The organism is Caballeronia sp. EK (assembly GCF_014384845.1).
Lineage (GTDB): Bacteria > Pseudomonadota > Gammaproteobacteria > Burkholderiales > Burkholderiaceae > Caballeronia > Caballeronia jiangsuensis.
Map to the genome: position 1 here is coordinate 166,973 of NZ_JACSUE010000008.1, position 114,755 is coordinate 281,727.

106 protein-coding genes, 1 tRNA gene, 1 other RNA gene and 1 riboswitch (2 of these 109 running past the window's edge) are annotated in these 114,755 nt (G+C 62.6%); of the genes, 47 read left to right on the top strand and 61 right to left on the bottom strand.

Translation table 11 applies throughout. From position 1 onward, the window contains the following. Both hemDX and hemC read right to left on the bottom strand, forming a co-directional pair. Positions 1-2,099: the 5' portion of a fused uroporphyrinogen-III synthase HemD/membrane protein HemX gene (gene hemDX / locus IAG25_RS25105; protein ID WP_187607257.1), read on the bottom strand. The gene continues 25 nt to the left of window position 1, outside the view; the window shows 2,099 of its 2,124 coding nt (coding positions 1-2,099); it begins with the start codon at positions 2,097-2,099; its stop codon lies off the left edge, out of view. Next, complete coding sequence (gene hemC / locus IAG25_RS25110) at positions 2,099-3,106, bottom strand: hydroxymethylbilane synthase (RefSeq protein WP_187607258.1); 1,008 nt, start codon at positions 3,104-3,106, stop codon at positions 2,099-2,101. The genes hemDX and hemC overlap by 1 nt, the downstream gene beginning before the upstream one ends. A gap of 335 nt (positions 3,107-3,441) precedes the next feature. Between hemC and ppc the strand changes: the two genes are divergently transcribed. Then, positions 3,442-6,501: a phosphoenolpyruvate carboxylase gene (ppc, locus tag IAG25_RS25115; protein WP_187607259.1), complete on the top strand. Its 3,060-nt coding sequence runs from the start codon at positions 3,442-3,444 to the stop codon at positions 6,499-6,501. Positions 6,502-7,146: 645 nt separating this feature from the next. Here the strand turns inward: ppc and IAG25_RS25120 are convergent. Next, positions 7,147-7,911 carry a class I SAM-dependent methyltransferase gene (locus tag IAG25_RS25120; protein WP_187607260.1) on the bottom strand — a complete coding sequence of 255 codons (765 nt, stop codon included), beginning with the start codon at positions 7,909-7,911 and terminating at the stop codon, positions 7,147-7,149. 111 nt (positions 7,912-8,022) lie between these two features. Between IAG25_RS25120 and IAG25_RS25125 the strand changes: the two genes are divergently transcribed. From IAG25_RS25125 to gstA, 4 genes are all read left to right on the top strand, one after another. Next, a complete protein-coding gene (locus tag IAG25_RS25125) occupies positions 8,023-8,829 on the top strand; it encodes a helix-turn-helix transcriptional regulator (protein WP_187607261.1) in 807 nt (268 codons plus the stop codon). Positions 8,830-8,898: 69 nt separating this feature from the next. Then, entirely contained in the window at positions 8,899-10,302 is a 1,404-nt protein-coding gene (gene argH / locus IAG25_RS25130; RefSeq protein WP_035508320.1) for an argininosuccinate lyase, read from the top strand. 154 nt (positions 10,303-10,456) lie between these two features. Next, positions 10,457-11,389, top strand: a complete 933-nt coding sequence (locus IAG25_RS25135) for a bestrophin family protein (protein WP_187607262.1) — start codon at positions 10,457-10,459, stop codon at positions 11,387-11,389. A gap of 184 nt (positions 11,390-11,573) precedes the next feature. Then, positions 11,574-12,179: a glutathione transferase GstA gene (gene gstA, locus IAG25_RS25140; RefSeq protein WP_187607263.1), complete on the top strand. Its 606-nt coding sequence runs from the start codon at positions 11,574-11,576 to the stop codon at positions 12,177-12,179. 75 nt (positions 12,180-12,254) lie between these two features. Here the strand turns inward: gstA and IAG25_RS25145 are convergent, their stop codons facing one another. The 4 genes from IAG25_RS25145 to apbC all read right to left on the bottom strand — a co-directional run bounded on the left by IAG25_RS25145 (position 12,255) and on the right by apbC (position 17,118). After that, complete coding sequence (locus tag IAG25_RS25145; RefSeq protein ID WP_035508355.1) at positions 12,255-14,540, bottom strand: arginine/lysine/ornithine decarboxylase; 2,286 nt, start codon at positions 14,538-14,540, stop codon at positions 12,255-12,257. A 105-nt stretch (positions 14,541-14,645) separates the two neighbouring features. Next, the gene (gene dcd / locus IAG25_RS25150; RefSeq protein ID WP_187607264.1) at positions 14,646-15,215 is read right to left on the bottom strand and encodes a dCTP deaminase; all 570 of its coding nucleotides are present in this window, start codon (positions 15,213-15,215) and stop codon (positions 14,646-14,648) included. Between the two features lie 161 nt (positions 15,216-15,376). Next, complete coding sequence (locus tag IAG25_RS25155) at positions 15,377-15,910, bottom strand: superoxide dismutase family protein (protein ID WP_187607265.1); 534 nt, start codon at positions 15,908-15,910, stop codon at positions 15,377-15,379. Positions 15,911-16,029: 119 nt separating this feature from the next. Continuing rightward, positions 16,030-17,118 (bottom strand): iron-sulfur cluster carrier protein ApbC, encoded by a 1,089-nt coding sequence (gene apbC / locus IAG25_RS25160; RefSeq protein WP_187607266.1) that lies wholly within the window; start codon positions 17,116-17,118, stop codon positions 16,030-16,032. Positions 17,119-17,382: 264 nt separating this feature from the next. Between apbC and IAG25_RS25165 the strand changes: the two genes are divergently transcribed. Then, positions 17,383-18,039 (top strand): OmpA family protein, encoded by a 657-nt coding sequence (locus tag IAG25_RS25165; RefSeq protein ID WP_035508304.1) that lies wholly within the window; start codon positions 17,383-17,385, stop codon positions 18,037-18,039. A gap of 237 nt (positions 18,040-18,276) precedes the next feature. Here the strand turns inward: IAG25_RS25165 and IAG25_RS25170 are convergent, their stop codons facing one another. Continuing rightward, positions 18,277-18,801, bottom strand: a complete 525-nt coding sequence (locus tag IAG25_RS25170) for a type II toxin-antitoxin system HicB family antitoxin (RefSeq protein WP_309243965.1) — start codon at positions 18,799-18,801, stop codon at positions 18,277-18,279. 125 nt (positions 18,802-18,926) lie between these two features. Between IAG25_RS25170 and metG the strand changes: the two genes are divergently transcribed. After that, the gene (gene metG / locus IAG25_RS25175) at positions 18,927-21,056 is read left to right on the top strand and encodes a methionine--tRNA ligase (RefSeq protein ID WP_187607267.1); all 2,130 of its coding nucleotides are present in this window, start codon (positions 18,927-18,929) and stop codon (positions 21,054-21,056) included. Positions 21,057-21,123: 67 nt separating this feature from the next. Here the strand turns inward: metG and IAG25_RS25180 are convergent, their stop codons facing one another. Together IAG25_RS25180 and IAG25_RS25185 are read right to left on the bottom strand one after the other, a co-directional pair. Continuing rightward, entirely contained in the window at positions 21,124-25,263 is a 4,140-nt protein-coding gene (locus IAG25_RS25180) for a translocation/assembly module TamB domain-containing protein (protein WP_187607268.1), read from the bottom strand. A gap of 34 nt (positions 25,264-25,297) precedes the next feature. Beyond that, a complete protein-coding gene (locus IAG25_RS25185) occupies positions 25,298-27,043 on the bottom strand; it encodes an autotransporter assembly complex protein TamA (RefSeq protein WP_375336539.1) in 1,746 nt (581 codons plus the stop codon). 389 nt (positions 27,044-27,432) lie between these two features. Between IAG25_RS25185 and IAG25_RS25190 the strand changes: the two genes are divergently transcribed. The 4 genes from IAG25_RS25190 to panD all read left to right on the top strand — a co-directional run bounded on the left by IAG25_RS25190 (position 27,433) and on the right by panD (position 29,836). Continuing rightward, a complete protein-coding gene (locus IAG25_RS25190) occupies positions 27,433-27,621 on the top strand; it encodes a DUF3460 family protein (RefSeq protein ID WP_187607389.1) in 189 nt (62 codons plus the stop codon). Positions 27,622-27,707: 86 nt separating this feature from the next. Next, positions 27,708-28,535 carry a segregation and condensation protein A gene (locus IAG25_RS25195; protein WP_035508347.1) on the top strand — a complete coding sequence of 276 codons (828 nt, stop codon included), beginning with the start codon at positions 27,708-27,710 and terminating at the stop codon, positions 28,533-28,535. A gap of 70 nt (positions 28,536-28,605) precedes the next feature. Further along, the gene (panC, locus tag IAG25_RS25200; RefSeq protein WP_187607270.1) at positions 28,606-29,439 is read left to right on the top strand and encodes a pantoate--beta-alanine ligase; all 834 of its coding nucleotides are present in this window, start codon (positions 28,606-28,608) and stop codon (positions 29,437-29,439) included. A gap of 10 nt (positions 29,440-29,449) precedes the next feature. Continuing rightward, a complete protein-coding gene (gene panD, locus IAG25_RS25205; protein ID WP_035508291.1) occupies positions 29,450-29,836 on the top strand; it encodes an aspartate 1-decarboxylase in 387 nt (128 codons plus the stop codon). Between the two features lie 51 nt (positions 29,837-29,887). On the opposite strand, the gene IAG25_RS25210 is transcribed toward panD, so the two are convergent. Beyond that, on the bottom strand, positions 29,888-30,514 hold the full coding sequence (locus IAG25_RS25210; protein ID WP_187607271.1) for a ParA family protein: 627 nt from the start codon (positions 30,512-30,514) through the stop codon (positions 29,888-29,890). A 197-nt stretch (positions 30,515-30,711) separates the two neighbouring features. Here IAG25_RS25210 and IAG25_RS25215 point away from each other — a divergent pair, with 197 nt between their 5' ends. After that, positions 30,712-31,131: a PaaI family thioesterase gene (locus IAG25_RS25215; protein WP_187607272.1), complete on the top strand. Its 420-nt coding sequence runs from the start codon at positions 30,712-30,714 to the stop codon at positions 31,129-31,131. Here IAG25_RS25215 and IAG25_RS25220 read toward each other — a convergent pair. Then, on the bottom strand, positions 31,125-32,600 hold the full coding sequence (locus tag IAG25_RS25220) for a cobyric acid synthase (RefSeq protein WP_187607273.1): 1,476 nt from the start codon (positions 32,598-32,600) through the stop codon (positions 31,125-31,127). The genes IAG25_RS25215 and IAG25_RS25220 overlap by 7 nt on opposite strands. A 56-nt stretch (positions 32,601-32,656) precedes the next feature. Here IAG25_RS25220 and cobU point away from each other — a divergent pair, with 56 nt between their 5' ends. From cobU to IAG25_RS25240, 4 genes are read left to right on the top strand one after another with little or no spacing between them, the layout of a single operon-like run. Continuing rightward, positions 32,657-33,214, top strand: coding sequence for a bifunctional adenosylcobinamide kinase/adenosylcobinamide-phosphate guanylyltransferase (gene cobU, locus IAG25_RS25225; RefSeq protein ID WP_187607274.1), 558 nt, complete (start codon positions 32,657-32,659; stop codon positions 33,212-33,214). 5 nt (positions 33,215-33,219) lie between these two features. Next, complete coding sequence (gene cbiB, locus IAG25_RS25230) at positions 33,220-34,161, top strand: adenosylcobinamide-phosphate synthase CbiB (protein WP_187607275.1); 942 nt, start codon at positions 33,220-33,222, stop codon at positions 34,159-34,161. 1 nt (position 34,162) lies between these two features. Next, positions 34,163-35,158 carry a threonine-phosphate decarboxylase CobD gene (gene cobD / locus IAG25_RS25235; protein ID WP_187607276.1) on the top strand — a complete coding sequence of 332 codons (996 nt, stop codon included), beginning with the start codon at positions 34,163-34,165 and terminating at the stop codon, positions 35,156-35,158. Next, a complete protein-coding gene (locus IAG25_RS25240) occupies positions 35,158-36,048 on the top strand; it encodes a cobalamin-binding protein (RefSeq protein ID WP_187607390.1) in 891 nt (296 codons plus the stop codon). Before cobD ends, IAG25_RS25240 begins: the two co-directional genes overlap by 1 nt. A gap of 135 nt (positions 36,049-36,183) precedes the next feature. Here IAG25_RS25240 and IAG25_RS25245 read toward each other — a convergent pair whose 3' ends face one another. The 7 genes from IAG25_RS25245 to IAG25_RS25275 all read right to left on the bottom strand — a co-directional run bounded on the left by IAG25_RS25245 (position 36,184) and on the right by IAG25_RS25275 (position 44,012). After that, positions 36,184-37,329: an IS481 family transposase gene (locus IAG25_RS25245; RefSeq protein ID WP_187607277.1), complete on the bottom strand. Its 1,146-nt coding sequence runs from the start codon at positions 37,327-37,329 to the stop codon at positions 36,184-36,186. 626 nt (positions 37,330-37,955) lie between these two features. Continuing rightward, positions 37,956-38,525 (bottom strand): histidine phosphatase family protein, encoded by a 570-nt coding sequence (locus IAG25_RS25250; RefSeq protein WP_187607278.1) that lies wholly within the window; start codon positions 38,523-38,525, stop codon positions 37,956-37,958. Then, positions 38,510-39,268, bottom strand: a complete 759-nt coding sequence (locus IAG25_RS25255; protein WP_187607279.1) for an adenosylcobinamide-GDP ribazoletransferase — start codon at positions 39,266-39,268, stop codon at positions 38,510-38,512. Before IAG25_RS25255 ends, IAG25_RS25250 begins: the two co-directional genes overlap by 16 nt. Continuing rightward, complete coding sequence (gene cobT, locus IAG25_RS25260; RefSeq protein WP_187607280.1) at positions 39,268-40,320, bottom strand: nicotinate-nucleotide--dimethylbenzimidazole phosphoribosyltransferase; 1,053 nt, start codon at positions 40,318-40,320, stop codon at positions 39,268-39,270. The genes IAG25_RS25255 and cobT overlap by 1 nt, the downstream gene beginning before the upstream one ends. A 10-nt stretch (positions 40,321-40,330) precedes the next feature. Then, positions 40,331-41,107 carry an ABC transporter ATP-binding protein gene (locus IAG25_RS25265; protein WP_187607281.1) on the bottom strand — a complete coding sequence of 259 codons (777 nt, stop codon included), beginning with the start codon at positions 41,105-41,107 and terminating at the stop codon, positions 40,331-40,333. Then, positions 41,104-42,102: a FecCD family ABC transporter permease gene (locus IAG25_RS25270; protein ID WP_187607391.1), complete on the bottom strand. Its 999-nt coding sequence runs from the start codon at positions 42,100-42,102 to the stop codon at positions 41,104-41,106. The genes IAG25_RS25265 and IAG25_RS25270 overlap by 4 nt, the downstream gene beginning before the upstream one ends. 35 nt (positions 42,103-42,137) lie before the next feature. Next, positions 42,138-44,012: a TonB-dependent receptor domain-containing protein gene (locus tag IAG25_RS25275; RefSeq protein ID WP_187607282.1), complete on the bottom strand. Its 1,875-nt coding sequence runs from the start codon at positions 44,010-44,012 to the stop codon at positions 42,138-42,140. Positions 44,013-44,092: 80 nt separating this feature from the next. After that, positions 44,093-44,419, bottom strand: a riboswitch (cobalamin riboswitch). A gap of 256 nt (positions 44,420-44,675) precedes the next feature. On the opposite strand from IAG25_RS25275, the gene IAG25_RS25280 reads away from it, so the two are divergent. The 5 genes from IAG25_RS25280 (at position 44,676) to IAG25_RS25300 (ending at position 46,968) form a co-directional block, all read left to right on the top strand. Next, positions 44,676-45,044, top strand: coding sequence for an ATPase (locus IAG25_RS25280; protein ID WP_187607283.1), 369 nt, complete (start codon positions 44,676-44,678; stop codon positions 45,042-45,044). Continuing rightward, positions 45,041-45,355, top strand: a complete 315-nt coding sequence (locus tag IAG25_RS25285) for a cell division protein ZapA (RefSeq protein WP_035508245.1) — start codon at positions 45,041-45,043, stop codon at positions 45,353-45,355. The genes IAG25_RS25280 and IAG25_RS25285 overlap by 4 nt, the downstream gene beginning before the upstream one ends. A 94-nt stretch (positions 45,356-45,449) precedes the next feature. Further along, positions 45,450-45,631, top strand: a non-coding RNA gene (gene ssrS / locus IAG25_RS25290) — 6S RNA. Positions 45,632-45,701: 70 nt separating this feature from the next. Beyond that, complete coding sequence (locus IAG25_RS25295) at positions 45,702-46,160, top strand: EVE domain-containing protein (protein WP_187607284.1); 459 nt, start codon at positions 45,702-45,704, stop codon at positions 46,158-46,160. A 76-nt stretch (positions 46,161-46,236) separates the two neighbouring features. Then, a complete protein-coding gene (locus IAG25_RS25300; RefSeq protein ID WP_222946640.1) occupies positions 46,237-46,968 on the top strand; it encodes an SIMPL domain-containing protein in 732 nt (243 codons plus the stop codon). A gap of 29 nt (positions 46,969-46,997) precedes the next feature. Here IAG25_RS25300 and lgt read toward each other — a convergent pair whose 3' ends face one another. Then, positions 46,998-47,900, bottom strand: coding sequence for a prolipoprotein diacylglyceryl transferase (gene lgt / locus IAG25_RS25305; RefSeq protein WP_187607285.1), 903 nt, complete (start codon positions 47,898-47,900; stop codon positions 46,998-47,000). Positions 47,901-47,936: 36 nt separating this feature from the next. Beyond that, entirely contained in the window at positions 47,937-48,896 is a 960-nt protein-coding gene (locus tag IAG25_RS25310; protein ID WP_187607286.1) for a LysR family transcriptional regulator, read from the bottom strand. Between the two features lie 109 nt (positions 48,897-49,005). Here IAG25_RS25310 and ilvD point away from each other — a divergent pair, with 109 nt between their 5' ends. After that, positions 49,006-50,679 (top strand): dihydroxy-acid dehydratase, encoded by a 1,674-nt coding sequence (gene ilvD / locus IAG25_RS25315; RefSeq protein WP_187607287.1) that lies wholly within the window; start codon positions 49,006-49,008, stop codon positions 50,677-50,679. Positions 50,680-50,747: 68 nt separating this feature from the next. Here the strand turns inward: ilvD and IAG25_RS25320 are convergent, their stop codons facing one another. From IAG25_RS25320 to IAG25_RS25330, 3 genes are all read right to left on the bottom strand, one after another. Next, on the bottom strand, positions 50,748-51,089 hold the full coding sequence (locus tag IAG25_RS25320) for a DUF2486 family protein (RefSeq protein ID WP_187607288.1): 342 nt from the start codon (positions 51,087-51,089) through the stop codon (positions 50,748-50,750). A 112-nt stretch (positions 51,090-51,201) separates the two neighbouring features. Next, entirely contained in the window at positions 51,202-51,618 is a 417-nt protein-coding gene (locus IAG25_RS25325) for a DNA polymerase III subunit chi (protein ID WP_187607289.1), read from the bottom strand. A 7-nt stretch (positions 51,619-51,625) separates the two neighbouring features. Beyond that, on the bottom strand, positions 51,626-53,149 hold the full coding sequence (locus tag IAG25_RS25330) for a leucyl aminopeptidase (RefSeq protein WP_035508228.1): 1,524 nt from the start codon (positions 53,147-53,149) through the stop codon (positions 51,626-51,628). A 171-nt stretch (positions 53,150-53,320) separates the two neighbouring features. Here IAG25_RS25330 and lptF point away from each other — a divergent pair, with 171 nt between their 5' ends. The 5 genes from lptF (at position 53,321) to IAG25_RS25355 (ending at position 56,717) form a co-directional block, all read left to right on the top strand. Then, on the top strand, positions 53,321-54,412 hold the full coding sequence (gene lptF, locus IAG25_RS25335; protein WP_187607290.1) for an LPS export ABC transporter permease LptF: 1,092 nt from the start codon (positions 53,321-53,323) through the stop codon (positions 54,410-54,412). Positions 54,413-54,416: 4 nt separating this feature from the next. Further along, positions 54,417-55,565: an LPS export ABC transporter permease LptG gene (gene lptG, locus IAG25_RS25340; RefSeq protein WP_187607291.1), complete on the top strand. Its 1,149-nt coding sequence runs from the start codon at positions 54,417-54,419 to the stop codon at positions 55,563-55,565. Positions 55,566-55,587: 22 nt separating this feature from the next. Next, positions 55,588-55,959 carry a sirohydrochlorin chelatase gene (locus IAG25_RS25345; RefSeq protein WP_187607292.1) on the top strand — a complete coding sequence of 124 codons (372 nt, stop codon included), beginning with the start codon at positions 55,588-55,590 and terminating at the stop codon, positions 55,957-55,959. 90 nt (positions 55,960-56,049) lie between these two features. Continuing rightward, on the top strand, positions 56,050-56,295 hold the full coding sequence (locus IAG25_RS25350) for an AbrB/MazE/SpoVT family DNA-binding domain-containing protein (protein ID WP_187607293.1): 246 nt from the start codon (positions 56,050-56,052) through the stop codon (positions 56,293-56,295). Next, the gene (locus tag IAG25_RS25355) at positions 56,295-56,717 is read left to right on the top strand and encodes a type II toxin-antitoxin system VapC family toxin (RefSeq protein ID WP_238209957.1); all 423 of its coding nucleotides are present in this window, start codon (positions 56,295-56,297) and stop codon (positions 56,715-56,717) included. The genes IAG25_RS25350 and IAG25_RS25355 overlap by 1 nt, the downstream gene beginning before the upstream one ends. A gap of 74 nt (positions 56,718-56,791) precedes the next feature. On the opposite strand, the gene cobA is transcribed toward IAG25_RS25355, so the two are convergent. The 6 genes from cobA to IAG25_RS25385 all read right to left on the bottom strand — a co-directional run bounded on the left by cobA (position 56,792) and on the right by IAG25_RS25385 (position 62,910). Then, a complete protein-coding gene (gene cobA / locus IAG25_RS25360; protein WP_187607294.1) occupies positions 56,792-57,547 on the bottom strand; it encodes a uroporphyrinogen-III C-methyltransferase in 756 nt (251 codons plus the stop codon). 17 nt (positions 57,548-57,564) lie between these two features. Next, positions 57,565-58,878, bottom strand: a complete 1,314-nt coding sequence (locus IAG25_RS25365; protein WP_222946641.1) for a sulfate adenylyltransferase subunit 1 — start codon at positions 58,876-58,878, stop codon at positions 57,565-57,567. A gap of 27 nt (positions 58,879-58,905) precedes the next feature. Further along, entirely contained in the window at positions 58,906-59,868 is a 963-nt protein-coding gene (cysD, locus tag IAG25_RS25370) for a sulfate adenylyltransferase subunit CysD (protein WP_187607295.1), read from the bottom strand. Between the two features lie 89 nt (positions 59,869-59,957). Next, a complete protein-coding gene (locus IAG25_RS25375) occupies positions 59,958-60,680 on the bottom strand; it encodes a phosphoadenylyl-sulfate reductase (protein ID WP_187607296.1) in 723 nt (240 codons plus the stop codon). A 3-nt stretch (positions 60,681-60,683) separates the two neighbouring features. After that, positions 60,684-61,223 carry a DUF934 domain-containing protein gene (locus tag IAG25_RS25380; RefSeq protein ID WP_187607297.1) on the bottom strand — a complete coding sequence of 180 codons (540 nt, stop codon included), beginning with the start codon at positions 61,221-61,223 and terminating at the stop codon, positions 60,684-60,686. A 10-nt stretch (positions 61,224-61,233) separates the two neighbouring features. Continuing rightward, the gene (locus tag IAG25_RS25385; protein ID WP_187607298.1) at positions 61,234-62,910 is read right to left on the bottom strand and encodes a nitrite/sulfite reductase; all 1,677 of its coding nucleotides are present in this window, start codon (positions 62,908-62,910) and stop codon (positions 61,234-61,236) included. 225 nt (positions 62,911-63,135) lie between these two features. On the opposite strand from IAG25_RS25385, the gene IAG25_RS25390 reads away from it, so the two are divergent. From IAG25_RS25390 to IAG25_RS25405, 4 genes are all read left to right on the top strand, one after another. Then, positions 63,136-64,077: a CysB family HTH-type transcriptional regulator gene (locus IAG25_RS25390; RefSeq protein WP_035508205.1), complete on the top strand. Its 942-nt coding sequence runs from the start codon at positions 63,136-63,138 to the stop codon at positions 64,075-64,077. A gap of 56 nt (positions 64,078-64,133) precedes the next feature. After that, positions 64,134-65,294 carry an ABC transporter substrate-binding protein gene (locus tag IAG25_RS25395; protein WP_187607299.1) on the top strand — a complete coding sequence of 387 codons (1,161 nt, stop codon included), beginning with the start codon at positions 64,134-64,136 and terminating at the stop codon, positions 65,292-65,294. A gap of 115 nt (positions 65,295-65,409) precedes the next feature. Beyond that, positions 65,410-65,494, top strand: a tRNA-Leu gene (locus IAG25_RS25400). Positions 65,495-65,743: 249 nt separating this feature from the next. After that, positions 65,744-66,283 (top strand): DUF6680 family protein, encoded by a 540-nt coding sequence (locus IAG25_RS25405; RefSeq protein ID WP_187607300.1) that lies wholly within the window; start codon positions 65,744-65,746, stop codon positions 66,281-66,283. A gap of 75 nt (positions 66,284-66,358) precedes the next feature. Here IAG25_RS25405 and IAG25_RS25410 read toward each other — a convergent pair whose 3' ends face one another. The 10 genes from IAG25_RS25410 to IAG25_RS25455 all read right to left on the bottom strand — a co-directional run bounded on the left by IAG25_RS25410 (position 66,359) and on the right by IAG25_RS25455 (position 73,816). Continuing rightward, positions 66,359-66,904 carry a hypothetical protein gene (locus tag IAG25_RS25410; RefSeq protein WP_187607301.1) on the bottom strand — a complete coding sequence of 182 codons (546 nt, stop codon included), beginning with the start codon at positions 66,902-66,904 and terminating at the stop codon, positions 66,359-66,361. Between the two features lie 18 nt (positions 66,905-66,922). Beyond that, positions 66,923-69,115, bottom strand: coding sequence for a lytic transglycosylase domain-containing protein (locus IAG25_RS25415; protein WP_187607302.1), 2,193 nt, complete (start codon positions 69,113-69,115; stop codon positions 66,923-66,925). Then, positions 69,115-69,543, bottom strand: a complete 429-nt coding sequence (locus IAG25_RS25420; RefSeq protein WP_187607303.1) for a hypothetical protein — start codon at positions 69,541-69,543, stop codon at positions 69,115-69,117. Before IAG25_RS25420 ends, IAG25_RS25415 begins: the two co-directional genes overlap by 1 nt. Before the next feature lie 27 nt (positions 69,544-69,570). Beyond that, positions 69,571-70,524, bottom strand: a complete 954-nt coding sequence (locus IAG25_RS25425) for a baseplate hub protein (RefSeq protein ID WP_187607304.1) — start codon at positions 70,522-70,524, stop codon at positions 69,571-69,573. A gap of 2 nt (positions 70,525-70,526) precedes the next feature. Next, on the bottom strand, positions 70,527-70,871 hold the full coding sequence (locus tag IAG25_RS25430) for a hypothetical protein (RefSeq protein ID WP_222946642.1): 345 nt from the start codon (positions 70,869-70,871) through the stop codon (positions 70,527-70,529). 185 nt (positions 70,872-71,056) lie between these two features. Beyond that, entirely contained in the window at positions 71,057-71,413 is a 357-nt protein-coding gene (locus tag IAG25_RS25435; RefSeq protein ID WP_187607306.1) for a hypothetical protein, read from the bottom strand. A 33-nt stretch (positions 71,414-71,446) separates the two neighbouring features. Next, on the bottom strand, positions 71,447-72,178 hold the full coding sequence (locus tag IAG25_RS25440) for a GIY-YIG nuclease family protein (RefSeq protein WP_187607307.1): 732 nt from the start codon (positions 72,176-72,178) through the stop codon (positions 71,447-71,449). 14 nt (positions 72,179-72,192) lie between these two features. After that, on the bottom strand, positions 72,193-72,942 hold the full coding sequence (locus tag IAG25_RS25445) for a hypothetical protein (RefSeq protein WP_187607308.1): 750 nt from the start codon (positions 72,940-72,942) through the stop codon (positions 72,193-72,195). Positions 72,943-72,968: 26 nt separating this feature from the next. After that, positions 72,969-73,568, bottom strand: coding sequence for a hypothetical protein (locus IAG25_RS25450; RefSeq protein ID WP_187607309.1), 600 nt, complete (start codon positions 73,566-73,568; stop codon positions 72,969-72,971). Beyond that, positions 73,565-73,816 (bottom strand): HigA family addiction module antitoxin, encoded by a 252-nt coding sequence (locus IAG25_RS25455; protein WP_187607310.1) that lies wholly within the window; start codon positions 73,814-73,816, stop codon positions 73,565-73,567. Before IAG25_RS25455 ends, IAG25_RS25450 begins: the two co-directional genes overlap by 4 nt. A 370-nt stretch (positions 73,817-74,186) precedes the next feature. Here IAG25_RS25455 and IAG25_RS25460 point away from each other — a divergent pair, with 370 nt between their 5' ends. Further along, complete coding sequence (locus IAG25_RS25460) at positions 74,187-74,735, top strand: hypothetical protein (RefSeq protein WP_187607311.1); 549 nt, start codon at positions 74,187-74,189, stop codon at positions 74,733-74,735. Further along, positions 74,732-75,091, top strand: coding sequence for a hypothetical protein (locus IAG25_RS25465; RefSeq protein ID WP_187607312.1), 360 nt, complete (start codon positions 74,732-74,734; stop codon positions 75,089-75,091). The genes IAG25_RS25460 and IAG25_RS25465 overlap by 4 nt, the downstream gene beginning before the upstream one ends. 1,207 nt (positions 75,092-76,298) lie before the next feature. Here IAG25_RS25465 and IAG25_RS25470 read toward each other — a convergent pair. From IAG25_RS25470 to IAG25_RS25500, 7 genes are all read right to left on the bottom strand, one after another. After that, on the bottom strand, positions 76,299-76,772 hold the full coding sequence (locus IAG25_RS25470) for a hypothetical protein (protein WP_187607313.1): 474 nt from the start codon (positions 76,770-76,772) through the stop codon (positions 76,299-76,301). 552 nt (positions 76,773-77,324) lie between these two features. After that, entirely contained in the window at positions 77,325-80,216 is a 2,892-nt protein-coding gene (locus IAG25_RS25475; RefSeq protein WP_187607314.1) for a DNA-primase RepB domain-containing protein, read from the bottom strand. 101 nt (positions 80,217-80,317) lie between these two features. Then, positions 80,318-80,668, bottom strand: coding sequence for a hypothetical protein (locus tag IAG25_RS25480; protein WP_187607315.1), 351 nt, complete (start codon positions 80,666-80,668; stop codon positions 80,318-80,320). A gap of 138 nt (positions 80,669-80,806) precedes the next feature. Next, the gene (locus IAG25_RS25485; protein WP_187607316.1) at positions 80,807-81,019 is read right to left on the bottom strand and encodes a hypothetical protein; all 213 of its coding nucleotides are present in this window, start codon (positions 81,017-81,019) and stop codon (positions 80,807-80,809) included. A 205-nt stretch (positions 81,020-81,224) separates the two neighbouring features. Continuing rightward, on the bottom strand, positions 81,225-81,722 hold the full coding sequence (locus IAG25_RS25490; protein ID WP_187607317.1) for a hypothetical protein: 498 nt from the start codon (positions 81,720-81,722) through the stop codon (positions 81,225-81,227). Positions 81,723-81,863: 141 nt separating this feature from the next. Further along, positions 81,864-83,180 (bottom strand): tyrosine-type recombinase/integrase, encoded by a 1,317-nt coding sequence (locus tag IAG25_RS25495; RefSeq protein ID WP_187607318.1) that lies wholly within the window; start codon positions 83,178-83,180, stop codon positions 81,864-81,866. A gap of 444 nt (positions 83,181-83,624) precedes the next feature. Continuing rightward, positions 83,625-84,041, bottom strand: coding sequence for a hypothetical protein (locus IAG25_RS25500; protein ID WP_187607319.1), 417 nt, complete (start codon positions 84,039-84,041; stop codon positions 83,625-83,627). Between the two features lie 325 nt (positions 84,042-84,366). Between IAG25_RS25500 and IAG25_RS25505 the strand changes: the two genes are divergently transcribed. The 5 genes from IAG25_RS25505 to IAG25_RS25525 all read left to right on the top strand — a co-directional run bounded on the left by IAG25_RS25505 (position 84,367) and on the right by IAG25_RS25525 (position 89,419). Beyond that, entirely contained in the window at positions 84,367-86,085 is a 1,719-nt protein-coding gene (locus IAG25_RS25505; RefSeq protein ID WP_187607320.1) for a hypothetical protein, read from the top strand. A gap of 109 nt (positions 86,086-86,194) precedes the next feature. Then, on the top strand, positions 86,195-87,295 hold the full coding sequence (locus IAG25_RS25510) for a TIGR03118 family protein (RefSeq protein ID WP_187607321.1): 1,101 nt from the start codon (positions 86,195-86,197) through the stop codon (positions 87,293-87,295). Between the two features lie 191 nt (positions 87,296-87,486). Beyond that, the gene (locus tag IAG25_RS25515; RefSeq protein WP_187607322.1) at positions 87,487-88,209 is read left to right on the top strand and encodes a pseudouridine synthase; all 723 of its coding nucleotides are present in this window, start codon (positions 87,487-87,489) and stop codon (positions 88,207-88,209) included. Between the two features lie 70 nt (positions 88,210-88,279). Next, entirely contained in the window at positions 88,280-89,119 is an 840-nt protein-coding gene (locus IAG25_RS25520; protein ID WP_187607323.1) for an alpha/beta hydrolase, read from the top strand. 123 nt (positions 89,120-89,242) lie between these two features. Then, a complete protein-coding gene (locus IAG25_RS25525) occupies positions 89,243-89,419 on the top strand; it encodes a hypothetical protein (protein WP_035497911.1) in 177 nt (58 codons plus the stop codon). Here IAG25_RS25525 and IAG25_RS25530 read toward each other — a convergent pair. After that, positions 89,416-90,429, bottom strand: a complete 1,014-nt coding sequence (locus IAG25_RS25530) for an NAD-dependent epimerase/dehydratase family protein (protein ID WP_187607324.1) — start codon at positions 90,427-90,429, stop codon at positions 89,416-89,418. The genes IAG25_RS25525 and IAG25_RS25530 overlap by 4 nt on opposite strands. An 86-nt stretch (positions 90,430-90,515) precedes the next feature. Here IAG25_RS25530 and IAG25_RS25535 point away from each other — a divergent pair, with 86 nt between their 5' ends. From IAG25_RS25535 to IAG25_RS25545, 3 genes are all read left to right on the top strand, one after another. Next, a complete protein-coding gene (locus IAG25_RS25535) occupies positions 90,516-91,547 on the top strand; it encodes a CDP-6-deoxy-delta-3,4-glucoseen reductase (protein ID WP_187607325.1) in 1,032 nt (343 codons plus the stop codon). Between the two features lie 275 nt (positions 91,548-91,822). Then, complete coding sequence (locus IAG25_RS25540) at positions 91,823-93,007, top strand: acetylornithine transaminase (protein WP_187607326.1); 1,185 nt, start codon at positions 91,823-91,825, stop codon at positions 93,005-93,007. Next, the gene (locus tag IAG25_RS25545) at positions 93,004-93,426 is read left to right on the top strand and encodes a GNAT family acetyltransferase (protein WP_187607327.1); all 423 of its coding nucleotides are present in this window, start codon (positions 93,004-93,006) and stop codon (positions 93,424-93,426) included. The genes IAG25_RS25540 and IAG25_RS25545 overlap by 4 nt, the downstream gene beginning before the upstream one ends. Before the next feature lie 672 nt (positions 93,427-94,098). On the opposite strand, the gene IAG25_RS25550 is transcribed toward IAG25_RS25545, so the two are convergent. The 7 genes from IAG25_RS25550 to IAG25_RS25580 all read right to left on the bottom strand — a co-directional run bounded on the left by IAG25_RS25550 (position 94,099) and on the right by IAG25_RS25580 (position 101,048). Further along, positions 94,099-94,803 (bottom strand): ABC transporter ATP-binding protein, encoded by a 705-nt coding sequence (locus IAG25_RS25550; RefSeq protein WP_008351154.1) that lies wholly within the window; start codon positions 94,801-94,803, stop codon positions 94,099-94,101. A gap of 17 nt (positions 94,804-94,820) precedes the next feature. Beyond that, a complete protein-coding gene (locus tag IAG25_RS25555) occupies positions 94,821-95,597 on the bottom strand; it encodes an ABC transporter ATP-binding protein (protein WP_035497906.1) in 777 nt (258 codons plus the stop codon). Between the two features lie 15 nt (positions 95,598-95,612). After that, positions 95,613-96,782, bottom strand: coding sequence for an ABC transporter permease subunit (locus tag IAG25_RS25560; protein WP_187607328.1), 1,170 nt, complete (start codon positions 96,780-96,782; stop codon positions 95,613-95,615). 24 nt (positions 96,783-96,806) lie between these two features. Beyond that, complete coding sequence (locus IAG25_RS25565) at positions 96,807-97,757, bottom strand: branched-chain amino acid ABC transporter permease (protein ID WP_035497904.1); 951 nt, start codon at positions 97,755-97,757, stop codon at positions 96,807-96,809. A 213-nt stretch (positions 97,758-97,970) separates the two neighbouring features. Next, a complete protein-coding gene (locus IAG25_RS25570; RefSeq protein ID WP_187607329.1) occupies positions 97,971-99,197 on the bottom strand; it encodes a branched-chain amino acid ABC transporter substrate-binding protein in 1,227 nt (408 codons plus the stop codon). Between the two features lie 430 nt (positions 99,198-99,627). After that, positions 99,628-100,590, bottom strand: a complete 963-nt coding sequence (gene ispH / locus IAG25_RS25575) for a 4-hydroxy-3-methylbut-2-enyl diphosphate reductase (RefSeq protein WP_187607330.1) — start codon at positions 100,588-100,590, stop codon at positions 99,628-99,630. A gap of 2 nt (positions 100,591-100,592) precedes the next feature. Beyond that, the gene (locus IAG25_RS25580) at positions 100,593-101,048 is read right to left on the bottom strand and encodes an FKBP-type peptidyl-prolyl cis-trans isomerase (RefSeq protein ID WP_035497901.1); all 456 of its coding nucleotides are present in this window, start codon (positions 101,046-101,048) and stop codon (positions 100,593-100,595) included. A 276-nt stretch (positions 101,049-101,324) separates the two neighbouring features. Between IAG25_RS25580 and radC the strand changes: the two genes are divergently transcribed. From radC to nadB, 4 genes are all read left to right on the top strand, one after another. Continuing rightward, positions 101,325-101,999: a RadC family protein gene (gene radC / locus IAG25_RS25585; RefSeq protein WP_255503932.1), complete on the top strand. Its 675-nt coding sequence runs from the start codon at positions 101,325-101,327 to the stop codon at positions 101,997-101,999. Positions 102,000-102,243: 244 nt separating this feature from the next. Continuing rightward, positions 102,244-102,477 carry a 50S ribosomal protein L28 gene (gene rpmB / locus IAG25_RS25590; RefSeq protein WP_008351171.1) on the top strand — a complete coding sequence of 78 codons (234 nt, stop codon included), beginning with the start codon at positions 102,244-102,246 and terminating at the stop codon, positions 102,475-102,477. 11 nt (positions 102,478-102,488) lie between these two features. Further along, positions 102,489-102,656: a 50S ribosomal protein L33 gene (gene rpmG / locus IAG25_RS25595; RefSeq protein WP_007180630.1), complete on the top strand. Its 168-nt coding sequence runs from the start codon at positions 102,489-102,491 to the stop codon at positions 102,654-102,656. A 184-nt stretch (positions 102,657-102,840) separates the two neighbouring features. Next, the gene (gene nadB / locus IAG25_RS25600; protein WP_187607332.1) at positions 102,841-104,439 is read left to right on the top strand and encodes an L-aspartate oxidase; all 1,599 of its coding nucleotides are present in this window, start codon (positions 102,841-102,843) and stop codon (positions 104,437-104,439) included. Here the strand turns inward: nadB and nadC are convergent. The 6 genes from nadC to purN all read right to left on the bottom strand — a co-directional run bounded on the left by nadC (position 104,436) and on the right by purN (position 111,305). After that, positions 104,436-105,308, bottom strand: a complete 873-nt coding sequence (gene nadC, locus IAG25_RS25605) for a carboxylating nicotinate-nucleotide diphosphorylase (protein WP_187607333.1) — start codon at positions 105,306-105,308, stop codon at positions 104,436-104,438. The genes nadB and nadC overlap by 4 nt on opposite strands. Continuing rightward, the gene (gene nadA / locus IAG25_RS25610; RefSeq protein ID WP_187607334.1) at positions 105,308-106,435 is read right to left on the bottom strand and encodes a quinolinate synthase NadA; all 1,128 of its coding nucleotides are present in this window, start codon (positions 106,433-106,435) and stop codon (positions 105,308-105,310) included. Before nadA ends, nadC begins: the two co-directional genes overlap by 1 nt. 119 nt (positions 106,436-106,554) lie before the next feature. After that, positions 106,555-107,751 (bottom strand): DesA family fatty acid desaturase, encoded by a 1,197-nt coding sequence (locus IAG25_RS25615; RefSeq protein ID WP_035497896.1) that lies wholly within the window; start codon positions 107,749-107,751, stop codon positions 106,555-106,557. A gap of 240 nt (positions 107,752-107,991) precedes the next feature. Continuing rightward, positions 107,992-109,356 carry a mechanosensitive ion channel family protein gene (locus tag IAG25_RS25620; RefSeq protein ID WP_187607335.1) on the bottom strand — a complete coding sequence of 455 codons (1,365 nt, stop codon included), beginning with the start codon at positions 109,354-109,356 and terminating at the stop codon, positions 107,992-107,994. 3 nt (positions 109,357-109,359) lie between these two features. Beyond that, complete coding sequence (locus IAG25_RS25625; protein WP_187607336.1) at positions 109,360-110,658, bottom strand: RsmB/NOP family class I SAM-dependent RNA methyltransferase; 1,299 nt, start codon at positions 110,656-110,658, stop codon at positions 109,360-109,362. Beyond that, complete coding sequence (gene purN / locus IAG25_RS25630; protein WP_187607337.1) at positions 110,655-111,305, bottom strand: phosphoribosylglycinamide formyltransferase; 651 nt, start codon at positions 111,303-111,305, stop codon at positions 110,655-110,657. Before purN ends, IAG25_RS25625 begins: the two co-directional genes overlap by 4 nt. Before the next feature lie 150 nt (positions 111,306-111,455). Between purN and IAG25_RS25635 the strand changes: the two genes are divergently transcribed. Both IAG25_RS25635 and ileS read left to right on the top strand, forming a co-directional pair. Next, positions 111,456-112,451: a bifunctional riboflavin kinase/FAD synthetase gene (locus tag IAG25_RS25635; protein WP_187607338.1), complete on the top strand. Its 996-nt coding sequence runs from the start codon at positions 111,456-111,458 to the stop codon at positions 112,449-112,451. 92 nt (positions 112,452-112,543) lie between these two features. Then, positions 112,544-114,755: the 5' portion of an isoleucine--tRNA ligase gene (gene ileS, locus IAG25_RS25640; protein ID WP_187607339.1), read on the top strand. 620 nt of this gene lie beyond the right edge of the window; the window shows 2,212 of its 2,832 coding nt (coding positions 1-2,212); it begins with the start codon at positions 112,544-112,546; the stop codon falls past the right edge of the window.

Consider the following 114,755-nt stretch of genomic DNA (forward strand, 5'->3'; position numbering starts at 1 on the left):
ACGGCGGCGAGGCTGGCGTTCAGGTTCGGCACGGCGACGGCGAGCGACGCCTGATCGACCTGCTTCACGAGATCGCGCACGGCCTGCACCTTCCTGGACGATGCATCGAAGTAGCGCGCGAGCGCGGCATCGGCGGCGTGCAGATCGGACTTGAGCGTAGGCTCGCTGCGCGACAGGAGCGACAGACGCGCGGACAGCAAACGCAGCTTCACGTTCTCGCGCACGAAATAACCCTGATCGGGCGACGTGAGCATCGCGTCGGCGTTATCGATGCGCCGCACCGACACGAGGCTCGACAACTGCTGGCCGATGCCGTTGGTGATCTGATGCCACAGCACCTTCCAGCGCGGCTCGCCGGTCGCCGCGGCGATCGACGCGCTGTTGGCCGGCTCGGCCGTCTGCGCGCGGGCGCGTGCGATCGGCGCTTCGCCCGACAGCGGCAACTGGTCGATCTGGTCGATGGCGGTATCGAGCTTGATCGCGAGACCGGTGAGATCGGTGGTGGGCGTGGCCTTCAGCTTGTCGATGTCCTGCGCGATCGCCTTGCGGATCGCGACGACCTGCGGGCCGGTGCTCGCGGCAAGCCGCGTGTCGGCGCTTTGCAGCGCGAAGAGCGCGAGCTGCACGTTGCCGGTCAGTTGCAGTTGCTGGCTCGCGCTCGACAGAATCTGCTCGACTTCGGCGATAGTCCAGTCGTCGCGATTGCTCGCGAGATCCTGATATTGCTGCTGCAACGCCTGACTGTGCGTTTCGGCATCGGTGAGCTTGCCTTGCAACTGGATGATCTGCGTATTCAGCGCGGTGGTCGCGCTCGCGGCCTGATCGGCTTTCGCGCGCAGATCGGCGTTCTGCTCGTCGGACTGGGCGAGGCGTTGCGACAGTTGCGCGTCGGCGCGGTCGAACTTGCGATTCAGGACGAACGCGCCCGCCCCCGCCGCCACCGCCAGAATGACGATGACGAACCACAACAACACGATGCCCGCGCCGCCGCGGCGCTTCTGCTGCTCGAAAGGCGTGAAAGGCGTGTTCGGCGGCAAGGGCGGTGTCACGTTCGGCTGAGGTGAAGCTTTTTTGGAATCGTTCGAATCAGTCATGCGTGATTGAGCCGTTTGGTGGGCCGGCGCGGTGGCCGGATGGGCGTCCGTCGGCGCGGATGAGGAATGGTTCGAGCTCGATGCGCTCGCTGCAGCGCTCGCGTATGCGTGGGCCTCCGGATCGCGTGAGTTGCGTTGTGGCTCCGCCTGCGCGGCTGCTGCGGCGGTGTCGGGCGGGAACAGCACTTCCAGCGAGTGTGCGATGCGTTCGTCGCCCGCGCCGGACACCGTAATCCTATCAAAACCCGCTCCCCGCGCGGCTTCGGCGATACGCGGGTGCGGGCAGACGACCGGCGTGCGTTTGAGCAGCACGATTTCGTCGGCGGTGAGGTGCTCGTGCGCGAGCTCGTCGAGATTGCGCACGCCTTCGGAACTCGTCAGCAGCCACGCGTGCGGCTTTCCCGCGAGCAGTTCGTGGATGCGCTCCCACTTCTGCATCGACGGCTCCGGCAGCACACGTCGATACGCGGCGGCTTTCTCGACCCGCGCGCCCGCCTCGGCGAGCCGTTCGGCGAGCCATTCGCGGCCGCCGTCGCCGCGCACGATCAGCACGCGCTTGCCTTCGAGACCGTTCGTGCCGAAATGCGCTTCGATCGCGGTGTAGAGCGCTTCCGAGTCGAAGCGGGGATCGGCGTCTTCCGTCGATGGACTGATCACGCGATGCGCGGGCGCGTGCACGCCCTGCCGCGCGAGCGCCGCGACCGATCCCGGACCCACGACCGCGACGGGAAGATCGGCGGGCCACGGCGCGCCGAGCCGGCCGAACGCATGATCGATCGCATTCGGCGACACGAACACCACCAGCGCGTAACGCCCCGGTGCGTCGGGCGGCAGAAAGAACTCGTCGAGCGCGGCGCGCAACGGTGCATCGTCGGCGACGGTCGCGATATCGATCAGCGGGAATTCCAGCGTGTCGAAGCCGGCGTTCGTGAGGAGCGCGAGCAACGCGGACGACTGTCCGCCCGGACGCGTGACGATGACGGTGGCGCGGCGCTCGCTCGCCATCAGGACTTCGGCCCCGAGGGCGCGGCGTTGGGGGCATCGGCGCGGCTCGTCGTGGTGAGCGCGTTGACGATATCCATTGCGCCCTGTGCTTCGAGATCCGACGACACGCGCTTGCCGAGCGCGAGCGCGCCGGCGAGATCGGGCGAACGCACGGTTTCTTCGGCGCGCAGCACACGCTTGCCGTTAGGCATCGCCACCGCGCCGCGCAGATGCAGCGCGCCGTCGCGCCACACGGCATGCGCCGCGAGCGGCACTTCGCAACTGCCGCCGAGCGCACGCGACACGGCGCGTTCCGCCTCGACCGCGAGCGCGGTGTGTTCGTCGTGCAAGGGCGCGAGCCACGCGGCGAGATCGGCGCGATCCGCGCGCATCTCGATGCCGAGCGCGCCCTGCCCCGCCGCCGGCAGGCTCTCCGTCGGATCGAGCAGCGCACGGATGCGCGCTTCGAGACCGAGCCGCTTCAATCCGGCGGCCGCGAGAATGATCGCCGCGTATTCGCCGCGATCGAGCTTGGCAAGACGCGTGTCGAGATTGCCGCGCAGCGGACGCACTTCGAGCGCGGGAAAGCGCGCGCGGATCATCGCTTCGCGGCGCAGACTCGACGTGCCGACGATACTTCCCGCAGGCAACGCTTCCAGCGATTCGTAGTGCGGCGACACGAAGGCGTCGCGCGGATCTTCACGCTCCAGAATGGCGCCGAGCGCGAAGCCTTCGGGCAGTTCCATTGGCACGTCTTTCAGCGAATGCACGGCGAGATCGGCGCGGCCTTCGGCGAGCGCGGCTTCGAGCTCCTTCACGAAGAGACCCTTGCCGCCGACCTTCGACAACGTGCGATCAAGAATCTGATCGCCACGCGTCGTCATTCCGAGGATTTTTATGTCACAAGATGGATATAATTTGTGCAGCGCACACCGCACATGCTCGGCCTGCCACATCGCAAGCCGGCTTTCCCGCGAAGCGATGGTGATGCTCGCGGGCGGTGTCGTTGAATGCGTCTCGGAATTCATTGATGCTCGATCGAATGACGGGATGGATGAATAGACATTAGCGAACAATGGTAGCACGCACGCCAAGGTCCACTGACACATGGGCAGCGCGCGAGAGCCTTGTCCGATGCGCCTTTCGGGGCGTCCGTGGCGCGTTTGTATCCGGGTGAACGACGGCGCAGGCCGCTTCGCGCGCGATGACCGCTTCGGGGCCCGCTAAACGCCGCGGCATGCTGTCGCCGGTTTGACGCACGGCCGTTCGCACGGCCTGCGGTTTCCTGTCCGATGCGGCGCCCGTCCGGGTTGCATCACGTCGATGTGGTCCCTGGCTTCGCAGCTTCTGAGAGGAACCCAACGTGACGTCTTCTGGATCGGCTCGCCCGGCGCGCCGCAACGCCGCATTGCCCAAGTCTTCCTCCTCCGACGCGCCGCGCCCGGCGTCGTCGCCCATCGTCACGAAGGCCGCCACGGCGGCGAAGGCATCGAAAGCGGCGATCGCGCCGAAACCGAGGCCGGGCATCAAGGCCGCGGCCAAACGCGTCGCGACCAAAGCGAAAGCGCCGCGCGCCAACGGCGCGGCCGCCGCGAAACCCGCGAGCCGCACGCGCGACGACAAGGACCGCCCGCTCTTCGAGGACATCCGCTTCCTTGGCCGTCTGCTCGGCGAAGTGCTGCGCGAGCAGGAAGGCGACGCCGTGTTCGACGTGGTGGAAGCCATTCGTCAGACGGCCGTGAAGTTCCGCCGCGAAGACGACAGCGAAGCCGCGCAGACGCTGGAGAAGAAGCTGCGCGCGCTGTCGCCGGAGCAGACGGTGTCGGTCGTGCGTGCGTTCAGCTACTTTTCGCATCTGGCGAATATCGCGGAAGACCGGCATCACAATCGCCGCCGCCGCATCCACGCGCTCGCTGGCTCCGTGTCGCAGCCTGGCACGATCGCTTATGCCATCGAACGGATGCGCGAGCACAAGAACATCAGCGCGACGCGCAAGCTGCTGGACAAGTTTTTCGGCGATGCGCTGATCGTGCCCGTGCTCACCGCGCACCCGACCGAAGTCTCGCGCAAGAGCATTCTCGATGCTCAGCACGACATCGCGCGCCTGCTCGCCGAGCGCGATCAGGAACTGACCGTCCGCGAACGCGCCCAGAACGAAGCCGTGCTGCGCGCGCGGGTGACGTCGCTGTGGCAGACGCGCATGCTGCGCGAAACACGGCTCTCCGTCACCGACGAAATCGACAACGCGCTGTCCTACTATCGCGCGACCTTCCTCGCGGAGATTCCCGCGCTCTATGCCGATATCGAAGGCGCGCTCGCCGAGCACGGCCTGCCCGTGCGCCTGCCGCCGTTCTTCCAGATGGGAAGCTGGATCGGCGGCGACCGTGACGGCAATCCGTTCGTCACCGGCGAAACGCTCGAAACCGCGATCACCCGTCAGGCGATCGTGATCTTCGAACACTATCTGGAAGAGACGCACAAGCTCGGCGCGGAACTGTCCGTGTCGAATCTGCTCGCCGGTTCCAGCGATGCGTTGAAGGCGCTCGCCGATGCCTCGCCGGATCAGTCGCCGCATCGCACGGACGAGCCGTATCGGCGCGCGCTCATCGGCATGTACACGCGGCTTGCGGCGAGTGCTCGCGTGCGGCTCGGCGAAGGCGTCGTCGCGGTGCGCAGCGCGGGCGCCGGCCAGCCGCAGATTCGCGCGAAGCCCTACGCGGACGCTTCCGAATTCGTGCGCGACCTGCACGTGCTGATCGATTCGCTCGCGGAGCATCACGGTGCGTCGATGTCGACGCTGCGGCTGTCGCCGCTCGCGCGCGCCGCCGAAGTGTTCGGCTTCCATCTCGCGAGCATCGACTTGCGGCAAAGCTCGGATATTCACGAAGCGGTCGTGACCGAGTTGCTCGCGCGTGCGGGCGTCGTCGCGGATTACGCGTCGCTGTCCGAAGAGCACAAGCGCGACGTGCTGCTGAAGGAACTGGCGCAACCGCGTCCGCTGCGTCTTCCTTACGCGCAGTATTCCGATCTCGCGAAGAGCGAGCTCGGCGTGCTCGAAGCCGCGCGCGAGACGCGTCAGAAGTTCGGCGCGCGCGCGGTGCGCAACTACATCATCTCGCACACGGAAACCGTCAGCGACCTGCTGGAAGTGATGCTGCTGCAGAAGGAAACCGGCGTGCTGCAAGGCTATCTGGGCGCCAAAGACGATTCACCGCGCGACGGCCTGATGGTGATTCCGCTCTTCGAAACTATCGCCGACTTGCGCAATGCGCCGGTCATCATGGGCGAGTTCTTCGCGCTGCCGGGCATCGACAAGCTGATCGAAAATCAGGGCAACGAGCAGGAAGTGATGCTCGGCTATTCGGACAGCAACAAGGACGGCGGCTTCCTCACGTCGAACTGGGAGCTGTATCGCGCGGAACTGGCGCTGGTTACGCTCTTCAAGGAACGCGGCACGACCTTGCGACTGTTTCACGGCCGTGGCGGCACGGTCGGACGCGGCGGCGGCCCGACCTATCAGGCGATTCTGTCGCAGCCGCCCGGCACTGTCGACGGGCAAATCCGTCTGACCGAGCAAGGCGAAGTGATCGCGAGCAAGTTCGCGAACGCGGAGATCGGGCGGCGCAATCTGGAGACGGTGGTCGCGGCGACGCTCGAAGCATCGCTGCTGCCGCACGAGAATGCGCCCGCGCAGTTGCCGCAATTCGAAGCGACGATGCAGACGCTCTCCGATTCCGCGATGGCCGCATACCGTGCGCTCGTCTACGAGACGCCCGGCTTCACCGACTATTTTTTCCTGTCGACGCCGATTTCGGAAATCGCGGAACTGAATATCGGCAGCCGGCCGGCGTCGCGCAAGCTGCAGGACCCGAAGCAGCGCAAGATCGAGGATTTGCGCGCGATTCCGTGGGGCTTCTCGTGGGGGCAATGCCGTTTGTTGCTGACGGGCTGGTACGGCTTCGGCAGCGCGGTGACGGCGTATCTCGACAAGTCCGGCTCCGACGATGAACGCGCGAAGCGGCTGGCTACGCTGCGCAAGATGCACAAGACGTGGCCGTTCTTCAAGAACCTGCTGTCGAACATGGACATGGTGCTCGCGAAGACCGATCTCGCGGTGGCGTCGCGTTATGCGCAGCTCGTCACGGACAGGAAGCTGCGCAAGACCGTGTTCGACAAGATCGTCGCGGAGCATCAGCGCACGTCGGACGTGCTCGCCGAGATCACCGGGAAGAGCGATCGTCTCGCGGATAATCCGCTGCTCGCGCGGTCGATCAAGAACCGTTTTCCGTATCTCGATCCGCTCAACCATTTGCAGGTCGAACTGTTGAAGCGCCACCGCGCGGGAGATCAGAACGTGCGCTTGCGGCGCGGGATTCATTTGACGATCAACGGGATTGCGGCGGGGTTGCGGAATACGGGGTGATGGTAGGGGTGTGGCGGGGTTTTCGCCGGATCCCGTTGGCGTGTCGGTCTATTAGCACTGCCCCTCCCCGGGGCGGGGGTCACTTTCTTTGCTGCTGCAAAGAAAGTAACCAAAGAAAGCAGCTTTTCACCGCCCGCGGTCACACGCAGTTTGGTCATGCTTGCCAGCCGCTGGCGGCACTCGCCTAAGTGTCGCCCTCACAGACCTAACCGGGCTTGGATCGCGCACGGTCTGCCGCCCGAGAGGTTTCAGCGCGCTGGTTCAGCACCAAACAGCTTCGGCACAGCGCTACGCGCTGCCGTTGGGTATGCGAGGGAAACCGTCGAGAAGAGCGCGGTCAGACCCGATTGACCCATCGGCCGCGAAGCGGGCTGGAGCTATTTGGTGCTGAACCAGTTTGTTCTGTAGTGCGATGTGTCAGACCGTGCGCGAGCCAAGCCCGATTGGGCCTTCGAGGGCGACACTTAGGCGAGTGCCATCGCGGGCTGGCAAGCATGGCCAAACTGCGTGTGACCGCGGGCCTGAACGAGCTGCTTTCTTTGGTTACTTTCTTTGCAGCAGCAAAGAAAGTGACCCCCGCCCCGGGGAGGGGCAGTGCTAATAGACCACCGCGAAACCGGGCCATCCATAGAAGCCCAACACCCATCACCCCCTCCGATTCCCCTCGATCATCACCGCATCCAGCTCGAACGAGCAATCGTCCTTCACCCCGAAGTACTGGCGCACCTCATCGGGCGCACCGTTCCACATCGACCTGATCGCCACCACGCGCTCGGCCGGCGTGCGCATCCGCGACACCCACGACTCGAATTCCAGCGGAATGCGCCAGCGCTCAGTCACCTGCGCGTCGAAACCGGCGGCATCGAGCATCGCGATCCACTCATCGGCGCGATAGTCGCGGATGTGCGACGCATCGCGCAGAAGTTCGATCGCCTGAATATGCGTGTCGTAGAGCGGATCGTCGATACCCGCGATATCGATGAACCTGAGCCGTCCGCCCGGCTTCAGCACGCGATGCGCTTCCCTCAACGCGGCCGGCACGTCGCGCCAGTGATGCGCGCTCATGCGGCTCACGGCCCAGTTGAACGTGCCGTCCGCGAACGGCAGCATTTCGGCGGCGCCCTGCTGCGTCCGGATCGTCGTCAGGCCGCGCTCCTTCGCGGCGGCATCGACCGTCGCGAGCATCTGCGGCGCGATGTCGTACGCGACGACCTCCCGCACATGCGGCGCAATCGCGAAGCTCGCGTGCCCCGCGCCGCAGCCCATGTCCAGCACGATCGCGTTGCCGCATGTGGCCGCGAAAGTCGCGGCGAGGCTCTGAAGATCGGCGCCGCTCGCGTGGGCGGCGCTCGTGAGATAGGCGGCGGCAGTGCTGCCGAATGCGTCTGCGACCTGGTCGTGGTGTTTCATCGCGCTCTCCGGTTCGATGTGGGGAAGGTCTGCCCGCTACAATAGAGTCCACGTTGTACCAGTACAAGTTGTGCAGATATTCTGGTATAGAAACCACCTGTCGACGTTTGAATGCCCCTCACCGACAAAACCGAACCCCTCGCCGAAACGCCCGCGCATGCGCTCGGCGAATTCATCCGCGCACATCGCGAACGGCTCTCGCCGCAGGCAGTCGGTCTCGCGGCCGGTCCGCGCCGCCGCACGCCCGGCCTGCGCCGCGAGGAAGTCGCGCAACTGTGCGGCGTGAGCCCGACCTGGTACACATGGATCGAACAGGGCCGTCCCGTGTCCGCTTCCGCCGATGCGCTCGCGCGCATCGCCGTCGCGCTGCAGCTGTCGCGCGCCGAACGCGCGTATCTGTTCGAACTCGCCGCCCAGCGCGATCCCGCCGAGCCCGATCCCGCCAGCCAGGACGCGCCCGCCGCGCTGCTGCAAACGGTCGCGCTGATCGGCGCACCGGCCTACGTGCTCGACCGTCAGTGGAACGCGCTGCGCTGGAACGAGCATGCATCGGCGTTGTTTGTCGGCTGGCTCGATGGGGAGCATGACCGCAACCTGCTGACCTACACGTTCACATCGCCGGCGGCGCGCGCGTTGATCGTCGATTGGGAAACGCGCGCGCGCCGTCTCGCCGCCGAATTCCGCGCCGATTCGATCCGCCATTTGAACGACGCACCGACCCGCACGCTCATCGACGATCTGAGCGCCGCGAGCGCCGCCTTCGCGCGATTCTGGGCGTCGCAGGACGTGTTCGAGCGCGAAGGCGGCGAACGCGCGTTCAATCATCCGTCGCGCGGGCCTCTCGTGTTCAACCAGATCACGTTCAAGCCGGCGCATCGGGAAGATCTGAAGCTCGTGATCCTCGTCGGGTCCGACTAGTGCCGAATGTTAAAATTTTCGTCTTCCCGAAGTCGAATCGAAGCCAAACCCTCCGTTGAGAAAATCACCATGACGTCCCAACTCCACAAAAAAGGCGAAGCCTGGTCGGCTCGCTTCTCCGAGCCGATGTCGGAGCTCGTCAAGCGCTATACGTCGTCGGTGTTCTTCGACAACCGGCTCGCGCTCGTCGACATTCAGGGCTCGCTCGCGCACGCGTCGATGCTCGCGGCGCAGAAGATCATCGGCGCCGACGATCTCGCCGCCATCGAGCGCGGCATGGCGCAGATCAAGGGTGAAATCGAGCGCGGCGAGTTCGAGTGGAAGCTGGATCTGGAAGACGTGCACCTGAACATCGAAGCGCGGCTGACGGCGCTGATCGGCGATGCCGGCAAGCGCCTGCATACCGGCCGCTCGCGCAACGACCAGGTCGCCACCGATATCCGCCTGTGGCTGCGCGGCGAGATCGACCGTATCGGCGGCCTGCTTACGGATCTGCGTCTCGCGCTCATCGACATGGCCGAGAAGCATGCCGACACCATCATGCCGGGCTTCACGCATCTGCAGGTGGCCCAGCCGGTGACGTTCGGTCATCACCTTCTCGCGTACGTCGAGATGTTTTCGCGCGACGCCGAGCGCATGCGCGATCTGCGTAAGCGTGTGAACCGTCTGCCGCTGGGCGCGGCGGCGCTCGCCGGCACGAGCTATCCGATCGATCGTCACGCGGTCGCGAAGACGCTCGGCTTCGACGGCATCTGCGCGAATTCGCTCGATGCAGTGTCCGACCGCGATTTCGCGATCGAATTCACGGCGGCGGCCGCGCTCGTCATGACGCACGTGTCGCGCTTCTCCGAGGAACTCGTGCTGTGGATGAGCCCGCGCGTCGGCTTCATCGATCTGGCGGACCGTTTCTGCACGGGTTCGTCGATCATGCCGCAGAAGAAGAATCCCGACGTGCCCGAACTGGCGCGCGGCAAGACCGGACGCGTGAACGGCCATCTCATGGCGCTGCTCACGCTGATGAAAGGCCAGCCGCTCGCGTACAACAAGGACAATCAGGAAGACAAGGAACCGCTGTTCGATACCGTCGATACGGTCGCGGACACGCTGCGCATCTTCGCGGAAATGGCGGCGGGCATCACGGTCAAGCCGCAAGCGATGCGCGCGGCGGCGCTGCAAGGCTTCTCGACCGCCACCGATCTCGCGGACTATCTCGTGAAGCGCGGCCTGCCCTTCCGCGACGCGCACGAGGCGGTCGCGCATGCGGTGCGCATTTGCGTGGATCGCGAGTGCGATATCGCCGATTTGTCGCTCGACGAGATGCGCCGCGAACTGCCGAACGTCGCGCATCTGATCGGCGAGGACGTGTTCGAGTATCTGACGCTCGAGGGCTCGGTCGCGAGCCGCAATCACCCCGGCGGCACCGCGCCGGATCAGGTGCGCGCGGCGGCAAAGGCGGCGCGCGAATCGCTTTGATCGTGCCGCCTGCCACGTTTGCCTCGTGACATCGAAGGCCGTTCGCATGGACGGCCTTTTTCTTTTCCGGACGCGTCGCCATGTCTCTGCGCGACGGCCGGTATTTTCGGGATAATCGGATGTTGCTCACTCGCGCTCATCGAAACGCTCCGTCATGATCATCCGCCCCAAGCTCAACTGGTTTCGACTGCTGTTCGTGTGGCACGGCTCCGTGCTGCCGCAACTGCTGCCGCGCCTTGGGCTGATCTTCGCGCTGTCGGTGGCGGCGATTTTCATGCACGACCACATGCGCCATTATCCGATCGGCCTCGGCACGCCGCCGTTCGCACTCGTGGGTATCGCGCTAGCCGTGTTTCTCGGGTTTCGCAATGGCGCCAGTTACGAGCGCTGGTGGGAAGGCCGCAAATTGTGGGGGACGTTGCTCAACACATCGCGCGCACTGGCGCAGCAGGTGCTGTCGCTGCCGGAGCCGCGGGACCGTGCTCAGTCGCGCCGTTTCCTCGCGGCGCTCGGCGCACTGGCGCACGCGCTTCGGCATCAGTTGCGCGGCACCGATGCGCTCTCTGACCTGGCTCCGCGATTGCCATCCGATTTGCACGCGCGCGTTGCGGCCGCGAAGTACCGGCCCGCGCTGATTCTGCTCTGGCTCGGCGAATGGGTCGCCGAGCGCAGGCGCGAAGGCGTGCTCGACGGCTATGCGATGCTCGCGATTCAGCACAATCTGAACGCGCTTTCCGATGTGATCGGCGGATGCGAGCGCATCGCGACCACGCCGCTGCCGTTTTCGTACTCGGTGATGATCCATCGCACGATCTACCTCTTCTGCGTGATGCTGCCGTTCGGGCTCGTCGATGGCGCCGGCGTGCTCACGCCGCTGTTCGCGCTGCTGGTGGCGTATGCGTTCATGGCGCTGGAAGCGATCGCCGCGCAGATCGAAGATCCGTTTGGCCTCGAAGAGAACGACCTCGCGCTGAACGCGATGTGCGAGAGCATCGAGATCGCGCTGCACGACATGGCCGCGGATGCCGGGTTTCCGATGCCGCCGGCTGCCGGCCCGACCTTGCCGCGAAAGTTCGTGATCGATTAACGAGTCGTTGGGTTGGCGCGTTGAATCTCAACCCTATACTTGGCAATCCAGATTAAACGCGCGAAGAATCCGATTTATTGCAAGCATTTATCTCCACCCACGACACAGACAATTTCACAATCCGGTCAGCCACGGCCAAACGACTTCATTCATAATCGTGCCGACTCACCCTGGAGAAATTGTTTTGAAACTGTTCTACAAAGCAGGCGCCTGTTCCCTCGCATCGCATATCGCTCTCGAAGAATCCGGACTGGCTTACGAAATCGAAGCCGTCGACCTCAAGACCAAGCTCACCGCGAGCGGCGCGGATTTCAACAAGATCAACGCGAAGGGTTACGTCCCCGCGCTCCTGCTCGACAACGGCGAACTGCTGACCGAAGGCCCCGCGATCATGCAGTACATCGCCGATCAGGTGCCGGCGAAGCATCTCGCGCCGCTCAATGACGGCATGGCGCGTTATCGCCTGCAAAGCTGGCTGACGTTCATCGGCACGGAACTGCACAAGAACTTCTCGCCGTTCTTCAATCCGGCCGCGAGCAGCGACTCGAAAGCGGCCGCGATGGCCAATCTCGAACGCCGTCTCGCCTACGTCGCGCAGCAAATCGACGACAAGCAGTTCCTGCTCGGCAACGAATTCAGCATCGGCGATGCTTATCTCTTCACCGTGCTCGGCTGGGCGAAGTACATCGATCTCGACCTCGGCAAGTGGCCGGCGCTCGTCGCGTATCAGGAGCGCGTCGGCGCGCGTCCGGGCGTGCACGCGGCGATGAAGGCGGAAGGCCTGATCTGAACGATCGGCGTTCCTGCAATGACAAACGGCCCTTTGCAGGGCCGTTTGTTTTTGCAGCAGCGGATCAGTTGATCATCAATTGCGCACGCAATCGACGAAATACTCGATACGCCCGTTGATCATCTCGCCGACGAGCCCGTGGATATCCGTGTGGAAACCCGGAAAGCGCTCGTTGAACTCGCGTGCGAAACGCAGATAATCCACGATCGTGCGATTGAAACGCTCGCCCGGAATCAGCAACGGAATGCCCGGCGGATACGGCGTGAGCAGGATCGACGTGACGCGGCCTTCGAGTTCGTCGATCGGCACACGGTCGATCTCGCGGTGCGCGAGCTTCGCAAACGCTTCGGACGGTTTCATCGCCGGCTCCATGCTCGACAGATACATCTCCGTCGTCAGACGCGCGATGTTGTTCGCGCGATAGACGCTGTGGATCTGCCCGCACAGATCCCGCAGGCCGATGCGCTCGTACGACGGATGCTGCGCGACGAATTCCGGCAGCACGCGCCACAGCGGCTGGTTGTTGTCGTAGTCGTCCTTGAACTGCTGAAGCTCGGTGACCATCGAGTTCCAGCGGCCCTTCGTGATGCCGATCGTGAACATGATGAAGAACGAATACAGCCCGGTCTTCTCCACGATGATGCCGTGCTCCGCCAGATATTTCGTCACGATCGCGGCCGGAATGCCGGACTCGCCGAATTCGCCGTCCACGTCGAGTCCCGGCGTGATGATCGTCGCCTTGATCGGGTCGAGCATGTTGAAGTTTTCGGCGAGCGCGCCGAAGCCGTGCCAGCGGTCGTTCGGCTTCAGCATCCAGTCCTCGCGGTCGCCGATGCCCTCTTCCGCCAGCGCGTCCGGGCCCCACACCTTGAAGAACCAGTCGTCGCCGTATTCGGCATCGACCTTGCGCATCGCGCGGCGGAAATCGAGCGCCTCGGCGATCGATTCCTCCACGAGCGCCTCGCCGCCCGGCGCTTCCATCATCGCGGCCGCGACGTCGCACGACGCGATGATCGCGTATTGCGGCGACGTCGACGTGTGCATCAGATACGCCTCGTTGAAACGATGCCGGTCGAACGCGCTGTTCTCGCTGTCCTGCACGAGAATCTGCGACGCCTGCGAAATGCCGGCGAGCAGCTTGTGCGTGGAGTGCGTCGCGAACACGAGCGCGCCCGTGCGCGGACGGCCCGCGCCGATCGCGTGCATGTCCTGATAGAACGAGTGAAACTCGGCGTGCGGCAGCCAGGCTTCATCGAAATGCAGCGTGTCGAGCATGTCGCCGAGCAGGTCCTTGATCATCTCGACGTTGTAGATCACGCCGTCATACGTGCTCTGTGTGATCGTCAGAATGCGCGGCTTCACCTTCGGATTCTTCGCGAGCGCCTCGCGCGCGAACGGATTCGCCTCGATCTTCTTGCGGATGTTCTCCGGCTTGAACTCGTCGCGCGGAATCGGCCCGATGATGCCGAAGTTGTTGCGCGTCGGCGTGAGGAACACGGGAATCGCGCCGGTCATCGTAATGGCGTGCAGGATCGACTTGTGGCAGTTGCGGTCCACGAGGACGATATCGCCCGGCGCGACGGTCGCGTGCCACACGATCTTGTTCGACGTGGACGTGCCATTGGTCACGAAAAAGAGATGATCCGCGCCGAAGATGCGCGCCGCGTTGCGCTCCGACGCCGCAACCGGACCGGTGTGATCGAGCAGCTGGCCGAGTTCCTCGACCGCGTTGCAGACGTCCGCGCGCAGCATGTTCTCGCCGAAGAACTGGTGAAACATCTGCCCCAGCGGATTTTTCAGGAACGCGACGCCGCCCGAATGCCCCGGGCAGTGCCACGAATAGGAACCCTCGTCCGCGTACTGCACCAGTTCCTTGAAGAACGGCGGCGCGAGCGCATCGAGATATACCTTCGCCTCGCGGATCACGTGCCGCGCGACGAACTCCGGCGTGTCCTCGAACATGTGGATGAAGCCGTGCAGCTCGCGCAGGATGTCGTTCGGCAAGTGGCGCGAAGTGCGCGTTTCGCCGTACAGGAAGATGGGGATGTCCGCGTTGCGGCGGCGCACGGCGTTGATGAACGCACGCAGCGCGACGATCGCCGACGCCAGCTCCGGCGTGTCGCCTTCCACGACGACATTGTCGGCGTAGGGCAGCAGCTCGTCGTCATCGATTGACAAGATGAAGCACGACGCGCGGCTCGACTGCTGCGCGAACGCGGCGAGATCGCCATAGCTCGTCAGGCCGAGGACTTCGACGCCTTCTTTCTCGATCGCCTCGGCGAGCGCCCGAATGCCGGAACCCGAGATGTTCTCGGAGCGAAAGTCTTCGTCGATGATGACGACGGGAAAGCGGAACTTCATGAGGCGATTCTCCAAATGGAACGACCGCTGCCCGAGAAGCGATCTCGAAGCCAGCGGTCTTTCGACAAGCGTTTGCCGTGTGCGTTTCTGAAAGCGCGGCGATGATCAGGTTTTCGGCAGCGTCACGCCGTGCTGCCCTTGATACTTCCCGCCGCGATCCGCGTACGACGTCTCGCACACTTCATCGCTTTCGAAGAACAGGACTTGGGCGACGCCCTCGTTTGCGTAGATTTTGGCAGGCAAAGGTGTCGTATTCGAGAATTCGAGCGTCACGTAGCCTTCCCATTCCGGCTCGAACGGCGTCACGTTGACGATGATCCCGCAGCGCGCATAGGTCGATTTGCCGAGACACACGGTCAGGCACGAGCGCGGAATGCGGAAATATTCGACCGTGCGGGCGAGCGCGAAAGAATTCGGCGGAATGATGCAGACATCGCCCTTGAAATCGACGAACGATTTCTCGTCGAAATTCTTCGGATCCACGATCGTGGAATTGATGTTCGTGAAGATCTTGAATTCATCGGCGACGCGAATGTCGTAGCCGTAGCTCGACGTACCGTAGCTCACGATCTTGCGGCCGTCCTCGGTCACGCGCACCTGATCGCGCACGAACGGCTCGATCATTCGGTGCTCTTCGGCCATGCGGCGAATCCACTTGTCGGATTTGATGCTCATAGGGAACGCTACTCAACGGTGAACGGCTCGGGTCTCGCGACCATCGCCTGCAGTGAAACGGGGCAAGGTCTCCGGCGGCGATGCGCGCCGCGGGCCAGACGAAAGCGCGTATTTTACGCGATCGGGCGAGCGCGTCGGGCGCGGCGCGAAAGACGCGGCGTCTATCGACGAATCACGCCGCAAGCGAGCGCCGGACCCACGTTGTGCGGCGCGCTCGCGTAAGGGTCCACCGCTTCCCGATGCAGCATGATCGCGCGCGAGATGACCGAGCGCACGCCGTCGAGCGACACCTCGGTCGCGACGATGAAGCCCGTCGCCGCGCCGGTCGCGTCCGCGTGAATATTGCCGAGTTCGCCTTCGACACGCGATGTCGCCCGTCTGCGCTCCGAAGGCAGCGCGAACACCGGGCTCGCATCCTGCTCGTTGACGGCGATGCAGTCGCCGCGTTCGTGCACGGTCAGCGCGTGGTCGCTGTTCGGCGGCATGTCCGTGAGGTTGTAGGAAACCTGCACGCCGTCCGCGCGCTCGATCAACGTGACGGTGCCGCGCGTCGCGTTGCCGGGCGTCGGTTGCAGGACCGCGTCCGCGCGCTTTTCATGATTCTGGAAGATGAGGCCGCAACCGCTCAGCATGACGCTGCAAGCGGCCGTCGCGATCAAGGCGTGAAGCGCCCTCCCGTCGAATCTGTGTCCCATGCGATCCTCTCGGCGGCCCGCCGACGCCCAGTGCGTCCACGCTGCCGCGCATCGAAGGCGACATGATACCGCGAGCCGCATTGCACAAGGCTCGCGCAGATTCGATCGGATATTCGAAATCAGGTGTTCTGCACGACGATGCTCGGGAATTTCGAGGTCATGTCGCGCTGACGCTCGGCGATCGAGATCGCGATGCGCCGCGCAATCGCGCGATACGTCTCGGCGATACGGCTCTCCGGCTGCGATACGACGGTCGGCTGGCCCGCGTCGGTGCGCTCGCGAATGGAGATATCGAGCGGCAAAGACCCAAGAATCTCGACACCATATTCCTTCGCCATGCGCTCGCCGCCGCCCGCCCCGAAGATGTGCTCCTCGTGGCCGCAATTCGAGCAGATATGCGTGCTCATGTTCTCGACGATGCCGAGAATCGGAATGCCGACCTTCTCGAACATCTTCAAGCCCTTCTTCGCGTCGAGCAGCGCGATGTCCTGCGGCGTCGTGACGATCACCGCGCCCGTCACCGGCACCTTCTGCGACAGCGTGAGCTGGATATCGCCCGTGCCCGGCGGCATATCGACGACGAGATAGTCGAGGTCCTTCCAGTTGGTCTGACGCAGCAACTGCTCGAGCGCCGACGTCACCATCGGGCCGCGCCACACCATCGGGTTGTCCTGCTCGATCAGAAAGCCGATCGAATTCGCCTGGATGCCGTGGCCTTCGAGCGGGTTCATCGTCTGGTTGTCGGGCGATTCGGGCCGGCCGGTGATGCCGAGCATCATCGGCAGCGAAGGGCCGTAGATATCCGCGTCGAGCATCCCGACTGACGCGCCCTCCGCCGCGAGCGCGAGCGCGAGATTCGCGGCCGTCGTGCTCTTGCCGACGCCGCCCTTGCCCGACGCCACCGCGATGATGTTCTTGACGTTCGGCAGCAGCTTCACGCCGCGCTGCACCGCGTGCGCGACAACCTGCGACGACACGTCCACGGTCACGTTCGCGACGCCCGGCACCTGACGCAGCGCGTCCTGCACCTGCTCGCGGATCGGGCCGAACTGCGTCTTCGCCGGATAGCCGAGCACGACGCTCACCGCGACGTTCGCGCCATCGACGGATACATTGCGAATGCTCTTCGTATCGACGAACTTGCGGTTGGTATTGGGATCGGTCAGTGTGGCGAGTGCGGTGTCGATCTTCGCGCGGTCAATGCTCATCGAAACTCCATGGAACGCTTGTTGCTAAAGCGCTGCGACGCGCAACAACAAACTGAAGAAATTGAAAGTATTTGTTAGCGCCGTTGCGCGTGACGCGCGGGCACTGCACTATCCCGCTGCAAAATCTTTCCGGGGACGCATCGCATCGGGCAGCCGGGCGCCTTTCTCATTATTGTAGAGGCTCGACCGGAGGCTCGTCCGAAGACCCTTTCGCACTGTCGGCGCTTCTTGCGCCGAAACGCTTGTCGATTCAAGGAGATTAATATGAACACCAAATTCTTCACCCGTCTGTCCGTGTTCGCGGTGGCAGGCGCGCTCGTCGCAGGCTGCGCATCGCAGCAAGGCACCAACACGGCGGTCGGCACGGGCGTTGGCGCCGCGACCGGCGCAGGCATCGGCGCGATTTTCGGCGGCGGCAAGGGCGCGGCGATCGGCGCAGCCACGGGCGCGGCGGTGGGCGGCATCACCGGCTACAACTGGCAGTCGATCAAGAACAAGATTTCCGGCGACTCGAAGGGCACGGGCACGCAAGTGACCGAGCAGCAGGACGGCTCGCTCAAGGTGAACATTCCCAACTCGATTTCGTTCGATACGAACAGCTACGCGATCAAGCCGTCGTTCGATCCGGTGCTGAACTCCGTCACGCAAACGATGCAGCAGCATCCGGAGCTGATCGCGAGCGTCGTCGGCCATACGGACAACACCGGCCAGGCGGCTTACAACCAGACGCTGTCGCAGAACCGCGCGCAGAGCGTGGCGTCGTACATCGCGACGCACGGCGTTCCGGCGCAGCGTCTGGCGGCGTCGGGCATGGGCCAGAATCAGCCGATCGCGGACAACTCGACGGAAGCGGGCCGCGCGCAGAATCGCCGCGTGGAAATCTATCTGCGCGCCACCGCGCAGCCGGGTCAGGTGCAGTAAAGCAATTGATTTGAAAGGAGAATGCGCCGTCGCGAAGGCGGCGATCAGCGCACGGATTTCGCGGCGTTCAGTCGTCTGAAAAAAATTTGAAACTTGGACGCAGTGCCGCTGTCTGTCTTTACGGTAGGTGGATGGCGATGCCATCACCTGCCATTCTCCTCTTGTCGTTGTTGCTCCGGGGCCCGATTGGACCCCGGTTTTTTTTGGGCGCGTGAATCGCGATCGGGGCGATCCGGCTCACGCCAGCGAGATTTTCAGGCGCTTGCCCAATGAAAGAAACGCGGCTTCGATCGCTTCTAGCTTCGACGAATGACGCGGGTCGAGAAGGCGGTCGACCTGCGGCATGTGGACGTTGAGCCGCCGGGCAAGTTCGGACTTGCGCACGCCCTGGCGGAGCATTTCGTTCTGAAGCAGCACCTTCGAAACGACCAGCGCGGGTAAGGTAACGACCGGTTGACCCTTCTTCGGTTTCGACGGCATCGGCACTTCGCGCTTTTCGTCGAAGTAGGCTTCGATGACGGTTTCGAGCGCATCGAGCGCGTTCAAGAGCGCCTCGCCTTCGTCCTCTCCCGCTGAAAGGGCTTCCGGAATATCTGGAAACGTGACGAGATAGCTGTTGTTTGTATCGAGCTCCAGATTGACTGGATAAGACAGCATGGTGTTGAGCTCTCCAAAGAAGCTGAAAGCGAAATATACGACGCCAATGTTGTACTTTGCTAAGCGCAAAATGCAACTTTTTCGTTGTATTTCGTAGTTGCACACAAGCAGCCAACCACGCCTCGAATCCAGCCTTCCACCTCTGCCCCGCGCGCCCTCTCCCCCCGCCCTGCTAAAATCAAAATCCGCTTTTTCCCAACCCCCAGCACTCCCACACGGGCCGCGCCTTTATGTCAGCACCGATTTCAGCCACTGCCACCGCCGCGCCTGCCGCCTCCGTCAATGAAAGCGGCCGCCGCCAGATCCTCGTCACGTCCGCGTTGCCGTACGCGAACGGTCAGATTCATATCGGCCATATGGTCGAGTACATTCAGACGGATATCTGGGTTCGGTCGCTGCGAATGCATGGCCATGAGGTCTACTACGTCGGCGCGGACGACACCCACGGCACGCCGATCATGCTGCGCGCCGAAAAGGAAGGCATCACGCCGAAAGCGCTGATCGAGCGCGTGTGGAAAGAGCACAAGCGTGACTTCGACAGCTTCGGCATCTCGTTCGACAACTACTACTCGACAGATGCCGAGGAAAACCGCGCCCTCTGCAACACGATCTACGGCTCGCTTCAGCAAGCGGGGCTGATCGAGGCGCGCGACATCGAGCAGGCGTACGATCCGGTCAAGGAAATGTTTCTGCCGGACCGCTTCATCAAGGGCCAGTGCCCGAAGTGCGGCGCGAAAGATCAATACGGCGACAACTGCGAAGTCTGCGGCTCGACCTATCAGCCGACCGAGCTCATCAACCCGTACTCGGTCGTGTCGGGCGCGACGCCCATCCGCAAGACGTCCACGCACTACTTCTTCAAGCTCTCCGATCCGCGCTGCGAGAATTTCCTGCGCGGCTGGGTGAGCGGCCTCGCGCAGCCCGAAGCCACCAACAAGATGCGCGAATGGCTCGGCGACAAGGGCGAAGCCAAGCTCGCCGACTGGGACATCTCGCGCGACTCGCCCTACTTCGGCTTCGAGATTCCGGGCGCGCCGGGCAAGTACTTCTACGTCTGGGTCGATGCGCCCGTCGGCTATTACGCGAGCTTCAAGCATCTCGCGGATCGCATCGGCGTGAATTTCGACGAGTGGGTGAAGCCCGGCGCGAAGGCCGAGCAGTACCATTTCATCGGCAAGGACATTCTGTATTTCCACACGCTCTTCTGGCCGGCGATGCTCGAATTCTCCGGCCATCGCACGCCGACCAACGTATTCGCGCACGGCTTTCTGACCGTCGACGGCGCGAAGATGTCGAAGTCGCGCGGCACCTTCATCACCGCGCAGAGCGTGATCGACACGGGTCTCAACCCCGAGTGGCTGCGCTACTACTTCGCGGCGAAGCTCAATAGCACGATGGAAGACATCGACCTGAACCTCGAAGACTTCCAGGCGCGCGTGAACAGCGATCTCGTCGGCAAATACGTGAATATCGCGAGCCGCGCGGCGGGTTTTCTCATCAAGCGCTTCGATGGCCGCGTGCAGGACAGCGCGATGCATCATCCGCTCGTCACGCAATTGCGCTCGGCGATTCCGCAGATCGCGGGCTTCTACGAATCGCGCGAATATGGCCGCGCGTTGCGCACGACGATGGAACTCGCCGACGCCGTCAACGCTTACGTCGATACCTCGAAGCCGTGGGATCAGGCGAAGGACCCGGCGAATGCCGTCGCGCTGCATGAGACGTGCAGCGTGAGCCTCGAAGCGTTCCGTCTGCTGTCGCTCGCACTGAAGCCGGTGCTGCCGAAGCTGGCGGAATCGGTCGAAGCGTTCCTCGGCATCGCGCCGCTCGTCTGGGCCGATGCCGCGAAGCCGCTGTCGTCGGCCAATGCGATCAACGCGTACAAGCATCTGACGACGCGCGTCGATCCGAAACAGATCGAGGCCTTGCTGGCCGCGAATCGCGAATCGCTCGCGCCGGCCGCCGAAACGGTCGCGGCCGCTCCGGCCAAGACCGTCGCGAAAAAGCAGGAAGAACCGGGCGTCATCTCCATCGACGATTTCGCGAAGGTCGATCTGCGCATTGCGAAGATCGTTGATTGCAAGGCGGTCGAAGGCTCCGACAAGCTGCTGCAACTGACGCTCGATGTCGGCGAGGACAAGACGCGCAACGTGTTCTCGGGCATCAAGTCGGCGTATCAGCCGCAGGATCTGATCGGCAAGCTCACCGTGATGGTCGTGAACCTCGCGCCGCGCAAGATGAAGTTCGGGCTGTCGGAAGGCATGGTGCTGGCGGCTTCGGCGACGGATGAGAAGGCCGAACCGGGGCTGTACATTCTCGAGCCGCATAGCGGCGCGAAACCGGGCATGCGGGTGAAGTAAGAAGGTTCGAAGAACTGAAAAAGGGCACGCGATTCGCGTGCCCTTTTTCGTTGAAGCGCGCGTGAGTTCAGTCCGGATCCGGCGTGGAAGAATCCGCCGCCGACGCGCCCGACGCCCCCGACGCGGAATCCGCCGCGGACGCCCGCGCAGCCGACGAAGACGACGCCCACAGTCGCGCCCACGAATTGAATCGCCGCGTATAGGACAGATCGACGCCCTGATAGGTCCCGCCATACGCCGTCACGGCCCAGAACCGCGACAGGTTCAGCGTCGCCTTGACCGCGTTGCCCGCCGATTGCAGCCCCTGCTCATAGCCGATCACGAGCCGCTCGTTGATCGCCTTCGACAGCAACACGACTTGCGGATCGGTCAGGCCCACTTCGCTCGAACCGACAGTGAATTCGTCCAGCCCGACGGTCTGCGCGATCTTCGCGCCGCCCTTGCTGCCGAGCAGCGCAAGCGCGCTCGTCATCGCGCTCTGCTGGCCGACGTTGTTGCCCTGATCCGTGCCGTGCCCGAACAGGAGCCACGAGAGCTTTTCGTTGTCGGGCACGCTCGGCTCGGAGATCAGCTTGGCGACCGGCGCCTGCACGGTGCCCGTCACCTGAACGCCCGCTTCGACTTCCTGATTGCGCCGCATCGCGAGAATGTTGATGCCCGGATTCGCCACCGGCCCGTTGAACGTGAAGTAGCCGTTCTCGATGTTCAGCTTGCGCCCGAAGGCCGAGTACGACGAGCCCGGCGTCGTCACGCGCACGTTGCCGACGGCGCGCAGCGGCATGTTCGGCGCGCTCATCGCCGTGATGGTGCCGGCGAGCCCGAGATCCGCGCCCGCGCCCTTGAAGCGGAAGCGATCGCCCAGATTGATCGCGATATTGGCGCGCGGCGTGAACGGCCCGACCGGCTTCTCTGTCGCCGCCGTGATCGGCTGATTGCCGCCCTTGATCGTGCCGTCGGGGCGCTCGATCACGACATCGTCGCCGAGCGAGGGCGCGGAGGATTCCGGCAGATCGATGAGCGCGTGATCGACGGTGAACTTGCCGTCGATCGCCATGCCGCCCTGCAGCCCCGCGTTGGCGATGGTGGCGCTGCCCGACAGCATCAGCTCGCGGTCCGGCGACGCGAACAGCTCCAGCTTGTCCGCGATGATGCTCGCGGTCAGATCGGGCTGCTGCTGGTCGAGCCGCACCTTGCCGGTCGCGCGCAGCGTGCCGCTCGCGCCGTGGAACTCCACCTTCTGAAGATCGACGAGATTCTCGGACAGCGCGATCCGAATGATGCCGTCCTTCAGCTGCACGCCCTGATCGACGACCGTCGCGGAGAGGTTGTCGCCGGTGAGCGAGCCCGACAGATTCGGTTTCGCGACGATCCCCGCGATCACGAGCTTGAGCGCGATCTTCCCGCCCAGCAGATAGTTCGCGCCGAGCATCCCGCCCGTCGTGCGCAGTTCGGGAACGTTCGCGTCGATGCCGCCGGTGAGCGGCGCGTTGTCGTCGAGGGCGAGCATGCCGTCGCGATCGACGAGCGTCGTGTGCACGTTCGCGTCGATCACGCCGATACGGCTCGCCTGCGCATGCAGCGACGCGTTCAGGCGATTGCCGCCGGTGAAGTCCACGCGCGCGGCGATATCCGAAATGCCGAGCGCGGAGAGGCCGCGCGTGCCGTCGATCGTCACGTCGCCGCCGCGCCGCTTGATCTGCGCGTAGCCCGTCGCGGTCGCGCCGAGCGAGAAGTTCCAGTCGCCGTCGAAGACGAGATCGGTGCGGATCGGCGGCTCCGCGCCCGTCAGTTCCTGGCGTACTTCGAGCAGATGCGGCACGGAGAGATTCGTGAGCGTGCCCGCCGATTGCAGACGGCCGTTTTCCATCGCGAACGACTTGAGATTCAGCACCGCGCCTTCCGCGACGAGGCGCGTCGCGCCGAGCACGAGGCGCTTCGGACCATAGCTCACCGTCAGCGGCGATTCGAGATTCAGCGACGGCGTGCCCTTGTTCGACAGCTTCGTGATCGAGCCGTCCCAGTGCGGGCCGTCGGGCGCGTCGGTGAACTTGCCCGCCGCGCCGAGCGCAAGGTTCACCGGCTGGCCGCGCACCTTGCCGGTCGCGGTGACGTCGAGCGTGTGATGCGCGCGCGTGCCGTTCAGATTCGCGTCGAGGTTGGCGATTTCGACGTCCTCCGTGCTCGCGTCGCGTGCCTTCAGCGTGAAGACGAGCGCACCGTTCGCGCCATCGCGAATATCCGCGCGGCCTTCCGCATGGCCGACGCGGTTCGCGCCGAACACGACGCCATCGGCCTGATAGTTCGCCGCGATATTCGGATGCGCGATCGAGCCGGTCACATCGCCATCCGCCTTGGCCGTGCCCGTGATGCCGAAGCCGAGCCGTTCGAGCGCGGGCGCATCGACCTTGAAGCGCAGGCGGTCGCCGGGCGCGCCGAAGCTGCCGTTCAGATCGACGTTGTTGCCCGCCACCGACAGCGACGCCTTGCTCGGCAACAGCCGCGTGCCCGCGACCTGCACCGTGCCCTCGCCCGTCATCGGCAAGTTGTCGTACATGCTGTCGTTGAGCTTGAACGTCGCCTTCGTCGTAAGGGTGGGCGCGAGCTGGCCCGATGCGGCGAGCGTGCCGTTCACGCGGGCTTCGATCACGCGCGCCGGCGCGGCAGGCTTCTTCGGCGCACCTTTCTTCGCGGGCGCGGGCTTCTGCGCGATCAACTGCTGTTGCAAAAGCAGCGGATTGAAGTCGACGATTTTCGCCTTCAGGTCGTAGCTCGAATTGGCGTCCTTCTTGAGCGCGCCGTTGAGTTCGACGCGACCCTTGCCGACCGTGAGCTTCACGTCATCGAGCGTGGTTTGCTTCGGATCGAGCTTCACTTTGGCCTGCGCGCGGATCGCCGCTTTCGGATCGTTGAGATCGGCGGTGATGGTCTGCGTGTCGCCCGCGAGCACGATGCCGACCGGCCCGGCGAAATCCGTCGGGCGCAGCGTCGGTTCGATCGCGTTCAGGTCGAGCTTCGCGATCTTCAGGTCGAACTTGCCCTTGCCGCCCGCGAGCGCGCCGCCGCCCGTCACGGTCGCGTTCTTCAAGAGCCGCACGTTGAGGTCGGTGATGCTTTGCTCGGACGCGTCGAGCCGCACGTTCGCGCGCGCGTCGATGAGCGGCAGCAGCTTCTTGTCGATGGAACCGGGCTTCGCGTTGACGATCGACACCGGCCCGCTCACGACGAACGCCTTCGGGTCCGTGCCTTCGACCGGCTTCACCTCGGCGCGCACGGCCAGATCGGCCTCGGGCGCGCCCGGGCTGAATGCCTGCGGATTCACGTGATCGAAGGTGACGAGCGCGGATTTGAGCGGCACGTCGGCGAAGGGCAACGCCTCGACATGCGCGCGGCCGTTGAGCTTCATGCCGCTCGCGTCGACGTCGGCGATCAGGTCTTCCAGCGCGCCGGAAAGCCGCGCGCTCACGTTCACCGTTTCGCCGTTGACCTTGCCGGCATAACCCGCGTCGCCGGAGAGCGGAAACGGACGCGCGCCGCCATCGAGTTTCAGCGACGCCGTCACCGAGCCGAACGGCGTGTCGAGGCGCTGAACCGTCGCCTGGTGATGCTGACCGTCGCTGTGGCCGTTGAACAGCAGCCGCGAGAATTCGGTGGTGGTCGTGCCCTGATGCAGACGCAGCTTCTCGACGGAGAGATCGTTGATCGCAAGTTGAATCGGAATGCGCAGGTCCTTCGGCAGTTCCGTCTTCTTGCTCGGTTCGTTCGACGGCGCGATGCGGGCGTCGACCGTCCCGATGTGCAGATAGTCGATCGTGAAGCGCAGCGGCTCGCGCGTGAGCGCCCAGCGGCCCGACACGCTGTCGACCGCGATGTCCGTGCCCTTGCCGTCCTTCCAGTGCACGTCGCGCAGTTGCATGCCGGTCGCGATCGCGCCGCCGTCGAGCTTGCCGGTCAGTTGTCCCTTGAGGAGCGAGGTCGCCGCGTCCCACGCGTAGCGCGTGCCGCGTTCGGTGGTCAGCACGAAGAACACGCCGCCGACCGCGAGCGCGGCGATCAGCACGACGACGAGCACGAGCGCACCGATCCAGCGCGCAAGCCGCCGCCAGCCGCTCTTGCGCGGCGGCGTCTTCTTCGCGCCGCCGTCGTCGCCGCTGCCTTCGTTGCCGGGCGGCGGGGCTTCGGCGTCCGCTTGCTTCGTCGGGTCCGTCATGCCGGTTCGCTTTCCTTCATCGTTCGCACGCGCATCAGAACGCGATGCCGAGCGTCAGATACGGCTTGATGCTCTTGTTCTTGAATCCATACGCCAGGTCGACGTTCACCGGGCCGACCGGGCTGCGCCAGCGCGCACCGACGCCGACGCCCGGCTGGAACACGCGCTCGCTCCAGGTGTCGGTCGCGGTGCCGATGTCGAAGAACACCGCGCCGCCCCAGTCGTGCGTGAACCAGTGTTGATATTCGCTGCTGCCCGTCACCATGTACTTGGTCGGCAAGACCGAGCCCGCGACGTTGTTGCCGATACCCAGATAGCTATAGCCGCGCACCGAGTTCGCGCCACCCGCGCGAAACAGCAGCGACGCGGGCACGCCGCTCGACGGCCCGCTCGTGAACACGCCGCCGAACTCCGCGCGAAACACGAGCAAATCGTTCTTGCCGAGCGGCACATATTGCAGCGCGTTGGTGTAGAGGCGCGCGAACGTCTGATCGGTCATCACGCCCTTGACGGCGAATCCCGCCTCCGCGCGGATGATGTTGCCGCGGCGCGGGAACAGCGGATCGTCGACGTCGCGGCGCACCCAGCTCCATGCGGGCACGAGCGCGCGCGCCGTCGACGGATTCGGCTCGTTTTGCGTCAGGCGATCGTCGTAGAAGGTCAGCGAAAACGTCGTGTCGATGTTCTGACGCGAGCGCGAACGCTGCACGCCGACGCGCGCGCTGTAGATGTTCGTGTCGGACACATCGGTGATCGTGTAGGAGCCGAATACCGCGTTCACCCAGCCGTGCGAATCCGGCGGCATCGCCAGTTGCACGCGGCCGTACTGCTGCGTCTGGTCGAGCCGGCCGGAAATCGTGAACGGATACGCCTTGCCGAAGGTATCGAGATAGCTGTACGCGCCCTGGATGTGAAAACCGGTGTCCGTCGCGTAACCCACGCCGTAGCGGATGCTGTTGTACGGATACTCGCTCACCTTCACATGTAGCGGCGTTTCGACCGGCTTGCTGACGTCGTTATCGACATCGATCGCCACGCTCGCGTAGTACGGCGTGTTCTGGATCTGCCGCTGCAGCTCGTTGATGCGCGCGACGTCGTAGATCTCGCCGTCCTGGATCGGATTCACGTGATCGACGATCCACGCGGGATAGCGCTTCGGCCCGCTCACGTCGAGCTTGCCGAGCGTGAAGGTCGGACCGCTGTCGAAGGTCACGGAGAGATCGGCGAGATGCGCGCGAGGATTGATGCGCGCCTGCGAGCGCACGATCTTCGCGCCGAGATAGCGCTTCGATTGCAGCGCTCTCAGCGCGGCGTTCTTCGCGTCGTCCCAGCCGCCTTGCGTGAACGGATCGCCTTCGCTGACCGAAAAGGCGAAGCGCGCCGCGTTCTCCTGCGCGCGGTCTTCGGTCGTCACCGCGCCGGTGAAATTCAGTTGCACCGAAGCGATCATCGTCCGCGGGCCGGGATCGACGCTCACCTTGACGTTGCGCTTGTCGTCGACGGTCGTGACATCCGTGCGCACGACCGGCGTGAAATAGCCTTCGGTCGCGACGAGATCGCGCACGTCCTTGGGCGTCGCGGTGACGAGGAACTGAAACTGGTCGTCGCTCACGTCGTCGCGCTTGGCGAAGCGGGCGATGTCGAGGTTCTCCTTGAGCAGCTTCTTCACGCTGCGCGGCGCATCGACATCGACCTCGTACTTGGCGAATGCGGGCGTGGCGAGGCCGAACGCGATCAACGCGACGATCAGGGCCGGCCAGCGTCGCACGCGTGGCGGCATCACGCGCAACGCGCGCAGCGGATCAAACGAACGCCCCGCCAAACGTGACCTCCGGCATCGGGATGAGTGGGAATGAAAGGAAAACGTGCAGCCGATGTGCAAGCGGGCGCAGGCGCTATTTCACCACATCGGCGTGCGCCGGCACCGTAAGACGGCCGATCTCGCGCGAGACGTGGGCCTTTTTGACGGCTGTGCGCCTGCCGGGTTCCGCAAAACGTGCACGCGCGTGCGCCTTTCAAGACGCGAAACAGCGGCGCGGCGATATGCGTTGCCGCCGCACGCTTGCGGTAAAATTGCGCCAAAAGGCAAAATCACAGGCGCAATGCGGGTTGCCGCGTGCGCCGATATCGTCAAAAGAGGCTTGTCGCCTCGACCCCAACGGAAGCCGGATCATGTATCAGTCGGATATCACCCAGTTCATCAATCAGTTGAAAGAGCAAAAGCCGTCGCTGGAAGAAGAACAGCGCCGCGGCCGCGCGCTTCTGTGGGACAAGCAACCGATCGACCTCGACGAGCGCAGCTCGCAGCAGCAGGCGCGCGTGAACCAGACGCCCTACGTCTACTACCAGAACTTCTGAACGTGAGCGCAGCCGGCCACGAGCCGCAATCGTCCGCGCATGCGCCGCACGAGGGCAAGCGCGACGATGCACGGGAAGACCGGGTGGTGGCGCTCGCCACGCCCGCGACCGATTCGACGCCCGACACCATCGACGGCGTCGCGATCGCGCATCTTTACGGCGAGCCGCTCTGGAAGCTGCCCACTGATCTCTACATCCCGCCCGACGCGCTCGAAATCTTTCTCGAAGCGTTCGAAGGCCCGCTCGACCTGCTGCTCTACCTCATCCGCAAGCAGAACTTCAACGTGCTCGACATCCCGATGGCGGATGTCACCGCGCAATACCTGGGTTACGTCGACCAGATCCGCGAATCGAATCTGGAGCTCGCGTCGGAATATCTGCTGATGGCGGCGATGCTGATCGAGATCAAGTCGCGCATGCTGCTGCCGGTCAAGAAGGCCGACACCGGCGAGGACGCCGAAGACCCGCGCGCCGAACTCGTGCGCCGTCTGCTGGAATACGAGCAGATGAAACTCGCGGCGCAGAAGATCGACCAGTTGCCGCAGCTCGGCCGCGACTTCCTGCGCGCGGACATCTATATCGAGCAGTCCGCCGAACAGCGCTTCCCCGATGTCGACATGAACGACCTGCGCGCCGCGTGGGCCGACGTGATCAAGCGCGCGAAGCTCGTGCAGCATCACAAGATTTCGCGCGAGGAGCTTTCGGTGCGCGAGCACATGAGCGTGATCCTGCGGCGGCTGCAGACCGCGCGCTTCATGGAGTTCACGGAGCTGTTCGACACTTCGCGCGGTGTGCCGGTGGTCGTCGTGAACTTCATCGCCATGCTGGAGCTGTCGCGCGAATCGCTGATCGAAATCACGCAGCCCGAGCCATACGCGCCGATCTACGTGAGACTCGCGTACTCGCCCGCCTAGAATTCGCTTATCCATTCCCTAGCCTCGGTGCGACGCTGAATCACGCCGCCCGCCAGGAGACACCCGCTCGATGAAAGTCATCAGCTCCATCCATGAACTGCGCGACCAGTTGCGCGGCCAGAACCGAACCGCCTTCGTTCCGACGATGGGCAACCTCCACGAAGGCCATCTCTCGCTGATGCGGCTCGCGCGCCAGCATGGCGATCCGGTCGTCGCGAGCATCTTCGTGAACCGCCTGCAATTCGGCCCGAACGAGGATTTCGACAAATATCCGCGCACGCTGCAGGACGACATCGACAAGCTGCAGAAAGAAAACGTCTACGTGCTGTTCGCGCCGACCGAGCGGGACATGTATCCGGAGCCGCAGGAGTATCGCGTGCATCCGCCGCACAACCTCGGCGACATTCTCGAAGGCGAGTTCCGCCCCGGCTTCTTCACGGGCGTGTGCACCGTCGTGATGAAGCTGATGTCGTGCGTGCAGCCGCGCGTCGCGGTGTTCGGCAAGAAAGACTATCAGCAGTTGATGATCGTGCGCGCGATGTGCCACCAGTTCGCGCTGCCCACGGAAATCGTCGCCGCCGAGACCGTGCGCGACGGGGACGGACTCGCGCTGTCGTCGCGCAACCGGTTCCTGTCGGCGGCTGAGCGCGCCGAAGCGCCCAAGCTCGCCGAACAGTTGCAGCGCGTGCGCGAAGCGGTGCTGTCGGGCAATCGCGATATCGCCGCACTCGAGCGCGACGCGATGAACGCGCTCGCCGAGCGCGGCTGGAAGCCCGATTACATCAGCGTGCGCAAGCGTTCGAACCTGCTGCCGCCGGGCGAAGCCGACGCGAACGCCGAGCTCGTCGTGGTCGCGGCCGCGAAACTCGGCTCGACGCGCCTCATCGACAATCTCGAAATCTGAAGGAAGCATCATGCAACGCACCATGCTCAAATCGAAGATTCACCGCGCGACGGTCACGCACTGCGAGTTGCACTACGAAGGCTCGTGCGCGATCGACGAGAATTTGCTCGAAGCCGCGAACCTGATGGAGAACGAGCAGATCGACATCTGGAACGTGAACAACGGCGAGCGTCTGACCACGTATGCGATCAAGGGCGAGCGCGGCAGCGGCATGATTTCGCTGAACGGCTCGGCCGCGCGTCGCGCGCAACTGGGCGATCTCGTGATCATCGCGGCGTTCGCGCAGGTCGATGAGGAAGAGATCAAGGCGGGCTGGAAGCCGAATCTCGTGTTCGTCGACGACGACAACCGTATCAAGGGCAGCCGCGATCACGTCCCGACGCAGAACTGGACGTAATCGCCACTTCCCTCGCACGAGCCGGCGCTTTCCTGCGGGACGCCGGCTTTTTTACTTTTTGGACACCCATTCGAGGATCGGCGCCCACTGCTCCAGATCTTTCTCGACGCGGCTCTTCGCCACGTCCCAGATCGTGAGGCCGTGCGCGGCGAGCTGGACGTAGTTCTGCGTATCGCGCAAAAAGCCGAGCACCGGCAGGTCGAGCCCTTCGACGAAGCGATGCAGCTGGTCGGCCGAGCGCGTGCGCGCGTCCACGCGCATGCCGACCACGCCGACTTCGATCGCCCCTTTGCGCACCGCCTTTTCCTTCGCGAGTTTTGCGAGAAAGTCCTGCGTCGCGAGGATGTCGAACATCGACGGCTGCAGCGGCACGATGACCTTGTCCGCCAGTTCCAGCGCCAGCGCGAGACGATTGCCGTGTACGCCGGCGGGGGTATCGACGACGGCTTTCTCCAGACCTTTGGGCGGCTTCGCCGGAGAATCGACGTCGATGTTCCATTCCTCGATCTTCGGCAGCGTGTCGACGCGCAGCGAGAGCCACGCGTGCGACGAGCGCTGCTTGTCGAGATCGGCGAGCGCGACCCACTCGCCTTCCGACGCGAAATGCCCGGCCAGATTGGTTGCGAGCGTGCTTTTGCCTACGCCGCCTTTCGGATTTGCCACCACGATCACGGTCATGAAGTGTCCCGGATTTTGTTGAGCGCGCGGGCGTTTGGCCGCCCGGCGCGCACGATTTTCGTCGTTACAAGAACAGGTGCATGATTCGAGCGTTGATATTATCGGCAAAAGTGATGCATCCGGCACGCTGGCCGAACGGCCGTGCCGTATTCTCCGCCAATATCGGCATTCGTCATCTTTTCCGACTCCTACCGCCCATGACCCAGCTCCGTCCCGATGTCACGCTCGATTTCCTGCGCAACCGCCAGAAAGGCCGCCTGCCCGATCTGCTCGGCGTGCAACTGATTTCGCTCGATCAGGGCGAATTGAACGGCGAGCTCACGATCCGCCCGGAACTGCTCGCGCCCAACGGCTTTCTGCACGCGGCGACCGTCGTCGGCCTCGCGGATACGTGTTGCGGCTATGCGTGCATCGCGCATCTGCCGGAGAAGGCGCAGAACTTCACGACGCTCGAACTGAAGAGCAACCACGTTTCGACGGCGCGCGAAGGGAAGATCGTCGCGAAGGCCACGGCCGTGCATCTCGGGCGCAGCACGCAGGTGTGGGACGCGACCGTGACCACAGGCGAAGGCAAGCTCATCGCGATGTTTCGCTGCACGCAGATGATTCTTTATTGAGCGAAGGCGGCTCGCAGCGCGTCGAGATCGAGCGATTGCGCGAACGAATCCGCAAGCCGATCGAGCGACGCCTCGCGCAGCGCCGGATAATCGAGCGGCTCGGCGTTCTCCGCGCCCGCCCACGCGAGCAGCGCGGTGCAGGCTTCGGGAGTATCGAACACGCCGTGCAGATAGGTCGCGGCGATCTGATCGTCGTCGGAAACGGCGCCGTCGAAGCACCCCGAAGCCAGCGCGACGAGCGGCCGCGCGAGCGCCGGGCCGTGCGTGCGGCCCATGTGGATTTCATAGCCGCGCACGGGCGCCGGCGTATCGCCAATCGTCAGCCGTCCGGCGACGTTCTCCAACTGCTTGCGCTGCGTGAGCACGGTGCAAAGATCGAGCAATCCGAGCCCGTTCACGCAACCCGCTGCGCCTTCGACGCCATCCGGATCGTCGATCGTGCGCCCGAGCATCTGCATGCCGCCGCAAATGCCCAGCACCTTGCCGCCGTAACGCAGATGCCGCTCGATCGCGCGATCCCAGCCGTTCTCGCGCAGCCATGCGAGATCGCGTTGCACGCTCTTCGAGCCGGGCAGCACGATGAGATCGGCGGCGGGCGGCGCGATGCCCGCGCGCACATAGCTGAAATCGACCTGGGCGTGCGCACGCAGCGCATCGAAATCCGTGTGATTGCTGATGCGCGGCAGCGCCGGCACGATCACTTTCAACGCGGCCGCATCGCGGCGCACGTGCGGCTGGCTCGGCAGCATGTCTTCGGCGTCGAGCGTGAGGCCGTGCAGATACGGCAGCACGCCGAACACCGGCTTGCCCGTTTGCTCGACGAGCCAGTCGAGCCCCGGTTCGAGCAAGCCGATATCCCCGCGAAAACGGTTGATGACGAAGCCGCGAACGCGCGCCCGCTCGCTCTCCGACAAGCACGCAAGCGTCCCGACGAGATGCGCGAACACGCCGCCGCGATCGATATCGGCGACGAGCACGACCGGACAATCGACGCGCTCCGCGAAACCCATGTTGGCGATATCGCCGTCGCGCAGATTGATCTCGGCGGGACTCCCCGCGCCTTCGACGATCACCGCATCGAATTCGTCTTGCAGACGCGCGTAGGACGCGAGCACGGCGTCGAACGCGATGCGCTTGTAGTCGTGATAAGCGCGCGCATCGAGGTTCGCGTGCGCGTGACCGTGGATGATGACCTGCGCGCCGCGATCGCTCGTCGGCTTGAGCAGCACCGGATTGAAGTCGATGCGCGCAGGCACGCCCGCCGCGACCGCCTGCAGCGCCTGCGCGCGGCCGATCTCGCCGCCGTCGATGGTCACCGCGCTGTTGAGCGCCATGTTCTGCGGCTTGAACGGCGCGACCCGCACGCCGCCGCGCCGCGCGAGTCGGCACAGGCCCGCGACGAGCGTGCTCTTGCCGGCATCGGACGTCGTGCCCTGGATCATCAGCGTGCCGCGTGGCGTGAAAGACATCGGGGGATTCCCATGAAGAGCGACGCGCTATCTTAGCCCGTCAGTACAATATCGCGATGACCCCCGATCTCACTTTCATCCTCGGCGGCGCGCGCTCCGGCAAGAGCGCCCGCGCGGAACGTCTTGCCGCCGACAGCGGGCTGCCCGTCACGTATATCGCGACCGCGCCGATCAAACATCTGGGCGATGCGGAGTTCGCCGAGCGCGTGCGGCATCATCGCGAACGCAGGCCCGCGCACTGGTCGCTGATCGAAGCCCCGCTCGATCTCGCGGGCGCATTGCGCGAAGCGGATCGCGCCGGGCATTGCGTGCTGATCGACTGCCTGACGCTGTGGCTCGCGAATCTGCTCTTCACATCGGCAAGCGCGAGCGAAGAAATCGCCGTTCTGCCCGACAGCGCGCGCGAAGCCTTCGCGCAATTCGATGCGGCGCTTGCGAGCGTGCGCGGCAAGGTCATTGTCGTGAGCAATGAAATCGGTCTGGGTGTCGTGCCGCTCGGCTCGGTCACGCGTCTTTACGTCGATGAGCTCGGCCGCCTGAATCAGCGCGTCGCCGCCGCGAGCGCGCACGCGACGCTGATGGTCGCGGGTCTGCCGCTCGCGCTCAAGGGATAAGCGCGATGCTCCTCCTCTCCGCCTACGCGATGGCCCTGCTCGCGGTGCTCGGCGTGATTGTCGATCGCATCTTCGGCGAGCCGCGCGCGCGGCATCCGCTCGTCGGCTTCGGCAAGCTCGCGACGCAACTCGAAGCGCGCATGAACACCGGCCGTCACGCGCGGCCGGCGGGCATCGTCGCGTGGTTCGTGCTGATCGCGCCGCCGGTCGGTATCGCGTGGTTGCTCGTCGGCGCGCTGCCGTTCGCCTATGCGTGCCTCGTGCATGTGCTGCTGCTGTGGTTCGCGCTCGGCGCGAAGAGCCTGCGCGAACATATCGCGCCGATTGCGCGCGCGCTGAGCTTCGGCGATATCGACCACGCGCGCACGCTGACCGCGCGCATCGTGTCGCGCGACACGTCGCAGGCCGACGAGAACGCGCTCTCGCGCGCAGCCGTGGAATCCGCGCTGGAAAACGGCAACGACGCGATCTTCGGCGCGATCTTCTGGTTCGCCATCGCGGGCGGCCCCGGCGCGCTGATGTTCCGCCTGGCCAACACGCTCGACGCGATGTGGGGCTATCGCACGCCGCGCTATCTGCGCTTCGGCTTGGCGGCCGCGCGCTTCGACGACGTGCTCAACTTCATTCCCGCGCGTCTCACGGCTGCGAGCTACGCGCTCGCTGGCGATACGCACATGGCCTGGCACTGCTGGCGCACGCAGGCGCGCTCGTGGGACAGTCCGAACGCCGGTCCGGTGATGGCCGCGGGCGCGGGCAGTTTGAACGTGCTGATCGGCGGCGCGGCGACTTATCACGGCGTGCTCGAAACGCGCCCGACGCTCGGCGCGGGTCACACGGCGAACCCGAAGCATGTTGTCGCGGCGCTGAGGCTCGTCGAGCGCGCGATGCTCATGTGGCTCGTGGCGTTGCTGGTCTTCGCCGCGATCAGCGTAACCACGAGCGGCTGACATGACGCATCCGATCCGGCACGGCGGCAATCTGCGCGAGGCCGCGCGACGCTACGCGATTCCTTTCGATGACTGGCTCGATCTTTCGACGGGCATCAATCCGCGCGGCTTTCCGGTGCCGCCCGTGCCGCCCGATGCATGGCGGCGTCTGCCAGAAGACGACGACGGCCTCGCCGATTGCGCCGCGCGCTATTACGGCGCGCCTTTCGCGTTGCCGGTCGCGGGCTCGCAGGCGGCGATCCGCGCGCTGCCTGCGCTTTTGCGGCGCGCGACGGCGGGCGTCGCGCCGCTCGCTTACGGCGAATATGCGCCAGCGTTTGCGCGCGCTGGACACGCAATCGCGACGCTCGACATCACCCGGCGCGACTTGCCCGATACGCTCGATCACGTCATCGTTGCGAATCCGAACAACCCGACGGCGGAACACATTTCACGCGACACGCTGCTGCATTGGCACGCGCAGCTGGCGTCGCGTGGCGGCACATTGATCGTCGATGAAGCGTTCGCCGATATCGATCCCGCGTCGTCGCTGGCGAGCGAAACCGCGCGCGAAGGGCTGATCGTGCTGCGCTCGGTCGGCAAGTTCTTCGGGCTTGCGGGCATCCGCGCGGGCTTCGTGCTGGCCGCGCCTTCGATCGTCGATGCATTGCGCGACGCGCTCGGCGCGTGGACCGTCGGCGGTCCGGCACGTCACGCGGTCATGGCCGCATTCGCCGATATCGACTGGCAGCGCGAAACGCGCGAACGCCTGCAACGCGACGGCGCACGCCTCGCCGCGTTGATCGCGAGCCACGGCTTCGACGTGCGTGCGACGCCGCTCTTCGCGTGGACACCGACGCCGGGAGCCAAGGAACTTCAACACGCGCTCGCATTGCGCGGCATCTGGACGCGCCTCTTCGATCTGCCCGGCATGACGCCGAGCCTGCGCATCGGGTTGCCGGGCGCGGAAGGCGACTGGGCGCGCCTGTCGCTCGCATTGCGGGAGGTTTGCGCGTGATGTTGCGTGGTGTGATCGCCTTGCTGATCGGCTTCGCTGTTGCGCCAGCGCATGCGATCACCGTCACCGATGACAGCGGCGCACCGGTCACGCTCGCGAAGCCCGCGGAACGTGTCGTCAGTCTCGCGCCGCATGTGACCGAACTGCTGTTCGCGGCGGGCGGCGGCGCGCGCATCGTCGGCGCGGTGACGTATAGCGATTATCCGAAGGAAGCGCAGGCGATTCCTCGCGTCGGCGACAACAAGGCGCTCGACCTGGAACGCATCGTCGCGTTGCATCCCGATCTGATCGTCGTGTGGCGGCATGGGAACGCGGCGCGTCAGATGGACCGGCTGACGGCGCTCGGCATTCCGATCTACTTTAGCGAGCCGAAACATCTCGACGATATCGCCGCGAGCATCGACAAGCTGGGCGCGCTGCTCGGCACGCAAGCGCAAGCACGCGCGAGTTCGGATGCGTTCAGGCGCGATATCGCGCAACTGCGCGCGCGTTATGCGGCGCGGGCGCCCGTGAGCGTGTTCTATCAGGTCTGGGACGATCCGCTGATGACGCTCAATCGCGACAACGTCTTCGACGAAGTGATCGGGCTGTGCGGCGGCGTGAACGTGTTCGCGGCGGAAAAGCCGCGCGTGCCGACGATATCGACCGAAGCCGTGCTCGCAGCGAATCCGGAAGCGATCGTCACCGCGACGCCCGGCGCGACAAAACCGGATCGCCGGTTGCCTGCGCTTGAGCGATGGAAGCGCTGGACATCGTTGACGGCGGTCGCTCGGGGGAATCTCTTTGGCATCGATGGGGATCTCATCAGTCGGCCGACTCCTCGGCTCGCGATTGGTGCTGCGGTGCTTTGCCGCGATTTCGAAATTGCGCGCGGGCGGCGGGGGAAATAGCTGGGTTTTCGCCGGATCCCGTTTTGTTGTTGGTTTATTAGCACTGCCCCTCCCCGGGGCGGGGGTCACTTTCTTTGCTGCTGTGTATGGACCGGAGACATAGGTAACAGGTGTGTCAGGACATGGGTAACACATTTAGCTCCTTTTGCCGCGCTCCTTCAAGTTGATGGTATCGATTCGATGATGAGCGAAGTACACGTCGTAGCAGCCGTCGGTTTCGCTACAGGCGCGCAACGCGATGGGCAGTTCAGCCAGCGCACTTGAAACCTTGAAGCATTGCGACTTGAAGCGCACCTCGCCGTTGATGCCCACGCGAAGCACCACGTCTGCGTCGCCGTACTCGATCGGCGGCAGACGCTCCGGATACGCTCGCGGGCTGGGTTGATAGCGCGAGATCGGCGTGGCCATGCCCAGCGCCTGATGCGGGCGCTCGTGGTTGTACATCTGGCGCCACGTATCGAAGGCTTGCTGGATACTCTTCAGGCTCTTGAAGTGTCGACCCGCGAGCAGTTCCGCCTTCAGCGTCCGATGAAACCGTTCGTCTTTACCGTTGGTCTGCGGATGCCCGGGCCGGCTGTACGAAGGTCGGATGCCCAGGCGGATCAGCCAGATCGCCAGCGCAGTCAGTTGTCCGGGTCGCGCAGGGCTGCCCCATGGCGGACCGTTGTCCGCATTGATGCGCAGCGGCAACCCGTAACGGCGAAACACCGCGCGCAAGTGCTCACGCACAACCCGCGTGGGCGTGCTGCCACACGCATCGAGCGCCAGATCGAAGCGCGAATGATCGTCAAGCACCGTGAACGGCAAGCAACGTCGTCCACTGTCGAGTTCGATATAGCCCTTGAAATCCATCTGCCACAGATCGTTGGGATGCTCGTGTTCAAAGCGCTGCCATCGCAAGGCCTCGGTGCTGCTCTCAGCGGTGATCAAGCCTTGCCGATGCAGGATACGCGTCACGGTGCTCGGCGAAGGCGTCTGAGCGCAACCCAGATCGCTCAGGCGCCTGGCAAGCTTGGCCGCCCCCCAGGCGGGGTGCGCTTGACGCAGTTCGACCACGCGCGCCTCCACTTCGGCAGCGGTACGCGAGGGGCTATGCAAGGGCCGTCGGCCCTGATCGGCCAAAGCGGTGTCGCCTTGCTCGAAGCGCCTGATCCACTTGTACCCCGTCTTCGCGCTGATGCCGTACTGGCGACACAAGGCGCGCCGATTGGCCCCTTCTCGGGTGGCGAACTCCACGAATTCAAGCCGCAGTTCCATGATGTCTTTGCTATCCCAGGTCATGATCTACTCCGGACGAACCATTCGTCCGAAGTGTTACCCATGTCCTGGAACAGGTGTTACCCATGTCTCCGGTCCATACACTGCTGCAAAGAAAGTAACCAAAGAAAGCAGCTATCCCCAGCCTAAGCACTTCACACCGGCCGCGGCACAGGCGATTGGCCTAATGGCCCGGCAGTAGCGAGTGCCCTCGAAGGTCTCGCGGGGCTTGGACCGCGCACGGTCTGACACATCGCAGCACACAACGGACAGGTTCAGCACCAAATAGCTCCAGCCCGCTTCGCGGCCGATGGGTCAATCGGGTGTGCGTACGCTTCTTCTTCGATGGTTTCCCTCGCATACCCAACGGCAGCGCGAAGCGCTGTGCCGAAACTATTTGGTGCTGAACCAGCGCGCTAAAACTTCTAGCGCGTCAGACCGTGCGCGAGCCAAGCCCGGTAAGTCCTTCGAGGGCGACACTTAGGCGAGTGCCACCGGCGGCTGGCAAGCATAGCCAACGTGCGTGTGACCGCGGGCCTCGACGAGCTGCTTTCTTTGGTTACTTTCTTTGCAGCAGCAAAGAAAGTGACCCCCGCCCCGGGGAGGGGCAGTGCTAATAAACCGACACGAAAACGGGATCCGGCGAACTCCTAAGCATTCCACCGCACCAGCAACCACTCCCCGCGCACGCACCTGAACCAACCGATCCCACCAAAATCAATCGACCATTGCAACGCGTTCTCATAAGAAATACCGAGAAGATGCGCCGCAAGCACCCGCATAACACCCGCATGAGCGACGACATGCACAGCACCCCGACCGACGCATGTCGCCTCAAACCACGCAACGACGCGCTGCGCGAACTGCGCCAAACTCTCGCCGCCATGCGGGCGCGCATGTTCGATATCACCGGCCCAGGCATCGATAAGCCCGCGATCGATCGAATCCCACGCGCGACCTTCCCACGTGCCGAAGTGCATTTCAGAAAGACGCGCGTCGAGATGCACATCGGCGGAAAGGACACGTGCCAGCGATGCGCATCGCACAAGCGGGCTCGCGTGCCATCCATCGACACACTCGGGCACGTTCAACGCCTTCATCCGCGCCGTCAATGCGACAGCGAGATCGCGCACATCGCACCGCAAGGGCACATCGGTCTGCCCATAGCACACGCCCGCTTCGATGGCGACTTCCGGATGTCGAATCAGGACGAGATCCATGCGAGCCCAATGAGATAGATCGCGATTTCGAACACTTGCTGCGCGAAGCCCAGACAATCGCCCGTATAACCGCCAATGCGACGCACGAAGTATCGCCCGATCAAAAACCGCAGAACGATCAGCACGCCGATCGTGAAGCACGCGAGCTTCCAGTCGATCACGAAGAGCCACGGCAAGCCGAACACGAGCGCCAGCGCGAACGACGCAAGACTCATGCGCTGCGCGACCGGCTTGGCCTTGCCCTCAGCGCGCACGTAATCGAGCGTGACGAGATAGCTGATCGCGAACGCGCGGCTCGCGGCGTGCGCGGCGATCATCGTCATCGCGACGCGTTGCGGCGGCAACGCAGCGAGCGCCTGCCACTTCAACCCAATCGCGATCACCAGCGCAATCGCGCCGAATGCACCGATGCGCGAGTCGTGCATGATGCGCAGCGCATCCTCGCGCGTGTACGCGCCGCCGAACGCATCGACGCAATCGGCGAGTCCGTCTTCATGGAACGCGCCGGTCATGACGAGCGTCGCGGCCATCGAAAGCAACACGGCGACGCCCGCCGGAAACACGCGCAGCGCCAGGAGATAGACGAGCGCCGCGACGCCGCCGACCATCGCGCCGACGAGCGGAAAGTAACGCGCCGCCGCGTTCAGATATTCGCGCTCGAAGCCGACCCAGCGCGGCACCGGCACGCGCGTGAAATAGCCGAGCGCGGTGAAGAAGTAGCGCAGTTCGTCGAGCGGTCGCATCAATCGGCTTTGTTCGACACACCCGCCGACTCGAAGCTCGCCATCTCGTCGATGAACGCGACGGCCGCGCGCAGGATCGGCAATGCAAGCGCCGCGCCCGTGCCTTCGCCGAGCCGGAGATCGAGCTCCAACAGCGGCGCGGCATCGAAATGCGCGAGCATACGCCGATGCCCCGTTTCGTTCGACGCATGCGCGAACACGCAGTAATCGAGCACTTCGGGCGCGATCTTCGCGGCCACCAGCAACGCCGATGTCGCGATGAAGCCATCGACGAGAATCGTCATGCCTTCGCATGCGGCGGCGAGATATGCGCCCGCGATCATCGCGATTTCGAAGCCGCCGAAGGTCGCGAGCGTGTCGATCGCATCGCCTTCATCGCGATGCAGCGCGAGCGCGCGGCCGAGCACATCGCGCTTGTGCGCGAGGCCGTGGTCGTCGAGGCCCGTGCCGCGCCCGACGCATTCGTCGATTGGCAAGTCGCACAGACGGCTCATCAGACACGCCGCCGCCGACGTATTCGCGATGCCCATCTCGCCGAAGCCGATCACGTTCGTGCCGAGCGACGCGTGATGCCGCACGCGCGCCGCGCCGCGCGCGATGCCTTCGAGCGCGGTCTCGCGCGACATCGCAGGCTCACGCGCGAAGTTGCGCGTGCCGAGTCCGAGCGACAGACGTTCGTATCCGTGATCGATGGGAATCGGAGTCGCCACACCCGCATCGACGACTTCCAGCGACATGCCGACCGAGCGCGACAACGCGTTGATCGCCGCGCCGCCAGTCAGAAAATTCGCGACCATCTGCGCCGTCACTTCCTGCGGAAACGAACTCACGCCCTCTTTCGCGATGCCGTGATCGCCCGCGAACACGATCATCGCGGGACGTTCGATGCGCGGCTTCGTCGTGCGCTGGATCAGGCCCATTTGCAGCGCGAGCGATTCGAGCCGCCCGAGACTGCCGGGCGGTTTCGTCTTCATGTCGATGATGCGGCGCAGTTCGGCTTCGAGCGCGCGGTCGAGTGCGCGGGGCAGCGGGATGTCGTTGAGCGTGGACATCGAAATTCCTTCAAGGGCGATGAATGGAAGGCACGAGCGCTTCATGCTCGCCGTCGCGGATCAGCGCGAGCGGATAGCCGAATGCCGCGCTCGCGCGTTCAGGCGTGAGGACATCGGCGACAAGGCCCGCGTGCGCGCCGCCGTGGCCGTCGAGCAGGAGCGCGTGCGTCGCGAAACGGCGCGCGAGATTCAGATCGTGGCACGAGAAGATTACGGTGCGCTTGTGCTCGCCCGCGGCGTCGCGCAACGCGTGCAGACAGTCGATCTGATGATGCAGGTCGAGATGCGAAAGCGGTTCGTCGAGCAACAGCAGCGGCGCGTTCTGGCACAGCACGGCGGCCAGTGCGACGCGCTGGCGTTCGCCGCCCGAAAGCGTCAACACATCGCGCGCGGCGAAGGACGCGAGGCCGAGCGTTTCCAGCGCGGCGCGCGCCGCGTTGCGGTCGTCTTCGCTCTCCCAGCCCCAGCCGGTGAGATACGGAAAGCGGTTCAGCAGCACGGTGTCGAGCACGGTCGCGCTGAAGGCGTCGTGCGCGGCTTGCGGCATCAATGCGCGTCGACGTGCGAGGTCCGCCGCGCGCCACGATGCGAGCGCGCGGCCATCGAGCGACACGCGGCCCGATGCGGCTTTCGCGAGCCCGGCGAGCACATTGATGAGCGTCGTCTTGCCCGCGCCGTTCGGCCCGGCGATGCACCACACTTCGCCCGCCGCGATCGTCTGCGTGAGACCGTCGATGAGCGTGCGCGCGCCCGCGCGAAGCACGATGGCATCGAGATGCAGGGTCATCGCGGTCTCCGCAGGAGCATCCACAGAAACATCGGCACGCCGATCAACGCCGTCACGACGCCCACGGGCAATTGCGCGGGCGCGATCACGGTGCGCGCGGCGAGATCGGCGGCCATCACGGCGAGGCCGCCCGCGAGCGCGGCGGCGGGCACGAGCATGCGCTGGTCGTTGCCGAACGCGAGACGCAGCAGATGCGGCACGACGAGCCCGACGAAGCCGATGGTCCCCGCCGTCGTCACCGCAGCCGCCGCGGCGATCGATGCGACGAGATACACCCGCAGGCGCAACCGTTCGACCGGCACGCCGAGCGCACGCGCGGTGGCATCGCCGCGCAGCAGCACGTTCAATTGCGGCGCGACCGGGACGATCGCGACGAGCGCGACAGCGAGCGCGATCAGCGCGGGCCACGGTGCCGCCGCGCCGTTGAGATCGCCCGTCAGCCAGAAGATCATGCCGCGCAGCCGGTTCTCGGGCGCGATGCTCAGAATCAGCGTGATCAGCGCGCCCCATCCCGATGCGATCACGACGCCCGTCAGCAAGAGTCTCGGCGACGCATCCTGTCCGCTTTGCCAAAGCTCCTTGCGCGCGAGTCCGAGCACGACGACGATCGATGCGAACGCGCCCGCGCACGCCGCGATATCGACGCCCCACCACGGCACCGATGCGAGCATCGCGGCAAGCGCGAACGTCGCCGCGCCGCCGGACACGCCGAGCACATACGGTTCCGCGAGCGGATTCTTGAGCAGCACTTGCAGCAGCGCGCCGGCCATCGCGAGCAGCGCACCCGTTGCGAAGCCCGCGAGCGCGCGCGGCAAACGTAGCGTCAGCACGATCTCATCGGCGATATCGGGCGTCGCGGCGTTCGCGTGAAAGAGCGCGCCGAGCGCACGCGATACGGGCAATGTCACGCTGCCCGTCATGAGCGACGCCACGAGCACGACGAACGTCGCGACGCCGAGCGCGATCCAGATCGCGGCCGCACGGCTCGCGTTCATCGCGTGCGGACGCGCAAGCCGCTCAGGCGCGTGGCTCACGACGGATGCCAGCCCAACGTGATGTACGCGCCGCGCCGTGGCGTGTTGTACGAGTACGCAAGTTCATAGTCCTTGTCGAACAGATTGTCGATGCGCGCCGTGACGTACCACGACTTCGAGATGTCGTAGCGCGCCGATAGATTCACGATGCCATACCCCGCGAGCGTCGAATCGTAGTCGCTGCGTTGCCCGCTCACGATCCACTCGCCGCCGACACGCCAGCGCCCGATCGTGCGATGCGCCGTGAGCGTCGCGAAACGCCGCGCGCGCCGCGTCAGGTCCTCGTGATTCGTCTCATCGACGGGATTCTGGAACGTGACCCCCGCGCGCACATCGGTTGCGCCGACATGTCCCGCCCACGATCCTTCGATGCCCTGCACCTTCGCGCGCCCGACGTTCTGCGCAACATAGTAGAAACCGCCGTCGGACACATAGTCGATCAGATTCGAATAGCGCGTCTGGAACAGCGTCACGCGCGCGACACCCAGCGCATTCGATGCGTACTGCAACGCCGCCTCGACCGAATGGCTGCGCTCCGGCTGAATCGACGGATTGCCGCTGAACGGATAGTAGAGATCGTCAAAGCTCGGCGCGCGAAACGAAGCCGCATAGCTCGCGCTCGCCTTCCAGTGCGCATCGAAGTTATACGCGTAGCCCAGATAGTAGCTGTTCGCGCCGCCGAAATCGGAATACTGGTCGTGACGCAGATTCGCCTGCAATTCGCTCGCGCCGATGTGACCCACGTAGCCCGCGAACACCGAATTCACGTGACGATCGGGCGCGCTGAGTTGATCGGAATCGAGCGTCTGATCGAGATGCTCGTAACCGAAGAGCAGCTTGTGCGCATCGCTTATTTTGAAGTCGTTCTGCCACGTGTATTGCCGGTTCTCCGAATTGAAGCGGTTCGTATAGACGCCGTTCTGCTCGATGTTCGCGCGGTCCTGTCCCTGCGCGATCGTGAAGTGCGTGGTCCAGTTTTCGGTGATCCTGCCGTTCGCGAACACCGACGCCGAGCGCACGCGATCGTGCGATTCGTTGATATCGGTCGGCAGGCCGTAGGCATCGTCGAAACTGCTGATGCCGTTCGATTGCAGGAAGCGCACGCCCGCGTCCCACTTGTCGCTGAACTGGTGGCGCAGCGTCGCCGCGACGCTCTCGTTCAGATAGCCGTTCGCGTTCGGATTCGCGCCGGGCGCGATATTCGGATCGATCGACGAAAAGCCGTCGGTTTTCTCGCGCGAAACGTTCAGGCTGAAGGTCGTGCGGCCGTCCTTGTCGAGCGCGCCCTTCACGCCCGCCGATTGACGCTGCGTGTGATAGCTGCCGTACTCGGCCTCGAAGTTGAAGCGCGGCGGATGCGGCTCGCCTTCCTTCGTGAAGATCTGCACGACGCCGCCGATCGCATTCGAGCCGTACAACGCCGACACATTGCCGTTCACGACTTCGACGCGCCCGATCTGATCGAGCATCAGTTGCGATAGCTGCGCCGCGCCGAGCGACGCCGATTCGACGCGCACGCCATCGATCAAAACGAGCGACTGCGACGACGCCGCGCCGCGTATGTAGAGCCCCGAAGTCGCGCCCGGTCCGCCGTTGCGCGTGATCTGCACGCCGGGCGCGAGCGCGATGAGGCCGAGTGCATCGTCGGCGTTGGCGTCGGCGATATCCTGTTCATCGAACACCGATGTCTGCGGGATCGATTCGGCGAGCGGCTGCGGCGCGCGCGTCGCGGTGACGACGACAGGGGCAAGCGTTTGCGAGGCGTCATCGGCAGCATGTGCGGCGCCGGCGAGCGGCGAACCGATGAACGCGGCAACGAGCGCGCCATGACGAGAGCGGCCGTTTTTGAGGGCGGCCTGTGGCAATACCATGAATGAAGTGTCCGTTTCGCGTGAGCGCGACCCCGCTCCCCGCGAGGACGATGCGCGACGAACGCACCGCGCGATCAGCGCCGATGCGTCGAACTCTGGCCGGTATCCGGGCTGGCGATAAATCGTCTCGCCTTCCCGCGCATCGTGCGCAGTGGCGTCGACACGTTTCTTGCAGTCGATTCGAGCGATGAACCCGGTGTGATGAAAATCCACACGCTCGCGCTGCAAAAACGCGCATGAGACGACTTGCAACTTGCGTTGCGGTCGCTTACCGTTGCGGGGGCAGCACAGGTTGGCTCGTCCCAGGTTGGTCCCGGTCGGACTTCGGAGACTTCGCTCCCTGTTTCCCGTTTGACTGCATCCGCGAGATCCGCGAATGCGAGCACCAAAAAGTGCGGCAAGTGTAGGAGCGCGTGTTGGGGCCGTCAAGAAAACGGCGCGGACAGTTGGGCGCGGCACATGACGAATCGAACGAGAATCGGCCGGCCTGTCATCACGAGCCATCAACAGCGCTCGCGTTTTCTGCACACGAATGCATGTCGACATGCGCTTGATTCGAAGGATTAAGCGCAAGATCGCATGTTGTTACGTCTCGAAACGAGACAATTATCGGAAGCTCCGTTGAACCGCGCTAAAATGCGAGGTCTTTAGAGGACGCAGCACATGCTCAACGAACTCGAATCACTGTCAGGAAATATCGGCCGGCTGATCCAGATCAGCGAGCGCCACAATCAGGCGCGCCAGGCGCTGCAAGACCAACTCGAACAACTGCGCGCCGACTATGCGAACGTGCAGGCCGAGCTTGCGCAAGTGCGTGAAGAGCGCGACACGCTGCAATCCGAACGCGATTCGCTCTCCGCGAAAATCGACGACGCGCAAGTGCGCCTCAACGCGATTCTCGAAAAGCTGCCGCGCGCGAAATCCGGGCAGCATGACGAAGCCGACAATCAACTCGATCTCCTCGAAGCCGATTCCCGCGAAGCACATGAAGCGGAATTGCACGGCGAGCATCATCAAGGAGAGAAGGCATGACGACTACGCAGATCGAAGTCTCCATTCTCGGGCAGCCGTATCGCCTCGCGTGCTCGCCGGAAACGGAAGGCGCATTGCGCGAAGCGGTCGCGCGCGTCGATGCCGAGATGAACAAGGTGCGCAATGCAAGCAACGTGCGCGGCACGGATCGCATCGCGGTGATGGCAGCGCTTTCGCTGGCGTCGGAATTGCTTAAGTTGCAGGACAGCGTGCGTCACGGCGAGGCCTTCCCTGCCGAGGAAATCCGTCGCACGATGCATTCGATGAACGAGCAGCTCGGCGCCGTCATCGCGCAATACGAAGTGCAGTGAGATGTCTGTGCGTCGAGGCAATCGGCGCGCAATGTCAATCGAAAAAAGAAACTGCGGCGGGGCTGCGAAAGGCAAACGATTGGTGTAGAGTGACGTTTCCCTGCCTGGTGCGCCAAGGTCATATATTCCTTGAACCAATGTCACATTGGCACGGTTGCGGAACCTTGCAGCACGGGCGCGCGCGTCGCTAGTCCGATGTACCCGAAGTGTTGCTTACCGCGACCAATCTTGAACCCAGGTTCAGGATGCCGGCCTAGCGGCCGTGGCGGGGACCCATCTTAAGAACGGCATCGGTTTTTCCGGTGCCGTTTTCATTTGCATCGTCGATTCCGCATAACGAACAATCATGCGCTACTGGCTGATGAAGTCCGAACCGGACGAAGCGAGCATCGATCACCTCGCGCACGCGCCGAAAAAAACCTTGCCGTGGACCGGCGTGCGCAACTATCAGGCGCGCAACTTCATGCGCGATCAGATGCAGATCGGCGACGGCGTGCTCTTCTATCATTCGAGCTGTCCCGAGCCGGGTATCGCGGGCATCGCGAAAGTGTGCTCGACGGCGTATCCCGATCCCACGCAGTTCGATCCGAAGAGCGATTACTACGATCCCAAGTCCACGCAGGAAACGCCGCGCTGGATCCTTGTCGATGTCAAGTTCGTGAAGAAGACCCCGCTGATTCCGCTCGCCGCATTGCGTGAACACGAGGCGCTCGCTGACATGCAGGTGCTCGCGCGCGGCAATCGCCTGTCGATCACGCCGGTGACCGAAGCGCAGTGGCGCTTTATTACCGAACAACTCGTCTAACAAGGAACTTACGACACGAAGGCCGCGACTAAATCCCGTCGCGAATCACGCGATATCCCGCGTTCGGAGTCCTTCGATGATCAACAAGAAAACCGCTGCCGCACTCGCGCTCCTCGCGATGTCGGGCGCAGCGTTCACCCTTTCCCAAACGGCCGCCGCGCAGACGGTGATTACCCAGCCGCAACCTTCGGGCGTGCTTTCTCTTTCGGCGCAGGCGAGCGCGCAGGTGCCGCAGGATGTCGTCAACATCACGCTCTTCTACGAGCAGGAAGCGGCCGATCCCTCGTCGCTCACCGCTACGCTCAATCAGCGCGCCGAGGCCGCATTGCGCGAAGCCAAGGGCGTCGATGGCGTGACCGCGAAGAGCGGCTCGTTCACCGTGTATCCATCCACCGATCGCGACGGCAAGATCTCCGCGTGGCGAGGCCGCACGGAGGTCGTGCTCGAATCGCACGACTTCGCGGCGGCGTCGAAGCTCGCGGGCAAGATGAGTTCGTCGATGCAGGTGGGCAGCGTCGGGTTCTCGCTGTCGCCCGAATCGCAGCGCGCGGCCGAGCAGAAGCTCGTCACGCAGGCCATCGATTCCTTCCGCAAGCAGGCGCAAACCGCCGCGCAAGGCTTCGGCTACAGCAATTTCACGATTCGGGAAGTGAACGTCGGACACAGCGGCGTGCAGCCGCGTCCGGTCATGATGATGCAATCGCGCGCGATGAGCGCCGATGCGAAGATGGCCGCGCCGATCGCGATGGAAGCCGGCACGACGACGGTGACCGTCGACGTGTCCGGTTCCGTGCAAATGGGGCGTTGAATCGATGCGGGGCGCGCGCCCCGCATTGCTCAGGCTTTCGCCGATTCGGGCGGCAGGCGCAGATTGCGCTTGTACGCCCACACCATCATCAGCACGCCGGCGATGATCATCGGCAGCGAGAGCCATTGGCCCATCGAGAGGCCGAGCGCGAGAAGGCCGAGATAGTCGTCCGGCTCACGCGCGAATTCCACGGTAAAGCGCGCCAGTCCATAGCCGATCAGAAACAGCGCCGAAATCGCGCCGACAGGACGCTGCTTGCGCGAAAACGTCCAGATCACGACGAACAGCACGAGCCCTTCGAGCGCGATCTCGTACAACTGCGACGGATGACGCGGCAGCATGTGATAGCGCTGGAAGATTTCGGTGAGATGGTATTGCGCGTCGAGTTGCGGATTTTTAGCGAGCCAGATGGCGTCGTCGTTCGTCGAGCTCTGAAAGAGCATCGCCCACGGCGCGTTCGGGTCCGTCACGCGGCCCCACAGCTCGCCGTTGATGAAGTTGCCGAGACGCCCCGCCGCGAGGCCGAGCGGCACCATCGGCGCGACGAAATCCGTCACCTGCAGCCAGGTGCGCTTGCGGTGATACGCGAACAGCACCATCGCGAGCGTCACGCCGAGAAAGCCGCCGTGGAACGACATCCCGCCTTCCCAGACCTTGAAGATATCGAGCGGATGCGCCGCGTAATAGCTTGCCTTATAGAAGACCACGTAGCCGATGCGCCCGCCGAGAATCGTGCCGAGCACGCCGTAAAACAGCATGTCGTCGATGTCTTTCACGGTCCAGCCTTGCGCGGCCACGTAAGGCAGGCGCAGACGCAGGCGGCCGATGACGATGGCCGATACAAACGCCACCAGATACATGAGGCCGTACCAGCGCACGGCGAGCGGTCCGAGATGAATCGCGATGGGATCGAAATTGGGATGTATGAGCATTCTGATGTGGGAGCTAGAGCGAACTACAAGGGCGAATCATACAGAACCCGCGCTTTCGGCCCGCGAACGGACGATCTCGATGAATCCGGCGAGCACCGGGCTCACTTCCGCCGCGCGCCACACGAGGCCGGTTTCGACGAGCATCGCCGACGCGTTCAGCGGCCGCAGAGTACGATACACGACGCCCGTGCGCCGCAGATGACGCAGCGAATGCGGCACGAGCGCGACGCCCATCCCGGCGGACACGAGGCTCACGATGGTCTGCATTTGGATCGCCTCCTGCCCGATACGCGGCGTGAGGCCGGCCGCGCCGTAGCAGCCCATGATGATGTCATACAAACCCGGCGCGAGACGCCTCGGAAAGACGACGAGCGGCGCGGCGGCGAGATCGTGCAGATCGACGGGGGTGTCGGCCCATTCGTCGGCGCCCTGCCCCAGTTGTAGCGCGGCATCGGCGGACATCGCGATGACGAGCGGCTCGCGCGCCACCGCCACATACGACAGCGACGTGGCATGGCGCGGCGGCAGCGGCGGAATCACGAGGCCCGCGTCGATGCGCCCGGCGACGAGTTCCTCGATCTGCACGTCGCTCGTCGCCTCGGTCAGTTGCAGCCGCACGCCGGGATAGCGCGCGCCGAAATCGCGCAGCAGCGCCGGCAACAGGCCGTAATCGGCGGTGGAGACGAACGCGAGCGACAGCACGCCGGCTTCGCCGCGCGCGAGCGACTGCGCGAGCGGACGCAGCGTATCGGCGGATGCGAGCAGGCGGCGCACCTCCGGCAGCAGATCCTTGCCGACGGGCGTCAGCTCGACGGTCCGTTTCGTGCGCACGAAAAGCGCGACGCCGAGCGCCTCTTCGAGCGCGCGGATCGCTTGCGAGAGCGGCGGCTGTGTCATCGCGAGACGCGCGGCGGCGCGGCCGAAGTGCATCTCTTCGGCGACCGTCACGAAGTAGCGCAACAGACGCAACTCGATGGGCGGATTTCTCTGCTCCATTGATATTTTTTGCGACCTAATAAGCCTTGAATAATATATTGGACAGACACATCGCGGGAGTTGCATTCTTGCTGCACTAGAGCAAAAACATCCCCTCAAGGAGCACATCATGGCCTTCAATCGCCGCTCGAAGCACATCACCCAGGGCGTCGCGCGCTCGCCCAATCGTTCGATGTATTACGCGCTCGGCTACAAGGAGGAAGACTTCGACAAGCCGATGATCGGCGTCGCGAACGGGCATTCGACCATCACGCCGTGCAACGCCGGCCTGCAGCGCTTGGCGGACGCGGCCATCGAAGCGATCAGAAAGTCCGACGCGAATCCGCAGATTTTCGGCACGCCGACGATCTCCGACGGCATGTCGATGGGCACCGAAGGCATGAAGTACTCGCTCGTGTCGCGCGAAGTGATCGCGGACTGTGTCGAGACCGCGGTGCAGGGCCAGTGGATGGACGGCGTCGTCGTGATCGGCGGTTGCGACAAGAACATGCCGGGCGGCATGATCGGCATGGCGCGCATGAACGTGCCGTCGATCTACGTGTACGGCGGCACGATCCGCCCCGGCAACTGGAAGGGCCGCGATCTGACGATCGTGTCGTCGTTCGAGGCGGTCGGCGAATTCACGGCGGGCCGGATGTCGGAAGAGGATTTCAAGGGCGTCGAGAAGAACGCGTGCCCGTCGACCGGATCGTGCGGCGGCATGTACACGGCCAACACGATGAGCTCGTCGTTCGAGGCGCTCGGCATGTCGCTGATGTATTCGTCGACGATGGCGAATCCGGATCAGGAGAAGGTCGATTCCGCCGCGGAGTCGGCGCGCGTGCTCGTCGAGGCGGTGAAGAAGGACCTGAAGCCGCGCGACATCATCACGAAGAAATCGATCGAAAACGCGGTCGCGCTCATCATGGCGACGGGCGGCTCGACCAACGCCGTGCTGCACTTTTTGGCGATCGCGCATGCGGCGGAAGTGGAATGGAGCATCGACGACTTCGAGCGCATGCGCAAGAAAGTGCCGGTGATCTGCGATCTGAAGCCGTCGGGCCAGTACGTCGCCACCGATCTGCACAAGGCCGGCGGCATCCCGCAAGTGCTCAGGATCCTGCTCGATGCGGGCCTTCTGCACGGCGACTGCATGACGATCACCGGGCGCACGATCGCGGAAGAACTGAAGGACGTGCCGAGCAAACCGCGTGCGGATCAGAAGGTCATCTTCCCGATCGAGCAGGCGCTTTACAAGGAAGGGCACCTGGCGATCCTGCGCGGCAATCTCGCGGAAGACGGCGCGGTCGCGAAGATCACCGGCCTGAAGAATCCGGTCATCACCGGCCCCGCGCGCGTGTTCGAGGACGAGCAAAGCGCGATGGACGCCATCCTCGCCGACAAGATCAAGCCCGGCGATATTCTCGTGCTGCGCTATCTCGGCCCGGTCGGCGGCCCGGGCATGCCGGAGATGCTCGCGCCGACATCGGCGATCATCGGCAAGGGGCTGGGCGAATCGGTCGGCTTCATCACCGACGGGCGCTTCTCGGGCGGCACGTGGGGCATGGTGGTCGGCCATGTCGCGCCGGAAGCGTACGCGGGCGGCACGATCGCGCTCGTGCACGAAGGCGATTCGATCACCATCGACGCGCACAAGCTGCTCTTGCAACTGAACGTGGACGATGCGGAACTCGCGCGACGCCGCGCCGCGTGGAAGCAGCCCGCGCCGAAGTACACGCGCGGCGTGCTGGCGAAGTTCGCGGCGCTCGCGCAGCCGGCTAACAAGGGCGCGGTGACGGGATAAATCCGTTGCGACGCGGATAGAAAAAAGGGGCGCGCGTGCGCCCCTTCTTCATGCTGTACGAAACGCGCTCATTCGCCGCGCTGCCGCCGCAGTTCGTTCTCAACCGCGTCGCGCACCCATTCGCTCATCCGTCCTTCGAGCGCCATCGCGACTTCGCGCGTGATCGCGGACACGAGCTGCGTCGATTGCTCCCGCAGCACTTCGCGGCAACGGTCTTCGATCAGCGCGCGGGCGTCGCCCGTCAGAAAGCTCGTGAAGCGGCCGCGCAACTGCTCCGCGATGCGCTGTGCGTCGTATTCGATCGCGGCCTCATCGGCGGAAGGCGCGCGTGCATATTCCGGCTTGCCGGGCACGACGACATCGGTCAGAACGGGGATGGACGAATCGAAGGATTCGGGCTTGTCGGTCATATTCAAAGGTCTCCTGTCGGCCAGCGTGTGCGCATCCGTGCTGACTCGGGTCTCACGCGAAGCGCCATGTGTGAGCAGAGCTTAGTGCAGCGCGGACGCGGCCTCTGTGCGGCTAACCGCCCTGATTGTGCGTCTCGATGACATAGCCGCGATCGCGATAGAACCGATAACGCTCGCGGCCCGCGGCGAGTTCATCGCCCTCGCTGCCGACGATCTCCACGAGCCGTTCGAAGCGCGCGAACTGCGCGGGCACTGGCGCGCCCAGATTCACGAGCACCTGATGATGCGGCGCTTCGTCCAGATTCGACGTGAGCACGACGGGCGTGTCCTCCGCGAGCGGACTCTTCGCCATGCAGTGCGGCACGAATTCGAGCGGCTGGAAAGTCCACAACTGCTCGTCGAACGCGGCGAGGCGCTGCGGTTCGGCGAGCACGACGAGCGGCTTGCCGCTCAGGTACGCCTTGCGCGCGAGGCGGCAGGCGTACGCGAGCGGATCGCCGACATTCGTATGAAAGTCGATGCGCGTCATGCCTGCTTCAGGCGCCGGCGCGATCGATCAGGAACTGCGAGAGCAGCGGCACGGGACGGCCCGTCGCGCCCTTCGCGGCGCCGCTCTTCCACGCGGTTCCGGCGATATCGAGGTGCGCCCACGGATAAGCCGTCGCGAAGCGCGACAGGAAGCACGCCGCCGTCACGCTGCCCGCCGGACGTCCGCCAATGTTCGCGACATCCGCGAAATTCGACTTGAGCTGATCCTGATACTCGTCGTCGAGCGGCAGACGCCACGCCGGATCGACCGCCTCGCGCGACGCGTCGAGCAGTTCGCCCGCGAGCGCATCGTCCTTCGAGAAGAGGCCCGTGTTGTGATGCCCCAGCGCGATGATGCACGCGCCCGTCAACGTCGCGATATCGACCACGGCGGCGGGCTTGAAGCGCTCCGCGTAGGTGAGCGCGTCGCACAAAATGAGGCGGCCTTCGGCGTCGGTGTTGAGCACTTCGATGGTCGTGCCGTTCATCGCCGTGATGATGTCGCCCGGCTTCACCGCGTTGCCCGCGGGCATGTTCTCGCAGGTCGGAATCACGCCGATCACGTTGAGCTTGAGGCCCATCTCGGCGACCGCGCGCATCGTGCCGAACACGGAGCCCGCGCCGCACATGTCGTATTTCATCTCGTCCATCGCCTCGCCCGGCTTGATCGAGATGCCGCCCGAATCGAACGTGATGCCCTTGCCCACCAGCACGACCGGCGCGTTCTTGCCCTTCGCGGCCGCACCCGCGCCCTGGTAATGCATGACGATGAACTGCGGCGGCTCGACCGAGCCCTTCGCGACCGACAGGAACGAGCCCATGTTGAGCGCTTCGATCTGCTTCTGGCCGAGCACTTCGACCTTCAGCTTGAAATCGCGGCCGAGCTTCTTCGCGGTCTGGCCGAGATAGGTCGGCGTGCAGACGTTCGGCGGCAGATTGCCGAGATCGCGCGTGAGGTCCATGCCGTTCGCGATCGCGACGCCCTGCTTCACCGCGACCTTGGCCGCTTTTTCATCGGCGGAATCGATGCTGAACACGATCTTCTTGAGCGAGCGCGCGCCGTTGTCGGGCTTGCTCTTCATCTGCGTGAACTTGTAGGTCAGCTCGCGCAGGGCGAGGATCGCGGCGCGCACGGCCCAGTCGCCGGTGCGTTCCTGGATCGGCAGTTGCGCAAGCGTGAAGGTCGCCTGACCGATCTTCGAGCCGAGCACCACGCGCCACGCGGCGCGCACGGCTTCGCCATAGGCTTTCTGATTGAAGGCGTCCTGCTTGCCGAGACCGACGAGCAGCACCCGCGACGCGCCGATGCCCGTGACTTCCGGCACCATCAGGGTCGTGCCCGCGCGGCCGCTCATGTCGCCGGCTTTCACGACGCGCGAAATCAGGCCTTTGGTGGCGACGTCCATGTCGCGCGCGGCGCCCGTGAGCGTCTGCGCTTCGAAGATGCCGAGCACGATAACATCCGACTTCCCGGTAAGGAAACCATTTGCCTCGCCCTTGCTCCAATCACAGGCTTTTATGCTAAAGTCCATCGCGCTTATCCTCGGATAAAATCTTGGCTGAAGGATGAAAGCCGCAATTATCCGCTATTTTTTCCGCGGCGGTCACAGGCGGGCGGCGTGAGGGTAAGCGAATACCCTTCCCGTAAGCCACGAGATGCGTGCAGGATTTCCGCATCGCCGCCGGCTCCAAGCAAAAATTCAATGATCTTCGAACGCTCCCTGCAGCGCGAACTCGCGTACACGGCCGGCGCCGTGTTCATGGTGCTGCTCACGATCATGCTCACGACGATGATGATCCGCATCGTCGGCTTCGCGGCGCAAGGTCAGATCGACCCGAAAGACGTCGTCGTGCTGATCGGGCTCACCGTCATCGGCTATCTCGCGGTCATGCTGATCGTGACGCTGTTCGTCTCCATTCTCTTCGTGCTCACGCGCTGGTATCGCGACTCGGAAATGGTCGTGTGGCTCGCGTCGGGCGTCAGTCAGACGCAGCTCATCAAGCCGATCGCCGTGTTCTCCACGCCGATCATCATCCTCATCATGTTCTTCGCGTTCGTCGGATGGCCGTGGTCGAACCAGCAGAGCAAGCTCATCAAGCAGCGCTTCCAGCAGCGCGATGAAGTGTCGCTGCTCGCGCCGGGACAGTTCCGCGAATCGCCGTCGAGCCATCGCGTGTTCTTCATCGAGAAGATGTCGCCGGATCAGGGGCACGTCGAGAACGTGTTCGTCACGAGCACGGAAGGCGGCAAGGTCAACGTGATCGTCTCGAAGAACGGTCATACCGAAACGCGCCCCGATGGCGACCGCTTCATCGTGCTCGACAACGGCCGCCGGTACGACGGCGAGCCGGGCCAGCCGAACTTCCGCATCATGGAGTTCGAGCGATACGGTGTGAAGATAATGAGTCACCAGTTCGTGAATACACCGACCACGACGGGCATCTCCACGCCGGACCTGCTCGCCAATCCTACTCAGGAAAATCTCGCGGAGTTCGCGTGGCGCGTGGGTCTGCCCCTCATCGCCATCAATCTGATGTTGCTCGCCATTCCACTTTCGTATCAGAACCCGCGTCGCAGCCGCACGATCAATCTCGTGATGGCCGTGCTGATCTACCTCACCTATTCGAATCTGCTGAACGTCGTGCAGTCGTGGATCGAACAGGGCAAGCTGTCGTTCGGCTTGGGTCTCGTCGGACTGCATATCGTGGTCGGCGCGCTCGTCGCGTTCATCTTCTGGCTGCGGATTCGCAACCGGCCGCTCTTCAAGCTCCCGTCGCTGTCGAAGGGGGCCTGACGCGATGCGCATCTACGAACGATATTTCGCGCGCCAGATCTATCTCGCGTTCATCTTCATCCTGTTTGCGTTCTCGGGCCTGTTCTTCTTCTTCGACCTGATCAACGAACTGAACACGGTCGGGCACGGCAATTACAAGTTCACGCTCGCGGTGCTGCGCGTCGCGCTCCAGACGCCTTCGCGCTTCTACGAGATCATCCCCGTCGCCGCGCTCATTTCGGCCATCTACGTGTTCGCGCAGATGGCGGCGGCTTCGGAGTTCACGATCTTCCGCGTGTCGGGGCTCTCGACCGGCGCCGCGCTGCGTTCTCTGCTGAAGATCGGCGTTCCGATGGTGCTCATCACGTATCTGATCGGCGAAGTAGTCGGGCCTTACACGGACCAGCTGTCCGAGCGCGTGCGGCTGGAGGCGCTCGGGTCGTCAGTGTCGTCGAATTTTCAGTCGGGCGTGTGGGTGAAGGACACGTTGACGGCCAAGGAGAACGGCGAGCAAGTCACGCGCTTCGTCAACGTCGGCACGCTGAATCCCGACACGACCATCGCCAACGTGCGCATCTACGAATTCGACTCGAAGTTCCGTCTGACGAACGTGCGCATCGCGAAGAGCGGCGTGTATGAGCCACCGGGCCACTGGAAGCTCACGGGCGTGACGGACACGCAACTGAACGACGCGCCCCCGCAAGCGGCGAACCCCGGCGACGCGTTGAATCCGGTCTATCGTGCGACGCAGAGCACGCTGCCCGAATATTCGTTGCGCTCGGAGCTGACGCCGCAGATTCTGTCGGTCCTGCTGGTGTCGCCGGATCGGATGTCGATGTTCAACCTGTTCCGCTATATCCAGCATCTGACGGAAAATCATCAGGACACGCAGCGGTATCAGATCGCGTTCTGGCGCAAGATTCTCTATCCGTTCGCGGTGTTCGTGATGCTGATTCTTTCGCTGCCGTTCGCGTATCTGCATACGCGTGCGGGCGTGGTCGGCATGAAGGTGTTCGGCGGCATCATGATCGGGATGAGCTTTCAGCTCGTCAACACGCTGTTCTCGCATATCGGCAATCTGAACACGTGGCCCGCGCCGATCACCGCGGCGGCGCCCGCCCTCGCCTATCTCGTGATCGGGCTGGTGGGCCTGAAGTGGGTGGAGCGACACTGACGTTTCTTCCGAGGAGCGCGCGATGAAGACGCACGGCATCATCCTGTTTGGTCACGGCGCGCGCGATTCGCGCTGGGCCGAGCCGTTCGAGCGCCTTGCCGTGAAGCTGCGCGGCTTGCGCGGCGGGCCGGTTTCACTGGCGTTTCTCGAATTGATGTCGCCCGATTTACCTGCGGCGGTCGCCCAGTTTGCCGCCGATGGCTGCGATGCGATCACGGTCGTGCCCGTGTTCTTCGGGCAGGGCGGGCATGTGAGGAAGGATTTGCCGGAGATCGTCGAGAAGTGCCGCGCGGCGCATCCGGATGTCGAGATTTCCTGTGCGACGGCAGTCGGAGAGGATGATGCGGTGCTCGATGCGGTGGCGCAGTATTGTTTGCGGCAGGTCGGTCGGTAGTTCAGCGTTGGCCGTTCGGCCGAGTGGCGCCACGCGACTCGAAAAGCATATACTCGGATATACCTTTTCGTATATCCGATCGAGTTTCGCATGAACCTGCTCATCTCCAAATGGGGCAATAGCCTCGCAGTGCGCATCCCCGCCGACTATCTGCGCCACACCGGCCTTTCCGAGGGTGATCAGGTGCAGGTCAACCTCACGGTGGACGGCGGAATCTGCCTTCGTGCCGCCAAATGGGACCGTCGCGCGTTCGCGGAGGAATTGGCCGAATCACGGGACGCCATGCCGATGACCGATTCCGTCATCGACGAACTCCGCAGAGGCGCGCGCTACTGATGATTTACGTCGATACGAGCGTTCTGGTCGCGTTATGCGTCCACGAACGCATGACCGCCGCCGTTTCGAACTGGTACGCATCCGTCAGGGACGAACTGATTTCCGGGGCGTGGTGCGTCACCGAGTTTGCCAGTGCGCTCGGCATCAAGCGGCGAAGCGGTCAGATGACCGAAGATCAATCCGCTTTTGCGTGGCGCAGCTTCGAACGAATGTGCGCAAGCGATCTGCAACTCACGCCGATCGAGCCGCCAGTGTTCCACCACGCAGCCGTTCTCACGCTCGACGCATCGACTGGGCTCCGTGCGGGAGACGCGCTTCATCTCGCTACCGCACTGGACTGCAAGGCAAAGACCATCGCGACGCTCGATACCGTTCTGGCGGCCAATTCAAAAAAGAAGAAGATCAGGCTCGTAGACTTTTGAATCACGAGGTCCGGAAACGAAAAAGCGCACCGTCTCCGGTGCGCTTTTTCGTTTGTCCGCCAGTCGAACCAGCATCACGCCGCCGCCTGCATCCCCTTCAGATGCACCTTCGGCTTGGCCGCTGCCCGCTCGCGAAACGCCTCGCCGATCATCAGCAAACTCGGCTGCGACGGGTCCAGCCATTCCTGCGCCTCACCCAGCGCCATGCGCGCCAGCGTCAACGTCAGCGTGCGTTCGCGCGGCGTGCTGCACGCTTCGACGATCGCGACCGGCGTCGAGCCCGGACGGCCCGCATCGATAAGCTGCTGCGCGATATCCGGCGCACTGTCGCGGCCCATGTAGAACACGAGCGAATCCGCCTTTGCCTGCTCGCGGATTTCATCGCTGTCGGCGGCGCGCGAATGGGTCGCCAGCGCGACGCTGCGCGCCACGCCCCGCAGGGTCAGTGAGCGCTTGAGCGTCGCGGCGCTCGCAAGCGCCGCCGTGATGCCCGGCACCACTTCGAACGCGATGCCCGCCGCTTCGAGCGCGCGCATTTCCTCGTCGGCGCGGCCGAAGAGCATCGGATCGCCGCCCTTCAGACGCACGACGACGCCATGCTCCAGCGCCGCATCGACGATCTGCTTGTTGATGAAATGCTGGGCCGTCGAACGCTGTCCGCAACGCTTGCCGACGGCAATCTTCTTCGCATTCGGCGCGTAGTCGAGCATCGCCGGTTCTACGAGCGCGTCGTGCAACACGACATCCGCCTGTTCGAGCAGGCGCATGCCGCGCACGGTGATGAGATCCGCCGCGCCCGGCCCCGCTCCGATCAGATAGACCTTACCCATACGCTTGTCCGTCGATATTAGCCAGCAATGGCACGAATCATACCGGCCGCGACAGTGTGATGCGTCGCCTCGTCGATCAACACGAACGCGCCGGTGCCCTGATGCGTATCGTACTCGTCCGCGACGATCGGCTTCTGCAGCGTGAGCGCCACGCGGCCGATATCGTTCATCGCGAGCGTGGTGCGATCGACCGAATGCGACAGCGTATGCACATCCAGCACCTGCTTCACGGCGCCGATGCGCGCGAACACCGTGTTGGTCGTCTGCTTCAGCAAATACTTGCGCTGCGGCGAGAGCGGCTCTTCGTCGAACCAGCAAATGTCCGCTTCGAGCTTCCTGGTCGGCTCGACCTTCTGCGATGCCGGCACGAACGTATCGCCGCGCGAAACATCGACATCTTCCGTCAGGCGAATCGTCACCGTCTGGCCCGCGAAAGCGCGATCCACCGGCGCGACGCCGCCCGGCACCGGCGCGATGATCTCGGCGACGCTCGCTTCACGATTGGCCGGCAGCACGAGGATCGAATCGCCGACGCGCACTTCGCCCGCCTCGACGCGGCCCATGTAGCCGCGGAAATCGTCGGCCTGCGAGCCGTCCTGGCGCGCGACCCACTGCACCGGGAAACGCAGGGCCTGATCGTTCGGCTGCGCGACCGGCAGCGACTCGAGCAGATCGAGCAGCGGCTCGCCCGCATACCACGGCATGCGCTCGCTCGCCGTCACGATGTTGTCGCCCTTCAGCGCCGACACCGGCACGAAGCGCACGTTCGACAGACCGAGCTGATGCGCGAGCGTGACATACGCATCGCGGATTTCGTTGAAACGCGCTTCGCTGTAATCGACCAGATCCATCTTGTTGATCGCGACGATCGCGTGCTGCAGGCCGAGCAGCTTGACGATCGCGCTGTGGCGCTTCGTCTGCGGCAGCAGTTGCGCGACGCCGTTCTCGAACGTGACGCGCGTGGCATCGACGAGAATGATCGCGGCATGCGCCGTCGATGCACCCGTCACCATGTTGCGCGTGTACTGCTCGTGGCCCGGCGTGTCGGCGATGATGAACTTGCGCTTGGCGGTAGCGAAATAGCGATACGCGACGTCGATGGTGATGCCCTGCTCGCGCTCGGCTTCGAGGCCGTCCGTCAGCAGAGACAGATCGATTTCGTCGCCCACGGTGCGCTTGTTCTTCGCACGCGAGATCGCCGACAACTGGTCCGACAGCACAGCCTTGCTGTCGTACAGCAGACGGCCGATCAGCGTGCTCTTGCCGTCGTCGACACTGCCCGCCGTGATGAAGCGCAACACGCCCAGGTCTTCAGCTTGATAAATACTCATGATTCTTCGTTCCTTGGGGCGTGTGGCTTAGAAATAACCTTGTTTCTTGCGCTGTTCCATCGCGGCTTCGGACGCCTGGTCGTCCATGCGCGTCGCGCCGCGCTCCGTGATTTCCGTCACGGCCGTTTCGGCGATGATCTTCTCGACATCGTCGGCGTCGCTCGCGACCGGGCACGTGCAGCTGATGTCGCCGACGGTCCGAAAACGCACTTGCGCCACTTCCGACGTTTCGCCCTCGCGCAGCGGCGTGAGCGGCGTGAGCGGCACGAGCAAACCGTTGCGGCGGATGATCTCGCGGTCATGCGCGTAGTAGATCGACGGCAGTTCGAGCTTCTCGCGGGCGATGTATTGCCACACGTCGAGCTCGGTCCAGTTCGAGATCGGGAACACACGCAGATGCTCGCCCGCATGCAGACGCGCGTTGTAGATGCTCCACAGTTCCGGGCGCTGCGCCTTCGGGTCCCACTGGCCGAATTCGTCGCGGAACGAGAAGATGCGCTCCTTCGCGCGCGCCTTCTCTTCATCGCGGCGCGCACCGCCGATCATCGCCGTGTAGCCGTATTCCTCGATGGTTTCGAGCAGCGTCACCGCTTGCGCGGCATTGCGCGAATCGGTCTCGCGACGCAGGCGCACGGTGCCCTTCTTGATCGAATCTTCCACATGGCCGACAACCAGTTCCGCGCCGATTTCCGCCGCGCGGGCGTCGCGGAAGTCGATCACTTCCTGGAAGTTGTGACCCGTGTCGATATGCACCAGCGGGAACGGCAACTGGGTCGCGCGGCCCGCGCCGAGACCGAACGCCTTGAGCGCGAGATGCAGCACGACGACCGAATCCTTGCCGCCCGAGAACAGGAGCGCGGGCTTGCTGCATTCCGCGACGAGTTCGCGAATGATGTGGATCGACTCGGCTTCGAGCCAATCCAGGTGATCCATGCGGGTCGCCTTGTTGGCGATCGGTGCGGTGACGGTTGAGTCGAGCGTCGTGCTCATGTTCGTCGATCCTTTTTTATGCAGCGTCATGCGATTTCCAAAGCGACGATGCGTTCAATGACAGGGTTTGATGCGGCGTCTTGTGCGCCTTAGATCGCCGAGCTCGGAGCTTCTTCGACGATCTTGATGTTCGTGATGTGCAGGCCGCATTCCTTCGTGTCGCGCGATTCCCACCACCAGCGGCCCGCCCGGCTGTCTTCGCCGGGGCGCACGGCGCGCGTGCAGGGCTCGCAACCGATGCTCGGATAGCCGCGCGCATGCAGCGGATTCACCGGGACATCGAAGGCTTTCAGGTAATCCCACACGTCGGTTTCGTTCCAGTCCGCGAGCGGATTGAACTTCGCGATGCCGCGCGGGGCGTCTTGCTCTTCCTCGTGCAGCTCGGCGCGCGTCACCGATTGCTCGCGACGCTGGCCCGTCACCCACGCGGACACATCCGACAGCGCGCGATTGAGCGGCCCGACCTTACGGATATGGCAGCAGCTCTTGCGCAAATCAATGCTTTCGTAGAACGCGTTCAGGCCGTGATCGCGCACGTAGGCATCGACCGCGTCCTGCTGCGGATGAAACTGCTCGATGTCGTAGCCGTAGCGCGCCTTCACGGTGTCGAGCATGCCGAGCGTTTCCGCGTGCAGGCGGCCCGTGTTCAACGAGAAGATGCCGATCTTCACGCCGCGCGAAAGAATGGCGTGCGTGAGCACCATGTCTTCGGCGGCGAGGCTGCTGGCTAGCTTGACGCTCTGATGGCGCGCCGCGATCGAATCGAGCAGCGCGTCCAGGCGTTCAACCTTGGCTTGCAATTCAGGGGTCATGCATCAGGCTCCGAGAGCTGCGACGAGCGCCGCGCGACGGCGGAACAGCGGTTCGAGATTGTCGGTCGCGCCCTGGTACAGCTCGGTGAATTCGTTGAACGCGTTGAGCGCGTCGTTGATGTCCTTGTCCGCGCGCACCGCGAACGCATCGAAGCCGCAACGCGAATGGAACAGCACCTGATCGCGCAGCACGTCGCCGATCGCGCGCAGCTCGCCCGTCCACTGGTAACGCTCGCGCAACAGGCGGCCGATGGAGAAGCCGCGGCCATCGCGGAACACCGGGAAGTCGACCGCGATCACGGAAAGCTGGCCGAAGTCCGGCGCGAGGTCCGCGAGTTCGTCATCCGGCGCGAGCCACACGCCGATGTCTTCCTTCGCGCGCGACGCGACGATCGCCGACTTGTGCTCTTTCCACAGCACGAACGGCACGATGATCTTGCCGGCGGGCAATGCATCGACAGCGGGCAGCGCGCCGTCTTCGGCGGCACGCACGACGGTGAAATCGTCTTCGACTACGGCGCGGTTCTTGATGATCAACGTCATTTGCAAATCCTTAAGCGTGAGCCTGGCGCGATGCGTACACGCGCTCCTTGAACGGCGCCATGCCGATGCGGCCGAACGTCTCGATGAAGCGCTCGCCTTCCATGCGGTTGTCGACGAAGGTATCGATCACTTGCGAGATCACGTCGGGCATCTCTTCGGCCGAGAACGACGGGCCGATCACCTTGCCGAGATGCGCGCCGGTCGCGCCCGAGCTCTGCTCGCCGCCGAGCGTCAACTGATACCACTCCGAGCCGTCCTTATCGACGCCCAGAATGCCGATGTTGCCGACGTGGTGATGACCGCACGCGTTGATGCAGCCCGAAATGTTCAGCGACAGGTCGCCGAGATCGTGCACGTAGTCGAGATCGTTGAAACGGTCCTGAATGGCGAGCGCGATCGGGATCGACTTCGCGTTCGCGAGCGAGCAGAAGTCGCCACCCGGGCACGCGATGATGTCCGTCAGAAGGCCGATGTTCGCCGTCGCGAAACCGAGCGCCTTCGCGCGTTCCCAAACAGTGTGCAGGTCGCGCTTCTTCACGTTCGCGAGAATCAAATTCTGCTCGTGCGACACGCGGATTTCGCCGAACGAGAACTCGTCGGCGAGCGCGGCGACGTCGTCCATCTGCTTGTCGGTGGCGTCGCCCGGCGCGATATGCCGCTGCTTCAGCGACAGCGTCACCGCCGCATAGCCCGGCACCTTGTGCGGACGGACGTTACGCTCGACCCAGCGCGCGAACGGCTTGCTTTCGATCAGATGCTTTTCGTACGAGGCATCCGTGTCCGCGAGCTTTTCGTAGACCGGCGGCGCGAAGAACTTCGACACGCGATCGACTTCTTCCTGCGTGATCGTCGACGGGCCGTCCTTCAGATGCTGCCACTCTTCCTCGACCTGCTTCGAGAACTTCTCCGCCGACAGCGCCTTCACGAGAATCTTGATGCGCGCCTTGTACATGTTGTCGCGACGGCCGTAGCGGTTGTACACACGCAGCACGGCTTCGCAGTAGGTGATCAGGTGTTGCCACGGCAGATCGCGCTTGATGATCGCGCCGACGATCGGCGTGCGGCCGAGACCGCCGCCCGCGAGAATGTCCATCACGACTTCGCCCTGCGCGTTCTTCTTCAGATACACGCCGAGATCGTGGATCTGCACGGCCGCGCGGTCTTCCGCCGAGCCGTTCACCGCGATCTTGAACTTGCGCGGCAGCCATGCGAATTCCGGATGGAACGTCGACCACTGACGCAGGATTTCCGACCACGGACGCGGATCGACCTGCTCGTCGGGCGCGACGCCGGCGAACTGGTCGGCGGTGATATTGCGAATGCAATTGCCCGAGGTCTGGATCGCGTGCATCTGCACCGAAGCGAGCTTGCGCAGGATTTCCGGCGTCTCTTCGAGCTCGACCCAGTTGAACTGGATGTTGGTGCGCGTCGAAAAGTGACCGTAGCCGCGGTCGTGCTCGCGCGCGATCGTGCCGAGCATGCGGAGCTGGTCGCTGCGCAGGTTGCCATACGGAATCGCGATGCGGTGCATGTACGCGTGACGCTGCATGTACAGGCCGTTTTGCAGACGCAGCGGACGGAATTCCTCTTCGGTCAATTCGCCCGACAGCCGGCGGCGGACCTGGTCAGCGTACTGCGCGACACGTTCGTCGACGATGCGTTGGTCGATCTGATCGTATTGGTACATTCGGGGGCCCCAAGTTCTTGTCAAGGCGCGGCGTCCTAGGTTACGTCGCGCGTCTCATCCATCGAATATCCATTGAGTCCCTGTCGCGAGCGTCGTTCAGACGAAACGCTCATTTGCTTATGACAGATAGAGATATGGATATTGGAAAAATTGGACTGATAGTAAAGAACCTGCTATATATTGCAAACGACTGAAAAATTACTTTGATATGCGGCTGAGTTATATATGAATCTGCACCAGTTCCGCTTCGTGCGCGAGGCCGTCCGGCAGAACTTCAACCTGACGGAAGCCGCGAAGGCGCTGTATACATCACAGCCGGGCGTCTCGAAGGCGATCATCGAGCTGGAGGACGAGCTGGGCGTCGAAATCTTCACGCGGCACGGCAAGCGCGTGAGATCGCTGACGGAGCCAGGGCGCATCATCCTCGCGTCGGTCGAGAAAATATTGCAGGAAGTGGAAAGTCTGAAGCGCGTCGGTAAGGATTACGCGGCGCAGGATCAGGGCAATCTCGTCATCGCCGCCACGCACACGCAGGCGCGCTATTCGCTGCCGGCCGCGATCGCGGAGTTCAAGAAGCGCTTTCCGAAGGTCCACCTTTCGATCCTGCAGGGCAGCCCGACGCAAGTCGCCGAGATGGTGATCCACGATCAGGCGGATATCGCCATCGCCACCGAGGCGATCGCCAACTATAAGGAACTGGTGTCGCTGCCCTGCTTTCAGTGGCAGCACCTCGCCGTCATGCTGCCGGATCATCCGCTGCTCGAACGCAAGACGCTCACGCTCGACGATCTCGCGCAATACCCGATCATCACCTACGAGGCGTCGTTCGCCGGGCGCACGAAAATCAATCAGGCGTTCGCCCGGCGCAATCTGACGCCGGACGTCGTGCTCGAGGCCATCGATGCGGACGTGATCAAGACTTACGTCGAACTGGGGCTCGGCGTCGGGATTCTGGCGGATATCGCGTTCAATCCGGAGCGCGACAAACATCTGCGCGCGATGCCGGTCGGCCATCTGTTCGGCACGAACGTGACGCGTCTTGCGCTCAAGCAGGGCGCGTATCTGCGCAGCTATGTGTATACGCTCGTCGAGCTGCTGTCGCCGTCGCTGAACCGCAAGCTGATCGAGCAGGCGCTTACCGGCGAGCACGAGAGCTACGAGCTCTGAATAAAATGGCAGCGCACGCTGCCTCAAAAAATTCCCTTCCCCTGGAGACCTTTCCGATGACGCTGTCGAAGTTCACGCGCCGGCTCGCTGCCGGCGTTGCCTTGTCTGTAATCGCCGCGGCCGCGCACGCGCAACTGAAGGTCGGCATCGACCTGTCGAGCACCGGCCCCGCCGCCGCGATCGGCATCACCAGCAAGAATGCGATGCTGATGTGGCCGAAAACCATCGCCGGGCAGAACGCGGAATACATCATCCTCGACGACGGCTCGGACCCGGGCGCGGCCGTGCGCAACATCCGCAAGCTCATCAGCGAGGATCATGTCGATGTGATCGTCGGGCCGAACATCACGCCCGCCGCGCTTGCCGCGCTCGATCCCGTCGCCGAATCCGAAACGCCGATGATCACGCTGATCGGCTCGGCGTCGGTCGTGGAGCCGCAGGAAGGCAAGAAGGTGTGGGCATTCAAGATGGCGCAGACCGACCGCGCGATGGCCGACGTGATGACGCGCTACATGGCCAATCACGGCGTGAAGACGGTCGGTTTCATCGGTTTCGCCGACAGCTACGGCGATAGCTGGCTCAACGAGTTCACCAAGTTCGCCGATCTGCGCCATATCAGGATTGTCGCGAGCGAGCGCTTCAACCGTACCGATGCGAGCGTCACCGGCCAGATTCTCAAGCTGATGGCCGCGAAGCCGGACGCGGTGCTGATCGCGGGCGCGGGCACGCCGACGGTGCTGCCGCAACGCACGCTCGTCGAGCGCGGCTACAAGGGCGCGATCTACCAGACGCACGGCATCGCGACGCCCGAGTTCATCAAGCTCGGCGGCAAGGACGTGGAAGGCACGCTGTTCCCGACGCAACCGGTCGTCGTCGCCCGGACGCTGCCGGCGGATCATCCGTCGAAAAAGGCCGCGCTCGCGTTCGTGAACGCCTACGAGGACAAGTACGGCAAGGGCACGGTCACGCAATTCGCGGGCGATGCGGCGGGCGTCTATCCGCGTCTGCAGGACGCCGTCGCGCGCGCGCTCAAGTCCGGCAAACCGGGCACGAAGGAGTTTCGCGTGGCGCTGCGCTCAGAACTGGAGCACGCGTATGAGCTCGTCGTGCCGAACGGCGTCGTGAATACGAGCGCGACGGATCACGTCGGCCTGGATCAGCGCGCGAGCGTGATGGGCGTGATCAGGAACGGCGCGTTCACGTATCTCGCCCAGTAAATTCCGAGCTTGCGAAAACGCCGCCGTTGCTGCTTGCCGGCGGCGGTGTTTTCGGTCATAATCGCCGACTCGATTGGCTTGTTGCTGCGGTGTGTTGCGGTACGAGTCGATCAAGGCCCAGGTGGTGAAATTGGTAGACGCAGGGGACTCAAAATCCCCCGCCGCAAGGCGTGCCGGTTCGATTCCGGCCCTGGGCACCAACTCATTCTAAGTCTCTGATTCTGCGGCGGAAGCCCGGAAGCATTCGGACTTCAGCAGCCAGCAGTACCTTTCCCCGATTTCTCAGCTTTTCCGCGATTTTTCCGCAGCAGCGGAGTCGCGACTATAACCGGCGCGTTACTGCGCGGTCTAGCCCCTCCCACTCGCGGCGGTAACGTAGCTTGTCGCACCTTTTCGATCGTGCGAATCGGTACAATCTGCGGCGATTCTTAACCCTCTGAGGAACCGCCATGACGGTCGATACATGGGCTGTTGTACTCGCAACTTTCTTCGGGCCTATCGCCGCCCTGCTCATCACATTTGCGCGGGACAACCGAGCTCAGAAGTACAACCGCCGCCTATGGGTGTTTCGAACGCTCATGGCTACAAGAAAAATCGGAATCTCGAATGACCACGTGAACGCTCTGAATGTGATCGAAGTCGATTTCTACGGATGCGATAAGGTAGTGGCCGCGTGGAAGTCGTATCTGGCGCACTTGAACGATACGCGGACGCCCGAAGATGATGCTTGGCGGGAGACTAAGGAAAGGCGGTTGGCTGAATTGCTCTTTGAGATGGCCGCTGTACTGAAGTTCGACATTCCGGCACTCGAACTGTTCAAGGGCGGCTATTCTCCGCTCGGTTGGGCCTACAGGGATGCTAGGCAGACCGGCGTCACGGAGTTCTTCAACGACTTGTCGGAAGGCAAGAAGTCGTTTCCGATTTGGCTTACCGGCGTGACACCTCCGCCCCAAGCGCCTGTCACCCCGCCAGCCCAAGGGCAGGTGTAACTGGCATTTTTCGGCAGATTCGCCGCGCCTAGAACCGTCCTACGGTCCCGGAGCGCGGCGAATATCGGTGCGCAACTAGCCGCCCTTCGCCTTCCTCTTAGCCTCCAGTTCAGCCTTCTCAGCCGCCAGCGCGGCGTTGACCGCACGAAGACAACTCGCATCGAACATTCCGAACGCGTCACGCAAGGAGTAGAACTCTTGCAGGTCGCGGCGCGACGCTAGGTGCTCGCCTTCCAGCCGCGAGAGAATCGGGTGGACGCCTTCATGCTTGCGCGGCGTGAGGTCCGTAACGAAGCGCGTAGGCACCGGAACCGGCTTCCAAGTGTCTAGGAAATCGAAGTTGTATCCGCGAACGGCATCGATCACTTCCGCCAGAGCGATGTGGGGCGCGACGGCCGCAGGAATCGCCTTCACATAAGCATCGATGTTGCGCGGCTGAGACAACGAAACCCACTCGCCTTCCGGCGTCTGGACTTCGGTGAGTCGCAGCCAATGATGCGGCTGGACCGGCCCGCCTTTCTTCGCGTCGTGAGACGTGATTGCCAGCCCTTCCGTAGCGGAAAACTCCTGTGTGCGATAGTGAACGCCGCACCTCACAAATTCAAACCTTTCACGCGCCATGATCTGGATCGCCTCCCGTTATTGTTTGCGCCCATCTGCGTTGCTGTTTGCGACCGAGTGGAAAATCGGCTGAAGGTGCTGGTCGATAGCTCGCGCCAGTTCCATAGGGTCGTGCGCTCCGCCTTCGATATTGAAGTTGTTCGTGATCTGAACGTTCTGCCCCATCGTTAGCTCGCGCTCGCCCGCCTGTCCTCCCGCGATCACCTGCGCGGCGTTCTCCTGCATGTTGCGCAGCGCGATGTCGATATCAGCAGACTTCTTTTCCAGACCGTAGCGCGACGCAGGGTCCAGACCGGGCGCGTTCAATCCCGCGAGAACGCTGCGGCGATCTTGAAGCAGGGACAGGTAATCGTTCCCCATGACCACTTGCGCGTCTGAGGCCTTGTAGTCGCCTTGGATGACTTGCTGCGGGTCCGTTACGCCGAGTCCAGCCGCGAGGCGCTGTTTTTCACCGCCCAGCCGTGCCTGCTTCCACGAGTAGCCGCCGTGTCCGGTGGGCGCGGTAAGGTTTCCGCCCGAGAAGGTAACGGGACTGCGCGCGTCCGGATTAAAGGCCGTAGCACGCGGCCCGCTCATCGCCGCAGCGCCCAAAACCTTCGCCGGATAGGAGTTCGTGCGAATGCCCCACTGTGACTGATCGAAGCCTCCGTGATAGCGTTTAAGCGCTAGTTCAACGTCACCATTCGACTGCTTTATGAGCGCAGACAAAAGCTGCGTACCGCCCATGATGTTTTGCGTCGGGTCGTTCGGATCGGTTATGCCGAGTGCTTTGAAGTTATCGGGAATGATCTGCATGAGGCCTTGCGCGTTCTTCTCGCTCTTGGCCTTCGGGTTGAAGCGCGACTCTACAGAGATAACGCCGCGAATCAAATCTTCAGGCACATTCGGAAACTTGGCGTGCGCGTCCTTGATGATCTGGTCGTACTGGCTCGTTCCCGCGATATTCGCTGCCGCGCGATTATCGTCATACGTGATCTTCCCGGAGCTATTGAAGAGGCTCGCAGGCTTCCCGCTGCCGAAACCCGCTCTGCCCGCTTCACCCGCCCAAATCGCCCACGCGTGACGCTCGTCCGTAACTCCGCTGAAGGCGTTCACGGAAGTCGAGAAGGCGGCAACGATCTGTTGGAGCTTCGCGGCGAAATCCTGTTGCGCGGCGTTGTCCTTGTCGCTCTGTTCGAGCGCCTTATCCACGGTCTTTGTCTGCGCGTCCGTGTTCGCTTTCTGCGCGGCCATCTGCTGCTTGGCGAAATCCTCTGCGGCCTTCTGATCCTCGCCGGTATGGAAGATGGACGACAGGCCGCGAGCGCCTTGCAGTTCTCTGAACTTCGCATCGCGAATCTCGTTGAACTTCTGCTGATCGATTTGATCCGGCGTGCGTGCGAACGTGCGCGTGATCGCGTCCACGAAGGACGTAAGGTGCGGAAGGAATTCGCCGCCCAGCGTCACGGCCAGCTTGGACATTTCGTTGTTGAACTGTGCGATCTTGTCGTTCAGGTCAGCCGTGTTCTTGGATGCTTCCTCGTACGCCTTTACGTCCTCATCCGTGAGCGAACTTCTCTTAAAGTCCGGGCCAAGGTCGCGCATGTTCTTCACGATATCCTTGTTGAACCCGAGTTGATCGCCGAGCGCCAAAGCCTTCGATTCGTCCATCCGCGAGAACGCTGTGGCGAGCATGGAGTTGAAATCCAAGCTGGACGTATTGATACCGGGCCTCACTCCCGCCAACCCGAGCAGCGTGGCGGCGCGGCTAGTTCCGTTCGAAGCCTTGTAATCGTTCAGGACGTTCTGCGATTGCTTGAAGAACTCCGACACCTGCCCGCTCGATACGTTGCCGCCCTTCGTGAGCTTGCGCTGCATGTCGTAGAGCCGCAGCCCGCCGATCCCGCCCTCGCGTGCCTCTACGCGCTGCGAGTTTATTAGATCACGCGCCGCAAACGCGGTACGGGTCGCCGCAGCGAAGGCCGCAGCCGCGACTCCCGCTGCCGAGAAACTACCGCCAACCGCGCGCATAGCCATCGCGACTTCATTCAGCTGCGGCACGAGTCGGGATAATTCGCTGGTCGCGCTGGAAGCGAACTCGCCCATACTCTTTTGAACGTCAGTTACGCCTTTGGTCGTCTTGGCGGTAGCTGCGGCAAGCTGGTTGAGGCGCGCGATTGCGGCTTGAACGTCGATCTTGTAGTTGATCGTGAATTGGTCGAGGTTCGACATTATGCTTTATCTCCTTCTGCCGCAATCTTGCCGAGTACGGCCATTTGTTCGAAGTGCATCCCCATCGCGATAGCCATCTTCACGCCCATCGCTGAGACTTCGGCTGAGACGTATTCCTTGACCTCAATATCAACGTCGTTGAACGCGAGGACTTCATCGAAAACGCGCTTCAAGTCTTGCCACCGCACAAGTAGCGCGTCCACCGCCTCCCGACTATCGAGCGGCTTCCCGTCCACGGTCGCGTCGCGAAGGACTTCCATCGTGAAGTCCATCTTCCGGTCACGTACGTCCGTCACCGCGTAATCGATCGCAGCCGCGCGCATATCCCAGCCTTGTAACGCGCTCCAACGGGCGATCTCAACGCGGCGCGCGGGGTTCTCCAGTTCGATAACCTTCGTGTCGAAATTTGCTTGCTCTTCCATTTCCATGCACTCCTAATCGTTAAGGTGAAAAGATTAATCGGTAGCGGGCGGCGATCCGTTCACGGTCACGTAAAACGGACCCCTTCGACTCGCCAGCCAGTACTGAAGTTGAAGGACAATGAAAACGCCGTTCATACTGGGATTCAAAATGGACTCGAATTTCGCCGCGACAGCGAGGCGGATGGCCGGGTCAACGAAAACGGTTCCCTCCACACCCCATTCAGTCCAGTTGGGCGGTCCGATGAACTCGTTGAGTGTGATTACATCGTCCTTATTGATGATCTTGGTCAAGTCCTTGACGTACAGGAAATCATCATCAATGAACGCCGCGACGTTCGGGTTGTACTGGTCCTGAATGCGGGGCAGGAGTGATGCGACCGAGGACCGCGAGCGGAACATGTTGGTGATGATCTGGTTGTCCTGCGACGTGTCACAGATGATGTGCTCGTTATCGAAGCCCATCTCATTGCCCGCCCATAACACGAACTGCCTGAACGACTGCTGATATGGAGGATCGGTAACAACGAAACGCGTCTTATTGACTTGCTTTGTGTAACAAACGATTCGAACAGCGAGGTTTGGCGGCACGCCAACTTGATCGCACATCGCTACTTGACCATGGAAAATCTGGCCGAGATTGTTCTGGGTCTGCCCGTTGTCGTCCACCCACTCGTACCCTGCCGCGATGTACACGTCGATGTACGGTTGCTGTACGCCGTTCACCAGTCGCTGATTCTGATTCCACGCGCTGAACTGCGACATAAGCTGCTGGCGGAACGCGGCGGGCAAGTTCGTGACTTCGATGATCGCTTGCGACTGGAGGGCGAGGCACGCCTTCGTTACACGCACGCGCAGATCGAACGTTTCGTTAAGGATGACGTTCGTGCCGCTCGCGTTAGGCGCGAAAGGATTGGTGAACTGGCCGGTGCTAGGCGCAGGCGACAAATCGAACGCAACGCGCAGAAGGCGATTCTTGAGGCCCGCCATGATTAGACCTTCGTAACCGGAGGGATGAAAATGTTGAGGTGCACGGCGCGCGGATTCTGCGACATGTCCTTCAGCAACAGGTCGATGGTCGAAACGATATCCGCGCCGATGATGGCCGGGTCGTCGGACGGCATGACGTCATACGTGATCACTTGCGGGTCTTGTGCCGCTGCGACGAGGGGCTTGGGTTCTGCCGAGTTGGCTTTATCGTTCGACTGGCTAAGCACCACATGCATGTCGCAATCGAAGTTCTTGCGAAGATTGATGTTGATCCAATCCGCCACTTCCAGCGGATTCACGTCACCAGTGACAGCCAAATCGAGGAAGTTAGTTTTGCGTTCGTTCATTTCCATTCACTCCAATCCGTTCGTACTTCTATGTTTATGAGAACAACTAGGCCGCGCAATCAAAACAGGCACGTAGGCGTTGCGGCGATGAAGTTCGTAGTGACCATCTGCTTTGTCGTGCGTCCAGTCGTACACCACTTTCATCGCCACTAGTGCGTAGAAGATTGCGCGGAAGAGGTTCAATGTTATTGGGCTGCGACCTTGGTCACGGCCTTGATCGATTCGGCCAACTCTTTGGACAAGCGTTCGAGAAACATCTTCATGCAATCGACTTCAATCGTCGCGCGTTCTTGATCTGTGTCAGGCTCGATGATCGCTTGCTTATCGAATCGCTGGTGGATCAGCATTTTCAGGATGTGATCCGGGCCGATGAGGGTCAAGCCGTTGTACGTCTTGTTGACCTCCAAATTGAAGGCCAGCCAGTCCTCAGCCGCCTCGAAACTCTTGACGCAATTCTCATAAAACGCTGCGACCATGCGAGTTTCGCGGACAAGCCACTCTTTGTACTCTTTCAACGTTTCTACTTTTCCATCTTCAGTCATGATTTTCGTACTCCTTGATAATTGAGATTGAATTTACTGCGTAAGTTCAAACAAGTACTGCTTACCTTCGTGCTCAAAAACTTCCTTGCCAGACAGCTTAAGTTTCCGTCGAAAGCGAATGTGGACGCTCTGACTTTGAGTCGGCAATCCAAGCGCCAAGAACGCCGCCCAAACCGATCTGAACTCTGAGGCGATGCCATCGAAAACGACTCTGCAACCGTTGACCGTCACGCGCGCGGCCATAGACGGGTCACTGACGTACGCCTTGGCTCGTTCGCTGAGTCGCTTCCGGTGATCAGCGTCATCCGCCTTCACTCGCATAGCTTCGTCAGCCTTCGCCCGGTATTCGGGTTTCGCCGACCTAGCACGCGACATTTCGACAATCCCCTCACGCCATTTCGGATCAGCCGCGCGAAGCAAGGCAGCGGCAGAGTAGTTGGCGCGCGACTCTTCAGAGTGCGTCCACGTGGCGCCAAGGCAACTTCCAGCAGTCGGTGAAATGTTGTAACGCATCTCAACCGGAACTGAGTCGATCGCCGCCTGTTCGTACTCAAGCAGCGCAGCAGGATCGAGAACGGAAATGATCTGATCGAACGCGAAGTTTTCAATTCCGTACTTTCGGATTGCGTTTTGAAGGTGAACGTTACTGTTCGTGCCTTGCTTGTGATCGGCAAGCCGCCGCTCCACTTTCTTCCCGCTTCCCGTGTACGACTTCCCGTTCACAAGATTAGTGATCCTATAGATTCCTGCCGCGCTGATCGCCATGACGTCTGACTCCTTTAGTCAGCGAGAACGTACTGGCCCAGCCGCGCGTCCCAACGTGTCGGAATCGGAGCCATTTCCGCGCCGGTCGCTTTCGCTTGTGCTTCTGCTGCGTCCATCGCTTGCTTGAGCTTGGCCTTAGCGGTCGCTGCGGAGTCCGCCGCCCGAATACCCTTCACGGTAACGCCGCGCCGCTGAACACTTACTCCGGTGCGCGGAATGCCGCCGCGAGCGCGGATGCCCGCGAAAATTGCGTCCATCGTGCCCGCGAGCTTGGTCATAAGGCCGTCGATATTCGTGTCGCCCGCCATGCCTGCGACCGTGCGCGGATCGGTAGCGCGTTGCTGCTCGCCCTGCGCCACTGCGAGTCCCGCGTTATCGAACGGGGTTTGCTCGAAGCCCTTCGGAACGAAGTTGCCGTCCATCGACACGGTGCGCGTCTTGCGGCTGGCGGTCATAGCGGCCTTCGGCGCGTTCGCTGCGGGGTGGCCGATGATTTCGCCGCTGACCGCTGCGTCCATGACTCCGGGCGTGCGACCGTTCAGGCGATTGCCCGCCTTCATGTTCTCGTGAGCCTTCGCGAGTGCCGGATGCTTCGCGCGCAGAAGGTCGCCCCAGCGCTTCTCGAAGGCCGGGTTGTTCAGAGCGACTTCCATCGCTTCGATCAGCGTGCGCTCGCTGTCCGGATTGTTCAGCTTGTGGTCGATGATCGGTACGAAGCTATCGACCGGCGCGCCGCTGAGGTTGGTGTGTCCGCCACGATTCATTTGTTTTGCTCCTGTTGGTAAGGTGACTACTTCTTGTCGTGCTGGTCGGCAATGAAACCCAACTTGCCGCGCGATTCGTACAGCGTGCTCAGGTCCGCGCGATTCGAGGTGAACTTAAGCTGCGTGTCGATCCACGCGATGATCTCCCGTGCGGACTTCGCGATCATGGTCGGATTCGCGACTAGCCGCCCTACTTCCGCCGTGACGAACTTCGAAGCCTCCAGGAACTTGCACCCGGCGAATGCGCGGTCGATGGCCGCTGCGTTCAGTTCCGTATCCTTGCCGCATGCGAACGTGGCGAGGTAAGCGACCTGCGGCATGTAGCCTTCCGCCCGGAGAACGCAGTAAGACGTGAGCAATGCGCGGTGCCGTTCCAGAAATTTCTCGCGCTTCTCCAGCGCCTTACGATCATTCTTGAACGGCCATTCAATATCCGCGTTCGACATCTCGCCGCGCGGCAGGAAGTATGTCTGCGGGCTGGACTTGATTTCGCGGACTTGGGCGAACATCAATGCGTGAGCGTCCTTGCCGTGGAGCATGACCAACTCTGCGGCCGTATAAAGCGCCGCTGTGTCGATCACTTCCAGAAGGCCTGAAGGACGGCCTGTGTTGACTACGAGTTTCATGCTGCCTCCCGCGCCTTCGCCAAATCCGCGACCAATTGCGGATAGACAAGCTGGTCCGCAGAACCGCCAATAACGCGCTCGATTTTGACGGCCATATCGGTAGTGATTCGTGCTTTGTCTTTAATCATAAGGCTCAATAATGCTTCGGAGATTTCGAGTTTCTTTGCGGCTTCGCTTTGCTTGAGTTGGTTCTTTTCAAGCAGGTCTTTAAGCGCGGTGCCGGGAGTTCTAGCGGGGTGAGTTTGCATCGCGGTTTCCTATATACGCTGGGTGGGCGCTTATCGTTAATTCGAGTTTAAGCCTGTTCACCGGTCGATGGCTACAATCGGACATTAAATAAACGAAATATCGCGGCTTGCACACTCGTTTAATGTCCGATTGTTTTAAGGCGTATTAAAGGCAGTTAAACTTCGATTAAAGAAACGTTGTTTAACTTTTAAATCGGAGCCTGTTCAAATGTCTCGACTCGGTATTCACAATCACCCAATCTTCTTGATGGCCGCGAATTACGCCTTCCCTGAGCATTTCGGAACGGCGGTTTTAGTGTATGCATCAGTGATCAGCGCGAGTCTTTTAAATAACTTCCGCGATAAACTAATAGCCGGGAGGATTATCTAAATGGACACTGTCGGGGTGAAAGTCAGCAAATATCGCTATGACCCTTCGCGGACTAAGGTGCACGTTTATAGGGACAGTCCGGAAGTAATCGCGCGACGGGACGCAAGCCGCGCAGAGAGAAAGCGAAAGCGCGAGGAATACGCCGCGCAACAGGCCCAATCGAAAACGAATGTGGAGCGGCATGCCGAGTGGCGCGCGGCACGGGACGCAGAGAAGGCGCTAGAAAAAGCGGAACGGCGCGCCCGAATCGAGGCGCTACGGGAGGCCTTGCAGGTCGCGTGGGAAGCCAAACAGGCAGCGAAGGAAGCCGCTAGAGCACGGGAGGCGGCACGGAAGGCGGCGCGCGAGGCGGAACGGTGGCCTATCGATCCGGTGATTATGACAGTGGGCGGCGAGTCGTTCGAATTCCAATCGCCGCAACAGGCATTCCGCCACTTCGATTTAGGTGTTGCGCTTTACAACGCCTGCAAATGGCAAATGAAGAACGGCGGGCGAATTACGCTCGAATTTATGGGCGAGACTTATCGACTGGAGAGGCGCGGAAAATGAGCACAATTGAAACCTCATGGCTAACGCCGCTGCTTCACGCTATCGAGCCGCCCGAGTACGAAGAGGACGTGCGCGTACAGCGGATGAAACGCACATGGGTCAGCGCGGACGGAAAGGCAAAATCTCTCCCCAGCCTACTCGATAAGGGTGAGCCGAAGCCCTTTGTGCCGATTCACGTTTATGCAACGGTAGACGGTGTCCGTAGGCCGTATCGCTCGATCGGTGCCGCGTGTACGGCGCTGAAGCTCTACCTGGCCGGGTCACGAATCGAGAAGCTGCGAGAGAAGGTTGTTTGCGAAGGGATGGTGACGATCAGATGCGGCGAACGAGAATTCCTGTTCGAACTGAGGGATTAGCTGCGCAGTTTGAACCGTAGAAATGAAAAGCCGCGAGACTGACGGGAGGCTCTGAGGAACCCGAAAGTAACGCGGCTTTTTCACATCGCCGCCTGAAACACGGCGATTGGGCGATTGGAGACGGATCATGACTCGCGCTGCGGCGTACCGGGCGCACGCGAGAACGCCCGGTACGGGTTGTATTATCGGTCGCGTTCACGCCGCAAAGATAGTCTGTGCGGACACTGGCGCCCGTATAACGCGCACTGCGCCTGTTTAATTTCGGCGATCACGCGCTGTCGGTTATCCGGCGTTTCGCGCGGGCGCTTTACTGTTGTTGTTGCGAATGCGGCGTGTGAGCCTGCGGCGAGGATGATTAACGCTGCGAGCAGACGGCTTTTCATGACGGGTTACCAGTATTTCGACTTGTCGATATAGCACTCCAAATAGCCTCTTGCCGCGCCACTCGCTACGTCACCGCTGCAAATGGGCGACCAGCGCAGGACATTGAATCCCACGTACAGGCAGATGAAAATAAACAAAAGCGACGCAATCGTGATCGGGACGATAGCCGCTAGTTTGAGCGAGTGCATAATCTGGAGTCCGTAGAGTTAATCCGTAGGCCGATTATCGATTAAACGTCCGATGTAAGTCGAGTGGAATAGCGCGCTTAATTAGGGACGGATCGAATCGGACATTCCGGAAAAATAATATAATAAGACCAGCATGTTTCCCACCTCGCGCGGAAAGAGGGTGAGGGCAGGTGTTTTGATCTAGGCAAACGAAATGGGACAACAAACGATGAAAGACAGTCCACGCTCAGCCTTACGCGGACCTTTCGATGCAGCGTCCATATCGTAAGGTTGAGAGTCGCGTTTCACGCTTCGATTATTCGCCTTTACAGTAATAATCGCTGCGTTTCGCTTAAAAAGTGGGCGTAAGAGTTGAGGTCGTCGTACGACTATTCACAGTGTATATTGGGGTTTCGTTATTCCGCTTGGGTTATACACTGATAATCGTATTAGTCGGAATTTTACGTAATAAGCGTTATCGGTTTTTCGCTGCTTATTTACCCAGTCTATCACGTGCCGCGCGTGTTGGGTCGTTATTACGTTTATATTACGGTCGCTGAAAAGACAAAGGGCGCTTAGAATCGCTCTAGCGCCCTTCGATACTCCTGGACTACCTTCGCTATACCTTAGGGCGTCCGAAGCCCGCTATACACGTTTTAATGTGTAGTCGGTCGGTTCTCGCCTTCGGGCTTCGGGTCGTCTGGATACAGGTCGTCCAAAGTCGGGACTTTCTTCGTCCGCCCTGCCTCATCGATCACGGTGATGTCGAGCAGCACGTTCAGTCGGTCGATTGCCGCGATCTTATCCGCGCCGCGCGTCTTTTCACTCTTCAGGATGGCGAGAAGGTGATTAATCGCCTTCTTTTCGCTCCAGAGGTCCGTAGGCTTCGCGTCCTTCAGGCGGGCCGCTAGGCGTGTTTTAACATACGGGTTGCACTGCGCCGCCATAGCCAAGGCGTCCGCATTTCCGATATTTGCGCTGTATTTGATCATCTGGAATGCGTCGATGATCGCCAAATCACGTGGGACGCCCTCGATGATTAATTCGATAAATGCGTCAAAGCAATCCGCGCACTCTGCCGCGAATTCCGGTTCCACGAAATCACCAGGGCTGTAGTTGAGTTGATCCATGATTATTAACGTCCGTCGAATGCTATTGCGTTGATTATATTCGGCTTTTACATTGATGGCTCGCGCACTTTCACCAACGACAATCGCCGCCAATGCTTTTGTCTCAGAGTGCTTTAGCACAGTAACTTCGGCTGACGCTGCTAGATCGGATAAGGCTTGATTTCCGATCTGGGTCGTTTCGTTTCCGATTTTTGCTTGAACCCAATAGCCGCGCGGCTTTTACATATGAAAAAATCGGAATCGGAATAGATCGGAGATTTTTATAGATTTTTAGGACGGGATTGTTAGTGTGCTAACTATCGTGCCGGGGGATAGCGACGCCTGTAAGGGAAGAATGCAGGACGATATCCGATTTCGATCTAAGCGGACGCTTAAAAGACCAGTTCGCAATAAAATCAACAACTTACAATGTCCGCCCCAGATCGGAGAAAAATCGGTATTCCGATTTTCCAAGGACAGCCAAAAACATAAAACATACGACGAAACAAAAAGGGCAAACCCACAATCGCAGGTCCGCCCAAGATTCAACAACGAACGTCAATAAACAAACAATCAAAAACCGTTACCCTTCGCCTTTTCGATCATCTCAGAACGCCACTCCATCGTGGTCGAATCCTTACTGGCGGGCACGTATCGCTTGCAATTCTCTTCGGTAGCCGTCGCGTCCAGCATCGAACGCAAACGCGCATTCACAAACTTCTTCATGAACGCCGGGTCTTTTGCTTTCTCAGCATCGATCGCTTCGCCAGACAATAACTCGTGCTTCAAATACTCCTGATTCCGCACATAGACCGTATAAGTGCCGCCTTCCCACCTAACATCTTCCGGAGCACGCGTCCACCCAAGCTTCGTGCCGAGCATCGTCGCAATCTGGCGGCGCATACGATTGACTTCACCGGTATCGCGCTGAATGTGCTCCTGAAGCAGCCGAGCGGCAATAATATCCTTCGACACGCCCAACTCGCCGTGTTCGATATAGGCTTTAATTTTCGACATACCCATGTCCGCTTCCTCAGCGTTGATCATCACCTTCTTGGACTCAGTATCGGGCGCGCGCATATTCCACTTGAATCCAGCCGCCAGTTCATATTCGTTGAAGAACTTACGCAACTGCGCGGCGTGATCGAAGGATGAGGCGAGACGTTCAAAATATTTCTCGTATTGACCGTTCACCTCCACGAATTGAGCGATGGTCCTCCAAGGCGTGAACACGACCATATAGCGTCGATCAGTGAGGTCCAAAGGAATCGCGTTCTCATAGTTCGTCAGCGCCGCGTAATTCGTGCCGTTCGGAACGATATGGCGCTTGACCCATTTATCCTCAATTTCAACCTTCGGATTCGTGACATAGGTTTTGAGCTTATCGGTGACCGCGCTTCGAATTTCGCCGCTCTCCGGTTTCACTTCCTCGATACAGACCATCGCACTTCCCTTCGCCCAGCCGGATTTCTTCGTGATCTGATCGCCGTTCACGGTACTCACATTCGCGTCACCGAGAAGCGCGGCCATCAATCCTTGGAAAATGATCGTCTTGCCGTCGCCTTGAATGCCCTTAATCAGCGGGCAAAAGCCAATGGTCTTCCCCGGCTGCTTCACGTTCATTGCGATCCACGATTCGAGATAGCACGCGACCTTGTCCGCTTCCCAATCGCCGCTCAGATAGCCCTTCTCGCCCGTCAACTGCCGGATATGCGTACGCACGGTCAGGATTGCGGCCACGCCTTCGTCCGTGTATTCGGTCGCGGTGGGCGGGATGGTTTTCTCGTTGAACGTATTCACATACACCGACCCTTCAAATTCAAACGTGGCGGGCCGTCCGAAAACGTGCGCGGTTCCTGCGGCGGGCTTAAATGGGTGAACGTCCTGGACCCACGTGAATGCGCTTTTCTTCCCCAACTTCTTTTCCGCCTTCATGTTGAAGAAGTCTGAGCCGAAGACAGCGTTGAAGTCAGTGCTCTTGTACGTATGCTTCGAACCGGGGCGGCACACCGCGCTTTCCGCGAGTGAATACCACCATCCGTAGTACCACTTCGAACCCACGCCCAAGTCCTCGACACCCTTCGCGGCGGTGCTGTTCGACTGAGCGCGATTCGCGGCAGCAGCCGCGCCGCCCGAAGTGTTGTCGCCCGCCGCCGCAGCGCCCGTTCCCTCACCTTCCGGCGGACCGTTCTTGCGCGATTCGTCCTGCGTTTCCTTCTCGTCCGCGTCCTGCGCACGCGACGCGCGACCGGAAGCGGCCTGAGCTCCGCGCACGAAGGGTTCGGGACCGATCTTGTCGATGAAGGCCGTAATCGGGCGGGAAAATGCGTAGCCGCGCGCCTCTTCATTGAACGTCATCGCGCCTTCGACCGCCTCGCAATCGTCATTCGCCGCTTCCAGCTTATTCTCGATATCGGGCATCACGATCTGGTCGATGAACTTCTTCCACTTTCTCCCGGCCTTCTGGCAAGAGTCGTGCGAGCAGTGGAAGTTGTACGCGACGTCATGGCGCGCATCCGGATTCCAAAACGCGGCGTCCGTCGCTCGCTGGCCGGTGCTATGCTCGTCACCCCAAGGGCAAACGATTCGATACTTGCCCGCTGTCCTTTCCTCCATCGCGCCGTTCGGACCCGTCCCGCTCCCGAGACTTCCGAAAAGCCTAACGGCACTCTTAAACACAGCAGCATTGAAGTCGTCTGCGGCGCAATCCGGGTCAACGTACTTTTCGCGGACCACAATGTCGAATTCGAACGCAGCCGCAATCTCTTCCATCGTGTAGCGATTGAAGTAATTCGCTTCGACTTGGCGCGGCTGAAACGGCTTGCCGCTCGCGTCCGAGTATTTCAGCGATCCGTCCTCGCGGCGCTTATTGTTGACGCCCATGCCGAAACGACCGATGCGGGTAATGTCCTTGATCGTGTGGTCGCCGCCCTTCGACAGCGCTTCGCTCGCGAAGCCTTCGAGAAATGCCGCGTATCGCTCGCGGTCCGCTACAGGCTCATCGAAGAAATACCACGCTTGAAAGTTGGAAGGTGACGTTTCAATGATTACGGTCGGTTCCAGCTTCCCTTTGAGATCGTCCAGCGTCATATCGCCTTTCGATCCGGCACCCGTCCCAATGTCGTCCACCATAAGCGCGAGGCCGTGACCGAAATTGCTTTTGTGCCGCCAGAACTTCATTTCTCCGGTTTTCGGGTGCTTGGCTTTGATCGCGGACGAGATCATCGCGTAGCAGTTCTTTTCGGTCGGAAGCTCGTGGCCTTCGCGGTACGGTTTAGACGCCCATTGGCGGCCATCGTATTCCTCGCCTTCAATGTTATTGGCCTTTTCGGGATACGTGACCATCACGCGCTCGTCATCTGGAAGTCCAGCGCCGAGTTCATTGAGAAACTCTTGCGCCAGCGCCATCCGCTCTTTCGCCGTGATTTGAACGGTGTTTTCTTCTTTACTTTCAAGGGTTTGCATAGCTATAATCCTAACGTAGTGAGATTGTTTAGTTCGTATCGCCCGAAGCCGCGCACTTACCCTTCCCAGAGTCCTGCGCGGCTTTCTTTTGTTTGCGCGGTCTAGAATTCATCTGCTTCGCTCCTCAAATAAATCGGCAGGTCTGTTCGCGATTTCTCCGCTTGCTCCTGCTTCCATTCGCGTTCAGCCTTCTTTCTCGCCGCTCTCGCTTCCTCCACCTGTCGTTTCCGCTCGTCTTGAAGGCACGCGTACTCAGCCATTAAGTCGTCACGCAATCGCGGCCACTGGTCAAACCAAGGCTGATCGAAAAGGAACTCGCAATACCATTCATTCTCGGCGACGAAACAAAGGGCGGTGCCAGCGAACTTCCCCCAAGGCATTACTCCGGACGTTGTGTAGTGGTCGTCCTCGTCAAACCCACCTCCATAATCCGGCCTGTACTCATAGTTCACAGCCTTCTCCCGAATTAGTGTTTTCCAGCATCCAAACAAAAAGGGCTGACCCTAGCTACAAGCGGTCAACCCTTTCTATGTCCGTCTTGAGGAGTGCTAAACGCGCTCCGGGCGGGACTCGCCCTGTATTGCTATCGCTTACGCTTCTGCGACTTCCTTGTGGCGCGGCGTGTACTTCACTCCATCGCCGCGCGCCTTCTGAATATCGAACGGAACATCACCCTTCTCGACCAAATGGACGAGAGCAGAGCGAAAGAAATCGCTCACGGAAACGTTCTTGCCCTTCAGAGCTTCGCAAGCAAGTGCCTTTAGCGCCGGATCGATGACCGTCCGCATTTCGGTGTATGCCATGGTGGCCTCCTAAGAACTTAGGACTCTAGTTTACCTAAGTAACAACGATAATAGTCGATCACTTTCAGGATTATTTTCGTGATAGCTTTTAACTCTCACAATTTCGAAAATTCCGACAACCAAGTAACGAAACGTAACCGAGATTAGCCGTGAAAACGCCCGCCTAGATCACTCTAAGGCGGGCGTTGGAAGGGAGACTAGGCGTTTAGGCTGCGACCGCTTCGAAGGCGTACGTAAGCCCTTTATGTTCGAAGAAAACCGGCTCACCCGCTGCGGCTTTCACTCGCGACCTAAACTTGATGTGCTTTTCGAATGGAAGCTTGAGAGCCCGGAACGCTTCGGCCACGCTCTTAAACTCGGTGACGGTTCCGTTGTTCGAAACTTTTACGCGATTGCGTGTGAGCCTCGCGGCCTTCACTTCCGGATCGATCCATGATAAGGCGATGCCCGTGCTGTTCGCGGCTTTCGGACCGTAGTATTTCGGAAGGTTGAGCGCCGAAAGGCCGAACTGCTCGCCGCGCGGCCACGCCCAAGGCGCATAGTCCACAGGCGAGACTATTACGGGCTGCTCGACCGTTTCGACGTTCGGGAGCGCCTTTACTACCCCGTCCGCCTCTATCCATTCGAGATTTTCGACGGTTGCTTGAACGACTTCGGGTGCGACTGCTTTGGCTGACTTAGCTGAGAGGGTTTTGCGTGCCATGATGAGGATTCCTTAGGGTTCTTTCGGTTCTGGGAGGTTCTGTTCACTGCGACTACGGGATTTATTATCCTGAACTTTCTGTTTGATGCGTTACAGAAATCTTGCGATTGTCCAACTGATTTTCACTATCACGTCTGAGAATTAGATAGTCAGCCCGGCCCGCCGCAATTTCGCGGCTGTCTCGTCCGTCAGCGGCAACTCCCCGCACAACTCCAACAAAGTACGGCCCGCCTCGTTCGCTATCGCGCGCAGCGTGGCGAGTTCGGTTTGGATATAGCGGGCCGTAATCGCGCCGCGTGAGACGGTCATGCCCTTTTCGTTCGTGGCCCAGTTATGGCCGAGTAGGACAGCGACTTTCGAATGGTCCGCGCCGAACGCTAAGTCGCCGACCGTCGCGAGCGTCCTGCGCAGATCGTGGGCCGTTACACGCTCGATGCCCGCCGCGTCGCAAACCTTCGTTAGCGAATCGCCTACCCGCGAGAGGTGCGGCGAACCCTCCTCCGGATCGCCCACGCGCTTCGGGAATACCCATTCACGCGACTTGCGGCTGACGTACCGGACGCGCAGAAGGTCCACAACGTAATCGCTCAACGGAAAGACTCCGCTGAAACCCTTCCAGCCTTCCGTGCCCGGTTCGATGTAGGCGAAGCCTTTCGCGAGGTCCAACTGACCCCAGCGCAACCCGAGCGCCGCGTTGAGGCGCAACCCGCTCAGAAACAGAAGCCGTACCGCGTCCCGACTGTCGCGCCGCTTAAGGGTCCGTCCGACCGCCGCCCAGAACGCTCGAAGGTCAGCGACTTCTATATGGGAGGTGCGCGGCTTCGGTGCGATGAACAAACGTCCTAGCCGCACCTTTATTATGGGGTTGGAGTCGAGTTGATCTAGGCTCATCAGGAAGCTGTAGACGCTCGACATAATGTTGCTCATATAGAGCGCCTTAGATGCGCCATGCTTTTCGCGGACCGCCGAGAAGAACTCGACCCAAGCGAGCGCCCGCGTGTCTGCCAGCCGCCAGTCATGAACCGGCTTCAGGGCGACATCGAACCACTTCTGGTAGTCCTTCTTTGTGCTCGCGGCGAGCGGCTGACCTTTCTTTGTGCGGCGGTTCTCGATGAACATCGGCCAGACGCCCGCGAGCGTCGCGTATGGATCGTCCTGCGGCTTCGGTTCGGGCGGGCGGTGCGCGGCTCGTAGGGTGCTGAGCGCCCATTCGCGCGCCTGCTCGTAAGAGAACGAGATAAGCCCGTCGCCTTCCGTCGCGGCGAGTCCTAGCGTGTGTCGAAACTCCTTCCCGCCCGGAGCCTTACCGCGAGCGAACCAGACGGCGCGCCCCTTCGGGGACACTTGTAGCCCGAGTGTCGGGAATTCGGCGTCTGTGTATCGGCCCGGAGTCCGAGCCGCGAGGGTGAAGACGGCCTTGCGCGAGAGGGCTGAACGCCCGTTTTCTAGGGTTAGCATTTTCCGTAACTTTTCCGTAGAGAGTGGATAAGTACGGAAAAGCCGGGAATTCGGGTTGAAACGTGGCCTTAAATCGTTAATCGAATCAGCAACTTAACTCGTGCTCTGGTTTTCGCACTCGACTCAAAATCCCCCGCCGCAAGGCGTGCCGGTTCGATTCCGGCCCTGGGCACCAGGATTACTGAAAAAGCCGCTCCGTCGTGAGCGGCTTTTTTGCGTTTGGGTCAGGCCCTTCCTGGACGTACTCCAAGATCGCGTCGCGTTGATCTATTCGCGTCAACCCGTGTCAATCGACGCCCGAACGCCGCTCCGTTCTGCCCTGAGGCGTTTCCTTCGGGAAATGGCGAAAAAGCCAGTCCGCCACAACAGGAGCACCGTATCTCGCGAACGCGCACGCCAGGACGACAGGCCAATACTCCCTAAAAAATCCCAATACGAAGCTCATCATCTTGCCACCCTCGCCTTCCATTCATTCGCCACGATTGAAAATACGTAGTAGACCAAAGAATCTCGCAACGGATGAAGCGGCAAGATTCCTCGGACCTCTTCACTAAACGAAGCCACGAGCAAGTATATCCACAGGAGCACGCCAATCAGAGAGGCGAAAATTCCCAGATTCGCGATAAACATCGCCTGACTGATTCGTTGCGCTGACGTCCAGAACCCGCCGCGCAGTTCGCCCGGCAGCGCGGCCAGCGCAATGTTCAGACTGACGCTGGAGGCGACGAGCGAGATCGGAAAGAAATCGTCCTTCCCGGGCTGCTTCAGCGCCACTCGCAAGATGTATTCGATCATTCCCATGAACAGCGGCAGTCCGACTATCAACTGCCGCGCCGTCGCGTCAAAGCCGTTCGATTGCATTGTCATCATCCATTCGTATCTGATGACACGCAATCTCGCCCGCGCAAACATTTGCGGGAAGTCATCCAGATGGCTATGTCGTGTCCGTACAGGTTTCTTTATTGTTTCTTCCTGACGTCACGATTCGCGAATGTGCGCAATCGCGTAGACGCGTTTAACCGCGCGCCGCAAAAATACCTCCCATCGGCATTCAGAATCCCGGCGCGAGGAGCATCACGGGGATGCTCGCTCGCGCAGCGCCCGCATTTCGGGTTGCTTAGGACCATCTCGATGTCGTGACCCGCTCGCGCGATGCGTCGAGCCATAACTCGAAGAAGGGTACGACATGAATCGACCTGAATACTCGCTGTCACTCGACTCCGTCATCTGCAAACGCTGCAGCACGGTTTCGCCAGCCGAGGAAGACACCTGCCCGTCCTGCGGCGCCGATCGCCAGGGCGCGATTTTCACGAGCCGCGCGGAGACCCGCGCGCCCGTGCCGGTGCCTGCGCAACTCGATATCGTCGATTGGGATGACAGCCACTGGCTGCAGCGCCTCGTGCGCCGCAGGATGCTGACGTCCTATCCTAACTTCATCGAGCCCGGCGATGCGCAGGAGCAGCGCCGCAAGTCCGCGCATACGACCATCGCCGTGCTGGTCAGCGGCGTGGTCGCGAGCATTGCGGTCGGCGGTTACTTCTATGCGCGTCTGGATGACAATGCCCCGCCGGTGAGCGACGACCCGGGCATCAGCGTGGCGGGCTCGGTTCGCGACCGCGCGTCCGGCGCGCCGGGCGCAGACGTTGCGCGGCATGCATCGTTGATGCGGTCCAAGGCGGATTCGGCGAATGCGCAGGCCGTCGCGCCGGCGTCGGCGTCGGCCGCGGCGATCGCGAAGGCGAATCACACGCGCGAAGAACACGCCGTGGCCTCGCCGAGCGTCCCGCTCGCAGCGCGTGCGACGACGGAACCCGCGTCGGTCGCACCACGCGTCGAGCCGCGCGTCGTCGTCGCCGCAAGCACACCTGCATCGGCGAGCACGTTGGCTGCCGCCGCACCGGTGAAGCCGCCGAGCGTTCCGGTCGTAGCGCGTGCGACGACGGAAGCGCCGCCGGTCGCACCGCGCGTCGAACCGCGCGTTGTCGTCGCCACGAGCGCGCCTGCATCGGCCAGCACGCTGGCTGCCGCCGCACCCGCGAAGCCGCAGATGCCCGCCGCGCCCGTGGCACATGTCACGGCGAACGCGCCGTCGCCGGGCATCGCGTCATCGGCCGCCGTAGCCGTGGCGAAGCCCGCAACACCGAACACGACGACGAGCACGCCGGTCGCCGCCGCTGCGCCGTCGATCAAACCGGCGACGCCGGTCATCGCATCGATGCAGAAGCCGGAACCGCGTGTCAGCACGACGCTGACAGCAGCAGCCCCGGTCCCTGCAAAACCGGCGACACAAACGCCCGCGCCCGTCACGCCCGTCACGCGCACGACCGAGCCGCCTCGAACCACTCCGACGATCGCAGCCGCCGAGAAGCCCGCAACACATCCGGCACCGCCGGTCGCGGACCCGCTTCCCGCTGCCGTCGCGCGAAGCATCGCGTCGCTCCAGCAAGCGCTCGCCAACCGCGATCTCACGACCGCGCGCCGCCATATGCGCGGCCTCTATGCGAGCGAGCCGCGCAGTCCGGAAATCCAGCAGCTCGCGGCCGAATTGTCGCGTCAGGAACGGGCGCGCGACGGCGCGATGGCGAGCGCACGCAATTGCGTCGCGAACATGGACGCCGCGTGCGCATTGCGCAATGCGCGCCGCGCGGTGTCGCTCGATCCGCGCAACGGGCAGACGCAGGCGACCTTGCGCCGAGCGCTCGCCGTGCAGAACGAGACCAATACCGAGTACTTCCGGCAAGCCAGCGGCATACCGAAGCCGATCGTCCCGACGATGACCTTCGACGGCCGCTGGACCGCAGGCTCGCGGCACCCCGCGATGTCGGGCGATGACGACGACTCGCGTTTCACGCTCTTCGGGCTCGGCGTGCCGGTGACATCGAAGGGACGCGGCGACGCACACTGACGCGCATCGAAACAAGCGCACGGATTGCGAACGGAATAAGCCGCGAGGCCCATCCGTTTAGAGGTGACGAACGAACTGACGGCGCACCGCTGCCGAAGGAGTCACCATCATGCAATCCGGATTGTGGAGCCGCTTCATCGTCTGCGCCGCGGCGGTCGTGACATTGACGGGCATCGCCTCGTGCGGCGGCGGCAGCTCGAGCGACAACATGCCGGCGGCGACACGCTTCAAGATGTCGATCGTCGTCTCCGATGGCGCCGTGCCCGCGCCGCACACGGACCCGAACCTGAAGAACGGCTGGGGCGTCGCGTTCAATCCGAACGGCTTCGTGTGGGTTGCCAACAATGGCACGCAAACGGCAACGCTCTATGACGGCAACGGCGTCGTTCAATCGCTCGTCGTGTCGATTCCCGCGACCGCAAACGGTCCGGCCAATCCCACCGGAATCGTCTTCAACAAAGGACCGGATCTCACGCTCGCGCGCAACGGCAAGTCCGGCGTCGCCGCATTCATCTTCGCGGGCGAAGGCGGCTCGATCACCGCGTGGGCGCCCGCCGTCGACATGACGCACGCGTTCACGGCCGTCGACTCGAGCGCATCGGGCGCCATCTACAAGGGACTCGCGATCGCCACCACGGCGGCGGGCGGGCATCGCCTATACGCCACCGACTTCCACAACAACAGGATCGACGTCTTCGACGGCACCTTCACGAAAATCGTCGTGCCCGGCGGCTTCACGGACACGCAGCTTCCAGCGGGCTTCGCGCCCTTCGGCATCCAGGCGATCGGCTCGAAGATCTTCGTCACCTACGCGAAGCAGGACAGCGACGCCGAGGACGACGTGCCGGGCGCGGGCCAGGGCTTCGTCGACGTGTTCGACCTCGACGGCAACCTGATGCAGCGCTTCGCGGCGAACGGCCCGCTGAATGCGCCATGGGGCATCGCGCAGGCTCCCGGCAACTTCGGCACCTTCAGCAACGATATTCTCGTCGGCAATTTCGGCGACGGCACGATCAACGCGTTCGATCCGAATAGCGGCGCGTTCGTCGGCCAGTTCATGAATACGGACGGCACGCCGCTCGTGCAGCGCGGCTTGTGGGGCATCGCGTTCGGCAACAACCTGAGCGCGCAGCCCTCCAACACGCTCTTCTTCGCGGCCGGACCGAACTTTGAAGCCGACGGCGTGTACGGCCGCATCGACATGCAATGAAGCGCGCGGCGCGTTTCCCTGGGCGATGACGCCGGCCCCGGACGCCCCTTCGTCCGAATGCGCATCGCCACGCTCGGCGCCGCCCGCGGTTCGGGCGGCGCTCTTTTTGTATCGCCGAAGCGCAACGCGACCGGCGAACGCGGACCGAAAGCGCGGCTTGCTAGAATGCGCGCTTCAACTCCGCTCATCCGATGGACCTCGAAACCCTCCTCTTCTCCCAAGGCTTCGGGTCGCGCCGCCAGTGCCGCGGCATCGTCGCCGAAGGCCGCGTGCGCATCGCGGGCGTCGTGCACGACGATCCGCATGCCGATCTTCCCGTCACGCCCGGTCTCGAATTCGAAGTCGACGATCATCTCTGGCCGTATCGCGAGAAGGCGTACATCGCGCTCAACAAGCCGGCGGGTTACGAATGCTCGCGCGATCCGCAACATCATCTGAGCGTGTTTCATCTGCTGCCTCCGCAGTTCGTCGAACGCGGCGTGCAGTCGGTCGGCCGGCTCGATCAGGACACCACCGGCCTGCTCCTTCTCTCCGATGACGGCGCGTTCGTTCACGCGTTCACGTCGCCCAAACGGAAGGTGCCGAAGGTCTATCTCGCGACCGTGCGTCATCCGCTCGACGATGCACAGCTCTCAAAGCTGCGCGAAGGCGTGCTGCTGCACGGCGAGTCGAAACCGAGCGCCGCGCTCGCGGCCGTGCGGCGCGACGAACGGCTCGTCGAACTCACCGTGCTCGAGGGCAAATACCATCAGGTGAAGCGCATGGTCGCGGCCGCCGGGAACCGCGTGGAGAAACTGCATCGCGAGCGGGTCGGCGGTTATGCTTTGCCTGGCACGCTTGCCGAAGGTGCATGGCGCTGGCTCGATGAAGCCGATCTCGCCGCGCTGCGCCGGGAGCCGGATACGACGCCGTAGCTTCGCTTCGAAGCCGCCGCGCCGGATGCATCGCAGCCGTTGTTCGATCACATCGAAGGACGAACCCATCATGCACATCCCGGCGAGACGGCGGTTCATTTCCCTGACGCTCGTCGCGTGCGCGGCCGGCCTCGCCGGTGCGCGGGCGCGCGCGCAGAACGACGAGCGGGCCGATGGCCTCGCTTACGGCGCCGCACCGCGCCAGAAGCTCGACGTGTATGCGCCGCACAGCCGCACGGACGGCGCGCGGCCCGTCGTCGTGTATTTCTACGGCGGGAGCTGGCAAGGCGGCGAGCGCGCGGACGCACGCGACGTCGCACAGGCGCTCGCGCAACGCGGCATCGTGACGATCGTGCCGGACTACCGCGTGTATCCCGAGACCATCTTCCCCGGCTTCATCGACGACGCCGCGGCCGCCGTGCGCTGGAGCCGCGAATATGCGCGCGACTTCGGCGGCGATCCCGGCCGCATCGTCGTGATGGGGCATTCCGCGGGCGCGCATATCGCGGCGATGCTCGCGACCGATCCGCGCTACCTCACGGCGCACGGCATGTCGAAGTCGGAACTGCGCGGGATGATCGGCCTCGCCGGCCCGTACGCGGCCATCCCGCCGCGCGAAGCGCATATGTCGGACATCTTTCCGGACGCGCTGCGCGGGCGAACGCTACCGATCGACTTCGTCACCGGCCACGAACCGCCGATGCTGCTCGCGACCGGCACCGCCGATACCGTCGTCGATCCGTCGAACAGCACGCGATTCGCCGACGCGTTGCGCGCACACGACGACGCCGTCGAGCTGAAGACCTACGCGGGCCTCGGCCACGTTCAGCTCGTCGATGCAATTTCGGCGGCGCAGCGCGCGGGCTCGCCGGTTTTCACGGACGTGCTCGCCTTCATCGACGCGCATTGAGCATGCAAATCGGTGAAAGCCCTCAATGACGGGCGCTGCGGCGCAGCATGCCTTCCGCCGTCCACACTCATATACTGGTCTTACGGATACCAAAAATGACTATCAAAAAAGCAGGAGGGCATCATGGTCTCCCACTTGACCGTCGCGATGATTGCGTTCGTCGCGCTGAGCGCTGTCCTCATCGGGGTGCTGGCCATCGTCATGCACATGCGCCACAAGTATTCGCCGAATCTCATCGGCGCATTGATCGGCGCGCTGATGTGCTTCGTCCTGCTCGAAACGATCCCGGCGCTGATCTAGCGCCGCGTGGCCGTTTTCAGGAAATCGTCGACCGTCGGATGGCGTAGCGCGTAGCCCAGTTCGCGCTTCAGGCGCGCGTTGGAGAGCCGTCGCGATTCGCGCATGAACGAAAGCGTGACGGGTTCCAGGCGCGCTTCGGCTTCCTGCCGCGAAATGCGCGGCACACGCGGCAGTCCGTATGCATCGGCCACCCGGTCGAAGTAATCCGCCATGCGCAGGTCCGTGTCGTCCGAGGCGTTGATCACGCGCTGCGGCCGCCCGCGTGCGAGCGCGCGCAAAAGGATCGCGGCGAGATCGTCGGCGTGAATGTGATTCGTGTAGACATCGTCGGATTCGATGAGCGCGGGCATGCCCTTTTCGATGCGCGCAACTGGCAAGCGATTGGCCGCGTAAATGCCCGGAATCCGCGCGATCGACACACGCCACCCGCTTCCCACTCCCGCCGCGCGCAACTGCCGCTCCGCCGACACGCGCCGCCGCGCACGCTCGTTCTCCGGCCGCGCGGGACGTGTTTCGTCGATCCACGCGCCGGCGCAGTCGCCGTACACGCCGGTCGTGCTGGCGTAGACGAAGCGCGTGCCCGGCCCGGTCCGCCGCTTCGTGGCCGCGCGAAGGCCGTCGGGTACAATGAAAGACGTTTTTCCGGCTCGATCCGGATGCAGCCAGTGAGTCTTTGCGCCGCGCGCCACCGAGCGGCGCGGGCGGCGCAACGCGGCAATCAGCGCGCGCGTGCGACGGTCGGAATCGCCGTCACGCTGCGGCGGCGCGAGATGCAGCACGTTGCGCGCGAGGCCCGCGAGCCTTCCGAGGCTGCGGCGCAGGTCGAGATCACCGGAAATCGGCGTGGCGCCGGCCGCGCGCAACTCGCCCGCGCGCTCCGGATGATGCGTGAGCGCGATGACGCGGGGCGCGCCGGCACGCGCATGCAGAAGCGGCAGCGCGCGCATGCCGACATCGCCGCACCCGACGATCAGGACACGCGCGCGGCGAAGGTTTCGAGTGGCGATCATCCGGGCATTCTATCCGTCGCCTGAAACCCGCGTGCGGCGTCGAACAAGACGAACGAGACAACTCCACACATCGCAGAAATCGATCTATGGCTTTCAACGTAACGCTCCGGCAAAGCGGCCGGCAGTTTCAAGTAGAACCCGACGAACCGGTCCTGACCGCCGCGCTGCGCCAGGGCATCGGCCTGCCGTACGGCTGCAAGAACGGCGCGTGCGGCTCGTGCAAGGGCGCCGTCGTGAGCGGTGAAGTCGAGCAGGCGCCGCATTCTTCGTCGGCGTTGTCGAACGACGAGAAGACCCGCGGCATGGCCCTCTTCTGCTGCGCGACCGCGCAGACCGACCTCGAAATCGACGTGCGCGAAGTCGCGGGCGTCGGCGACGTGCAGGTGAAAAAGCTGCCGTGCCGTGTGAATGCGCTCGAACGCCGTGCCGACGATGTCATCGAACTGAAGCTGCAACTGCCCGCGAACGAGCGCCTGCAGTATTACGCGGGCCAGTACATCGAATTCATCCTGAAGGACGGCAAGCGCCGCAGCTATTCGATGGCGAGCCCGCCGCATCACGAAGGCCCGCTCGAACTGCACATCCGCCACATGCCCGGCGGCACGTTCACGGATCACGTGTTCGGCGCGATGAAAGAGCGCGACATCCTGCGCTTCGAGGGCCCGCTCGGCACGTTCTTCCTGCGCGACGAATCCGACAAGCCGATCGTGCTGCTGGCGTCGGGCACCGGCTTCGCGCCGATCAAGGCGATCATCGAGCATGCGGTGTTCAAGAACCTGAACCGCCCGATGACGCTCTACTGGGGCGGCCGCCGCAAGAAGGATCTCTACATGATGGAGCTCGCCGCGCAATGGGCGAAGGACATCCCGAACTTCACGTTCGTGCCGGTGCTCTCCGAACCCGACGCCGACGACAACTGGACGGGCCGCACGGGCTTCGTTCATCGCGCTGTCATCGAAGATCTGCCAGACTTGAGCAGCTATCAGGTGTACGCGTGCGGCGCGCCCGTGATGGTGGAATCGGCGCAGCGCGATTTCACGCAGCATCATCGCCTGCCGGAAGACGAGTTCTACGCGGATTCGTTCACGAGCGCGGCGGATCTGGCGCATCCCGTGTGATGTTGCACGTAGCCCGCACGCGGACAAAAAATCCGCGTGCGCGGTTTACAGGCAGCAACCGCTTAACGTATCCTTCGCGAATGATCAAAATCCTGAACGCACTTCGACGTCGCCGCTCGCCGCTTCCCTAGGGATGCCGCTGGCTCGTCATGCATTGCGCTCACGGTTCGGTTTGTTCGAAGCGTACGAAATGAAGCCACGGAAATCCGTGGCTTTTGTTTTTTCCGCATCGTTTTCCTCTTTCTCTCGCACTAGCCTTCGTGGAGCCCGCTGTCATGAATTTCAATGAGTACCCCGTTGATTCGCTGATGTACATCACGAACCGTCCCGAGATCGTGTTCACGCACGGCAAAGGTTCCTGGCTCTACGACAACACGGGCAAGCGCTATCTCGACTTCATCCAGGGCTGGGCCGTCAACTCGCTCGGCCACTGCAACGAAGGCATGATCGAGGCGATGGAAAAGCAGGCGCGCACGCTGATCAATCCGTCGCCGGCGTTCTACAACGCGCCGATGGCGCAGCTCGCCGGGCTCCTCACCGCGAACAGCTGCTTCGACAAGGTGTTCTTCGCCAACAGCGGCGCCGAAGCGAACGAAGGCGCGATCAAGCTCGCGCGCAAGTGGGGCAAGAAGTTCAAGAACGGCGCGTTCGAGATCATCACGTTCGATCACAGCTTCCACGGCCGCACGATAGCGACGATGTCCGCGAGCGGAAAGGCCGGCTGGGACACGATCTACGCGCCGCAGGTGCCGGGCTTTCCGAAGGCCGATCTGAACGATATCGCCTCGGTCGAGAAGCTCATCAGCGAGAAGACCGTCGGCGTGATGCTCGAGCCGATCCAGGGCGAAGGCGGCGTGATTCCCGCGACGCGCGAGTTCATGCAGCAACTGCGCGAACTGACGAAGAAGCACAACATCCTTCTGATCGTCGATGAAGTGCAAAGCGGCTGCGGCCGTGCGGGGACGTTGTTCGCGTACGAGCTGTCGGGCGTCGAGCCGGACATCATGACGCTCGGCAAGGGCATCGGCGGTGGCGTGCCGCTCGCGGCGCTGCTGTCGAAGGCCGATGTCGCGTGCTTCGATGCGGGCGATCAGGGCGGCACCTATAACGGCAATCCGCTGATGACGGCAGTCGGTTACTCGGTGATCTCGCAGCTCGTGGCGCCGGGCTTCCTCGAAGGCGTGCGCGAAAAAGCTGCGTATCTGCGCCAGGAACTGCTGAAACTCTCCGACGAGCGCGGCTTCAAGGGCGAGCGCGGCGAAGGCCTGTTGCGCGCGTTGCTGCTCGATAGCGACAAGGGTCCGCAGATCGTCGAGAAGGCGCGCCTGATGCAGCCCGACGGCCTATTGCTCAACGCCGCGCGTCCGAACCTGCTGCGCTTCATGCCGGCGCTCAACGTGACGAAGGACGAGATCGATCAGATGATGACGATGCTGCGTTCAGTGCTCGATTCGCTGTGATCATCCGTACGTTCGATGCAGGCGATCGCGATGCGGTGATCGCCCTGTGGCGCGATGTGTTTCCGGAGTACGCGGATGCATCGCGGCCGCAGCGCGATCCTGCGTTGTCGATCGCCAACAAGATGAAGATGCAGCCGGAGTTGTTTTTCGTCGGTGCGCTCGATGACGAGGTCATCGGCACGGTGATGGCCGGTTACGACGGTCACCGCGGGTGGGTGTATTCGCTGGCCGTCACGCCATCGCTTCGTGGGCGCGGTTATGGCCGCGCGTTGATGATGCACGCGGAAGCTGTGTTGGCGAAACTTGGCTGTCCGAAGGTGAATCTGCAGATTCTGTCCGTTAAAACCGAGTTGCGTGGGTTCTATGAAAAGCTCGGGTATCGGATGGATGAAGTCGTAAGTCTCGGCAAGCGGCTTTGAATAGCGCTTCGATTGAGTCGGCTCGGGTTCGGAGGTCGCCGGATCCCGTTTTTGTGTCGGTTTATTAGCACTGCCCCTCCCCGGGGCGGGGGTCACTTTCTTTGCTGCTGCAAAGAAAGTAACCAAAGAAAGCAGCTCGTCTAGGCCCGCGGTCACACGCACGTTGGCTATGCTTGCCAGCCCGCGGTGGCACTCGCCTAAGTGTCGCCCTCACAGGCCCAATCGGGCTTGGCTCGCGCACGGTCTGACAAGCTAGTTGTGTTAGGGCGCTGGTTCAGCACCAAATAGTTTCGGCACAGCGCTACGCGCTGCCGTTGGGTATGCAAGGGAAACCATCGAAGAAGAAGCGTACGCACACCCGATTGACCCATCGGCCGCGTAGCGGGCTGGAGCTATTTGGTGCTGAACCAATGAAGCACGCGGCGCGATGACTCAGACCGTGCGCGGTCCAGGCCCCGCGAGACCTTCGAGGGCACTCGCTACTGCCGGGCCATTAGGCCAATCGCCTGTGCCGCGGCCGGTGTGAAGTGCTTAGGCTGGGGATAGCTGTTTCTTTGGTTACTTTCTTTGCAGCAGCAAAGAAAGTGACTGCCGCCCCGCACAGGGGCAGCGCCAATAGACCAACACGATAATGGGATCCGGCGGAATCACGCGTAGCCGAACGACCGCCCCTTACTCCCCCAGATAAGCCGCTCTCACCTTCGGATCATCGAGCATGACCTTCGCATCGCCGGACATCGTCACCGTGCCCGAATCCATCACATAACCGCGATTCGCGGCCTGCAACGCGAGACGCGCGTTCTGCTCCACGAGCAGCACAGTCAGACCTTCCTTCGAGATCTCCCGCACCACTTCGAAGATCTTCTCGACCATGATCGGCGAGAGCCCCATCGACGGCTCATCGAGCAAGAGCAGCTTCGGACGCGAAAGCAGCGCACGCGCCATCGCGAGCATCTGCTGTTCACCGCCCGAGAGCGTGCCCGCATACTGCGACGCGCGTTCCTTCAGACGCGGAAAGAAGCCGAACATGCGCTCGGTGTCTTTCTGGATGCCATCGGAATCGTTGCGCAGATACGCGCCCATCTGCATGTTTTCGAGAATCGACATGCGCGCGAAGATGCCGCGGCCTTCCGGCACCATCGCAAGGCCGCGCTTGAGCAGCTCATGCGTCGGCACGCCCTTGATCGACTGGCCCATGTACTCGATATCGCCGCCCGAGTACGGCTTGAGGCCCGTGATGGCCTTCATCGTCGTGGTCTTGCCCGCGCCGTTCGCGCCGATCAGCGTGACCAGTTCGCCCTGCCCCACTTCCAGATCGACACCCTTCACCGCCTGGATGCCGCCGTAGTTCACCTGCAAACCCTTGACCTTCAACATTGCGCTTGTGGTCGCCATTAGTGCACCCCCGCACCCAGATATGCCTCGATCACCTTCGGGTCCTTCTGCACGTCCTGCGGCAGACCTTCGGCGATCACCTTGCCGTAATCGAGCACCGTCATGCGGTTGCACAATCCCATCACGAGTTTCACGTCGTGTTCGATCAACAGAATCGTCTTGCCGTCCGAGCGGATCTTGTCGAGCAGACGCGTGAGTTCGACCTTCTCCGTCGCGTTCATGCCGGCGGCAGGTTCGTCGAGCGCGAGCAGCTTCGGATCGGTGGCCAATGCGCGTGCGATCTCCAGACGCCGCTGGTGACCGTACGACAGATTGCGCGACGTGTAGTCCGCGTACTGCAGCACGCCGACGTATTCGAGCAGTTCGAGCGCGCGCTCCTTGATCTCGCGCTCTTCACGGCGCTCGGCGGGCGTCTGGAACACCGCGCCGATCAGACCGTGCTTCGTGCGCACGTGCCGTCCGACCATCACGTTTTCCAGCGCCGTCATGCCGCCGAACAGGCGAATGTTCTGGAACGTGCGCGCGATGCCCGCCTTCGCCACCTGGTACACCGCCGTCGGCGTGTACGCCTGGCCATCGAGCTTGAACTCGCCCGAATCCGGCGTGTAGAGACCGGTGATCACGTTGAAGAACGTCGTCTTGCCGGCGCCGTTCGGGCCGATCAGACCGTAGATCGTGCCTTCTTCGATCTGAAGGCCCACATCCGACAAAGCCTGCAAGCCGCCGAAGCGCTTGTTGACACCCTTGACGGAAAGTCGTGTTTGCTTTTCGCTCATGTTCTGATCTCCGCCTTATGCGCGCACCGGCTTCTTGCCGCTGCGCTTCGCGATCTTCGCGATTTTGTCTTCGTGTTTCGCGGCGGGCCACAGGCCTTCCGAGCGATACAGCATGATCAGCACCATCGCCAGACCGTACAGCAACTGACGGATGACTTCGGTATCGACGATCTGATGGCCGAAGATGGCGTTCTGCAGCGGGCCCATCGTCGAGCGCAGGAATTCGGGGAACACGGCGAGCAGCACCGCGCCGAGAATCACGCCCGGGATGTGGCCCATGCCGCCCAGCACCACGCACGCCAGCACGACGATCGATTCCCAGAAGGTGAACGATTCCGGCGACACGAAGCCCTGGAACGCGCCGAACATCGCGCCCGACAGACCGCCGAACGACGCGCCCATCGCGAACGCGAGCAGCTTTACGTTACGAGTGTTGATGCCCATCGCCTTCGCGGCGATTTCATCTTCGCGGATCGCGGCCCATGCGCGGCCGATACGCGAGTGCTGCAGGCGCGTACACACCCAGATCACGAACAGCGCGCACAGCACGAACAGGTAGTAGTACATGTACACCGACGGGAACTTCATGCCGAAGAACTCATGCGTCTGCGACAGATTGAAGCCCAGCACCGTCACCGGATCGATGCCCGTGATGCCCTTCGGACCGTTCGTGATGTTCACCGGACGATCGAGGTTGTTCATGAAGATCCGGACGATTTCCCCGAAGCCCAACGTCACGATCGCGAGGTAGTCGCCGCGCAGACGCAGCGTCGGTGCGCCGAGCAGCACGCCGAAGGTCGCCGCGAGCGCCATCGCGCACGGCACGATGAGGAGGAACGGCACATGCAATCCGCCCGGCGCGAGATGCGCGATCCATTCGAATTGCGTGGTCAGTTGCGGCGACGACAGCAGCGCCGCGACATACGCGCCCACCGCGTAGAACGCGATGTAGCCCAGATCGAGCAGGCCGGCGAAACCGACCACCACGTTCAGGCCGAGCGCGAGCATCACGTAGAGCATCGCGAAGTCGAGCACGCGGACCCAGTAGTTGCCGCCCGCTGCGCCGATGACCATCGGCGCGGCGATCACGAAGATCGCGGTGATGACGCCGACGACCAGCGTCTTCGTCATGTTCTTCTCGGGGATGAGCGTCGTGGACGGCTCGATAGGTTGAATCGAAGTCATTTTTATGAGCTCCTCACACGGTCTTTAAGCGCGGTCCGCGACACGTTCGCCGAGCAGACCCGACGGACGGAACACGAGCACGATGATCAGCACGATGAACGCGAACACGTCCTGGTAGTTGGAACCGAAGACGCCGCCCGTCAGGTTGCCGATATAGCCAGCGCCCAACTGTTCGATGAGGCCGAGGAGCACGCCGCCGACCATCGCGCCGCCCAGGTTGCCGATACCGCCCAGCACCGCCGCCGTGAACGCCTTCAGGCCGGGAATGAAGCCCATGTAGAAGTGGGCGTTGCCGTATTCCGACGCGATCATCACACCGGCCAGTGCAGCCAGCGCCGAGCCGATCATGAAGGTCGCGGAGATCACGAAGTTCGGGTTCACGCCCATGAGCGACGCGTTGGCCGGGTTCTCGGCGATGGCGCGCATCGCGCGGCCGAGCTTCGTCTTGTGCACGAGGAGCAGCAAGCCGGCCATCACGATGAACGCGACGACGATGATCACGATTTCGGTCATCGAGATCACGGCGCCCGGACGGGTTTCGTCGGCGGCGATCACGTTGATCGGATCGGTCGGCAGGAGCTGCGGGAACGCCAGCGGATTGCGGCCCCAGATCATCATCGCGACGGTCTGCAGCAGAATCGACACGCCGATCGCGGTGATCAGCGGCGCGAGACGCGGCGCCTTGCGCAGCGGCCGGTACGCGACTTTTTCGATCGTGTAGCCGACAAGCGCGCAAACCACTGCGGCGACCACGAGCGCGATCGTCAGCATGATCGGTCCGGGCAAGCCGGGAACGTGATTCTGCATGACGCCGATGGCCGAGAGCGCAACCATCGCGCCCACCATCAGCACGTCGCCGTGCGCAAAGTTGATGATGCCGAGAATGCCGTACACCATCGTATAGCCGAGTGCGATGATGGCGTAGACGCTGCCAAGCACCAGACCGTTGAGGATCTGCTGGATGAAAATATCCATTTAAAGCTCCTTAGCCCCGTGCGATTCGATTACGCCTTTATCACCGGCCGATAAACCGGTGGGAAGCGAAATCTGAAGCGGCACTGCGCGTACTTTTTAAAAAACCGGTAAAGGTTGAGCGCCGATCGTCCGCCCGCCGCCGGATGAGGCTGCGAGCGTTTCACGGACGGATACGAAAACAGCGCCGCCGGATAGCTGGCGCCGCCAGACTGCCTACTGCTTGACGACGTCGAGTACGTCCTTCTTCTTATCCTTGAAGTCGTACAGCGTGATCGTCCCCGCCTTCAGATCGCCCTTGTCGTCGAATGCGATATGCCCCGTCAGACCGTTGTAGTCGGTCGAGGCGATCGCAGCGAGGACTTTGGGCGCTTCGATGGAGTTCGCACGCTTCATTGCATCGACGATCACGTACATCGCGTCATACGTGAACGGCGCGTAAATCTGCACCGGCGTGTGGAAGCGCGCTTCGTACTTCTTCTCGAAGTCCGCTCCCTTGTCCATCTTCGAAAGCGCGAGTCCCGCTTCCGAGCAGATGATGTTTTGCACGGCATCGCCGGCGAGTTCGGCCACCTTGTCGGTGCAGACGCCGTCGCCAGCGAGAATCTTCGCCTTGATGCCAAGCGCCGCCGCTTCCTTGGCGAAGGGGCCGCCCGTCACGTCCATGCCGCCGTACATCACGACGTCCGGCTGGATGCGCCTGATCTTCGTGAGAATCGCCTTGTAATTGCGGGCCTTCTCGGTGGTCGCCTCGCGCGCGGCGACCTTCACCCCGCCAGCCTGCACCGACTTCACGAATTCGTCGGCCAGTCCCCGGCCATAGGCGGACGCATCGTCCACCACGACAACCTTCTTCGCATGCAGCGTCTTCATCGCGTAGCCGGCCAGCACCGGGCCTTGCAGCGCGTCGGTCGCCACGACGCGAAACGTCGTCTTGTAACCTTGCTTCGTGTATTCGGGGTTCGTCGTCGAAGGCGAAATCTGCGCGATGCCCGCGTCGCTATAGATCTTCGACGCCGGGATCGACACGCCCGAGTTCATGTGGCCGATCACCGCGATCACATGGTCGTCGACGAGCTTCTGCGCGGCTTCGGTGCCCACGCGCGGATCGGCTGCATCGTCCAGGCCGTCGAGCACGAGGCGGATGGAATGCCCGTCGATCGTCAAACCCTGCGCGCTGATCTCTTCCAGTGCCAGACGCGCGCCATTTTCATTGTCTTTACCGAGGTGGGCCTGCAAGCCCGTCAGAGGCGCGACATGACCGATCTTCACGACGGTTGCTTCACTCGCCGGCGCGGAAGCCGGCGTGAACGCGGCCGCCACCGCGGCGGAACTCGCCGCCGACGCTGCCGTGCTCGCCCCGCCTTCGTCCTTCTTGCCGCATGCAGTTGCCATTGCAACCGCAGCCGCAATGGACACGGCGTGAGCAAACTTGAATCGCATCAAATAGGTCTCCTGCGCCTCTAAAAACAGTCGTCGTGAACGCTTCTGGCCTCAAGACGCGCGCATTGTAACGCTAAATATGAGACGAGCAATATTCTTGCGTGGCGGGGTTTTCCAGCATTGCAACCACCATTTCCCGGCTATTTTTCCGCAAAAGCGCAACCGGGTTGCGATTCGATTTTGTGCAGTAGTTGCACCATAACGAAAACAGGTTTATTCGGCCGGAATGCCAGGGTTACGTTTGCTTTTCGGATTTACGGGCAAACCCTTAAGCGATTTAGAAGAAAACGCCTTATTGGCGCGCGCCCTCGAACGGTGCACAAGCTTCGTTTCGTATCTCGCCCAAGGGTTCCTTTTCGCGCGTCGCGCGGCTTTATTTCGGGCGAAAAAAAAGCGCCCGGAGGCGCTTTTTCTGAAGACTCTGCCGGATTCATTGCGGCAACGACAGCCCACGCGGCAGCGGAAACGAGATCGTCTCCTCGATGCCTTCGAGCGAGCGCACGTTGCGCACGCCGAGTTCGCGCAAGCGCGCGATCACGGCCTGAGCCAGCACTTCCGGCGCCGATGCGCCCGCCGTCACGCCGATGCGCTTCTTGCCCTCGACCCAGCGCGGATCGATCTGCGTCGGCGAATCCACCATATAGGCGGGAATGCCGCGCTTCTCGGCGACTTCGCGCAGGCGGCTCGAATTCGAGCTGTTCGGGCTGCCGACGACGATCACGACATCGCATTGCGGCGCGAGAAACTTCACCGCGTCCTGGCGGTTCTGCGTCGCATAGCAGATGTCCTGCTTCTTCGGTTCCTTGACGTCCGGGTACTTGCTCTTGAGCGCGTCGATGATCGCGGAGGCGTCGTCGACCGAAAGCGTCGTCTGCGTAACGTACGCGATGCGCTGCGGATCGGGCAGATCGAGCTTCAGCACGTCCTCAATATCCTCGACGAGATGCATGCCCTCGCCCGACTGGCCCATCGTGCCTTCGACTTCCGGATGTCCCTTGTGGCCGATCATCACGATGTCGAAGCCCTCCTGACGCATCTTCGCGACTTCGATGTGCACCTTGGTCACGAGCGGGCAGGTTGCATCGAACACGCGCAGGCCGCGCGCCTCGGCTTCGCCGCGCACCGCCTTCGAGACGCCGTGCGCGCTGAAAATCAGCGTGGCGCCTTCGGGCACGTCCGACAGTTCTTCGATGAAGATCGCGCCTTTCTTGCGCAAATCCGCGACGACATAGGCGTTATGGACGATCTCGTGACGCACGTAGATGGGCGCGCCGAACAGCTTGATCGCGCGCTCGACGATTTCGATCGCGCGATCGACGCCCGCGCAGAACCCGCGCGGCTGCGCGAGCAGGATTTCGACGTCGGTCTGAACTTCGTTGAGGCTTTCAATCATGGTTACAAAATTCCGATGATTTTCACTTCGAAGACGAGCGCCTGGCCCGCGAGCGGGTGGTTGAAGTCGAACAGCGCCGCGGTCTCGCCGACTTCCTTCAGCACGCCCGCGTAGCGTCCGCCGCCCGGCGCGTTGAATTCGACGAGATCGCCGGGAGAAAAATCCTCGCCGATCATGCTGTTTTCGCGCAGCGTCGCGAGCGACACCCACTGGACGAGCTCCGGATTGCGCGGCCCGAACGCCTGATCGGGCGTTAGCTGAAAGGTCGAATGGTGGCCGACCTTCAGGCCCAGCAAAATCTCTTCCAACGGTTCCGCGAGCTGGCCTGCACCGAGCAGGAGCGTCGCGGGCTTGTCCGTGAACGTGTTGACGATGTCAGCACCGTCGGCGAGCGCGAGCCGGTAATGAAGCGTGACGTGCGAACCGGGTTTCACCTCGGAGATATCGATGATGCTCATGAGTATTGGATGTGGCCGTTCGTTTGAAGGCAGGGCGCGGGCCCGGCATGGGGCGGCTCTTCGGCGCGAGGCAGCGAACCGCGCGGCGCCGGTGCGAACCGGACGCCAAAACCGCTATTGTAAGACAGAGTTGTGTCGTGACGCGTCACGCGGCCGTGTCCTGCGTGCGCCGGCACGCGCGACAAGACGTCCCGGAGGGCCGCGATGAACGCCGATCTGCGACTCGTGACGGCGCCCGCCTCGCCCGACGACGACATCGCCAAGGTCGCGCCCTTCATGTCCATCCGCAAATGGGCGCGCGCCGATCGTCCGCGCGAGCGCCTGCTCGATACCGGTCCCGCATCGCTGTCGGACGCAGAACTGTTCGCATTGTTCCTGCGCACCGGCGTCTCCGGTGTGACGGCTGTCGATGTGGCGCGCCAGCTCTTGCGCCGCTTCGGATCGCTGCGCGGCGTGCTCGACGCGTCGGCCGTGGAGTTGCGCGAGCAGCATGGTATCGGGCCGGCTCGCGCCGCGACCCTTCTGGCCGTTTCCGAACTCTGCCGACGAGCGCTCGCGGAGAAAGCGCGCGATCGTGAGCTATTGAACGCGCCGGGCGCGGTCGAGGACTATCTGCGGCTCTTGATCGGCACGCGGCCGTACGAGGTGTTCATCTGCCTGTATCTGGACGCGCGTCATCAGTTGCTGCACGCGGAAGAGTCCGCGCGCGGCTCGCTCACGCGCGTCGCGGTGTATCCGCGCGAGATCGTCCGGCGCGCGCTCACCCTGAACGCGGCGGGGCTCATCGTCGCGCATAATCATCCTTCAGGCGGCGTCGATCCGAGCGCGAACGACCGGCGGCTGACCAAGACGCTGCAGGACGCCCTGACGCTGATCGATGTGCGGCTGCTAGATCACATCGTGGTGGCCGCGAACGAGGTGTTCTCGTTCGCGCGGCACGGCTGGCTGTGATCGAAAGGACCATAAATGGTTTGATATTGCAGCGTTTTTCCTGTTACAATCCGCGTTTGCTTTTCTCAACCCACCTGTTCTGGGTACGGTTCATCTCAGGATGAACTGAGCGCAGTCCTCATTGGCATAACCGTGCTGCCAAGTCCCCGATCGGCAAATTGGGCGATAAGAGGCATCGAACTGGAAGCGAGTGCTTCGATTCGAGCGTTCCACTCGGACTTAACGTGTATTTAGGAGTGTCCTCATGGCACGCGTATGCCAAGTAACTGGGAAAGGCCCGATGTCGGGCAACAACGTTTCCCACGCAAACAACAAGACCAAGCGTCGTTTCCTGCCGAACCTGCAGAACCGCCGTTTCTTCGTTGAAAGTGAAAATCGCTGGGTCCGTCTGCGCGTCTCGAACGCCGGCCTGCGCCTGATCGACAAGAACGGTATTGACGCCGTGCTCGCAGACCTGCGCGCACGCGGTGAAATCTAAGGAGCACGCAAATGGCCAAGGGCGCACGCGACAAGATCAAGCTGGAATCGACCGCAGGCACGGGTCACTTCTACACGACGACCAAGAACAAGCGCAACATGCCGGAAAAGATGCTGATCAAGAAATTTGATCCCGTCGTCCGCAAGCACGTTGAGTACAAGGAAACCAAGATCAAGTAACTCTTGATTTCGAGATTCCTGTACGAAGACAGCAAAAAGCCCCGCAAACGCGGGGCTTTTTGTTTTTCGGCGCTCTTTTCACGCGCTTTACACACGATCGTGCGGGGGTTTTCGCTGTCACCGAGTGTTCATGCGGGTTATGCTTGCCGGCTATCGAAGAGAACACGGACGGAGAACCGGCAGCATGAATTTCGATGTAGCGATCGTAGGGAGCGGACTCGCGGGTCTGAGCGTCGCGCTTAATCTGGCTGAAACGCGGCGCGTCGCGATCCTCGCGAAGCGCGCGGTGAGCGTCGGCGCGAGCGATTGGGCGCAGGGCGGCATCGCGGCCGTGCTGGATTCGGCCGACAGCGTCGACAACCACGTCGACGATACGCTCGTGGCCGGCGGCGGCCTGTGCGACGAAGCCGCGACGCGCTTCATCGTCGAGAATGGACGCGCGGCGATCGAATGGCTCATTAACGAAGGCGTGCCCTTCACGCGCGATGTCTCAGCCGAACTCGGCTTCCATCTGACGCGCGAAGGCGGCCATAGCCATCGACGGATCATCCACGCGGCGGACGCGACCGGCCACGCCGTCGTCACGACGCTCGGCGAACGCGTGCGCAATCATCCGAACATCACCGTACTCGAAGATCATTACGCGATCGATCTGATCACCTCCGACCGTCTCGGGCTGCCGGGGCATCGCTGCCACGGACTCTACGCGCTCGATCTGAACAGCGGCCGCACCGTGACCATTCAGGCGCCGCACACCGTCCTCGCGACGGGCGGCGCGGGCAAAGTCTATCTCTACACGACGAACCCCGACACCGCGACCGGCGACGGTATCGCGATGGCGTGGCGCGCCGGCTGCCGGGTCGCGAACATGGAGTTCATCCAGTTCCATCCGACGTGTCTTTTTCACCCCTACGCGAAGTCGTTCCTCATCTCCGAGGCGGTGCGCGGCGAAGGCGGTGTCCTGCGCCTGCCCGACGGAACGCGTTTCATGCCCGCGCACGACGAGCGTGCCGAACTCGCGCCACGCGATATCGTCGCGCGGGCGATCGATTTCGAAATCAAGAAGCGCGGCATCGACTGCGTGTATCTCGACATCAGCCATCAACCGCGCGCATTTCTCGAAGAGCACTTTCCGACGATTCTCGCGCGCTGCCGCGAATTCGGCATCGATATCACGAAGCAGCCGATTCCGGTCGTGCCCGCCGCGCATTACACGTGCGGCGGCGTCGTCAGCGATCTCGCGGGGCGCACGGACCGTCCGGGGCTGTATGCGGTCGGCGAGACGTCGTACACGGGTCTGCACGGCGCGAACCGGCTTGCGAGCAATTCCCTGCTCGAATGCCTCGTGATCGGCCGCGCGGCCGCGCAAGCGATCGAAGCCGACGGATTCTCGAACGGCTGTCACGCCGAATTGCCCGACTGGGACGAAAGCCGCGTGTCCGATCCGGACGAGGAAGTCGTCGTCGCGCACAACTGGGATGAACTGCGGCGTCTGATGTGGAACTACGTGGGCATCGTGCGCACGGACAAGCGCCTCGCGCGCGCGCAACATCGGCTTGCGCTCTTGCGCGACGAGATCCACGAGTATTACGCGAACTTCAAGGTGAGCCGCGATTTGCTTGAGTTGCGCAATCTCGTCGATGTGGCTTCGCTGATCGTCGAAAGCGCGTGCTCGCGGCGTGAGAGCCGCGGTCTGCACTACAGCCGCGATTGGCCCGAGACTTTGCCGAAGGCGCTGCCGACGGTGCTGATGCCGCCGGTCGCGCGCCGCACGAGTATTTAAAGCAACCGCATCGAGAAATCGGTCGCGCGCACGTCTTTCGTGAGCGCGCCGATCGAGATGCGATCGACGCCGGTTTCCGCGATCGCGCGGACCGTGTCGAAGTTCACGCCGCCCGACACTTCGAGCAACGCGCGGCCCGCCGTGATGCGCACGGCATCGCGCATCGTCTCGAGCGTGAAGTTGTCGAGCAGGATCGATTCGGCCCGATGCGCCAACGCCGTTTCGAGTTGCTCCAGCGTTTCCACTTCGATCTGAATCGGCACGCCCGCACTCAGCGCGAGCGCCGCGTCCATCGCCGCGCCGACACCGCCCGCCGCCGCAATGTGGTTTTCCTTGATCAAAATGCCGTCGTAGAGCGCGAGGCGCTGGTTCGCGCCGCCGCCCACGCGCACCGCGTACTTCTGCGCGAGCCGCAGGCCCGGCAGCGTCTTGCGCGTATCGAGAATACGCGCGCGCGTGCCTTCGATCGCCTCCACGTAACGGCGCGTCGCGGTCGCGACGCCCGAGAGCAGTTGCAGGAAATTGAGACCGTTGCGCTCCGCCGTCAGCAGCGAACGCGCGGGGCCGTTGAGCAGCACGACCGGCGAATTCGCGGCCATGCGATCGCCTTCGCGATACTTCCATTCGACTTCGATCGACGGATCAACGCGACGCATCACTTCATCGAACCACGGCACGCCGCACAGCACCGCTTCCTCGCGCACGATGATGCGCGCGGTGCGTCGCGCGTCGGCGGGCACGAGACGGCCAGTGTGATCGACAGCGCCGACATCTTCATCGAGCGCAGCGACGACATTGCGCACGAGCGCCGCGTCGAACGCCTGGCCGTACTGGGCGCGGACCTCGTCGAAAAGCGGGGACACTGCCATCACGCGGCCCCCACATTCGTGAACAAGGTCGCGTCTTTCGCCAGATCGCCGCTCGCCTGCACGCGCTTCTTGTGACGCGCGGCGAAGTCGAGCATGCGGTCGATCGGCACGCGCGCGCGCTGCCCGATGGCCGGATCGACGTGGATTTCGTTGTGACCGCGTTCCAGGACATCGGCGAGGTTCGCGAGGCCGTTCATCGCCATCCACGGGCAGTGCGCGCAGCTTTTGCAGGTCGCGCTGTTGCCGGCGGTCGGCGCTTCGATGAAAGTCTTGCCCGGCGCGGCGAGCCGCATCTTGTGCAGGATGCCGAGATCCGTCGCGACGATGAAACGCTTCGCGTCGAGCTTCACGGCGGCATCGATCAGTTGCGTGGTCGAGCCGACCACATCCGCGAGCGCCACGACCGCTTCCGGCGATTCCGGATGCACGAGGATTTTCGCGTCGGGATATTCGTTACGGAGCAGGTCGAGTTCGATGCCCTTGAACTCGTCGTGGACAAGACATGAACCCTGCCACAGCAGCATGTCCGCGCCGGTCTTCTTCTGGATGTATCCGCCGAGGTGACGGTCCGGCGCCCAAAGAATCTTTTCGCCGCGCGCGTGGAGATCGGCGACGATCTCCAGGCCGATCGACGAGGTAACCATCCAGTCCGCGCGCGCCTTCACGGCAGCGCTCGTGTTCGCATACACGACGACGGTACGGTCCGGATGCGCATCGCAGAACGCGGAGAACTCGTCGGCGGGGCAGCCGAGATCGAGCGAACACGTCGCGTCGAGATCGGGCATCAGCACGCGCTTGTCCGGACTCAGGATCTTGGCGGTCTCGCCCATGAAGCGCACGCCCGCGACGACCAGCGTCTTCGCTGCGTGATCACGTCCGAAACGCGCCATTTCCAGCGAATCGGCGACGCAGCCGCCGGTTTCATCGGCCAGTTCCTGCAGTTCGGCATCGACATAATAATGCGCGACCAGAACCGCCTCCTCCCGCTTCAGCAGTGCGCGAATGCGTTCCTTCAACTCGCGCTTCCGCTCGGCCGACGGTGCGTCCGGCACGCGTGCCCACGCCTCGCCCACCCCACACGTCAGGCCTTGGGGCCGGTCGTACTCGACGCTCCTGATCGCTTCCATGTCTCCTGTCCCCACTCGCTGCTCAAGCAAAACGAAATGCGAAAATCGGCCGCCCAAAACAAAAGACCCCGCCAGAGCGGGGTCTTGTGACGTTCTTAAATTTTAACGGATATCGCGCGTCACGCGTAGCGGCGCAGACGCAATGCGAAATCTTGCAGCGCCTTGATGCCGCTCTCTTCCGCGCGATGGCACCAGTCCTGCAATTGCGTGACCAGTTGTTCGCGCGATGCGTTTGAGCGGTCCCACATCGCCGACAGGTCCTTGCGCAGTTCGATGAACGTACGCAGTTTCTGGTTGTCCGAGGTCAGTTCCGGCAATTGCTTGAGCTGCGGCTCGTTCAGGCCGTCCTCTTCCTTGTGGAACCAGCCACGCGCGCCACGCATCAACTGATACTTCTCGCGCGCGCCGGCTTCCTTCAGCTTCGCCAGTTCCTGCGCGTAGGCGCGTTTGAGCGCCTTGCCGTAACGCGCCATCACTTCGTAGCGGTTCGACAGCACGGCCTGCAACGTGTCCTGATCCACGACCGCCTTGCTCGCGGCGAGCTTCGGCGTCGGCGCAACCTTCTTCACCTTCGCGAGGCCGACCATGGACATCAGGCGGATATACATCCAGCCGATGTCGAATTCGTACCACTTGCTCGACAGCTTCGCCGAGGTCGCGAACGTGTGGTGATTGTTATGCAGCTCTTCGCCGCCGATCAGAATGCCGAGCGGGAAGATGTTGGTCGACGCATCCGCCGAGTTGAAGTTGCGATAGCCCCAGAAGTGCGCGAGACCGTTGACGACGCCAGCCGCCCAGAACGGAATCCAGATCATCTGCACAGCCCACACCGACAGACCGACGATGCCGAACAGCGCGACGTCGATCACCATCATGACGCTGATCCCGAGAATCGGATAACGCGTGTAAACATTGCGCTCCATCCAGTCGTTCGGCGTGCCGTGACTGAACTTGCGCATCGTTTCTTCATTTTTCGCTTCGGTGCGATAGAGTTCCGCGCCTTCGAGCAGCACCTTCCAGATGCCGCGCGTCTGCGGGCTGTGCGGATCTTCCTCGGTTTCGCATTTCGCGTGGTGCTTGCGGTGGATCGCGGCCCACTGACCGGTCAGCATGCCCGTAGTCATCCACAGCCAGAAGCGGAAGAAATGGCTCGCGACGGGATGCAGATCCAGCGCGCGGTGCGCCTGGCACCGGTGCAGATAGATAGTGACGCCGGCGATAGTGACGTGAGTCATCGCAAGCGTGAACAGCAGAATCTGCCACCAGGAAAAGTCGAGCAATCCGTTGGCGAGAAATTCGAGGGAAGAATTCAGCAAGGCGGTTTACCTGTGTAGCTGTGAAATTCGGGAAAAATGGCCAGTCAAACTGACTTCGGGCAACTTGTTGTGCACGTGAAAGGAACGTGCGCAGGTTCGATCGCATTCTACTTCATGCGTTCCAAGTCTTTGTCCTAAAGGTGAAATTTTTTGAATCGTACCAAAACGAGGGAAATCTCACGCCCCGAATTGGTGTTGGTTCACCGGTCAAATCGAAAGATCGATCCTGTCGATCAGCAATCAGGCGACAGGCGCAGCACCCGGGTCGCCATGCTCGGCATTTAGTACCGATTTACCGGTCATTTGGCCAGCGTCATCGACAATCCTTATTTCGCGCTGCGCGTACGGGATTTCAATACCATGCTCGCAGAATAGCCGCCAAACTGCACGGTTTACGTGCGACTTTACGCCGCCCGTACCCTTCGCGGCCTCCTCGATCCAGAAACTCAGCTCCAGATTGATGCCGTCCGCGCCGAAGCTTGCAAGCAGCGCGGCGGGCGCCGGATCCTGCAGCACGCGCTCCACGTCATGCGTCGCTTCGACGAGCAATTGCATCGCTCGTTCGACGTCGCAGCGGTAGCTCACCTGCACCGCAATCTTCGCGTTGCCGCGCGTGAGGAACGACGAGTGGTTCTGCACTACGTCGGTGATGAGTTTTTCGTTCGGAATCAGCGTTTCGATGCCGTCCAGCCCACGCACGACCGTATAGCGCGTGCGGATCTGCGTAACCGTGCCCTGACTTCCGCTGACATTGATCATGTCACCTAGCCGCAAGGACCGGTCCAGCAGAATGATGAAGCCCGACACGTAATTGCTCGCGATCTTCTGCAAGCCGAAGCCGAGCCCGACGCCGAGCGCACCGCCGAAAACGCCCAACACCGTGATATCGATCCCGACGAGCGACAGGCTCATCAGAATCGCGGCGAGAATCATCAGCGCCCGGCCGACGCGCGCGAGCACCACCTTGAGATTCGCGTCGAGGGTGCGGGCGCGCATCAGGCGATCGTCGAGCAGCGCGCCCGCCCACATCGCGACGATCAGCGTCACGCACACCCACAGCACGCCCGAGGCGAGCGAGAGCAGCGTCATGTGCGCATTCGCGAAATTGAAGCGCACGCTCGCCATCCAGTGCACGACGTCGTCCTGAATGCCCATCACGGTGAGCACCATCGCGATCCAGACGATCACCGTCACGAGCTTCTCGAACAGATAGAGCAGCGCGTTCGCCTCGTGCTCCGCCTGGCCGCGGCTGAACACGCGCCGCGCGACATAAAACATCGTATAGATCACGGTGATGCCGCACAGCGGCACGAGCGCAAGACGCAGAAGCGACGTGTGGATGAACGGCGCGACGGCGATCTGCGCGATCGACACGAAAATCGTCCCGAGCAACGGGAACAGCGCCTTATTGAGACTTTCCGCGCCGAAACGCACGGCTTCGAAGCGCGACTGGCGGCGCGCATCGAGCTTCTTGCGAAGCAGGCGCGCGCACCACCAGGCGACCACGAGCAGGCCGAGCAGAACCGCCACCTGCCAGATCACTTCCGGCTCGCCGAAATCGCGGAAAAGCCGCGCGAAGAGTTCGCTCAGGAAGTGGTTCTGCATTGCTTACGCGGTTTCTTCGGCCGCTTTCGGCGCTTTCGCGGCGTCGGGAACGCGCTCTAGCACTGCGGCGAAGAAGCCGTCCGTGCCGTGCTTGTGCGGCCAGAGCGACAGAAACTCGCCCGTGTCCAGATCGATGCGCTGCTCCGCCAGCACGTCGCGCGCGGGCACGACGCGGAAGTTCGGATGCGCTTCGAGGAACTGCTTCACGACGTTTTCGTTTTCGGCTTCGAGCATCGAGCACGTCGCGTAGACGAGACGGCCGCCGACTTTCACGAGGCGCGCGGCGCTCGTCAGGATCGAGAGCTGTTTGGGCGTGAGCTCCGCGACGGTCGCGGGCGATTGGCGCCACTTCAGGTCAGGATTGCGGCGCAGGGTGCCGAGGCCGGAGCACGGTGCATCGACGAGCACGCGATCGATCTTGCCCGCGAGGCGCTTGATCTTCGCGTCGTGCTCGCTGTCGATCAGCACCGGATTCACGTTCGACAGCCCGCTGCGCGCGAGACGCGGCTTCAGCTTGGCGAGACGGCGATCGGACACGTCGAAGGCGTAGAGACGGCCGGTTGAGCGCATCATCGCGCCGAGCGCGAGCGTCTTGCCGCCCGCGCCGGCGCAGAAGTCCACGATCATCTCGCCACGGCGGGGAGCCATCAGCGAGCAGAGCAACTGGCTACCTTCGTCCTGCACCTCGATCCAGCCTTCCTGAAACGGTGCGAGACGCGTCAGCGCCGGCTTGCCGTCGACGCGAACGCCGAACGGCGCGAACGGCATTTCGCCGGCGTCGATTCCCGCCTCGGTCAGCGCCTTCAGCGCGGCCTCACGGGTCGCCTTGATCGGGTTCACGCGCAGATCGAGCGGCGCGGGATAGTTCAGCGCCGCGGCGAGCTGCGCGAGTTCTTCGGGCGCGAAGCGCTTGCCCATCGCGTCGTAGATCCATTGCGGCAGGTTCGTGCGCACGCGCACCGGCAGGCTCGCCGGATCGATCTTCGAGACTTGCGCGAGCCATTGATACTCGTCCGCCGATACGAACGGCTTCAGCGCGGAAAGGCCTGCGGTCTGCATCAGCCCGAGCAGCGCGAGACGGCGCGCCTGATTGCCGCTGCCGCTCTCGGCGAGGTGAGAAAACTCCATCTTCCGGCGCAGCACGGCGAAGACAGCCTCGGCGATCACGCCGCGCTCGCCGTGTCCGAGCTTCGGATGCGCGCGGAAGAAGCGGCTCGTCGCGGCATCGGCGGGGCCGGAAAAGCGGAGCACATCCGCGAGCAGAGTTTCGGTTTGTCCGATCAGAAATCCATGCAGCCTCATACGCCCTCCCCGGCAATGTCGGCAAAGAGCCATTGCGGCTCAGACGGCGCGAGGGCGACACGTTCGCCCTCGATAGATAAACGCCCTTCGATAAACCAGCGCACCGCGCGCGGATAGATGTCGTGCTCGACCTTCAGCACGCGCGCGGCGAGCGCCGCGGCATCGTCGCCGACGACGACCGGCACCGCGCCTTGCGCGACGATCGGCCCGTGATCGAGCGTCGGCGTGACGAAATGGACGCTCGCGCCATGCACGCGCACGCCCGCGTCGAGCGCCTGCTGATGCGTGCGCAAGCCCGGAAAACTCGGCAGCAGCGACGGATGAACGTTGAGCATGCGCCCCGCATATTTCGCGACGAAGGCGTCGGTCAGCACGCGCATGAAGCCCGCGAGCACGACGAGATCCGGTTCGAAGCGATCGATTTCCTGCGCGAGCGCGGCATCGAACGATTCGCGCCCATCAAACTTGCGATGATCCACCACTTTGGTTTCGATGCCGTTCGCGGCCGCGAACCCTAATCCGGCAGCATCAGGCCGATTTGAAATGACCGCGCAGACGCGGGCTGGCCAGCCATCGCGGGCGCACGCACGCACGACGGCCTCCATGTTGCTCCCGCGTCCGGAGATCAGAATGACGATTTTTTTCATCCGCGGATTTTATCATTCGAAGGGGGCGAAAATCGTGCCAAACTGGGTTGGTTAAGCGTCGAGCCGGGCCGCTCGCGCCCCTCCTCCCGTGCGAGCGTTTATAATCTAACGCTTTGCAGCATCAGCCCCTCCCATCGACCATCGCCTATCGTGAGAGTCTTTCGCGGCCTCCCCAATGCCGAAAGCCGGGCGCCCTGCGCACTGACCATCGGCAATTTCGACGGTGTCCATCGCGGTCACCAGGCGCTGCTCGCGCACGTGCGGGCCGCCGCCGACGCGCGCGGCCTGCCGGTCTGCGTGATGACCTTCGAGCCGCACCCACGCGAGTTCTTCAATCCGGCGGGCGCGCCGCCGCGCATCGCGATGCTGCGCGACAAGCTCGAAGCGCTGCGCACCAACGGCGTCGATCGCGTGGTGGTCGAGCATTTCAACAAGACGTTCGCGGGACAGTCGCCCGATACATTCGTGAAGAATGTCATCGTCGATGGCCTGCACGCGCGCTGGGTCATGGTCGGCGACGACTTCTGCTACGGCGCGAAACGCGCGGGCGACTTCGATTCCCTGAAAGCCGCCGGCGAAAAATACGGCTTCGAAGTCGAGCAGATGGCCACGGTCGCGCATCCGAACGGCGCGCGCATTTCATCGTCGTCGGTGCGGGCGTCGCTCGTGGCTGGCGATCTCGACGCGGCGCAAGTCGCGCTCGGGCGCCCGTACATCATCAGCGGGCACGTCGTGCACGGCGCGAAGCTCGGCCGCGATCTCGGCTTTCCCACGCTGAATCTGCCGATCGCGCACAAACGGCCGGCGCTCGCGGGCATTTTCGTGGTGCGCGTGCATGGTCTCGCCGACGAACCGCTGCCCGCGGTCGCGAGCCTCGGCCTGCGTCCGACCGTCGACGATTCCGGCCGCGTGCTGCTCGAAGTCTTCGTGCTCGACTGGCACGGCGACGCGTACGGCAAGCTCGTGCGTGTCGAATTCCTGAAGAAGCTGCGCGACGAGGAGAAGTACGTCGACCTCGAAACGCTGTCCGCCGCGATCGCCAAGGATGTCGACAACGCACGCGCGTATTTCGGCCTTCCGCCCGCGAGCAACGCCGGCAGCCGCGCCACCGGCTTCGCCATTTCGGCGACCGACCGAATTAGGTGAGCGCGCGGTGCTGTCTGCGCCGCCCGCTGCCCCGTCATTGACGTATCGCGCGCTGAATCAAGCGCCGTCTCACCGAATTCACCGAGTCATTCATGAGCGACAAGAAAGAGAAAGCCTCTTCGAAGTATCCCGTCAACCTGCTCGATACGCCCTTCCCGATGCGCGGCGACCTGCCCAAGCGTGAACCCGCGTGGGTCAAGCAATGGCAGGACGACAAGATCTACGAGAAGATCCGCGCCGCCTCGAAAGGCCGCAAGAAGTTCATCCTGCACGACGGCCCGCCGTACGCGAACGGCGACATCCACCTGGGTCACGCGGTCAACAAGATCCTGAAGGACATGATCGTCAAGGCGCGCAATCTCGCGGGCTTCGATGCGGTCTACGTCCCGGGCTGGGACTGCCACGGCATGCCGATCGAAATCCAGATCGAAAAGCAGTTCGGCAAGTCGCTGCCCGCCGCTGAAGTGATGCAAAAGGCGCGCGCCTACGCGGGCGAGCAGATCGAGAAGCAGAAGATCGGCTTCCGGCGTCTGGGCGTTCTGGGCGACTGGGACAATCCGTACAAGACGATGAACTTCGCCAACGAAGCGGGCGAAATCCGCGCGCTCGGCAAGATCATGGAAAAGGGCTACGTGTTCCGGGGCCTCAAGCCGGTGAACTGGTGCTTCGACTGCGGCTCCGCGCTGGCGGAAGCGGAAGTCGAGTACAAGGACAAGACCGATCCGACCATTGACGTGATGTTCGCGTTCGCGGAACCCGAGAAGACGGCGCAGGCGTTCGGCCTGAACGGGTTGCCGAAGACGGAAGGCGGCATCGTCATCTGGACGACGACGCCCTGGACCATTCCCGCCAATCAGGCGTTGAACGTGCATCCGGAGATCGTCTACGCGCTCGTCGATACGCCGCGCGGCCTGCTGATTCTCGCGCAGGAGCGCGTCGAAGCGTGCCTGCAGAATTACGGCCTTTCGGGCGAAGTCATCGCCACGACGACCGGCGAAAAGCTCGCCAACCTGCGCTTCCATCATCCGCTCGCGGCCGCGCATCCGGGCTACAAACGCACCGCTCCCGTCTATCTCGGCGACTACGTGACGACCGAAAGCGGCACGGGCATCGTGCACTCGTCGCCGGCGTATGGCGTGGAAGACTTCGTGTCGTGCAAGGCGCACGGCATGGCCGATTCCGACATCATCAACCCCGTCATGGGCGATGGCCACTACATCGAATCGCTGCCGCTCTTCGGCGGACTGTCGATCTGGAAAGCGAATCCGCAGATCGTCGAGGCGCTCGAAGGCGCGGGCTCGCTTCTGAAGAGCGAGAAGTACACGCACAGCTACATGCACTGCTGGCGCCATAAGTCGGCGATCATCTATCGCGCCACGTCGCAATGGTTCGCCGGCATGGATGTCACGCCCAAAGACGGCGGCAAGACGCTGCGCGAGACTGCGCTCGAAGGCGTCGAGAACACGGCGTTCTATCCGTCGTGGGGCAAGCAGCGTCTTTACAGCATGATCGCGAACCGGCCCGACTGGACGCTCTCGCGCCAGCGTCAATGGGGCGTACCGATGGCGTTCTTCGTGCACAAGGAAACCGGCGAGCTGCATCCGCGCACGCCGGAGCTGCTGGAGGAAGTGGCGAAGCGCGTCGAGGAAGGCGGCATCGAAACGTGGCAGAAACTCGATCCGCGCGAACTGATCGGCGACGACGCCAACATGTACGAAAAGAACCGCGACACGCTCGACGTGTGGTTCGACTCCGGCACGACGCACTGGCACGTGCTGCGCGGCTCGCACAAGGATTCGCTGCAGTTCCCGGCCGACCTGTATCTCGAAGGCTCGGATCAGCATCGCGGCTGGTTCCATTCGTCGCTGCTCACGGCGTCGATGCTCGATGGCCGTCCGCCCTACGACGCGCTGCTCACGCACGGCTTCACCGTCGATGGCGAAGGCCGCAAGATGTCGAAGTCGCTCGGCAACGGCATCGATCCGCATGAGGTGTCCAATCGCCTCGGCGCGGAAATCATCCGCTTGTGGATCGCGTCGACGGATTATTCGGGCGAGCTAGCGATCTCCGAGGAAATCCTGAAGCGCGTGACGGAGACTTACCGGCGTATCCGCAACACGCTGCGCTTCCTGCTCGCGAATTTGTCGGACTTCGATTTCGACAAGAACGCGGTGCCGGTGCAGGACTGGCTCGAAATCGATCGTTACGCGGTCGCGCTCACGCACAACCTTCAGAACGACGCGCTCACGCATTACGAGAAGTACGAGTTCCATCCGGTGGTCGCGAAGATCGCGACATTCTGCT

Coding starts and splice junctions, on each gene's coding strand:
- hemC (WP_187607258.1), bottom strand. CDS start 3,106: ATGAATTCCGAGACGCATTCAACGACACCGCCCGCGAGCATCACCATC.
- IAG25_RS25120 (WP_187607260.1), bottom strand. CDS start 7,911: ATGAAACACCACGACCAGGTCGCAGACGCATTCGGCAGCACTGCCGCC.
- IAG25_RS25125 (WP_187607261.1), top strand. CDS start 8,023: ATGCCCCTCACCGACAAAACCGAACCCCTCGCCGAAACGCCCGCGCAT.
- argH (WP_035508320.1), top strand. CDS start 8,899: ATGACGTCCCAACTCCACAAAAAAGGCGAAGCCTGGTCGGCTCGCTTC.
- IAG25_RS25135 (WP_187607262.1), top strand. CDS start 10,457: ATGATCATCCGCCCCAAGCTCAACTGGTTTCGACTGCTGTTCGTGTGG.
- IAG25_RS25145 (WP_035508355.1), bottom strand. CDS start 14,540: ATGAAGTTCCGCTTTCCCGTCGTCATCATCGACGAAGACTTTCGCTCC.
- dcd (WP_187607264.1), bottom strand. CDS start 15,215: ATGAGCATCAAATCCGACAAGTGGATTCGCCGCATGGCCGAAGAGCAC.
- IAG25_RS25155 (WP_187607265.1), bottom strand. CDS start 15,910: ATGGGACACAGATTCGACGGGAGGGCGCTTCACGCCTTGATCGCGACG.
- apbC (WP_187607266.1), bottom strand. CDS start 17,118: ATGAGCATTGACCGCGCGAAGATCGACACCGCACTCGCCACACTGACC.
- IAG25_RS25165 (WP_035508304.1), top strand. CDS start 17,383: ATGAACACCAAATTCTTCACCCGTCTGTCCGTGTTCGCGGTGGCAGGC.
- metG (WP_187607267.1), top strand. CDS start 18,927: ATGTCAGCACCGATTTCAGCCACTGCCACCGCCGCGCCTGCCGCCTCC.
- IAG25_RS25180 (WP_187607268.1), bottom strand. CDS start 25,263: ATGACGGACCCGACGAAGCAAGCGGACGCCGAAGCCCCGCCGCCCGGC.
- IAG25_RS25185 (WP_375336539.1), bottom strand. CDS start 27,043: ATGCCGCCACGCGTGCGACGCTGGCCGGCCCTGATCGTCGCGTTGATC.
- panC (WP_187607270.1), top strand. CDS start 28,606: ATGAAAGTCATCAGCTCCATCCATGAACTGCGCGACCAGTTGCGCGGC.
- panD (WP_035508291.1), top strand. CDS start 29,450: ATGCAACGCACCATGCTCAAATCGAAGATTCACCGCGCGACGGTCACG.
- IAG25_RS25210 (WP_187607271.1), bottom strand. CDS start 30,514: ATGACCGTGATCGTGGTGGCAAATCCGAAAGGCGGCGTAGGCAAAAGC.
- IAG25_RS25215 (WP_187607272.1), top strand. CDS start 30,712: ATGACCCAGCTCCGTCCCGATGTCACGCTCGATTTCCTGCGCAACCGC.
- IAG25_RS25220 (WP_187607273.1), bottom strand. CDS start 32,600: ATGTCTTTCACGCCACGCGGCACGCTGATGATCCAGGGCACGACGTCC.
- cobU (WP_187607274.1), top strand. CDS start 32,657: ATGACCCCCGATCTCACTTTCATCCTCGGCGGCGCGCGCTCCGGCAAG.
- cbiB (WP_187607275.1), top strand. CDS start 33,220: ATGCTCCTCCTCTCCGCCTACGCGATGGCCCTGCTCGCGGTGCTCGGC.
- cobD (WP_187607276.1), top strand. CDS start 34,163: ATGACGCATCCGATCCGGCACGGCGGCAATCTGCGCGAGGCCGCGCGA.
- IAG25_RS25240 (WP_187607390.1), top strand. CDS start 35,158: ATGTTGCGTGGTGTGATCGCCTTGCTGATCGGCTTCGCTGTTGCGCCA.
- IAG25_RS25245 (WP_187607277.1), bottom strand. CDS start 37,329: ATGACCTGGGATAGCAAAGACATCATGGAACTGCGGCTTGAATTCGTG.
- IAG25_RS25250 (WP_187607278.1), bottom strand. CDS start 38,525: ATGGATCTCGTCCTGATTCGACATCCGGAAGTCGCCATCGAAGCGGGC.
- IAG25_RS25255 (WP_187607279.1), bottom strand. CDS start 39,268: ATGCGACCGCTCGACGAACTGCGCTACTTCTTCACCGCGCTCGGCTAT.
- cobT (WP_187607280.1), bottom strand. CDS start 40,320: ATGTCCACGCTCAACGACATCCCGCTGCCCCGCGCACTCGACCGCGCG.
- IAG25_RS25265 (WP_187607281.1), bottom strand. CDS start 41,107: ATGACCCTGCATCTCGATGCCATCGTGCTTCGCGCGGGCGCGCGCACG.
- IAG25_RS25270 (WP_187607391.1), bottom strand. CDS start 42,102: ATGAACGCGAGCCGTGCGGCCGCGATCTGGATCGCGCTCGGCGTCGCG.
- IAG25_RS25275 (WP_187607282.1), bottom strand. CDS start 44,012: ATGGTATTGCCACAGGCCGCCCTCAAAAACGGCCGCTCTCGTCATGGC.
- IAG25_RS25280 (WP_187607283.1), top strand. CDS start 44,676: ATGCTCAACGAACTCGAATCACTGTCAGGAAATATCGGCCGGCTGATC.
- IAG25_RS25285 (WP_035508245.1), top strand. CDS start 45,041: ATGACGACTACGCAGATCGAAGTCTCCATTCTCGGGCAGCCGTATCGC.
- IAG25_RS25295 (WP_187607284.1), top strand. CDS start 45,702: ATGCGCTACTGGCTGATGAAGTCCGAACCGGACGAAGCGAGCATCGAT.
- IAG25_RS25300 (WP_222946640.1), top strand. CDS start 46,237: ATGATCAACAAGAAAACCGCTGCCGCACTCGCGCTCCTCGCGATGTCG.
- lgt (WP_187607285.1), bottom strand. CDS start 47,900: ATGCTCATACATCCCAATTTCGATCCCATCGCGATTCATCTCGGACCG.
- IAG25_RS25310 (WP_187607286.1), bottom strand. CDS start 48,896: ATGGAGCAGAGAAATCCGCCCATCGAGTTGCGTCTGTTGCGCTACTTC.
- ilvD (WP_187607287.1), top strand. CDS start 49,006: ATGGCCTTCAATCGCCGCTCGAAGCACATCACCCAGGGCGTCGCGCGC.
- IAG25_RS25320 (WP_187607288.1), bottom strand. CDS start 51,089: ATGACCGACAAGCCCGAATCCTTCGATTCGTCCATCCCCGTTCTGACC.
- IAG25_RS25325 (WP_187607289.1), bottom strand. CDS start 51,618: ATGACGCGCATCGACTTTCATACGAATGTCGGCGATCCGCTCGCGTAC.
- IAG25_RS25330 (WP_035508228.1), bottom strand. CDS start 53,149: ATGGACTTTAGCATAAAAGCCTGTGATTGGAGCAAGGGCGAGGCAAAT.
- lptF (WP_187607290.1), top strand. CDS start 53,321: ATGATCTTCGAACGCTCCCTGCAGCGCGAACTCGCGTACACGGCCGGC.
- lptG (WP_187607291.1), top strand. CDS start 54,417: ATGCGCATCTACGAACGATATTTCGCGCGCCAGATCTATCTCGCGTTC.
- IAG25_RS25345 (WP_187607292.1), top strand. CDS start 55,588: ATGAAGACGCACGGCATCATCCTGTTTGGTCACGGCGCGCGCGATTCG.
- IAG25_RS25350 (WP_187607293.1), top strand. CDS start 56,050: ATGAACCTGCTCATCTCCAAATGGGGCAATAGCCTCGCAGTGCGCATC.
- IAG25_RS25355 (WP_238209957.1), top strand. CDS start 56,295: ATGATTTACGTCGATACGAGCGTTCTGGTCGCGTTATGCGTCCACGAA.
- cobA (WP_187607294.1), bottom strand. CDS start 57,547: ATGGGTAAGGTCTATCTGATCGGAGCGGGGCCGGGCGCGGCGGATCTC.
- IAG25_RS25365 (WP_222946641.1), bottom strand. CDS start 58,878: ATGAGTATTTATCAAGCTGAAGACCTGGGCGTGTTGCGCTTCATCACG.
- cysD (WP_187607295.1), bottom strand. CDS start 59,868: ATGAGCACGACGCTCGACTCAACCGTCACCGCACCGATCGCCAACAAG.
- IAG25_RS25375 (WP_187607296.1), bottom strand. CDS start 60,680: ATGACCCCTGAATTGCAAGCCAAGGTTGAACGCCTGGACGCGCTGCTC.
- IAG25_RS25380 (WP_187607297.1), bottom strand. CDS start 61,223: ATGACGTTGATCATCAAGAACCGCGCCGTAGTCGAAGACGATTTCACC.
- IAG25_RS25385 (WP_187607298.1), bottom strand. CDS start 62,910: ATGTACCAATACGATCAGATCGACCAACGCATCGTCGACGAACGTGTC.
- IAG25_RS25390 (WP_035508205.1), top strand. CDS start 63,136: ATGAATCTGCACCAGTTCCGCTTCGTGCGCGAGGCCGTCCGGCAGAAC.
- IAG25_RS25395 (WP_187607299.1), top strand. CDS start 64,134: ATGACGCTGTCGAAGTTCACGCGCCGGCTCGCTGCCGGCGTTGCCTTG.
- IAG25_RS25405 (WP_187607300.1), top strand. CDS start 65,744: ATGACGGTCGATACATGGGCTGTTGTACTCGCAACTTTCTTCGGGCCT.
- IAG25_RS25410 (WP_187607301.1), bottom strand. CDS start 66,904: ATGGCGCGTGAAAGGTTTGAATTTGTGAGGTGCGGCGTTCACTATCGC.
- IAG25_RS25415 (WP_187607302.1), bottom strand. CDS start 69,115: ATGTCGAACCTCGACCAATTCACGATCAACTACAAGATCGACGTTCAA.
- IAG25_RS25420 (WP_187607303.1), bottom strand. CDS start 69,543: ATGGAAATGGAAGAGCAAGCAAATTTCGACACGAAGGTTATCGAACTG.
- IAG25_RS25425 (WP_187607304.1), bottom strand. CDS start 70,524: ATGGCGGGCCTCAAGAATCGCCTTCTGCGCGTTGCGTTCGATTTGTCG.
- IAG25_RS25430 (WP_222946642.1), bottom strand. CDS start 70,871: ATGAACGAACGCAAAACTAACTTCCTCGATTTGGCTGTCACTGGTGAC.
- IAG25_RS25435 (WP_187607306.1), bottom strand. CDS start 71,413: ATGACTGAAGATGGAAAAGTAGAAACGTTGAAAGAGTACAAAGAGTGG.
- IAG25_RS25440 (WP_187607307.1), bottom strand. CDS start 72,178: ATGGCGATCAGCGCGGCAGGAATCTATAGGATCACTAATCTTGTGAAC.
- IAG25_RS25445 (WP_187607308.1), bottom strand. CDS start 72,942: ATGAATCGTGGCGGACACACCAACCTCAGCGGCGCGCCGGTCGATAGC.
- IAG25_RS25450 (WP_187607309.1), bottom strand. CDS start 73,568: ATGAAACTCGTAGTCAACACAGGCCGTCCTTCAGGCCTTCTGGAAGTG.
- IAG25_RS25455 (WP_187607310.1), bottom strand. CDS start 73,816: ATGCAAACTCACCCCGCTAGAACTCCCGGCACCGCGCTTAAAGACCTG.
- IAG25_RS25460 (WP_187607311.1), top strand. CDS start 74,187: ATGGACACTGTCGGGGTGAAAGTCAGCAAATATCGCTATGACCCTTCG.
- IAG25_RS25465 (WP_187607312.1), top strand. CDS start 74,732: ATGAGCACAATTGAAACCTCATGGCTAACGCCGCTGCTTCACGCTATC.
- IAG25_RS25470 (WP_187607313.1), bottom strand. CDS start 76,772: ATGGATCAACTCAACTACAGCCCTGGTGATTTCGTGGAACCGGAATTC.
- IAG25_RS25475 (WP_187607314.1), bottom strand. CDS start 80,216: ATGCAAACCCTTGAAAGTAAAGAAGAAAACACCGTTCAAATCACGGCG.
- IAG25_RS25485 (WP_187607316.1), bottom strand. CDS start 81,019: ATGGCATACACCGAAATGCGGACGGTCATCGATCCGGCGCTAAAGGCA.
- IAG25_RS25490 (WP_187607317.1), bottom strand. CDS start 81,722: ATGGCACGCAAAACCCTCTCAGCTAAGTCAGCCAAAGCAGTCGCACCC.
- IAG25_RS25495 (WP_187607318.1), bottom strand. CDS start 83,180: ATGCTAACCCTAGAAAACGGGCGTTCAGCCCTCTCGCGCAAGGCCGTC.
- IAG25_RS25500 (WP_187607319.1), bottom strand. CDS start 84,041: ATGCAATCGAACGGCTTTGACGCGACGGCGCGGCAGTTGATAGTCGGA.
- IAG25_RS25505 (WP_187607320.1), top strand. CDS start 84,367: ATGAATCGACCTGAATACTCGCTGTCACTCGACTCCGTCATCTGCAAA.
- IAG25_RS25510 (WP_187607321.1), top strand. CDS start 86,195: ATGCAATCCGGATTGTGGAGCCGCTTCATCGTCTGCGCCGCGGCGGTC.
- IAG25_RS25515 (WP_187607322.1), top strand. CDS start 87,487: ATGGACCTCGAAACCCTCCTCTTCTCCCAAGGCTTCGGGTCGCGCCGC.
- IAG25_RS25520 (WP_187607323.1), top strand. CDS start 88,280: ATGCACATCCCGGCGAGACGGCGGTTCATTTCCCTGACGCTCGTCGCG.
- IAG25_RS25525 (WP_035497911.1), top strand. CDS start 89,243: ATGGTCTCCCACTTGACCGTCGCGATGATTGCGTTCGTCGCGCTGAGC.
- IAG25_RS25530 (WP_187607324.1), bottom strand. CDS start 90,429: ATGATCGCCACTCGAAACCTTCGCCGCGCGCGTGTCCTGATCGTCGGG.
- IAG25_RS25535 (WP_187607325.1), top strand. CDS start 90,516: ATGGCTTTCAACGTAACGCTCCGGCAAAGCGGCCGGCAGTTTCAAGTA.
- IAG25_RS25540 (WP_187607326.1), top strand. CDS start 91,823: ATGAATTTCAATGAGTACCCCGTTGATTCGCTGATGTACATCACGAAC.
- IAG25_RS25550 (WP_008351154.1), bottom strand. CDS start 94,803: ATGTTGAAGGTCAAGGGTTTGCAGGTGAACTACGGCGGCATCCAGGCG.
- IAG25_RS25555 (WP_035497906.1), bottom strand. CDS start 95,597: ATGAGCGAAAAGCAAACACGACTTTCCGTCAAGGGTGTCAACAAGCGC.
- IAG25_RS25560 (WP_187607328.1), bottom strand. CDS start 96,782: ATGACTTCGATTCAACCTATCGAGCCGTCCACGACGCTCATCCCCGAG.
- IAG25_RS25565 (WP_035497904.1), bottom strand. CDS start 97,757: ATGGATATTTTCATCCAGCAGATCCTCAACGGTCTGGTGCTTGGCAGC.
- IAG25_RS25570 (WP_187607329.1), bottom strand. CDS start 99,197: ATGCGATTCAAGTTTGCTCACGCCGTGTCCATTGCGGCTGCGGTTGCA.
- ispH (WP_187607330.1), bottom strand. CDS start 100,590: ATGATTGAAAGCCTCAACGAAGTTCAGACCGACGTCGAAATCCTGCTC.
- IAG25_RS25580 (WP_035497901.1), bottom strand. CDS start 101,048: ATGAGCATCATCGATATCTCCGAGGTGAAACCCGGTTCGCACGTCACG.
- radC (WP_255503932.1), top strand. CDS start 101,325: ATGTCCATCCGCAAATGGGCGCGCGCCGATCGTCCGCGCGAGCGCCTG.
- rpmB (WP_008351171.1), top strand. CDS start 102,244: ATGGCACGCGTATGCCAAGTAACTGGGAAAGGCCCGATGTCGGGCAAC.
- rpmG (WP_007180630.1), top strand. CDS start 102,489: ATGGCCAAGGGCGCACGCGACAAGATCAAGCTGGAATCGACCGCAGGC.
- nadB (WP_187607332.1), top strand. CDS start 102,841: ATGAATTTCGATGTAGCGATCGTAGGGAGCGGACTCGCGGGTCTGAGC.
- nadC (WP_187607333.1), bottom strand. CDS start 105,308: ATGGCAGTGTCCCCGCTTTTCGACGAGGTCCGCGCCCAGTACGGCCAG.
- nadA (WP_187607334.1), bottom strand. CDS start 106,435: ATGGAAGCGATCAGGAGCGTCGAGTACGACCGGCCCCAAGGCCTGACG.
- IAG25_RS25620 (WP_187607335.1), bottom strand. CDS start 109,356: ATGCAGAACCACTTCCTGAGCGAACTCTTCGCGCGGCTTTTCCGCGAT.
- IAG25_RS25625 (WP_187607336.1), bottom strand. CDS start 110,658: ATGAGGCTGCATGGATTTCTGATCGGACAAACCGAAACTCTGCTCGCG.
- purN (WP_187607337.1), bottom strand. CDS start 111,305: ATGAAAAAAATCGTCATTCTGATCTCCGGACGCGGGAGCAACATGGAG.